Raw genomic sequence first — 115343 nt, forward strand, 5'->3', positions numbered from 1 at the left:
GTTTTGTTCAAATGTCAGATGAGGTAAAGTGACCCAAATCATAATTTTAACACTTAAGCATCCCCTTAACTGTAGGATACAGTGTAGGTAGAGGGCAGGAAGCACAATGTCTAGCAATGCAGATATGTCTAAAAACGTAAAATCAGTGACCAGAATGACACTACCCCGGTTAGAGAACCAAAATAGTGTTGACCCGGTTGTATTAAAATACTTGGACCAGTTAGCTACCCAAGGTTTTACTGGTGATATGGAATCTCAATACTCGAGCCGTCTCGCGGTTGCAACGGATAACAGCGTTTATCAACAATTGCCACAAGCGGTTGTGCATCCAAAAACGACTGCCGACGTTATCCTTATCGGTAGGTTAAGTCAGCATCCAGATTACGAGCGCATTACTTTTTCACCTCGAGGTGGAGGAACAGGGACTAATGGTCAGTCGTTAACCAAAGGCATTGTTGTCGACTTGTCTAGACATATGAATAAAGTGTTAGAGGTTAACGAAAAAGAAGGATGGGTTAGAGTACAAACTGGCATCATAAAGGATCAACTTAATGATGTTGTCCGTCCATATGGCTACTTTTTCTCTCCTGAACTGTCAACCAGCAACAGAGCGACACTTGGCGGTATGATTAATACCGACGCTTCAGGCCAAGGCTCTCTTCGGTATGGTAAAACCTCTGATCACGTTCTTTCATTGCAAGCCGTGTTTGCAGACGGATCAGTCTATGAGACAGATAAGTCTCATGGGGGGAATGAAATAGGTGAGTATGCTTACAACGCCTATCAAGTAACGGAACAAGTATGTCGAGAGAAAAGAACACAAATAGTTGATAAGTTCCCACCATTAAATCGATTCTTAACTGGCTATGATTTAAAAAATGCGTTGAGTGAACAAGGCGAGTTTGATTTGACTCGTGTGCTGTGTGGTTCGGAAGGATCATTGGCTTTTATAACCGAGGCCAAATTAAATCTTACCCCAATCCCTAAGACAAGAACCCTAGTCAACGTAAAATATAATAGCTTTGATTCTGCACTTAGAATGGCGCCGTTTCTTGTAGAAGCTAACGCCTTGTCTGTGGAAACCATTGATTCAAAAGTGCTCAATTTAGCGAAAGAGGATATTGTTTGGCACTCTGTTAGTGATCTGCTTCTTGATGTACCAGACAAAGAAATGCTTGGTATCAACATTGTAGAGTTTGCAGGAAATGATACAGGAGTCATCGTTGAACAAGTTGCTGCCTTAACGGCGCAACTCGACCTGATGCTCACAAATGACGAGAGAGGACTGATAGGCTATCAAGTCTGTGAGGACTTAGCGAGTATCGGTCGTATATACGGCATGCGGAAAAAAGCCGTTGGTCTGCTAGGGGCAATAAAGGGGAGAGCGAAACCCGTTCCTTTCACTGAAGACACGTGTGTACCACCAGAACATCTTGCCGATTTTATTGCGGAGTTTCGTGAGCTATTAGATAGCAAAGGACTATATTACGGAATGTTTGGCCATGTCGATACTGGCGTACTTCATGTTCGTCCAGCGCTTGACCTTTGTGACCCTTTACAAGAGGCTTTGATGCAGGAGTTATCTGATCGTGTTGTTGCTTTAGTTGCCAAGTATGGTGGCTTGATGTGGGGAGAACATGGAAAAGGTTATCGCTCAGAATATGGGCCGGAATTCTTTGGCGAGGAGTTGTTTATTGAACTCCGTCGTATAAAAGCGGCGTTTGACCCAATGAACAAAATGAATCCAGGAAAGATATGCACACCATTGGATAGTAGTGCTGAACTGGTAAAAGTGAGTGATACAAAACGGGCGTTTTACGACCGTCAAATTAGCGTTACAGTAAGAGATAGCTTCAAGCAAGCAATGGAGTGTAATGGCAACGGGCTCTGCTTTAACTACGATACCAGTTCACCAATGTGTCCTTCTATGAAAGTGACAGCAGATAGAAGGCAATCGCCTAAAGGTCGTGCAGGACTTGTTCGTGAGTGGCTTCGTCAACTGACGGAGCAAGGTATTGATATCCTCGACCTAGAAAATGAGACGTTGAGTAAGAACCCAACAATTAGCGTAATGGTTGATCGAGTAAGAAATAGCCTAAACAAACGGCACGAATATGATTTTTCACATGAAGTGTATGAGGCAATGAACGGCTGTCTAGCGTGTAAGGCTTGTGGCACTCAGTGCCCAATTAAAGTTGATGTGCCGAGTTTTAGATCTCGTTTCTTAAATATCTACTACTCTCGTTATCAGCGCCCAGCGAAAGATTACCTCGTCGCAAATATTGAAACGATGTTGCCGCTAATGGCAAAAGCACCCATGGTAGTAAATGCGGTTCTAGCCCAGAAATGGGTACAAGGTTTAACGGCAAAAACAGTGGGGTACATTGATGCGCCTTTGTTATCAAAACCGACATTGAAGCAACAACTTGCCGATAATAATAACGTTAAATTTGATATTCAAAAACTAGCGCAACTTTCTAAAGAAGACAGAGATAATCATGTGCTTATCGTACAAGACCCATTCACCTCTTTTTACGATGCAGAAGTGGTCGCCGACTTTGTTGTTTTGCTTGAAAAACTTGGAAAACAACCGATTCTGTTACCGTTCAAACCAAATGGGAAAGCACAGCACATAAAGGGGTTCTTAAAACAGTTTACGGGCACCGCACAAACAGCGGCAAGTTTCTTAAATATGGTCTCTGACTTGAATATTCCAATGGTTGGTGTTGACCCAGCTCTTGTGCTTTGTTACCGCGATGAGTACGTTGATATTTTGGGAGAACAAAGAGGGGAGTTTCAAGTGCTGAATTCCCATGAGTACCTGATTGACCAACTTGATAGTCTAAAGGTTGGTGAACCATCAAATGAAGCACCGTGGCATCTTTTTGCACACTGTACTGAGAAAACACGATTGCCAAACGCCGAAAAAGAGTGGCAAACAATTTTTAAATTTTTTGGCGGCGTGCTAGAGAGCGTGTCTGTAGGTTGTTGCGGGATGGCGGGAACATTCGGACACGAACAAGACAAGTACCAGATGTCGAAAGATATCTACAATTTGAGCTGGGGAGTTCAGATGCAGCACTTAGACAAAAAACGTTGCTTGGTCACAGGATATTCTTGCCGTAGTCAGGTCAAGCGATTGGAGCATGAGAAGATGAAGCATCCGGTGCAGGCTCTACTGCTAATGATTTAGCTGAAAATTGTACTCAATAATAGTCGTTCAACTAAACAGGTTGACAATGGTATTTGTTAATGTGTAAGAAACTGGGAACCAAGATATGAAAGTGTTAGAACTGAAAGTACCACCAGTATTTGTGTTCCTAGTGTGCCTTTGCCTTATGTATTGGTTTCACTCGTTAAGTGCGTTATTTACTATCGGCGTTCCGATTTCAAACGTTGTCCTTGCTATCTGTTTTGTTGGGGCTGGCTATTTTGGTCTTAGTGGAATCTATGAATTTAAGAAAGCAAAAACATCGGTACATCCGGTCGATATCAATAAGACGACATCGGTAGTAGATACAGGCGTCTATAAACTAACCCGAAACCCTATGTACTTTGGTTTACTGCTACTTTTGTTTGGTTTTGGCTACTGGTTACAGGATCTCTCCAGTTTGGCAGTGTGCGTTCTATTTGTAATGTACATGAACCGGTTTCAAATTGGCCCTGAAGAGAGGCACTTAACAAGTAAGTTTGGCAAGGGTTATACGGATTACCAAAACAAGGTTAGGCGTTGGATTTAGCCAAATAAAAACCCCCGTCACATAGTGAAGGGGGTTTTTATTTAATACGATACTGAGAATTAAGCTGTGATAACAAACTTGGATAAAAATGCGTCTTTACATTCAATAAATCGAGAGACCAGATCATCCACTGCAGTATGGTCATATGGACGTAATCCACTTGCGACCATTCGCTTGACCCCTTTACCTACTAATTGACCATCTTCTTTAAAATCAAAGTTGAGAGTGACGATACCGCGTTTTCCTGCAACATCAAACGTCGCACCTGAAAACTCAACCGCTGGATGATGGAGATCTAAACGAGAAAACTCTATCTCCATACTTTCATAGATAACCAATGGACGTTGGCAGTTGATCATCATTTTTTGTTGTTCCATCAAAGGAACCATGATGTGAGGGAAGTTCATTCCAGAAAACTGTACGTAATTTTTAACGACATGTTCAATTAACTCTGCATCGTGACTCACTTCACCTTCTCGGTTCATATGCAGATATTCTTTACCATTTTCATCTACAACCGCACTTTCATTTTCGCACTTGTTCTCTACTTGAAGCGCAACGCCATCATTGACCATGCCAGAAAAATCGAAACGCATCTTTTGGCTGATCCCTTCTTTTTTAAGTAAGACAGCAAAAAGAAGATCGCCAGGTACGCAAAAACGTTTGTTATCTTCGTCGTGAAGCGGGTTAAAATCGCCGGCTACTTTTTTTGCAAAGTGGCTCGCTTGACGTCGAGTAAATTGAAATTTCTGGTTAAGTACTGAAAAATAAGGAGTTAAAAACATAATTCTCTGCTAGTCGCTAAAAACAGATTAATTATATACAATTTTTTTTGTGACAATGGTCTAATCAGTGAGTTTTGACCAACAACTGTCATTCAATAAATGTTAATGGTCAATGAGATCACGAGTTTAAGAACTTAGCTAGAGTCAACCGAGTAATTCTATTGTGCTAGAACTCAATAATTGGGTTAATGCAGCAAGATAAGTTTCGCTTGAATCGTCGGGAGACACGGCGGGTAACTCGACGGTTACACAAGGTAAGTTATTCTCTTTGCACCATGTTCCGAATGAGCCCGGTGTTTCATAACCAACATTTGGAACCACTGGAAGATTGAATCTATTTGATAACCAATGGGCAAGGTGGGACATATTTGGATCATCGATACAAGCAAGAGGCTCGTGAAAGCTTATAGAAAATAAAGGTTTTAGTTTAGTAATCAAACTAATTAACCCCTCGGTTTCCGGTTCTGGGCTCGTACCGTTACGGGTTTTAATCGTCACATCTCTTGTATTTGCTCTGCCGTTCCAGCGGTAGACAGTATCTTCAATTAATTGATTCCGTGTTGGGAAGTTTCGGTTTAGATCAACGTAGTTAGCATTCGAGCGTGTTCCTAACTGATTGCCATCGGGATTAACAGATAAGATGACATGGTGTTTTTGTTGGTTTTCAACAAGTGTGCGTAGTGCACATGATAACGCTGAAATTGAGGCCGTTTCATCACCATGAGTTCCGGCAAAAATTAGGCCCGCCTGATCGACATCAACTTGAGCAGGGAAATATAACAATGGGGCACCATGAACAGAGTGACCATATAAAATCGGTTCAACGGTGAATGTTGCTCTATCAGAACGCTGTCTTAATTGTATCATTAGCCTTTCCATTTTTTAATATGTGAGCTTTACCCTAAACGACGCCCCACACAAACTGATATATTTACATCTCGTAATATGTCATAGAGATATAAACAATATCATTATGGTTTGTCTATATATATCAATTAGTCAATGCGTTATTTAATATGTGCATCAACATTCAAGGATGACCAATGGAAAACAAGTGTAAAACCCCTCTCTCAATACTAACGAGTGTAATTTTGTCGATCGCCTTTTCTGTACAAGCAAAAGCAGCCAATGTGCCAGAAGGTGTGTCACTCGCAGAAAGACAGGTTTTGGTAAGAGGCAATGATGCAGAAGCTGCGACGTTAGACCCTTTACAAGCAGAAGGGATGCCAGAAATGCATATCCTACGAGACTTGTTTGAAGGGCTAGTTATTCAGGATGAAAATGGCAAAGTAATCCCCGGTGTCGCCGATAAATGGGAAAATAAAGGAAACCAAGTCTATACATTTCATCTTCGTCAAGATGCGCGTTGGTCTAATGGTGACCCTGTCACTGCGGAGGATTTCCTGTTTAGTTTACTACGAGTCGTTGATCCAAATTTTGCCTCTCCCAACGCGTGGTATTTGAAGCTGACAGAAATAAAAAATGCCAAAGCGATAATTGAAGGAAAAATGCCAGTAGAATCATTGGGTGTAAAAGCGTTAGATGCCTATACCTTGGAATTTGAATTGGACAAACCGGTTCCGTACTTTATCGCCATGACCGCACATACTGCGATGATGCCACTCCATGCTAAAACAGTATTATCTAACGGTGATAAATGGGCTAGGCCTGAAACCATGGTTTCTAACGGTGCGTTTAAGCTTACTGAATGGGTGATTAACGAACGTATCGAGTTGGAAAGAAATGAAAACTATTGGGATAACAGCAATACGGTTTTAAACCACGTAACTTATATCCCGTTTGAAAACCAAAATTCTGCACTTAATCGATATAAAACTGGCGAAGTTGATATGACGTCAGATGTACCAGCACAGATGGCGATAAAGATTAAAGAAACCTACCCAGATGACTACCGTGTGACACCTTTGCTATGTACCTACTACTATGCCTTTAACACGCAACACAAACCATTTGATGACCCAAAAGTACGTAAGGCTGCGGCGTATTCAATCAAGCGTGATGTGATAACGAATGGAATTACGAATGTCGGAAATGCACCGGCATTTACCTTCGCGCATAAAGATGTTGCGGGCTTCAAAGCGACTTTACCGGATTATGCCAAATTGAGCCAGACGGAACGAGAAAAGCAAGGTGCATTATTGGCTAAAGAAGCCGGTTTTGACGAACATAACCCAATTAAAGCTAAGCTTTTATATAACACTAGCGAAAGTCACAAAACCATAGCTATTGCCATTGCGTCTATGCTCGATAAAAATCTAGGGGCACAAATAATGCCCGAAAACCAAGAATGGAAGTCATACCTGAGTGCTAGGAAATCGGGTGATTTTGATATCTTAAGAGCATCGTGGTGTGGTGACTACAACGAAGCCTCTACTTTCCTAAGCTTGTTTACGTCTGATAATGAACGAAACTACGCTTTTTACAAAAATAGCGAGTACGATTTAGCGATTTCTAAAGCTCAGATGGCGACCAATGAAAAAGAAAGGAATCTGTATTACGATCAAGCGGAATCTATCCTCGCTAAGGATATGCCAATAGCACCTATCTATTTTTATATGCAAGCTAGGTTAGTAAAATCCACGATTGGTGGCTTCCCAATGCATAACGCAGAAGGTCGAATCTATTCCAAAGACCTTTACATTAAAGCCAAGTAGCACCAATATTCTAAACCGGGCATAGGGACAAACTATGCCCAGTCTTTTTAAGAGTAGTCTCCCTGTATTGATCAGAATATCCACTGTGAGAACAATCCGATTGCTTATTCGGCTAAAAAGTTGAATTAACGGCATATTCACACTATGCAAATCTAAATTTAGCGAGTAAAATCCCTCCCTTGATGAATATCCGGTATACGTATTACTGATAGATATTCACCAAACCAAACTTTATTATAAATTAGCATGTGTTGCTTGGTACGCAACACCACTGTGAAGGATATATCATGCCAGTAATTACTCTTCCTGACGGTAGTCAGCGTCAATTTGACAACCCTATTTCAACAATGGACATCGCCGCTTCAATTGGTCCCGGTCTTGCTAAAGCGACCATCGCTGGCCGATTAGATGGCATTCGTGTCGACGCTTGTGACCTTATCGAAAATGATGCAAGTTTAGAAATTATCACGACAAAAGATGAGAAAGATGGTTTAGAAATCGTACGCCATTCATGTGCACACTTACTTGGGCACGCGATTAAGCAGCTGTTTCCAGCCGCTAAAATGGCAATTGGCCCAACGATTGACAGTGGCTTTTATTATGATATCGATTTAGAGCATTCTCTTACTGAGGAAGATCTTAAAGCGTTAGAAAAGCGCATGAAAGAGCTTGCTAAAACCAAATATCAGGTTGTTAAGAAGAACGTTAGCTGGCAAGAAGCTCGTGATACTTTCGAATCTCGTGATGAAAGTTATAAGATTGCGATCTTAGACGAAAATGTAGCTAAAGATGATCGTCCAGGTCTTTACCACCATGAAGAATACGTAGACATGTGCCGTGGTCCTCATGTACCGCATATGGGCTTTTGTCAGCACTTTACGCTTTTAAACGTGGCTGGCGCTTATTGGAGAGGTAATAGCGACAATAAAATGTTGCAGCGTATTTATGGTACGGCTTTTCATGATAAGAAAGCGCTAAAAGCGCACTTAACTCGTTTAGAAGAAGCCGCCAAGCGTGACCATCGTAAAATTGGTAAGCATTTAGACTTATTCCACATGCAACAAGAAGCACCAGGAATGGTCTTCTGGCATCATAATGGCTGGTCAATTTTCCGAGATTTAGAAGTATTTGTTCGGACTAAGCTTGATGAGTACGGTTACCAAGAAGTAAAAGGTCCATTGATGATGGATCGTATTCTTTGGGAACGTTCTGGTCACTGGGACAAATATGCGGATGCTATGTTTACAACTAGTTCTGAAAACCGTGAATATGCTATTAAGCCAATGAACTGCCCTGGGCACGTTCAAATATTCAACCAAGGTTTGAAGTCTTATCGTGATCTGCCGTTACGTATGGCTGAGTTTGGCTCTTGTCACCGAAATGAACCATCAGGTGCGCTACACGGCTTAATGCGAGTACGTGGCTTTACACAAGATGATGCCCACGTATTCTGCACAGAAGAACAGATTCAAGAAGAAGTCACTGAATGCATCAAGATGGTGTATGATGTATACAAGACATTTGGCTTTGAAGAAATTGAGGTCAAGCTTTCGACACGTCCTGAAAAACGTGTAGGTAGCGATGAGATTTGGGACCGCTCAGAAGAAGCGCTCAAAGAATCTTTAGAAAACCTTGATATTAAATATGAAATCCAAGAAGGTGAGGGCGCATTTTATGGGCCTAAAATCGAATTCACATTACATGACTGTTTAGATCGTGCATGGCAATGTGGTACAGTACAACTCGATTTCAACCTTCCTGGTCGTTTAGGGGCAACTTACGTTGGCGAAAACAACGAAAGGTTGATTCCTGTAATGATTCACCGTGCGATTTTGGGTTCATTAGAGCGTTTTATCGGAATTCTTATTGAAGAGTACGCAGGATTTTTCCCGACGTGGTTAGCACCTGAACAAGCCGTTATCATGAATATTACGGACAAACAGGCCGATTACGTTAAAGAAGTTGTAAATAAATTGCAAAAATCGGGAATTAGAGCAAAAGCGGACTTGAGAAATGAGAAGATAGGCTTTAAAATCCGCGAACACACTTTAAAGCGTGTACCGTATCTGCTTGTTTGTGGTGACCAAGAAATGGAAGCCGGAGAAATTGCAGTACGAACTCGTAAAGGTAAAGACCTTGGTAAGATTAAAGTTGAAGACTTTATAAGCTATCTTCAAGTTGAGGTTTCTACCCGTAAGCTTAATCTGGAGGAATAAACTATTAAAGGCGGAAGACGCGGCCAGCAAGTGGCCAAACCAAACCTACACCGTTTAAACGGTGAAATTCGTGGCGTACGTGAAGTACGTCTAACTGGCGCAGATGGTGAGCCAGTAGGTATCGTAGGTCTTGCTGACGCATTAGCTACAGCAGAAGAATCTGGTATGGATCTCGTAGAGATCAGTCCAAACGCCGAGCCACCAGTCTGTCGTGTTATGGATTATGGCAAGTTCCTCTTCGAGAAGAGCAAAGCTGCAAAAGAGCAGAAGAAGAAGCAAAAGCAGATCCAGATTAAGGAAATAAAATTCCGACCTGGGACTGATATTGGAGACTATCAGGTAAAACTACGCAACCTGACCGGTTTCCTAGAAGAAGGCAACAAAGTGAAGGTAACAATTCGCTATCGTGGCCGAGAAATGGCACACCCAGAGATCGGTGTCGACGTTCTTAATCGTTTGAAAGTAGATACAGAGGAATTAGCTGTTGTCGAATCTTTCCCAACGAGAATAGAAGGCCGTCAGATGATCATGGTGTTGGCCCCTAAAAAGAAGTAATTAAAGGCCTGCAAGTAGTATAGTCTCGCAGCTTATGTTGCGGGATTTTATTCGCCCTAATTACTATGTTTATTAACAACTAACAATGCGGAGTTATTCATCATGCCGAAGATGAAAACCAACAGAGGTGCTGCTAAGCGTTTTAAGAAAACTGCTGGTGGTATAAAGTTCAAGCACGCTACAAAACGTCACATCCTGACTAAGCGTACTACTAAGAACAAGCGTCAACTACGTCCTAACGCAATACTTCCTAGATGTGAAGTTGCTGCTGTTAAACGTATGTTGCCATACGCTTAATTCTTTTTAGTTTTATTAATAGTTTAGGAGAGACATAATGCCTCGCGTAAAACGTGGTGTACAAGCACGTGCATCCCACAAGAAAGTTCTAAAGCAAGCTAAAGGTTACTACGGAGCACGTTCACGTGTTTATCGTGTAGCTTTCCAAGCAGTTACAAAAGCTGGTCAATATGCATATCGTGACCGTCGCAATAAAAAGCGTCAGTTCCGTCAACTATGGATCGCTCGTATCAACGCTGCTTCTCGTCAAAATGGTCTATCTTACAGTCGTTTAATTAACGGTCTTAAGAAAGCATCTATCGAGATCGATCGTAAGATCCTTGCTGATATCGCTGTATTCGACAAAACTGCATTTGCAGTTTTAGTAGAAAAAGCGAAAGCTGCTCTTTAATTAGACAGTTATACAGACTTTAAAAAAGAGACCTTCGGGTCTCTTTTTTTTGTCTATAAATCACGATAAAAGGCTTAGTAGCAATGCCACTCAATAATGGGTTAGACGGAAAGGTTCGCACACGGATGTTTCAAGCGGATTGAAACATCATATCGGAACAAGTCTACTTAGTTTGTACTTCGTTTTTGACCAACGGTTTGCGGGCGTATTATTTTCTCCATAGAGATATGTTCAATATTCGCCTCGACATATTGCGTGCCAAACGGTTTAAAGCCTAATCTGGTGTAGAACGATTCAGCATGGAGTTGGGAGCCTAAATAAATTCGCGAATATCGATTCTCAATGGCGTATTGCTGTAGTGCTGCGATTACCTGCGAACCTAATCCTAATCCTCTGTGCGTCCTAAGTACGGCAACTCTTCCAATATGTCCATCCCCAAGCATTCGGCCTGTCGCAACAGGGGTATCTTCTACGAAGATAAGGGCATGGATGGCGACGATATCTTGACCATCAAAATCAATACTAGGATCCACATTTTGTTCGGAGGTGAAGACAGTATTTCTTATAAGTTGAATCTGTTTTTCGTTGTCTTTAGTCAACGCGCCACAGAATATTTTTTTCATCATTTGGTCAGCCGGGTCATTATAGTTAAAATAGGAAACAAATTTTTCAGATCGTAGCCTCAAGTGCTGAGGTCTAAGCACCATGCAACAGTATCTTACCCAACCACCGTGTTCATTGCGAAATATTCCTTTTCGAAGTAATAAAAATCTAATTATTATTGAAGATAAAGTGAAAAATTATATCTTGTTAATATCTTCTCCTTTTTTTATTCCGTACTATAAGAAACAGAAGTCATAAGCGAGGAGCACCAGATGCAGTCATTTCAATGGGATAAGAATTTTGAAACGGGTATCAAGGAAGTCGATGAGCAGCATCTGTATCTTGTAAAACTTGTCAATAAATATGGGGAATTAACGACACAAAACGATTTCTCAATTCTGGAAGCAAAGCGGGCACTGAAAGAGTTATCTGATTATACCTCTTATCATTTTCATGAAGAGGAAAACTTAATGAAACGAGTGGGTATTTCTCAAGGGCATTTTGAGGGCCATTGCCAATCTCATCAAAAATTCATTGACGATGTAAAAGAGTTTTCAGAATCTTTGCGACTGGAAAATGACGACCTGTCTAAACAGCTTTTAGATTTTCTCGTTCAATGGCTGGTTTACCATATTTTAGGTAGTGACCAAAATATGGCGAGGCAATTGATTGCCATTGAAAGTGGTTTGAGCCCTGCACAAGCTTTTGAAAATGAAGAGCGTGAACATGATGAGGCGATTGGTCCTCTATTGACTGCATTGAAAACCTTATTTGAGCAAGTTTCGGCTCGCAATAAGGAGCTAATACTCTTGAATCTGTCTCTGGAAGATAAAGTCGATCAGCGTACTAAGGAATTATCATTAGCGAATAAAAAGCTTCAAGAGTTATCGTACTCCGACACGTTAACCAAACTGCCTAACCGCCGATTCGCAATGAGAGAGATCGGTATGCAATGGGATAAAGCACGAGTTGAACAATTACCCTTAGTTTGCATGCTTGTCGATGTGGACAAATTTAAGCAAGTTAACGACACCTGTGGTCATGATGCTGGGGACGCAGTGCTCGTCGAGCTTTCGACTGTTCTGAAGCGGAGTTTTAGACCCCAAGATTCAGTCTGTCGATTGGGTGGTGATGAGTTTATTGTTATCTGCCCGGAAATAGATCTACGACAAGGGTTATCTTTGGCACAAACCGTTCACGAACAAGTGAATAAAATCCGCCTACCTTATGACGGATATTGTTGGGAAGGGAGTATCAGTGTCGGGGTAGCGGCGTTATGCGAATCGACTAGAGATGTCAGTGACCTAATTAAGTTGGCCGACGATTCAGTATATATGGCAAAAAGCGCAGGCAAGAACTGTGTGCGGTCAGTACAGTGATTTATAGTGTGTAAAAGGTGTCTATATAGGGTATCAGTTACATAATAGGCGAGGGTAAATCGTTAATTACAAAATAATTGGCAACTAATTGAATGATAAGAGTCGATTATTGTAGATTCAATTTGGCTTTGAGCTTCGGTTTGATTAATATGTACAGCTATTAAGTTTAATATGTGGGCGTGTTGATCTTTCAAAGTAGTCGACCTACTTTGAAAGACCAAAACGCCCTTATTATGGACACTACCGCAAGGTGGATGAGGAAAAGATGCAACATCTACAAGAGATCATTGCTAACGCAACGTCAGCCATTGATAGTGCTGACTCGTTAGTTGCACTTGACGAAGTGCGTGTTCAATTTTTAGGAAAAAAAGGTGAGTTAACGGCTCAACTTCAAAGCCTAGGTAAACTACCACCTGAAGAACGTCGGACTGCTGGTCAAGAGATCAACAAAGCGAAAGGTGCCGTACAGCAAGCCATTGCAGAGCGTAAAAACTCACTGCAACGTGCAGAATTAGAGACAAAACTCGCGGCTGAAACAATCGATGTGACACTGCTTGGTCGTCGTATTGAGAATGGTGGCTTACACCCAGTAACTCGAACAATAGAGAGAATTGAAAGCTTTTTTGGTGAGTTAGGTTTTACCGTCGAATCTGGTCCTGAAGTTGAAGATGATTTCCATAACTTTGATGCACTAAATATTGCCGACGATCATCCTGCTCGTACTGACCACGATACTTTCTTCTTTAATCCTAAGTTGATGCTTCGCACTCATACATCAGGTGTGCAGATCCGTACCATGGAAGAACGTCAACCACCGTTGCGTTTTATCGCGCCTGGTCGAGTATATAGAAACGATTATGATCAGACACATACACCAATGTTCCACCAAGTTGAAGGTATGTTAGTTGACGAGAACGTTAACTTTGCGCAGCTCAAAGGCATTCTTAATGATTTTCTTTGTAATTTCTTTGAAGAAGATTTAGAGGTTCGATTCCGTCCATCTTATTTCCCATTTACCGAGCCTTCTGCGGAAGTTGACGTAAAGGGGAAAAATGGTAAATGGTTAGAGATTTTAGGTTGCGGCATGGTACATCCCAATGTACTTCGCAGCGTAGGTATTGACCCTGAGAAATATTCAGGCTTTGCATTTGGTATGGGCGTAGAGCGTCTGACTATGCTTCGCTATGGTGTCAATGATCTACGAGCGTTCTTTGAGAACGATCTTCGTTTCCTTAAACAGTTCAAGTAATTCAGAGGCAGTCGAACAATGAAATTCAGTGAATCTTGGCTACGTGAGTGGGTTAATCCCGCTGTTACGACCGACGAGCTAACACATCAAATCACTATGGCTGGCCTAGAAGTTGATGACGTTCTACCAGTCGCGGGCATTTTTACCGGCGTAAAAGTGGGTAAAGTTGTAGAGTGCGGCCAACATCCAGACGCAGATAAACTTCGCGTTACCCAAGTGGATATCGGTGCCGAAGAATTATTAGACATTATATGTGGTGCTCCAAATTGCCGCGAAGGTATTAAGGTCGCTGTTGCTACGGTTGGTGCCGTTCTCCCTGGTGACTTTAAAATCAAGAAGGCAAAGCTACGTGGTCAACCTTCAAATGGCATGCTTTGTTCATTTTCGGAGCTTGGAATTGATGTTGAATCCGATGGCATCATGGAACTGACTGAAGATGCCACTATTGGTAAAGACTTCCGTGAGTTCTTAGATCTCGAAGATGTAACTATTGATGTTGACCTCACATCTAATCGCGCGGACTGCTTTAGTATTCGCGGTTTAGCAAGAGAAGTTGGCGTGTTAAATAGAGCTGAAGTGCAGTCACCATCTTTCGATGTTGTTGCCGCCAACATTGACGATACGATTTCAATAGAGGTGAAAGCGGCTGATGCTTGTCCTCGTTATCTAGGTCGTATCATTAAGAATGTAAATGTTCAAGCTGAAACGCCAATCTGGATGCAAGAGAAATTGCGCAGATGTGGTATTCGCTCTATCGATCCTATTGTTGATATCACTAACTATGTGTTGTTAGAACAAGGTCAACCAATGCATGCTTTCGATTTGGATCAAATCGAAGGGGGTATTGTGGTTCGTTTAGCAGAGCAGGGTGAAAAACTGACACTATTGGATGGCAACGAAGCTGAGTTAAACAGTGATACGTTGATTATCTGTGACCATAAAAAACCACTCGCAATTGGTGGTATTTTTGGTGGTGAAGGTTCAGGCGTAACAAGCGAAACTAAAGATGTACTTCTTGAGTGTGCTTTCTTTTCGCCAGATGCGATTCGCGGTCGTGCTCGTAGCTATGGTCTTCATACTGACGCCTCTATGCGTTATGAGCGTGGTGTTGATTATGCTCGCCAAGCGGACTGCATGGAACGTGCTACACAACTACTTATTGATATCTGTGGTGGTGATGTGGGTCCTATTGCTGGTTTTGAATCTGAATCGGCATTACCGAAATCAAACACAGTGTTACTTCGTCGCACAAAGCTTGATTCGCTTTTAGGCCATGAAATCCCATCAATTGATGTAGTTGAAATTCTTACTCGACTAGGTTGTGATGTTTCTGAAACTGACAATGGTTGGACAGCTGAATCTCCATCATGGCGTTTTGATATCGCAATTGAACAAGATTTGATTGAAGAAGTAGGCCGAATTTACGGTTACGATAATATTCCAAATCAAGTTCCTGTTGCTAGTTTAAGCATGAACCTTCACAAGGAAGCGAACCAAACGCTTAAACGTGTACGTGACTTACTTGTTGACCGTGGTTACCACGAGGCGATTACTTATAGCTTTGTTGAACCAGAGCAACAGAAACTCGTGGTTCCAGGTGTAGAGCCACTTATTCTACCTTTCCCAATATCGGCAGATATGTCTGCAATGCGCCTTGGTTTGATCCAAGGGTTATTGAATACGGTTGTTCACAACCAAAAACGTCAACAACCTCGCGTGAGATTGTTTGAGTCTGGGCTTCGTTTTATCCCAGATGAAGCGGTAGAAAACGGTATGCGCCAAGAGCAGATGCTTGCCGGTGTTATTGCAGGAAGTCGTGGCGAAGAACACTGGGACATTGAAAGCAATACGGTTGATTTTTACGATCTAAAAGGTGATTTAGAAGCTGTTTTAGAACTGACTTCGAATGAAACGGCTTACAGTTTTACTTCGACAAAACATCCAGCTCTTCATCCTGGACAAGCTGCTGCAATTGTCGTTGATGGTAAAGAAGTGGGCGTTATTGGTACAGTGCACCCTGAACTAGAGCGTGCGTTTGGTCTTAATGGTCGTACTATTGTATTTGAAATTGAATGGTCGGCAATTAACACTCGGGTGCTTCCAGAAGCGGTGGCAGTATCTAAGTTCCCTTCAAACCGTCGTGATATAGCATTAGTTGTTGCTGAAGATATTGCTTCCGGTGATATCGTCGAGGCGTGTTTAAACGCTGGAGGACGCTTCCTAACAGATGTTAGTCTATTTGATGTGTATGTAGGCAAAGGGGTGGAAGAGGGCAAGAAAAGTCTCGCTATCGCCCTAACACTTCAGTCTGTTGAACGTACATTAGAAGACGCAGATATTGCAGGCGCAGTAGAAGCAATTGTTGCCAATGTATCAGAAAAATTTGGTGCTGCTCTTCGCGACTAATTAACCGGTTTTAACTGTATCAAAATAGGCCTTGAATAAGGCCTATTTTTTTTGCTCAAACATAACTATCCATAATGCGGAACCGTTATTTAGCGGTGTTTGTATAATTTGGTGAGGCACATATTTCCACATAAAAAAAGGACTCCGAAGAGCCCTTTATTAGATTGAGTGTTAACGTTATCCGAACATTTCGGAAGTAACTAAGATCACGCCCGTTTCAGATACCGTGTACTTTTTGGCATCCTCTGTTGGGTTTTCACCGATTACGGTGTTGTCTGGGATGACACAATCTTCGCCGACGATTACTTTCGTTAGTCGACAATGTCTGCCGATATCAGAGTTTGGTAATAGGATACAGTCTTTCAATTGTGAGTAACTGTGAACACGAACGTTAGCTGAAACCATGCAATGTTCTAACTCGGCACCAGAAATAATAGTCCCGGCAGAAAGAACAGAATCGACAGCATGCCCACGACGATTCTCATCATTGAACACAAACTTAGCACCTGGACGTTGTGATTGGTTGGTCATGATAGGCCAGTTAGGCGAGTAAAGGTCCAACTCAGGATCTGGGGAAAGTAGATCCATAGTCGCAGCAAAATACTCATCAAGGTTACCTACATCGCGCCAGTATGCTGTGTCACCTGGATGACCATCTTCGGTAAAGATATAGCCGAATACCTTAGCACGGCCAAGTAGCCCTGGAATGATGTTGTGACCGAAGTCATGGTTGTATTCAGGGTCTTCTAACGCCTTGACCAATTCGTCTTCAAGTAGGTCTGCATCAAAGATATAGATCCCCATTGAAACGAGTGATTGTGTTGGGTCACTAGGGTCGGCTGGTGGGTTGGCTGGCTTTTCAACGAAGGTATTAATTTGACCTGTCGCATCAAGTCCCATAACACCGAAAGAAGAGGCTTCTTCGATTGGTTTATGAATACATGCAACGGTGACCGCAGCATTATTTTCCACATGGAAATTAAGCATGCGAGAGTAGTCCATTTTATAAATATGGTCGCCACCAAGTATCAATACGCGTTTTGCGTTTTGGCGTTTAATAAGATCCAAATTCTGGTAAACAGCATCGGCTGTACCACGGTACCAGTCGTTACCAGTTCTCTGTTGTGCAGGAATAATACGAACACCTTCACCCATTGCTGGTGAGAGGATCTGCCAGCCATCTTGAAGGTGGTCGATCAGATCTTGTGCCATGTACTGAGTGAGTACACCAACCTTTCTAACGCCAGAATTTATACAGTTTGAAAGAGTAAAATCGATAATTCGAAACTTGCCACCGAATGAAACGGCAGGCTTGGCATTATTGTTAGTCAATTGTTTTAGTCGTGTTCCCTTTCCTCCTGCTAAAATAAGCGCACTTGTTTCACGAACAAGTTTGTTGGTATCAGCATGTGAATAGTTGTTACTTGACATATAATTAAAGCCTTATAGGTAATGTGTATAAAAATGATGATGTTGTGTAATTAATAGAGGGGGCCAACATCAACACTTACTAAACTACTATTATTCTCGATGGGTCATTGTTGCATAGGTCACCGATTTGCTAAGAGGGTAATCGAGTTTGCAATCTTTTGAGATCCGTCACTAAATTACACGAACATATTGTACAGACCCTTTGTTTCTTAAGTCGGACATGTATTGTTAACGTTATGAGTAATTTGGTTAAAATAGTAGTAGCTGACGCCAAAATTAACAATAAATGTATTAAAACACCTATGCAAGATCATGAATTGATTGAAAAAAATTAAAATTTTAAAGGTGCGAAACTAATTGGAGTATTATTCTGCAAAATAAAGAATAGAAGAGAATTAAACTGCTTACGTATCATTTGTTGAGGCTATATTCTTTTCGGAACCTATTGAAACCTCCCATTTACTACTGATATTTGAGTTATTAGTGAATAAATAAAAGAAAAAAATTGGCGAAAATCATAAGGTTGGCTTACACTTCTGTTGATGTCGCCGATTATTATGTCGGTATAGCACAATCCAATTTGGCGCTACACAATTGTAGCAATGTTTAATACAGCTTTGAGGGAAGTTTTTATGGCGCTCACAAAGGCCGATTTGGCTGAGAACCTGTTTGAGAAACTTGGATACAGCAAGCGTGATGCCAAGGAAACAGTAGAAGTGTTTTTCGAAGAAATTCGTAAAGCTCTCGAAAATGGCGAACAGGTCAAGCTATCCGGATTTGGGAATTTCGACTTAAGAGAAAAAAGTGAACGACCTGGTCGAAATCCAAAAACAGGCGAAGACATACCAATTTCCGCTCGGCGGGTTGTTACCTTCCGTCCTGGGCAAAAATTGAAAGCTCGAGTTGAAAATATCAAAATCGAGAAATAACCAATAAAAAAGACCACGCACCGCGTGGTCTTTTTATTTTCCTTTGCAAAATCACCTTCTAAAAAGTATTGGTACTTCGTTCGGACTCTGTCCGAGGAGATGAGTACATGAGTGAAAACGAATGAACTCTCTTAGGTTCGAGAATCCAAATTTAGCTTCTGTTTTATGCCGCCTTTATGTTCGTTGTGATATAGGGTTGCCAAGCATAATGATATAGGTCTAAAGATTGTCTTCTTAAGCCTTCAATTTTGGCGTTTTCAATCTCACTTATAGCACGGTTTGATGACAATGCACTGCGTTCAATATCCTGAATCTGTTTGTATAAATCGTGTTCAGGACCACTTTTTACTTTTGCAATTTCAGCAAGATGCAACTGCACTTCTGCTATGATCTTCGTCTCTGGTAGTTCAACAAGAATATTTAAGTCACGATATCCAGAGGGTGCTGGTTTCTTAAAGCGGTTTTTAACACTAATGATATTTGCTTGTTTTTCGAGTAACTCGAAAGTGGATACTAGGCTTTCAATATCGTCAGACACGATGGTCGCTCTTGCCAAATCGGTAATTTGATTCACATTGTTCGCTAAATCTGTTTTTATCTTTGTTTCAGCTCGTTGTCTTGATTTCACCCCAACGGAGATCGCGTGAGAATTGGTCAATAAAGCTGTGCTTTTACATATGGTCTCTAATTCAAGCTGTGCTTTTAAAGCCTGATTATATAGAGCATCGAAATCAGAGTAGGGCTGACTAACATCATGTTTGATAGAAGATATACCATAAAGTCCGCTTAAACTGTGTTTAAACAATTTTGGGTTAATTTGGCTTTGTGTTTGTTCTTTTTCTTGCTGGCTTTGAGATACAGGTTCAACAGAGGCGAATGCAGATGCCCGGCTAAACACTAATAGGGTGAGGATGGTACGCAGCATAACGTTCATTAACGCTCCTTGAGTCGATAAACACTTAGTAAAACGGTGTACTAAAAGTCTAAGTCGTATCGTGTCCAAGGGATTTACTATTGAAGCCGATAATCTAATTGTTACTGGTAAAGAGATCAGCTACAGGTAGTATCTTAGGGCATTTTTTTTAAAACCAAGTAATCTTTGCATAAATTTACAATTGGTGTGAAAGGTGTCACCTAATTAGCCGCCTTCTTTTTCTTGCAATTTGATAGTGATTTAGCGACATTACTGCGACTTATTCTTATTTATATTTAGACATCATGAAAGATAGTGAATTTTGGCACAAGAAATGGGTATCAAATCAAATTGGTTTTCATTTGGAAGATGTAAACCCTTTACTCATTCAATATTGGGATAGAACCAATCCTCGCGCTTCGGATAACGTGTTGGTTCCATTATGTGGTAAGAGTGAAGACCTTATCTGGCTTGCCGCTAAACATGATGCAGTGCAAGGTATTGAAATTAGTGATATTGCAGTACGTTCATTTTTTGCTGAACATTTTTATACGCCAACCGTTGTAAGGCTCGACTCCGCACATGAGCTCTATCAATTTGACGAGCTATCAATTTATGTCGGCGATGTTTTTACGGCGTCGGTAAGTAATGTCGATATTATATATGATCGAGCTGCATTAGTTGCGCTTCCTGAAGACATGAGAGAAGAGTACGTAAACAGGCTAAAATCACTGCTCAATAACGGCGGGCGGCTATTATTAGTGACACTCGATTATGTTCAATCTGAGATGTCAGGGCCACCATTTAGTGTCGATGAGGCGGAAATAAGACGGCTGTTTAGCGAATACAAACTAACTATTCTCAATAGAGATGACGCAGATGATAGCCACCCTAAGATATCGAAAAAGGGCTTGAGTCGATTTGCAGAGTTGGTTTGGCTGATTGAAGATGATGGATAAAGAAATAGGTTTCAATAAGGGGTGTTAAAGCCCTTATTGAATATCGTTATGCCCGCGCGTTAATAGATTACTTTCACTTTTGCCGCCGCCTCTTTAGCGTCATCAATGGCTTGTTCTAATGTCTCACGTTGAGTTAAGGCGACACCAAGTCTACGTCGGCCATTAATATTCGGTTTACCAAATAGCCTTACCTGCGTCTTTGGTGTCGCTAACGCATCGCATAGCCCTTCATATCGAATGTTATCGGAAGTCCCTTCTCCCAGAATAACAGCAGAAGCGGATGGACCATGTTGAATGATCTTATTAATGGGCATTCCAATGAAAGCCCGAACATGTAGCGCAAATTCTGAGAGTTCTTGTGAAATCATGGTGACCATACCGGTATCATGCGGGCGAGGGGATACTTCATTAAAAATAACCTTATCCCCCTTTACAAACAGTTCGACACCAAATAGACCATATCCACCTAGTGCATCGACAACCTGCTCTGAGATGTATTCAGCCGCTTTTAACGCGACCTCTGACATTGCTTGTGGTTGCCATGACTCTCTGTAATCGCCATCTTCCTGTCGATGGCCAACTGGCTGACAAAAATGTACTCCATCAACGGCTCTTATGGTAAGGAGCGTGATTTCATAATCGAAGTCAACGAAGCCTTCGACGATAACGCGCCCAGCGCCAGTTCTGCCACCGTCTTGCGCATATGCCCATGCCTGTAGAACATCGTCTTCACTTTTAATAACGCTTTGACCTTTACCAGAAGAGCTCATTACTGGCTTCACTACGCAGGGTAGGCCAACTTCCTCTACTGCGAGCTTAAAACCATCTAGTGAATCGGCGAATTTGTACGGCGAGGTTAGAATGGATAAATCTTCAGAGGCTAAGCGACGAATACCTTCACGGTTCATCGTTAGTTTGGTTGCATTTGCTGTAGGGACAACGTTAAGCCCCTTTGTTTCGAGTTCAACCAGAGTATCTGTTGCGATGGCTTCTATCTCTGGTACAACATAATCTGGTTTTTCTAACGCGATGACGGCGCTTAGCGCGTTACCATCGAGCATATCGAACACATGACTACGATGTGCTACTTGCATAGCCGGGGCGTCTTTATATCTGTCACAAGCGATAACTTCTAAGCCAAGTCGGTGGCATTCTATCGCCACTTCTTTGCCTAATTCACCTGAACCTAATAATAAAACTCGAGTCGCACCAGCGCGAGTAGCAGTACCCAGCATTCGTATATCCTTCATTATCAATTAAATTGAGCGAATCATACTGGATCTTCAAAAAACCGCAATCGTTTGCTTTGGAAAAATAAGTAAAAAAATGCCCTAAATATGTTAGGGCATTAATAAGGTCTATAGTGAGATATAAGTGAACGTAATGTCGGGGTTTAGGGCATCTAAGGTTGACTGAGTCCCGTCAAGGTTACTTATTTTACCTGCTGACAACTCCGCCAGAGCCGCAGTATCAATTTGTTCGAATGACTTATCTGCCATAAGAATTTGAGCGAGCGCAACTTGGAGAGGAGGAAGACTAGGGTTGAACGCTGCATTCTCTGCATAGGAACCTAAATAAACAGAACCGTCAGCTAACTTTAGAGCAACGCCACTATGATTCTCTGAATATGGTGCATGACTGTAATTGAGTGCCTCAACAGCCTTTAACACTAAAGGATCGCTTTCATGGGTCTGATAAGATTTTATTTTACCGTCCATTAAACGAGCCTCTATATCTAGATCAGCAGGCCCAAATGAATCCGGTAGATACTGCTGAAGCGACATTTCGTCACGTTCAGGTAGTTGTACTTTTAGTTCGTTCGCTGTAGTTAACTCGTTCATGAACTGTCGGCAGTGACCACATGGACTATAGTTAACGGTAATATCTATGATTCCAGTTTCGCCTTTCATCCAAGCATGGCTTATACCACACTGTTCAGCGTGTACGGTTTGACTCATCTGCGCACCGATAAATTCCATGTTTGCGCCGAAGTAGAGTCTTCCTGATAATCCACGAACGATAGAACCAACATAAAACTCTGAAATAGGAGCGTATGAGTAAGCGGCTGCAAATGGAAGTAAGCAAATTCGAAGCTCGTCGTCACTTAATCCAGAAAGTACCAAGAGTTCTTCAAATTGTTGCGCAGAAATGGTGGCATCGAATTTTTCTGAGTTAAATAGACTTCTTAAATAATCAGCTATTGACTTAGGTGTATCGTTTAGCGCTGCGTCTAATCGAGAGTTCATAGTTAATCCTTAATTTGTTGATGTGGAATATTTTAACCAACATTAACCTTATTGCAGTGGCGCGGATCACGTTTTTAACTGCAATGTGTTCGGATGTTTCATAAATAGAGTGAGGTCACATAGTTTAAGCAGGCAATGGGTAATCAATTTGTTAGAAAATCCATTCAAATGGGACGAGAAGCGATGAGTGAGCAGTGAGGCTTTACCAAAGCAATGTTTGAAAGAAAAGCGGATGTTTATTCCAAAATTATTGGGATTATATTAGATGACCAGGTGAGGGTAGTTTGTTGTCTAAATGCTTTATTGAGTCGCCGTGCGAATATAAAGTCGGGTCTAAAATTAGCTTATATGAATTGAAAAAGGATGGAGTTACCCATCCTTTTTTTGCCTCTATTGACTCTATACTGGCTTCACTGGTCTTCTACGTTTTGAAGGGGCTTTATTTGCCGTATTTGAAGTAGAGTTGCTGCCACTACCGTCTGAACTTTTAGCTCCAAAATGACGCTTATTTTTACTCGCAGGTTTGTTACCACGAGCGTTGTCGCCTGAACGTTGTCCATCTGCGTGGTTTTGCTTCGGAGTTCGTGGTTTTTTAGGTTTAATGTGTTTTTTATTTAGATTCGATTCTGGAAGAGCATCGACGGGTATGAAGCCTTCAACATCAATACGTGGAATAATACTTTTAATTAATTTTTCAATACCAAAAAGGTCGATTGCTTCTTCTGCGGTTACCAGTGAAATGGCTTTACCAACCTCGCCAGCTCGACCTGTACGACCAATCCGATGGACATAATCTTCAGAAACATTCGGTAAATCAAAATTGACGACTTGAGGAAGCTGGGGAATATCAATACCACGGGCGGCGATGTCAGTGGCGACTAACGCTCTAACTTGACCAGATTTAAATCCTGCTAACGCCTTGGTTCTGGCTCCCTGACTCTTATTGCCATGAATTGGTGCTGATTTAATCCCTTGCTTCTCTAGGTACATAGAAAGTCGGTTGGCACCGTGTTTAGTGCGACTAAAAATAAGCACCTGCTGCCAATCATTTTCTTTGATTAACTTTACTAGTAGCGCCGACTTTTTAGATTTGTCCACGGGGTAGACAAACTGCTCGACGGATGGTGCTGCTGAGTTTTCAGGACTGACTGATACCTCTACTGGGTTATTCACTAAGCCTTTGGCTAACGCCCTTATTTCGGTAGAAAATGTGGCGGAAAAAAGAAGGTTTTGACGCTTTTTAGGCAGCAAATCTAGGATTTTTTTGATATCTCTGAAAAAACCCATGTCCAACATTCGGTCTGCTTCATCGAGAACCAGCACTTCAATTTGAGTAAACTTGACTGCGTTTTGATTATATAAATCGAGTAAACGACCGGGTGTGGCAACGAGCACGTCGCTGCCTTTTCTAAGAGACTGCATTTGTGGATTTATTTTTACGCCACCAAATACGACCATTGAGCTAAGCGGGAGATGTTTACTGTATTTGACGACACTTTCGTTAACCTGTGCCGCTAATTCTCGCGTTGGCGTAAGAATCAATGTTCTGACGTGGTTGCCTTTTACTCGTGGGCCTCCACTTAACCTTTCTAAAATAGGTAGGGTAAATCCTGCGGTTTTACCAGTACCTGTTTGAGCCGCAGCCATCACATCTTTTCCCGCTAATACTGCAGGAATCGCCTGCTCTTGAATTGGGGAAGGAGTGTCGTAACCTTGTTCTTCAATTGCTTTAAGAATAGGTGCAGATAAGCCTAAAGAGGTAAAACTCATAATATGTCGGTTCTCAGTAATTAATCGGAAATCAGATAGCGGAGAAAGCATGAAAAAAGATGCACGCTAAAACAATGGCAAAATGAACCGCGCATTCTCATCTATTTACTATCTGAACACAAGCGGTGTTTGCTATGCATTAAGTCTAGCGAGTATAAATGAACCGTCACGAGCTCTCATCTATTTACTATCTGAACACAAGCGGTGTTTGCTATGCATTAAGTCTAGCGAGTATAAATGAACCGTCACGAGCTCTCATCTATTTACTATCTGAACACAAGCGGTGTTTGCTATGCATTAAGTCTAGCGAGTATAAATGAACCGTCACGAGCTCTCATCTATTTACTATCTGAACACAAGCGGTGTTTGCTATGCATTAAGTCTAGCGAGTATAAATGAACCGTCACGAGCTCTCATCTATTTACTATCTGAACACAAGCGGTGTTTGCTATGCATTAAGTCTAGCGAGTATAAATGAACCGTCACGAGCTCTCATCTATTTACTATCTGAACACAAGCGGTGTTTGCTATGCATTAAGTCTAGCGAGTATAAATGAACCGTCACGAGCTCTCATCTATTTACTATCTGAACACAAGCGGTGTTTGCTATGCATTAAGTCTAGCGAGTATAAATGAACCGTCACGAGCTCTCATCTATTTACTATCTGAACACAAGCGGTGTTTGCTATGCATTAAGTCTAGCGAGTATAAATGAACCGTCACGAGCTCTCATCTATTTACTATCTGAACACAAGCGGTGTTTGCTATGCATTAAGTCTAGCGAGTATAAATGAACCGTCACGCTCTCATCTATTTATTGATTAAAATATTTAGCCATTCTATATAAATGTAGACAATGGGAGCGAGAATAGAAGTAATCACACCACAAAGTACCAGTGCGAGTGAACTGAAAGCAGCATCTCGTTGATCTTTTTCAATGCAAGTTGCGGTTCCTAACGCATGGGAAACTGTCCCCATGGTTAGTCCTTTTGCAATAGGGTGACTAACCCCCAATACGCTGTAAATCGGGTACGCAAATATCGAACCAAATACGCCAACTATTAATACCAATATTGCCGCGATTGCGGGCTCCCCACCTAGGTGACTGGAGACTTCCATCGCGATGGGTGTCGTAACAGATTTACCCATTATACTTGCGACCAAAGTCATATTAGTACCAAGTAAAACCGCGATGGTTGCCGAGGTTATCATCGATAAGGCACTACCAATTCCACAAGCGAGAAATATGATTTTCCAATTTCTTCTGATTTCTGGAAATTGTTCATATAACGGGTAGGCGAGGGCAACTACGGCGGGTTGCAGTAGGTAGGTGACTATTATGTTGTGCTGTTTATATTCCTCATATGGCATCCCTAACATAACCAAAACGGGAATAATGATCAGTAAGCTTATTAATAAGGGGTTCGCTAAGGGATGGTTAAGCTTCTTACTAATAAATCGAGCGACTAAGAATACGGCGAAAGTGAGTGCAATCCAGATCATTTCTTAACCACCAAGATTTTTTCAAGCATCAGCGCAAGAAAAACGGTCATTATAGCAGTGCCACCTACCGCGCTGGCGATTATCGGAAATGCGTTATCCATTAATAGTTGATAGTGATCGATTAACCCAGCGCTGATAGGAATGAAGAGCAAAATCATATATCGGATAAAAACATTAGCGCTCGGTTTTACCCATTCCGCAGGGATCAGCCCTGAAACCATTCCGGTAAAGAGCAATAGCATGCCAATAATGCTTCCGGGTATAGAGATCGCTAGCCAATGCTGAATCGCAGTGCCTATGGCTAGCGCCAATAAGATTAACGCAAGTGAAACAATGTATTTAAGTATTGTTAGTATCATTTTTATGAGACGAGTTGTTCAACATATTTATACACGGACTTTAAGATAGCGAGTTTATTCTCATCGCTTTCATGTTCGTGAGCGAGGTTTTCCAAATTGAGCATGTAATCCGGAAGTGATGATTCAAAATAGTCTCGACAGTGGCGAGTCCATCGCTGTTGTTCTTCATCACTCAACGTCTCTACATAATTGCGTGCTCTGTATTTAAACAGAAGCGGTGCAATACGTTTATCGCCAAATTGTATATCTAGCACGGCCAAATTTTCTGGTTTGGCTTCCCGGATAATATCCATTGTTGCTCTATCTGAAGGCGTGAAGAAACCGTCATAAAGCTGGTTGTCTACATTGTCGTTGTCCGCATACTCTCTATCTATCGAGTATAAATCTATCAGTTTTTCGCGAATTTCTGGATGCTGCTTTAGTCTAGCAAGGTTTTGGAGGCACTCTTCTCTGTTTATACCGATTCGTTCTGCGTTCTCAACTGTGAGCGTTTTGGCAGGGGCCAAAATTGGACATTTGTTTAAGTGCACCAACTTTAAAGGGATAGGCTGTTGCCCGACTTCAAGGTCTGATCGTTTAGTGTACATACGTTCACGTATTTGATCTGAACTCAACTCCAAAAGTGGCGTTGGATCCATGGCAAGGTTAACCATAATGACAGCATTCTGATTTTTTGGATGCCATGCCATTGGTACAACCCAACTGGTATTTGAGCAACCAACACCGAACATCCCGGATACATGGACTAGAGGAGTCAAGTTGATGATATCAACTAATTCATTTAGCTTTCGTTTGTGGCGCATGTCAAAAAGGTAATCAAATAATTTTGGCTGGGCTGCTTTTAGCTTTTTGGCAAGTTCTATTGTAGCGATGACATCTGCCATCGCATCGTGAGCATTCTCGTGCTCGATGCCGTTTTCGATAGACAGCTTTTCTAACTTGAAACTTGGCAAACCTTCACTATCGACAGGCCAACTTATTCCTTCGGGGCGAAGTGCGTAACAAGTTCTCATTACATCTAGAAGGTCCCAACGGGAATTGCCATTCTTCCAACTCCATGCGTATGGGTCAAAAAAATTACGGTATAGTGTGTAACGTGTGACCTCATCATCGAATCGAATACTATTATAACCCAAATTGGTGGTGTTTGGGGTTGAGAGAGCGTCGTGGATACGTCGAATAAATTCTGGTTCAGGCAAACCTTGTTGGACGGCTTTCTGTGGTGTGATGCGAGTGATAAGTGCGGCTTCTGGTGAAGGTAGATAATCAACAGGTGGTTGACAATAGATAACAAGAGGTTCGCCAATAATATTGAAATCCATGTCGGTACGAACGCCAGCAAACTGACTAGGCCTATCTTTTGACGGGCTTATCCCCCAGGTTTCATAGTCGAACCAGAAAAATGTAGGCTGTTCGTTGTTTTTATAATTTGTCATAGACTCTAATTAACCGCTTATATCCTTTACTGGCGGCGATTATATTTCATTTTGAACAGTAATTTTTGGTTTATTTGCTCTTTTCTATCAAACGGTCAACTTGGTACTTGGTATTCCATCAACATCGTATGAATTTCTTTTGAATTTAGTGTGCAGTAATTGTCCGATGGGTGATGTGTTGGTTTAACCAATGAAAATATCATTGCTTTGGCAACCGTGCTGGCTCGTATAGGCTTAAAGTTTACTAATGGACCGAGAAGGAACGGGCGAAGAGCCCACAGTACTTTCTGTAAGACTTGCTCATCCGCCCTTGGATTGTCTCGGGTTCCCTTTAACGGACCTGGACGAACAAACACCAAGCGTTCGAAGTCAAGCTTCAGGAGGTTTTGTTCCATTCTGCCTTTGCATTTTAGGTAGTTAGAAAGTGATTGAGCGTTAGCGCCATAACTTGAGACAACTGCGATTCTTTTTACACCCAGCAGTTTCATGGTTTGTGCAACCTGAGTAACCAATTCAACGTCTATCTGAGCAAGGGCATGTTTACTCCCTGCTTGTTTTATCGTAGTGCCAAGACATATAAAACCAAAATCGGGCGAGGGAGACTGCTCATTCCATTGCGTCATCGCTAAATTTGGATGTTGAACTTGAGTGAGTTTGTCATGTTGTATCGATAGCGGTTTTCTAACCAAAGCGGTGACTTTTGGTATTGAAGGTAGGGTTAACAATTGCTCTAATAACTGCGAACCAATTAATCCTGATGCCCCTGCGATAATGGCATGTGCTCCGTCGCCAAAACTGTCCATCAATAACCTCTGTAATATTTTGTGCTCATGGATAGTATTTCTGCCTGAACTAACAATAACTTATTTAAACTATTAGTCAATTTGATAGCGATGAGGCGTTATCAACTCGATGAGAGAAAAATAAGTAATGTTTAGTGCATGAGAGTGTGCCAGAAGCTACACTCTTTTTTTAGAATTCGATTTGCCTGTTGCGCTGTCTACCCCAGTTAGTACTAACAAGGAGCTGCTATGAATATTGATTTGAGTACCATCTCTCCCACTCAAATTTACCATTTAATGACTCAAACTGTCGTGCCTAGACCGATTGCATGGGTGTTGACAGAATCAGAAAATAGATCGTTCAATCTTGCCCCATTCTCTTTTTTTACGGCTGTTTCCAGTCAACCACCTTTACTCATGATCTCTATTGGTAAAAAGCCGACAGGTGAAATTAAAGACACTACGCGCAATGTTCTCGAAACGGGTAAGCTTGTTATTCATATCTCAAGCGTAGGTTCGCAAGAAGCCATAACACAAACGTCTGCGAGTCTAGAGTACGGGGACTCGGAGGTTGACCTAAACCAGATCGAGCTTACGGAATTCTCGGGATTCAGTTTGCCGAGAGTGATGTCTTGCCCTATTGCTTTTGGCTGTTCCTTGTATCAGGTTCAGGATATCGGAGATACTCCTCAGTCGTTATTGTTCGCTGAAGTTGAAAAAATATATATCGATGACTCAGTGATTAGTCAGGTTGACGAACGCCTCAAAATAGACGCATTAAAAATTGACCCACTGTCTCGACTCGGTGGAAGTGAATTTGTTTCGTTGGATAAAATAATTTCCGTTGTCAGACCGAGCTAACACTTACCCAAGCTAAGAAAAAGAAGAGATTATGCTTAACAAAAAATTTGCTACTGTTATCCAAAACCGTATCGATCAAAAGACCAAACCGTTAGGTTCATTAGGGTTGGTCGAAGATGTCGCTTTGCAGCTCGCTCTAATTCAAAGCCAAGGCAGAGAAGAAGCAGTAACCGACATAAGAATAAACAAACCAACTATGCTTGTTTTTGCAGGGGACCATGGTATTGCCGATGAAAACGTGAGCATTGCTCCCAGTGAAGTAACGGCGCAGATGGTTATGAATTTTTTGAGTGGTGGAGCGGCGATTAACTGCTTCTGCCGTGTTAACAATATAGCGTTTCAAGTGGTCGATTGCGGCATACTATGCCCAATTGATTCGGAATCGGATCAACTGATATTACAAAGGTTGGGTCAGCGTACGAAGAACTTTTCAAACCAAAAGGCGATGGAACTTGATACCGTGAATAAGGGCCTAGATTTTGGCGCCAGTATAGTGAACAACGTTATTGCAAAGGGGTCTAATTTGCTCATGTTTGGCGAGATGGGCATTGGAAACACCAGCAGCGCTTCCGCTATATTAAGTGCTATTTCAGGTAAAGATGTTCACACATGTGTGGGGACAGGAACGGGCATTAATGAAGATCAACTTAAGGCCAAAATAGCGTTAGTAAAAAAAGGGGTTGTGCGCTGCAATGGCCACTCGACGAAAGAGATACTATCTGAGGTTGGTGGATACGAGATTGTACAGATGGTCGGTGGCTTTCTAGAAGCGGCGAAGCAGAATGTTCCAGTGCTAGTCGACGGCTTTATAGTGAGTATTGCAGCTTATGCCGCCATTCAACTTAATCCTGAATGTAAAGAGTGGATGATCTTTGCTCACAAATCTGAAGAGCAAGGGCATCAAATCGTACTGTCAGAATTGAATGTACAACCGCTACTGGATTTGAGGCTCAGATTAGGTGAGGGAACAGGGGCGGCACTAGCGCTTCCTATTTTGCTCGCAGCTGCTGAGTTTTATAATAATATGGCGAGCTTTGAAAGCGCTGGTGTTACGGTTTAAATTGCTTAAGTCATTGAGGTATGTCTCGAAAATATGAAATTTAATTATTAGAGATTGATTCATAAAGTCGAGAAAGTTACTCTGATAGGCTTGATGATCCAATAGCTAGAGTTAATGAGAATGGTCAGTACTCACAAGTAAATGACTTGAAAGTAACTAAGTAGACTTTAGCGATTAATATTAATAGAACCAGATAGAACAAGACCTGATGTATTGAAGGAGTTACTCATGGCACAAACGCTGTTTCGTCAATCATTTTTATATGACAGCTTAAATCTAGATAACGAAGTGTTAGAACAACAGGTTCAACTCCCTGCTGGCACAACAATACGTCTGCTAAAACGTGGTGTTGTCGAAGTTATTCCTTATCAAGCGACAAACGATACAAAAGCGATTGTGCTCTCGGCTGGTATTCATGGAGATGAGACAGCACCGATGGAGTTACTTGATGCATTGGTTAACGATATCATCGAGCAAAAAGTGACGGTTAGGCACAGGTGCTTGTTCTTATATGGTCACCCAGAAGCGACCAATCAACATTGTCGTTATATAGATGAAAACTTAAATAGACTTTTTGATGGAAAGGAACGTCCTGAAACGGTCGAGACCAAGATAGCTGAAGAGTTAAAAAAGACGCTAACGCAATTTTTTAATGGCACTGAAGAGCATCAACGTTGGCATCTAGATTTACACTGTGCGATACGTGGGTCTAAGCACTACACATTTGCCGTAAGCCCTAAAGTTGCGAAAGCAAAAAGTCGTAGCCGTGAACTCATTCAGTTTATTGAAAAGGCTAAAATTGAGTCAATTTTGCTCTCTAATGCACCCGCTACCACCTTTAGTTGGTTCAGTGCAGAGCAGTTTTCAGCTCAAGCTTTGACTTTAGAGTTGGGTAAGGTTGCTCCATTGGGTCAAAATGACCTTAGTTCAATTTCTAGCTTTGATAAGGCCTTACGAGGGCTTTTATCTGACCAGATGGACGAGATAGAAGCCACACCAGTAGTGACGTATAGAGTGACTCAGACGATAAAGCGATTGACTGAAGACTTTGATTTCAACTTCAGTGACGACGTAGAAAACTTTACTCAGTTTGAGCATGGTCAGGTGCTTGGTCATGACGGCGAAAAGCTGTTGTTTGCAAAAGTAGATCAAGAGGCCATCGTGTTTCCAAACAAACATGTCGCGCTCGGTCAAAGAGCCGCTTTGATGGTGAGCCCGGTAGAAACATGGTTTCAAGACGATCAGTTAGTTTATGATTAGATATTTTTTAAATTGAATTAACAACGCCGACGATGAATGTCGGCGTTTTTGTTTGCTATCTTTAAACTATTGCTAAATTCTAACCTAGTTGGTTGATTTGTATAAATAATTATTCTACCTAACATAGAAACTACGATCGATTTTAAGGCAGTCAGCACCGTTATAGTGCGAATGTCTACGTAAAAAAATAAACGGTTAAAATAAATTCTAATAAAAACAATCAGTTAAGATGGCCAGTTTGTTGGCATGCTATTAGCATTATTAATATTGATACATTCTCGTTCTACTTTTGTTAGGCATTAGCGCCTTCTGCGGGTATTGCAGAAGGCGCATTTTTTAACCTGAAATAGAACGATTAGGCTTAAAGTAATGGAGCAAGATCCGCTGGACGATAGTTAACCGATTTTAATACCTTCCCTTTTCTGATGGTTTTTGCATCTGAAACAAAATCTTCGGCACATTTAGCAATAACGTAATGTCCTTTCTCTACTGGCATCAATGCAATACCTTGATTAGCATAAAACGTTTCTGTTTCTAAGTATTCTGCGTGGTCTTTGCAAACCTTGCTCATGTTGCTTGAATGGACTTCATTCCAACACGGTATAAAATCTATTTTGAGGTTAGCTGCAGCGTTAAGAAGTACGTCAATGAAATAGCTTATTGCTAGGTTATCTCCAACTTGAGTGTCCCCAAGGTGCACCAAACGGCCCATTAAAACGTAGACACTGTCGACAATAGCATCAGCTTGTTCAATTTTGCTGTCTGCTTCGGCTAATTCCGTTAACTCTTCAATAATTAATGAGGAGTGTAAAGTGTCCAGTGTATCGTTCATGGATGCTCTGTCATTAACAGGAAGATCGAATGTCGCGCGAAACTCGTTAATGTCACGGTAGATATGATCGTAGATAGGCTGAGTTAATTTAGTTAGTTGCATTTTTCGCGTCCATGTAAGATAAGTTGAGCGGATAATAACACATTTTATTTTATTTCTTAGACGGTGACCAGATGGCATTTTCAATACGATTAATTAACTATACTTGAACCTGTTATGGGGTAGGTTATTATTACGTCTATTCTAAAAGCGCCCAATATAAGAGTGAGATACCAATATGGATCATGTTGAACGATGGACTGCTTATTTATTATCGTTATCTGGTTCCGAACAGAGTTATCCTTTCGGGCCTGAAACCCTCGTGTTTAAAGTAAAGGAAAAAATGTTTGCTTTGATTGGTTATCGAAATGGCAAATATTTTGTCAACTTGAAGGCGATACCGGATAATGTCTTATTTCTTTCAGAACAGAACGAATCTATTACTCTTGGCTACCATATGAATAAAAAACATTGGGTGTCGGTAGAGTTAGGCCACAGTGAAAATGAAGGGATGCTGAAAGGGTTAATCGACGATTCCTATTTACTTGTGAAATCGTCATTAACTCAAAAACGACAGGCTGAACTCGATGCGTTATAGCGCAATTTCTGTTGGGATAATTCAGTTGTTGGAACGAGAATTTAATTCTTGGAGCTATAAATACTATCAAAGTTTTTAGCATTCCAACCAATCATAACCTGATCACCAATTTTGAGTACTGGTACAGAACGCGCGCCCATGGCCTCAAGTTCTTTGCGACCTCGCTGCATTTTGGCGTTGGTTAATCGGTACTTAATTCCTTTTGAATCAAGGTGTTTTTGTGCGTCCTTGCAGTGAGGACATTTGTCGTTTACGTATAAGACGACTCTTTTCATGATGATTCCTGCTGTAAATAGTAGGTGGATAGAGTATGTTTCTTGGGAGTGACGTATAATAACGCTTTTATTATCTGAATTTCTATCATGAATCCTTCTCTTCGCTACATTCGAGGTTACCCAGAACATATTGTTGGGCAGATCGAACAGCTTGTCTCCAGTGGTCAATTTTCCGCGTGGTTTACCCAACGCTATCCTGAGAACCACCAAATAAAGAGTGAGAAAGCACTGTTTGATTATGCTATTGCAATTAAGAACCAATATTTGAAGAAGAGCTCACCGATCAGTAAAGTAGTTTATGACGGTAAGATTCATCTTATTAACAACGCATTGGGGCTGCATACGTTTATTTCTAGAGCACACGGTGGCAAGTTAAAATCAAAGAATGAGATCCGAATTGCAAGTGTCTTTAAAGACGCGCCAGAGCCGTTGTTAAGAATGTTGGTGGTCCATGAGTTGGCTCATTTAAAAGAGAAAGAACACAATAAGGCGTTTTATGCTTTATGTTGCCATATGGATCCTAATTACCACCAGTTAGAATTTGATGCTCGATTGTTTATGATTTTTAAAGAGATATAAAGTCATCTAAAAGGTTGTCTGAATTAACGGTGTGTGGTGAAAGTTAATCTCTTTCGTCACGGTCTTATTTACTGTCGTCGTTTTGAGTTTTTATCTTTATGGAAATTGAAATCTATCTGCCTTGTCGACCCGATATTGTTTGTGATGGGTTATTATTGCTTTTCACTGTGGGTTTTGTTGTAGGGATAGTATTATTTATCTGGTTTATCTATAAAGAGTACAAAGAGGTGAACAAAAAAGTGGTTAAGAGAAAGAAAGTCCCCAACCACAAAAAATAGATGGATGGGGATTACAGAAACTTGCAACAGCTCACTTTGATTACTTTTTGAAGCAACACGTCAGTACGTAGTCGTCCCCATTTTTGGCCGTAAAGTCTTTATCATCTAGGCTCGCTCTAGGCTGCCCCTGATCGTCAGATTTTAACAAGCTGACCCAATGACGAATTCCTCGCAAACCTTGATCGTCGTAGTTGTGGCTAAATGTCGCGCAGGTTTCTAATTGAATATCGGATATTTCAACTAAGGTTGTCATCCCCTCATTAGACCCACGTTTGAAACTTACCTCTACGTAACAGCCTTCTTTATCGCGTAATAGTATTGAATCTGGGTGGCTTCTATGCCCGGTAAATGCAACAAAGCTTCCTGCATTTTTTAGGCCTGTGTGCTGTCCGTCGGTGAAATAGATTATTAGATGACGTCCATCCAGCATATAGCTTGTTGCTTCTTCGTGAGCGCGTTGATCTAGTGGAAATATCGCGTCGAGTAGCAGTTTGGTTTTTGCCTGTTTTTCTTTTGATTGTTGACTCTTTATCGTTTCCACGGCGAAGACCGCTTCAGCAATAAATGTTCTGTCGTGGTGATCAGTCTTAGTGCTGTTGTATGCTGGTATGTTCATAGTCTCGCCCTCTTAGTTTATTCTTTAACTTGCCTACAAGGTTCTGTTGGTTTTATTCGCTTGCGACCAACTGGTCTAATTACTTCCTTGCTTAATTTGTAGACTACTCTATTTTTATATACAATTTCACAACAAAAATTTTACAGTGTGAATTTTACAAAAGGATAGTGTGAAATGAGACAGTCACAAAGCTTGATTCGTAAGTCACATTTTTTAGGGACAAAGATAAGAAACCTAAGAAAACGCAATCACTTAACCATGGAAGACCTGTCGGCCCGTTGTGTAAGAATTGATGCGGAACACTCACCGTCTGTCTCGTACCTGTCAATGATTGAACGCGGAAAAAGGGTACCCAGTGCGGATATGTTGGAAGTTATTGCGAAGGTTTTTCAAAAAGAACCAAAGTGGTTTTTGGATGATGAACCTGAATCAGAAGCCATTACACCGAACAAAGGTCGCAAAGGGGGAATTAATGGCATGCCCTTGGAGCCGAGCTTCCTATTCTCTAATGATATGCTGCAGATTGCTATTCCTGAACTGCTGTCTCAAACCGGCGTGAACGGTCGCCAGTTCGCTCAGTTACTTATACGTGCCTATCAAGAGCATCATCAAAATCACTTCCCTGACCTAGAACGAGCAGCAGAGGAGGTGGGTCTAAAACGTTTAGGGCTGACGGTTGATGATATGTTGGAATTAGTAAAAGCTCAGGGGCTTATAGTCCACTGGGTAGATTCAACACCAACTGAAGTTATGGACGAACTCGGTGTTATGAGCAAACAAATGGTGACGTCTTATTTTGAACCACCAGGTAATATTTACATTAATAAGCTTTTAAAGAAGCATCCCACTCGCTTGAAATACGATTTGGCCGTGTATATTGGCAATTGTATTCTTCATAATAAGGAAGGGCTAAAGAGTGTGCTTACGGTCGGCAATCACTCTTGGACCGTTGACGATAGTGTCACTAATGGTTCACCTATTAATCCTCAGGATATATTGCATGCATGGCGTGATTTCGAATCCAGTTTTTTTGCTGGAGCCTTGCTCTGCCCAAAAGTGCCATATCGACAGCTACTTGATCGATATGGTTACGAAGTCGATGTGCACAAAGCAATAGAAGTGTCCCCATCGGTTGCGATGCGAAGAATGACGGTCGTCTCGCCGTATCCGCACTGGCATTACTTCGACGCCTATGCGCCCGGTAAACTAAAAGCGGTATACCGTGGTAATGGTATTCCATTGCCATGGGGCAATATGCGTATGGTGAATGATCCTTGTCAACATTGGTCAGTTTTTAGGATGCTGTCAGAGCCGAAATCCGGTACCACGGCACAGATCTCTATTCTGGATGTGAATAATGAACCGAGGCTCTACTGTTGCGAATCGGTGAATGTGAAAGACCCAGCGATGAACAATCGGGTTTTATGCGCTGGGTTAGACCTCAATCCAGCGATAGAAGCGCAGGGTGGTGATGCCATTGAAATTGCAAGTGAACTTAAAGCGTTATGCGTTGAAAGTGGGGGAGCCGCCGTTATTCCGAAACACATTAAGAAGAAGCTCTCGACAATTTCTCGAATTCTGAATATCAACTGGGTTGAAAGAGGTATTGAATCGCAAGCGAGATTGATCTGTTCTCGCGGTGGCGTGTGCCCAAGAAAACCGAGTTGCTATGACAAATGCGAAGGATAAATAGTTGGTTTGTTAATGGGCATAGATGCGAGAACTGACTCTATACCCAAATTCGATCGGTTTCACCTTTTAATCTTTTCTGATAGTTATAAAAGCATGCTGTCGAAGACGGCTGGAATTAGGGGTTAACATTACTGCTGAGATTTTTTAGATGACAGCGCTTGGATCCGTTTGCCCTGTGTATCAAACAAGTGGAGGTTCTTCTGCTCAACACAGAGTTGTAGATTCTGATTGATATCAAAAGGATATTCGGGGGTCACAGCGATGATGCTTTGAGATTGAAACTTACCATGGACAAGTTGATTGGGGCCTAGCGGTTCAATCACGCTTATTTTCATATTTAGGTTGAGTCCATTATGAAACAACGTCGTTTCGGCATGCTCCGGTCTAACACCTAATGTTATTTCCTGATCCAATAAATGGGCGTATTCAGGAATAAACAAGGTTTGGTCACCAACAATCAGTTGCCCTTTTATCATCCTAGAAGACAAGAAGTTCATGGCTGGACTACCCATAAAGCTGGCGACAAATTTACTTGCTGGTTGATGATAAACCTCGGATGGCGTTCCAATTTGCTCTATCTCCCCTAGGTTCAATACCACGATTCTGTCCGCCAATGTCATCGCTTCAACCTGATCATGCGTAACATAGACACTGGTGACGGCAAGTTTTCTCTGTAGCTTCTTGATTTGTAGTCGCATATGAGCACGTAGCGCCGCATCTAAATTTGACAACGGTTCATCGAACAGAAATAGCTGAGGGTCACGTACTATCGCGCGTCCCATCGCAACGCGTTGACGCTGTCCTCCAGAAAGTTTTGAGGGTTTCCTGTCTAAATAATCTTCAATTTTCAGGGTCTTTGCGACATCTTGAATTTTGTTTTCGATCTCAGTTTTGTCGACACCTCGATTTTTCAAGCCGTAAGCGAGGTTATTGTACACGGTCATATGAGGATAAAGAGCGTAGTTTTGGAATACCATCGCGATATCTCGTTCGGCAGGTTTTACCGTATCGACTCGACGTCCGTTTAGATGTATCTCGCCTGCTGTGATGCTTTCCAACCCGGCGATAGAACGTAGGATTGACGATTTTCCGCACCCTGACGGACCGACCAACACGATGAATTCTCCCTGAGAGATATTGAGGTCAATTCCTTTGACAGCCTGGTGCCCATTTTCATACGTTTTTACAAGTTGCTGCATTTCTAACATTTTTCATTCCTTTGTTCTACATTCGACGAACCTAAATATGGGGTTATTTTTCGCTTTCTACCAAGCCTTTGACAAACCAGCGTTGGAAAATAATGACGACAAGTACAGGAGGCAACATGGCCAGTATTACCATGGCGAACGCGTAGTTGTACTGGGGTTTTGGCGTTTCATTAATATTGCTGAGGATTTGTTTAATGCCCATTACCATGGTGTTGTAGTTTTCATCTGTTGTCATCATTATTGGCCATAGATATTGATTCCAACCAACCACAAACATAATGATAAAAATGGCGGCCATCATGGTTTTTGATAGAGGTAATAAAATGTCGATAAAGAATCGAATAGGTCCAGCATTGTCTAGCTGGGCGGCCTCAAGTAGTTCATCCGGTATCGTTTTAAAAAACTGACGAAAGAAAAAAGTTGCCGTTGCTGAAGCAATGAGTGGTAGGATCAAACCCGAAAAGCTGTTCAGCATACCAAGGCTTGAGACCACTTCGTAAGACGGGATAATACGTACTTCTAGTGGTAAAAGCAGCGTAATAAAAATAAGCCAAAACCATGCCGAGGCGTATGGGAGTCTAAAATACACCAATGCATAAGCGGCGCACATAGAGATGACAATCTTACCTGCTGCAAATCCTAGTCCCATAATCATTGAATTAATTATCATAGTCTTAGCCGTAACATTGTTGGCAAATCCCTGACTTTGAGTCCATGCTTTCTCATATATCTCGAACATTTTTTCGCCAGGTAGTAACTGTAATCCTTCTTTTAATATTGTTGCTGAATCGTGAGTAGAGCTTGCAAAAATTAACCATATTGGAAAAAGCATAATAAGCGCGCCGAGAATAAGAACGAGGTGATCACTCCAGTGACTAGACTTCATAATGGGCTCCTTTAGTAGTGCACTCGTTTTTCAACGAATCTGAATTGAAGATAAGTAATAAAGAGGACCAGAATTAACAGAACGACAGACTGAGCCGAGCTGCCACCTAAATCGGCCCCAACAAACCCGTCAGAAAACACTTTATAAACAAGTGAGGTAGTTGAACCACCAGGTCCACCTGCCGTCATAGTGTCAATAACGCCGAAGGTATCGAAAAAGGCATAGGTCATATTAATGACGAGCAAGAAAAACCCCGTTGGCGCGAGTAAAGGGAAAGTGATGGTCCAAAATCGTCGAATGTCGCTTTCACAATCTAAAGTCGCGGCTTCCCTTACCGCATAAGAAATAGATTGTAGCCCGGCTAAAAAATAAACAAAGTTTACGGATATTTGCTTCCAGACTGAGACAAGGATTAGTACGCTAATGGCTTGGGTTGAGTGAGTTTGGTAATGAAAGTTATAGCCAATGCTCTTAAAGAAGTCTGCGAATAACCCGATATGTGGATTAAAGATAAAATAGCCCATAATGCCCGCGACGGCGGGCGCAACCGCATATACCCAAGTCAGCGTGACTCGATAAACACTTTGACCGTGGATTACCTTGTCGGCTTTAACTGCGAGCAGGAGGGCGAGAGCCAGTGATAGAAATGAGACTATAATTGAAAAAAACAGGGTGAATCCGACGGATTTTATATACTCGCCAGATTCCAATATCATCTGATAATTTTCAAACCAAACAAAAGTGGATGACAGACCCCAAGGGTCTTCAAGCATAAAAGAGAGATAAACGGCTTTCGCCGCTGGGTAGATAAAAAAGATGGCGATAATGATTATCTGCGGTGCCAAAAAAAGATATGGCAGAGGAGAGTGTCGGAAATTTTGTCGACGTTCCACTAGAGTACCTGCTGTTAGTTAAGATATGCGAAGCGAAAAAATAAAAATGCCTCAACCTAGGTTGAGGCACAATCGGGCTACTTAATCGTACGAGCAAAACGTTTAAGCAATTGCTGTGCTTCCGCATCAATTTTTTCTAGGCTGTTTTTGACGGTCGATTCACCAGAGAACATGTTGTCCGTTTCGCGGTACATAACCTCACGGATTTGAGGGTAAAACCCTAAACGATAACCTTTGGTCCATTCGCCACCAGGCAAGCTAAGTTGTTGAACACCGACTTCTGCGTCGGGGTTCTCATTGTAGTAACCAGATGTTTTTGTCATGTCATATGCGGCATTTGTTACAGGTACATACCCCGTTGTTTTGTGCCAGTACATTTGTACTTCGGAGCTGGTTAAGTAATGAAAGAAAGCGGCAACACCTTTGTCTTGTTCTTTATCATGACCAGAAAGAGCAAACAGGGCGGCTCCACCGATAAAGGTGACGCCCGGGTTGTCATTGATCGATTTCCAATAAGGTAAGAAAGTGGTGCCCATTTTGAAATCGACACGTTCTTTTAGGCCACCAAATGAACCTGACGAACCAATCCACATCGCGACATCTTTGCGTTCAAATGGCGTTTGGTTTGCGGCCCAGTCTTTACCATAATACTTGTAGTAGCCCTTATCTGACCACTCTTTCATTTTGGTGAAGTGCATTTGAAGGTTTTTTGTGTTGTACATGATTTCAGTCGCGGGGCCATCAAAACCGTTGTTTTTGTTCGCGAGTTGTTGATTATGACGAGACTTGAAGTTTTCGAAGAAGATCCAAGGAGTATGAGATTGAGAAAATGCAGCATGGCCTTTTTCTTTTAGCTTCATCGCGACCATTTCCATTTCTTCATAGGTCTTTGGTGGCGTGACACCAGCCTCATTTAACATGTCTTTGTTGTAGTAAAGAACAGGGGTTGAGCTATTGAATGGCATACCAATCATTTTACCATTGCTGTCCGCGTAGAAATTTCGAGCGCCAGACAGATAGGCGGAAGAATCGAAGCTGTAACCAGAATCTATCATAATATCTTGAACGGGTTTAGCGACGCCTGGTGCATTCATAATGGTTGCTGCACCAGCATCAAACACCTGAAGAATATTGGGCGATTCGTTTGCACGAAAGGCAGCAATACCCGCAGTCAATGCTTCGGTGTAAGACCCTTTGTAAACGGGCGTTATCTTATATTCAGATTGTGATGCATTGAAATCAGTCGCAATCTTATTTACGGTGTCGCCAAGTTGCCCCCCCATTGCGTGCCACCAAGTAACTTCAGTTTCAGCAAAGACATTACCAGATACGGTTGCAGACAATAGTCCGGCTAGCCATAGTTTTTTCATCGTTATTTCCTTTATGTATGAAAAATATTCGTCATCATTATTTAAATAAGAACCGCGTTAATAAAGCTGAGGTATACAAAAGCTGGTTTCTATAATTAGGTCAATAAAACAGAAACTACTTTTGTATGAATGTGTTGTATTTCGCGTGGTGTCCATAATCGAGTTAAATCATTACAGTTATGTTTCGCTCAAATTTAACTTTGATGAATGATTTATGTACTAAATATGGCGCGACAATGATTTGATTTGGTATTTCATTAAGTACACCAGACGTATTATAGAGAGCGACAAACCGATGGAAACTCAAGCAGATAAGAGCTTTTTAAACGAATAGTGTTATAATGCTCGGCTGATTTTTCGTTAAATTTATGAATTCAAATGGCAAAGCGTTCCGCGATTATTGACATGGTCTCATATGGGATATATTCGACATGGGATTCGAAATCTAAGCAACTGCCGAAGATTTTGGAATTCACGACCCAGATACCAGCAGAGTTAGATATTGAATTTGGGTTTTCTATTAATATTAAGAAAGCAAAAGGAAAAATAATTCGTTTTTGTATCGATCACCCAGGTATTGCTACAGAGGGTGGTGATGTCCTCGCTCCGTTTGATGGAGAGGAACATATCAATAGCAATGATTGGAATTTTTATCTTGGAGATACGATTTGGTTGCCAATTAACAATAAACTTGGACCATGGCGAATGACTATCGAATTGGATGGAAACATTATTGCTGAAAAAACGTTTGATGTTTACGAAAAAGGCGAAGGTCAGTTTTGGAGGCGACGAGGTTTTTAACCACGTGCGAACTTTAAAACTTATCTATTAGCTCTCCTTTCTATGAACCAACACAATAAATTGTCTTGGTTCTGTAATATCAATTGCCTCTAGTCGTCATAATTTAGACCTTATGACCGACTTTTCTTGTTATCGTATGTCTTTATTGGTTTTTTTTGGTTATTGTTTAAATATGATTTGAATAATGCGCGGTTTTTTACAAAATTGATTTCTATATCAGGTTCTATCCGTGCTGTGTTTTTTGAAATCGATTTAATTTTGTTAAATGGTTCACTATGAATAAGCTAAATATCGACTCGACATATGGCGTAGTGGTTATCCAAAACTATAAAGCCGTATCTGTGGATAAGAATTATGCACGGATATTTGGGTATAACTCTCCACAAGAGTTGATGGACTCGATAGACTCTTTCTTGGACTTAATTGAGCCATCTATGCATGAAGCGGCAATGGACAATTACAAAGATATTATTTCCGGTAGGGTGGTTCCGCGAGGCCACACGTTTAGAAATGTAGATAGATACGGTAGAAGTTTTATTATTTTTGCTATCGACCATCTCATTGAATGGCAGGGTGCGCCAGCGCTACAGGTTACGGTCATAGACTTGTCCATGGTCGAGCACGCCAATGAACAGATCAAAGAGCTGAACCTTCAATTCAAACGCATGATCACCGACTCTCGGCAAGGTATCTTGGTGCATAAGAACTTCAAGCCTCTATTTGTTAATAGAGCTTGGGTTAAACTCATGCGAGCGGAATCGATAGAATTTGTATTAGCAAGAGGTGATGTTCTCGATCGGGTGTTACCTGAAAATCGTCAAACGGCTATTAACCGCAATAATGCTCAACTTGGCGGCAGGCGCGTGGAGTATGACAACAATGTTTATCAAAATGTTTGTTATGACGGTACAAAACGCTATTTCAATGTTTATGATAATTTAATCGAGTGGGATGGGGAGCCTGCGCTGCAAGTAATATTGGAAGATGTTACTGAGCATGTTGAGTTGCGAAAGAAGTTAGAATACAGAGCATCACATGATTCATTGACCGACTTATATAATCGTTCTGCTATTTATGACAAGTTGAAAGCGTCCTGTTCCAACGCAGAGTCATTAGTTTGTCTGCTTATTGATATCGACAACTTTAAATCAATTAATGATACCCACGGGCATCATGATGGCGATGAAGTAATTCGAACATTGGCGTCTATTTTAAAAGAAAAAGTAGGAGAGCTCGGTATTATTGGACGATGGGGCGGGGAAGAGTTTATTGTTTTTTTACAAAGCTCAAACTTTGAACAAGCTAAGCGCGTTGCTGAAAACCTCCGCCAAACATTCAATAACACTGTGTTTGATTTATCAAAAGGCCAACTCGTGTCTAGTGTGAGTATTGGTATCGCTATCTCTGGCTGTAAATGCGCGAGTCAAAAAGGTATTGATGGCTTAGTAAAAGATGCTGACAGGAATATGTATCTAGCGAAATCGAATGGTAAAAACCAGATCAGTTGGGATTAAATACTAGCGCTAACTAAATGAGAGATATCAGATAAAAAGAGACCTCCCATTGGTGTTTGTCAGTTTCACTCCATGATCGGAGAAACGTTAATCCTCGCTTTTATGGTTGTATATATGGACATCTCGCTGAGGGAAAGGAATCGTGATTTTCGCATTATCTAATTGCTTTTTAACTTGCTCAGTCACATCCCAGTAAACATCCCAATAGTCTTCAGTTTTAACCCATGGACGGACAATAAAATCGACAGATGACTCGTTAAGAGTGTGAAGTTTTACCATGAATTCTGGCGTTTTCAGTACGCGTGGGTCGCTTAAAAGAATATCTGAAAAAACCGCTCTAGCGGCGTCAATATCGTCTGCATAACCAATACCAAAAACCATATCGACACGTCGTATTGTTTCGGCCGTAATGTTATTGATCACATCACCCCATATTTTGTTGTTTGGAATGACCAATCGTTGGTTGTCGATTGTTTGTATACTTGTTGACACGAGACTCATGTTTTTCACTGTTCCTTGAATACCGGCAACTTTTACCATATCACCGACATCATAAGGTCGATAGATGAGTATCATTAGACCAGAAGCAAAGTTAGAAAGCGTATCTTGGAGAGCAAAACCGATGATGACACCCGCAACACCAAAACCGGTTAATAAGGGCGCAAGCTCGATGCCGATCTGAGATGCTGCAAATAATATCCCGATAAAGATAACTGTTTTAGATGCAATAGAAACAAAGAAGTCTTGCATCAAAACACTAAAATCCATTTTAGAGTGCTTCGCACTTTTCCGTACGCCCTTACTGACTACACGAGAGATACTCCGTGTTACATAGAGTATGAATAGGAACAATAACGCTTTTACAATGAGTGACGGTGTGTTTTCAAAGGCCCACTCTTTTAACGACGCTAACCACTCCTCAAATAGACCATATGCAACGTCGATGTCCAGAACATCCACGTTGATGTCGCCAGTAATCGTCAACAGCAGCTGTTTGTTCTGTGTCACATCTATCGCCATTGACTCCATGATAGATATAGCGACTTCCAAGCTGATTACAGATACTGAAATCTGTTCGTTGTATCTAACGATTTGCTGCAGTAGAGGCTCTTTTTCTGCCAAACTCACGTAGGCTAGACGAGTTTCTGCTTCTTGTTTTTGTGTATCCAGGTACAGAATTGCGTTAGATAAAAATTCGGCGCGGCTTATAAGAGATGCTTTGAATTCTGATTTGGATTCTTCTATATCGAGGTTGTATTGTTCTGCCGTACGCAATGATGAATCTAACTGCTGATAATAGGTGTCCATAGTGGCGATTCGACGCTGTACTCGAAGGCGCAACTTAATGTTTTCCTCGAAAGAGCTCGCTCTTACCTCTTTAGCAAGGTTAGCGACATCTTCGTCACTATATTTTATTAGATCTCTAAGTAACTCTATCTGACCCAATATGACAGCAGCAACCTCTTCTTTGTCAGAGGCGGTTTGAATATTAAGCAGAAGATCTTCCCGAAAATGGGTGTTTTTCCGCTTGAGGATATCTTCAAGGAAAGGTTTGTCGCTGTCATGTGCAGAAACTAATTTTGTAAGGTCGGATTGCAAGCTCTGTTGTCGGTCGATTAAATCATTTGCTTGTGTGGCAATAGATAATAGTAGAAAAGTGACGGCGACCAACATTGCAAACATGTTAGGTATTGTTTTTTTCATTGCCTAGCCTTATAAATAAATCAAATTAAATGAATAAGTTAAATTCCTATTTAGTGTATGAAGAAAATAGAGAATTCTCCATTTATTGGGTGAAAAAAGTTAAGTGACAAGATGATTCTGAAGACGCGTGAAGTATAGAAATTTGGCTAGCCACATTGTTTGTCGTCAAACCTGTTATTTATTAACACTTTTAGGTGTCTTGCGAGGCACGGTTGTTGATCAAAAGAGAGCGATGCGAGACTATTGGCACATCGGGTGGAATATCGAACCTAGTGGCAATTGTCGTCTTAGAATGGCGACCGATTACGTTACCTTTGAGTAGGGAAATAACATGACAACAACCCATATAGAATTGCTGAGGCATGGATTACCGGAAGGGGATGAGTGTTTTAGAGGCCATACTGACTTTCTATTAACTTCTGTGGGCTTCGAACAGATGAAAGAGGCGGTAAAAGGAATGCCTTTCGTCGATTTAGTGGTGACTTCACCACTAGAGCGTTGTGATCATTTCGCCGCGTATTATGCCAATAAAAATGAACTTAAATTAATAAAGCAACCTGAGTTCATGGAATTAGATTTCGGTGATTGGGATGGCCAACCTAAGCAAGCCATTTGGGAGGCTCATCAACAGCAACTTTCTCAGTTTTGGACCCAACCATGGACGTTTACTCCGCCGAATGGTGAAGCAATTGCGCAGTATGATCAACGTATTCAAATAGCATGGACTAATTTGTTAAATGAATGCAAAGGTAAAAAAGTGTTATTGGTGACACATGGCGGTGTAATTAAGCAAATATTAAGGCAAGTATTGGAAATGCCAAAGACAAGTCACTACCTTCAACGAATAGAAATCCCGTATGCGGCGAGAGTGACAATAAGCGTTTTTCATGACGACGATGATACGTTGTGGCCAACGGTTCACTGGCCAACCCCCCCATTACGTGCTGACTAATGCTCTTTTTTTATCTCGAATAAATTTCAACCACGTGAGGTCAACCGACCCTAGCACTTAATAAGTAAATAATATGAAAGTAAAGATTATTAGAGAATGGCAGATATTTTTGTTGGCGATGTCAATTTTCACAAGGATACCGATATCTGACAAAGTGCCTTACAGTGAAACACGTAAAAATGAGTCTTATAAGTATTGTGGTTTAGTTGGCCTCGTTGTGGGCTGCTTAAATGCGTTGTTATTTAGTGGCGCAAGTCTTCTCTGGCCTATTGAAGTCTCTGTGGCGTTATCCATGGCGTTCAGTGTGTATCTTACTGGTGCTTTTCATGAAGATGGTTTCGCGGATACGTGTGACGGTTTTGGCGGGGCATTCTCTGCAGAGAAAAAACTGGAAATAATGAAAGACTCCCGAGTCGGTGCCTATGCATTATTAGGTGTGGTACTTATATTATTGCTTAAATACACCACACTTATATCGCAACAAAATGTGGCTCTAGCACTTATTATTGCCCATGTTCTGAGTCGAACGGTAGCGGTGAGTTTCATCTATACGCATGGTTACGTGAGGCAGGTTGAACATTCGAAGCTAAAAATTGCTCGCAGTCCAAGCAGTACCGCAGACTTTATCACGTTGCTTTCTATTGGGGCGTTGGCCTGTTTACTTATTCCTACGTTTAAAGAGGCGATAGTCGTCATATTATCGTTGATTATTGCTCGAATCTGGTTGGGTCGTTGGATGACAAAACAAGTCGGCGGTTATACTGGCGATGCACTCGGTGCTGTTCAGCAGATATCTGAAGTACTTTGTTATCTGGTTTTACTTATTTATTAGTTATCTAATCTGTGTACTTCAAGACGGAAAAGGACGGGATAATAGGCAATAAAAAAGCCCATAATAAATATGGGCTTTTTTATATAGATTTGGTGCTCGCTACTGGACTCGAACCAGTGACACCTTGCATGTCATGCAAGTACTCTAACCAACTGAGCTAAGCGAGCAAATTGTCCAATTCATGTTTGCCTTGGAACGACAAGAATACTAACCATTCATTCGGACGAGTTCAAGAAGATTTTTTCTATATATGAACTGAGTGGCGTTAATATAACCAGAATGGGTGTAAAACATTCACTTTCTTACATTTGACCGCTAATGCACTAATCTAAAAGACTAAAATTGGTGTTATCAATTTAGGTCTTCTTCGCAATTAAGTTTTGCCTGTCTGAAATAAAACACCTAACGGTTTACGCTCTAAATATCGAATTTTATTTAATGAGTTAACCGTGATGTCAAAAGTCTGCACTGTTTCATTCCTTTCTTGTTGCATCTGCGCAACATTATTACCAACTAAGTCATTGGCGAATCAAGACGAGATCTCGTCAAACAAATTATCGTTGCAAGATGAGGTGTTCGCGTCAGGATACTATTGGGTAAGTGAAAAGCTAGATGGTATCCGCGCACTTTGGACGGGAAAAGAATTACTCACGAGAAAGGGGAATAAAATCTCGGCGCCAGAATGGTTTACTCGTGAGTTACCCAATTTTAGTATCGAGGGGGAATTGTGGGCGGGAAGAGGGCGATTTAACTTTGTTCAAAAAACCGTTTTGGACATTGAACCCCAACTTCATGATTGGTCAGAAATACAGTTTATGTTGTTTGGCCTACCTAATGACTATCGAGAGTATAAGCAACAGTACCTTCAACTTTTGAAGCTAGTTGACCGTTTACAAAGCCAACATATTCGCGTTATAAAACAGAGGGCTGTTTCTTCTCATTCAGAGCTCGTCGAGTTATTAGATCAAACGGAACAGTTAGGGGGGGAAGGCTTGATGCTGAGAAAAGTAGATACTGACCAGATCAGAGTGACAAAACCTGTGAAAATAAAAAGACATATGGATAGTGAAGGTACAATCATCGCGTATAAGAATGGCAACGGTAAATATGATGGGTTAGTTGGTGCGCTTGTTCTGAAGTTGGATAATGGAAAAATACTTTCAGTAGGTTCTGGCTTGTCAGATAAAATACGGGCTAATCCACCAGCGTTGGGTGAACGAGTCACATTTCGTTACAACGGTTACACAAGCAATGATCTACCAAGGTTCGCACGCTTTTTGAGAGTGAGAAAACCTGAATGATAGAAGCAAAATAGTCTCTATACTGCTGCTTTATCTTTTACCATTGTAGTTGAGCCATTACTCTTGCCTTTATTTGAAGACAACGTGACAACGTCCTCAGACGAGACAGTTTTAGATGTACCGAGAAATAAACCACCTTTTTGTATGGTCAGATCTGTGCAAGTAACATCGCCTTTTAGATAGCCGCTCTTCAATATTTCTACGCTACTGGCGAAGATTTCGCCTTCAAAGCTCCCATTAATGAAAGCTTTATCAGCGAATATTGAACCATTTACGTGTCCAGTTGGACTGATGGTTACATGCGCATCAGTACGCAACGTTCCGGTAATTTTACCATCAATTTGTATATTGCTCGTTAGTGCTATTTCACCGATAAGGACGGCTCCTTCGGCAATTAGAGTTGTAGTGCCAAGCTTACTTGTTGTTCTACTGCTTTTATCAAAAAATCCCATGGTATTCCCTTCTGATTATTGAATACGGTTTCAAAATTATCGATGTTCCAGTTTATAAACGGCATTGGGTCGAGAGCTCGTCCAACAAAACGGATTTCATAATGTAGGTGAGGTCCTGAGGTAATTCCTGTATTTCCAGTGTAACCAATAAGGTCACCTTTCTTTACAAACTGTCCTGATTTCACCTTGAACGATTTCATATGAGAGTATGAAGAGGTAATACCGAATGAATGTATTATACGTATAAAATTCCCTGACCCTTTGTTGCTTTTCCGTGTCCACTCAATGACGCCATCAGCTGGCGCTATTATCTCAGTGCCAGTATTTACAGCAAAATCTAACCCTTTATGCAATGTTCTTTTTTTTGTAATGGGGTGAATTCTCATACCATATGCTGATGATGTAGGTCCTTTGACTGGTGCGCCATTTGGTATTAATTTCAATATTGCCACGCGAACTGCGGTGTTAATTGCAGCAATATCTAATCTTGTTTCGATATCAAGTTCGGTATTATTACTACCTAAATAGGTTTCAATTTCATTTAGTCGACTCTCGACTAACGATAGTTGTTCTTCTTTGACGGATATGTCATTTTCTAGTCTAATCCTAAGTGATAAGTAGTTGTTTAACTGGCTATTCAAATCTAGAGATTGAAGTTCTAACAATACCTGCTGGTGGCGCGAGAGCTTGATTTTTTCAACTAGGCTAACAACAGAACTGCAAAGAAAAAATAATGCGATAAAAAAAGAAAGTATCAGCAGTTTTATTCGTAATACCGATTTTCGAGTCAATCTATAGTGGCTGGTACCTTTAATTCCGGACACGGTAACGGCAACATTGTCTGGCATTAGCATAGCTCTTTTTTATGTCGGAGAGAGAATACTAGAAGAATCGGAAGGCGGCGACTATCAAGCATATTAATGTTTAGGTAAGAAGATTGTAAAAATGAGAACACATGCCTAGTTTTTCAAGTTAATCATACAAAATAATAAACATTTCCTTTACATTATTTTCCATTTTTGACTCGCAGAAAACAAGGCGTATAGATAATTCAACGCCTTGTTTTCGCGCTAGATTACATTTGTGCTGTGTCAACGAGATGCAAATTCAAGTTGTATCTCGACATCTTGTTTATGCATCCAACGTAATCGTACGCTTAACATAATAGCCGCACTGGTTAAGCCAATGATAAACCCAATCCAGTAACCATATACGCCCATTCGTTCAACGACAATATCGGTGGCCGCCAACACATAACCGGTTGGTAGTCCGAGCATCCAATAGGCAATAAAAGTACAGGTAAAGATGGCTTTCATGTCCTTATAGCCCCGTAATATTCCTCCACCTATCACCTGAACTGAGTCGGTAATTTGATAGATAGCGGCGATAATGAGCAGTTGGGTTGAAATAACGGCAACACTGCTGTCTGAGGTATATAGTTCAGTTATTTGTTCTCTAAATAAAATGGTGAAGATACCAGTGAAAACAGCGCAGGCAAACCCCATAAAAAGAGCGACATGTGAAGTAACTTTAGCGCCATCTATGTTCTCTTGCCCTAATCGATGACCAACCTGAATACTCGCCGCGATTCCGATACTTAATGGTAACATAAAGACTAAGGATGAAAAGTTAATAGCAACTTGATGAGCCGCTACTACCGTTGCACCTAAAGGTGCGACAAGCAAAGCGACTATTGCGAATAATGAGACCTCGAAAAACAAGGCAAGCGCAACGGGAAGCCCCAGTTTAAACAACCGGACTTGAGAAGCCCATACTGCTTTATATGGATGAGAAAACAGCTGAACCTGTTTTAGTTTAGAAGAGACGAGAATATAAACTAGCATGGATATAAACATCAGCCAAAATACGATAGCCGTTGCGACACCACAACCCACACCACCAAGTGCAGGTAGACCAAACTTACCATACACAAAGGCCCAGTTAAGCGGAATGTTTGCGCCAAGCCCAATAAAACCGATAATCATTGCTGGTTTCGTTGCGGCCATTCCGTCAGTAAAGCTTCTCAGGGTTTGATAAAGCAAGAAAGCGGGCACCGACCAAATAATCGCGTGTAGATAGCCGATCGTTTTTTCGGCCATTAGTGGGTCAATGTCCATTAGTGAAAGGATAAATTGCGCCTGCAATAAGACGGCGACGATAGGCATCGTCAGGAAAAGTGACAACCAAAACCCTTGATAAATCTCAAACGGAACTTTTTTGACTTTTCCTGCACCGTTTAGTTGAGCGACGACAGGAACAAGTGCCATTAACAAACCTGCGCCAAACAAGATAGTGGGAAACCATATACTGGAAGCCACGGCAACGGCGGCCATGTCTGTTGCACTTACACCACCAGCCATTACAGTATCGACAAAGCCCATGCCTGATTGTGCGACCGACGCGAGCAAAACAGGTGTTGCCAATGAGATCAATTTTTTTGCTTCACTCTTATAACGTTGCAAGTACTTCTCCAGATGAATATCGGTTCTTTAAGTGACTGGCTAGCATGATAAAGAAATGTCATCATGCTAGCCATGGGAAATCACCTTTAATGCAAAAAAAAGCAAATATTTTTATTAGGATTTACGATGTTTACAGGAATAGTGTTAGGTACCGCCCCAGTGGTATCGATAAAGAAGAAAGAATCATTTCAAACCCATGTTGTTGCATTGGATGAGGTCATGCTTGCTGAACTAAAAACTGGTGCGTCTATTGCTCATAATGGTTGTTGTCTAACGGTTACTCAAGTTCAAGGTAACTTAGTCTCATTTGACTTGATGCAGGAAACATTAAAACAGACAAACCTCGGACTCTTAAATGAAGGCGACCGAGTTAACATAGAACGAGCAGTCAAATTTGGAGACGAGATTGGTGGACACAACATGTCAGGTCATATTGCTCTTACCGCGATGATTAGCGATATAAAGACAAGCGAAAATAATAGGACAATTTGGTTCCGCATTCCTGAAGACAAGATGAAATATGTCCTACCCAAAGGATATATTGGCATAGATGGCTGTTCACTTACTATTGGCGACGTAAATAAGAATGAATTCTGCGTGCACCTAATACCAGAAACAATGCAAAGAACGCTGTTTGGTGAAAGGCAGATAGCAGACAACGTCAATATTGAGTTTGACCCGCAAACTCAAGCCATCGTAGATACGGTAGAACGTGTTCTGGCAAATCAGTCGTCTTGAACTATTTCAGATATAATTCGTTCGGCTTCTTCCAAATAGTGACCACCAAATAAGTTGCAGTGATTCAGGATATGGTAGAGATTGTAGATGTTTTTTCTCTTACTGTAACCTGCCTCAATAGGCAATATACTCTGGTACCCTTGATAGAATTCTGTCTTGAACCCTTCAAAGAGCTCAGTCATCGCGATGTCGCATTCACTATCACCCCAATAACAGGCTGGGTCATAGCATATCGGCCCAAATGGTGTGTTTGCTACATTCCCAGACCATAAGTCACCGTGTAATAAAGAAGGCTTAGGATTGTGACTAGAGAGCAGACGGTTTACTCGAGAAACAATATCATTGATGTCACCGAAGCTTATCCTTTTTTCAGCCAGCAATTGCAACTGCCAGCCAATTCGTTGCTCAGAGAAAAAACGGGACCATTTCTTGTTCCAAGCATTGGGCTGGAGGGTAGCACCTATAAAATTTTCCGTATCGAATCCATATTCTTTTTGCTCGCCCCATAAATGGAGTTTGGCGAGTTCGACGCCAAATTTATAACTCGATTTGCCGTCATCGATTGGTTTCGTTGGGACGTAATTCAAAATGATAAATGCATTATGCTTACTCTTACCAATATGAACCAATTCAGGTACATAAACTGTGCCAGTTTGTCTTAATTTTTGGAGGTTTTCTGCCTCGACTTCAAATCGATTGAAAAATTCGCGTGAATTGCTCTTAACAAAGTAACGTTGTTCTCCATCACTCACCATATAACATTCGCTGATATCACCGCCACTTAGTTTTGATTTCTCAACTATCTTAAAATCAAATAGAAGGGTATCCGAAAGTTGTTGCGCAATTGCCTGCCACATAGATGACCTCGTTATGATGAGTGCTAATATGAATAGTCTAGAACAATTTTACAAAAGAGAACCAAATCTCTAGTGTTTAAGAGGTTACTTGCTAACCAAACTCAAAAGGTGTTACTTAATGAGTGAAAGTCGTGCTTTGTTAACGTTACCTCAGTCACATACTCTATATTGTTCACACACATAAGCTTGTATAAGCTAAAGATAGTGATATTTAGTTTTACTGAATGGGTGGTAACATCGATTTGTATGAATTAAACTAAGTTTAGTCGTTATTTCAATTAATATTTGTGATCAATATTTTGGAGTTAAGAAGTGGTAGTAGATACTGACGGATATATAGCACTAATAGAACACTTAACTTTTAATTTGAATGTGTTTACTTCGAAGGGAGGGGACACGGGAGAAGAAACGGTTGAAGATGTTGTTACGGATATGATGGCATCCAATATCATGGCGATATTCGAACAAAACCCTGAACTCCACTCAAGTGTGAGATTTAAGCTATTGAAAGAAGCTGATCTTGTACTAGCTGACTTGGCCGAAGTACTGGCGGGTGCTTGGACTAGAAAATCGACAAATGATCAGATTATATTTCTTGACGAATATATTGCATTAATGAAAAACCTGTTTGATAGTGCTATCGCAAAATACGATTAGTTAGATTCTTCTCACTTGCCAAAAAACGGAGGCCCAGTAGGGATTGTTTAATCTTGAAATAATCACTCCTTTTGAAGTAGAAGCATGCATAAATTTGTTGTCGCCCAAATAGATTCCAACATGTCTCTCTTTTCTGCCCGTTTTAAAAAACACTAAATCGCCGCTTTGTGCTTGGCCCAGTTTTATTTCTACGCCCAATTTACTTTGCTCATATGTTGTTCTTGGTAAATACTGATTTTCTGATTCTAAATAAATTGCTTGAACGAATGCTGAGCAATCAATGCCATTTTTATTTGTGCCGCCATATTTATATGGCGTACCTTGCCACGTGTTGTAAGACTGTTTATATATGACATTGCTTTCTTCTATAAAGACAGATTGAGCTGAATTAGAAAGTTTAGTGCTCTGATTTTTACTCGCGCAGGCCGTTAGTAAAAAACCAAACACGATTATAGTGATAGTTGATTGAATATAGAGCATAGACCCTCCTATTTGGTTGCTGGGATCTCAAGGATTTAGAAGCACAATAATTAGACCAACTAACCAATATTCAACGAAGAAGGTGATTGAGTCGACAAGAAAGCGAATTATGACGGACAAATATTCTCTCATCGACTCTGGATATTCAAGTTTAACAGCGATATTTGTGCTTTCTGTAACAGCGATGATCAACCGTACACTTTTTTAACGGTTAATATGAATAGCCCAAACCTTAACGTGTGCAAGATGGTCCGCATATTACTATGAACCACAAAAAAAGGTCCTGCTGTGCTATACAGTAGGACCATTAATCTTGATTATCTAGATAATTGAACTTCTACCGTCTCTTGCGAGAAAAGATAGTCCATTCTTCTAGGATTTTGCTGTTATAACCAACCACAGTTGCCACTACTCGTCGGTTAAGTGCGTGAGACAGTTCAGACTCGCCATCATCAACTAAACCAGAAGCGCCGTACCCAACTATTTTCACGCGATCAGGGCTAATACCTGCATCGACTAGACTTTGTTTTGCTTGGTTGGCTCTTTCTTTCGACAGTGCAAGATTGTATTCAGGATCTCCAACTTTACTTGCATATCCTTGCAATTCTATGGAAGTCTCAGGGAACTGACTCAAAAACTCGGCCATACTACCAATTTCATTGATGAATGCTGAGCTGATTAATGACGAGTCATTTTCAAATAATATCTTGAGCTCGAATTCGTTGGCTGCCTTCACCTCTGCACCGCAGCCATCGTTGTCAATCTCTGATCCGCGTTTAGTATCTGCACACTTGTCTCTTGCATTGATAACACCATCGCGATCATCATCTTGCAAATCGGCGATTTGGTCGGCAGTTGGCGTTTCAATGTAATCGTATTGATCTTTCGCCTGTGCTGACAACGTGAAACCAGCGGCGAGTAGAGACAACAGAATCATAGAATATTTCATTTAATCCCTCCTTAATAATCCGCTTCTTGTTTCCATTCATCAGGTGTGTCCACCATCAATGAATCCAATAAAATACCACAGGCATTGAGTACTCTGAATTTAGCATACTGCTCACCGTAGTTTGCGTTTAAGTATTCTTTGCGTGCTTCAAACAACTCATTTTCAGTATTGAGTACATCAAGTAGTGTTCGTTGACCGATACGATATTGTTTTTCATAAGCAATAGCGGTATCCGAAGCTGAATCTACGTGGTCTGCAAGAAATTCTTTTTGCTGTAAGGTTAGATCCAAAGCACTCCAAGAAAGCCTTAAGCTCTCTGCAAGTTGACGATGAGAGTTATCTCGTAAGTCTTTTGCTTTGTTTAGTTGATAAGCCATGCGATCTTGTTCTGAAGAGTCTGAACCACCATTGTAGAGGTTGTATCGCATACGTAACATAGCAGATAGCTCATCACGATTACCGACTTCTCCTGCCGCATCGTCATACCAAGTTTGGGCTGCTTCAATAGAGAACGTAGGATAATTCGTGCCTTCAGCTTGCTTATATTGATATTTTGCCGCCTCAACATCTGAAGCCGCGATTTTAATCACAGGGTGATTTTCTTCAGCGGTAACCGTCGCTTCTTCTAGGGACAGAGGCAGTGCGTTTTGATCCGCTCGAGGGAATACTAACCCTTGTGGGGTCTGACCAACAATGCGTGTAAACTGAGTGTGTGTATCAAAGATATTGTTTTGTGCAGCAAGTAAATTGCTGTGAGCATTGGCTAGACGAGCCTCTACCTGTGACAAATCGGCCGTAGAGCCTATACCTGATTCAACCCGTCTTTTTATATCTTTATAGATACGTTTATGGGTTTTCAGATTGTCTTCAGAAAGGGTAAGGACTTCTTTTGCCTTTACTGCATCGAGGTAAACACTTGTGACTTCTAACGCTTTATCTTGAGAGTCTGCAATTAATTGATACCGCATGGACTCAGCTTCCGCAGCCGTTCTATCCATATCATTGAGGGTGGAAGAACCATCCCAAAGTAACTGAGTAAGGCTTAAGGTTGCATCTTTTCTCGTTAGTTCTGTTGTGTCGCCCGTGGCGGGATTAACCTTTTCATAACCAATCCCAGCATCCAGATCGATGGTTGGTAAATAATTGCCACCAGAAGATCTGCGTTGCTCTACATAGCTTTTGTAATCGTTGAAGACACTTCTAATTTCAGGATTTGAAGTAAGGGTTATTGCTATCGCTTGCTCTAATGATTGACTATAAGCAGGTAAACTCATTGCAATACAACAAGCAAGAGGCGCTAAAGGAATCCTTTTCAAAATTGTTCTCCTACATTTGAATAGCGGTATTGTATGCAAAAATGCAGTCTCAAATCTGAGACTTGCATCATAATAGCTTAATTTCCCGAAGGAATTTGAATTAATACAATTTATTCATTAAATATTAACATTATCGTTCAATTTTAGACCTATAAACCGTTGTTGACTATATTTTTTTGATGATTTAGTTAATCTAACCTGAACCTTAATAGGTTGATTTTATGAAAAAAGGATTTTATTTGTAATGAATCGGAGCGTTTTATTCTCAAAATTAATAATCAGGCATAAAAAAATCCGTATATGTTGCATTACCCCATTCGATGTGTGGCCTCGGTTCCATTTTGCTGCTAAATTTAATGGTTAGAAGAATACCAATTTTAGAGTTGTCTTATATAAGAGTGATGGCATTGTTTATGCTTAAATTGCTCAGAAGGGATCGAGAAAATGAACGCACTTATTGGCGCTATCGCAGGTAGTAAATTTTTTATTGTTATTGATAAAAACGGCAATCTTAAAACGATTACCGATATTCAAGATGTTAAGCCTGGAGAAGTTCTGTTGACGAAAGGGGAAGATCCCATTACGTCTGATACGGCTATCCAAGCGGAATTGGTTGAAGAAGATGGCAATAGGGTGCCGATAGCGGTTCAGGATGAAATCGATCAAATTTTTGAGCAATTAGCAGACGGACAAGATCCCACTCTGTTGGATGAAGAGTTCGCTCCTGCGGCGGGTTTGTCAGAAGGCTCTTCCACGACACCTATGGCGGTTGTCGTACGAGATGCGTTAGAGATAATGGCTTCTACGTCCTTTGATACCACAGGTATCGAATCACAAGGCCTTTCTAGAACCCAATCACTTCAATTGCTTCAGCAATTTATCAATCAAGCACCTACGGTTACTTTGTCCAATTTCGTGGACAGTCTCGATGAGAATACGCCAACCGATGGAACTATCCGAGTTGCTGATATTGATATTACCGATGATCAGCAAGGTATTAATGAACTATCTCTATCAGGTGCGGATGCAGATAACTTCATTATTGTTGAGCTCGCAGACGGTTCTTATGAGTTACACCTTAAAGCGGGTGTAACGTTAGACTTCGAATCCCTTTCAAGTATGGACGTAAGTGTTGATGTTAAAGACTTAACGCTCAGTCAAAACGTCCTAGACACAGATTCAATGACTCTTGATATCAATGACTTGGGTGAAGCCCCGGTGATAAGTGGAGCAATTTCAGGCGGGGTGATAGAAGATAATTACGATGATGGAGAACAAGGTGTTTCTGTCGTTGGTACGCTTTCTGTTGCCGACCCTGATGCTGGTGAATCAGGTTTTGCTGCGCAAGAGCCTATAGAAGGTGACTATGGCCTGTTCACTTTTGATAATGAGACAGGGCAATGGACATATGTTCTAAATAACGAGGACGCGAATGTTCAAGGTTTGGAAGCAGAGCAACAGGTAACAGAAACATTTACTGTTAGGACATTAGATGGCACGAGTCAATCTGTCACGGTTGTCGTCACTGGTACGAGTGATACACCTACTGCCGAAGAATTTGCGGTGGGTGCTGATGAGTCATTTACATTCGACCAACACACTAGCGACGCAGAAGATGATTTTAATGGCGTTGAAACCTCGGTTGTCATCGAAGAAGGCAACCTTCCTAAATATGGGCAATTGGTTGACAACAATGGAGACCCGTTAGTAGCCGGCCCAGACGGAAATATTATTGTTAGCGACACACAATCGATTACTTACGAAGCGTTTGACCAAACAGAAGTTAATGATCAATTCAGTATTGATGCAAGTGAATATGTCGAGAATCTAGATTCGAACGTTATTAGCGGCGATGTACCCGTAAATAGTGAGGACAATGGGTCTATTTCCCTTGATTCAGGTGTCGTTATATCAGCAGGTGTATTTGGTGAGAACGGTACGACAGAAGCCGCTGACCTTTATTATGATGATAGGAAAGGCGAAAAAGGCTTTGGCGTAAATAATAAAGAGATCGACGTTAAGAACAATGAATTTATAAACGTTGATTACAGCGATATTGATGAAGCCGTTGACGTTAAATCTGTAGAGCTATCTTTTGGTAGTATTTGGGGGAACTATGAAGGAGACCCAAGTAATGCAGTATCCGGCTCTGATGATTATGACGGCCATCGCGCGCAAGGACAAATCCTTGTTTGGGTTGAGTTCGACGGAGAAGGGTATGGAGAGCCTATCATTCTTGATGATGACCAATTAGTCAGTTTATATAATGGTACGGGTGAGTTTAGTTACATTGTCACTGCAGGCGAAGGTCAAGAAATTACCGGAATTAGAGTATCAACGAGTGCTGGTATTGATCCGTCGACTGGTGAAGAAGGCATTGGTAACTCCAATATTGTATTTCAAGGGGCTGATGTTATAGCAACCGAGATAACAGACTCATTTAATTATGTTTCTAAAGATTCGCAAGGCAATGTCAGTGAAGAGGAAACGGTTTATATTGACGGTAATAGTGAGTCGCCTGTAATCGACCCAGCAGTAGTTCAATCGATTAATGCAGTAGACGATGCATATTTAGTTACGTCACCTTTAACAGTGAACCCTGCTGACCCATTTGTATTACAAGAAGATGCGAATAGAACAGACAGAAGACAAGACACCAATTCCGAATATGAAATTAATGTCGCTGATTTGATCGGTAATGATGCCTCTTCCGCAGGAGTATTAGAACTAGTAGGCGTTTCTAACGCAGTACATGGGCGTGTATCGCTGGTAGAAAATGACCAAGGTGAAGTGATCGCCGTTAAGTTTACACCGTCTAGAAACTATAATGGTGAAGCCAGTTTCGAATATACCATTAGAGACGAGAACGGTAACGAAGATACGGCAACGACTACGCTCTGGGTAGAACCTGTCGCTGATGCGGGAAGAGTCACAGTGAATGCAATAACCGACGATGACGTAATTAATATAGCAGAAAGCGAAACGACGGCAGATTCACAAACACCAATCATGGTTTCAGGTACAGCGCGTGGTGGTGATATCCAATCAGGTGACCCTGTTTCTATGGTCATTAATAGTAAAGCCTATGAAACAACCGTTGATGAAAACGGTAACTGGTCCGTTGCAGTAGACGGTGCAGATTTGGCCGTCGACCAAGAATTTACCGTAAATGTTACGTCAATAGATGGTATTAGCAGCGTTGTTTCTAGCCGTGATAGTGAGCATGCTGTTGATTTAGTGGCACCGGGTGCCCCAGTCGTGGTGATCCAAGACGGCGAGCAAGATTTAGATGAGCAAGGTTATATCAATGCGGAAGACGCAAAGGTAGACGGTGGCGTGAAAGTACACGTGACACTGCCAGACGGTGTTGAAGCAGGCGACATTGTGAATTTGACCATCAGTAGCAGTGTAGACGGTGTAGCTGACGTGACCGTACCGTATACGGTGTTGGCGGGAAATGTAGCCGACAATGCAGAGCCCGTGTCATTTGATATTCCAGCGGAAATGGTGACGGATAACGCCACCTTGACCACCAGCGCAATGATCATTGACACCGCAGGCAACGAATCGGCCAAGGGCAGTGACAACACGATAGTTGACCTGACAATACCGGGTGGACCAGACGGCGACGGCGATACCTTAGGCGACAACGCACCATTGGTTGTTATTCAAGACGGTGAGCAAGATTTAGACGAGCAAGGTTACATCAATGCGGAAGACGCGAAAGAGACCGTGTCGGTAAATATTACCTTGCCAGTGGACGTGGCCGTTGAAACGGACAGCCTAGTCGTGAGCATCAATGGAACGCCCCAGACTATCAAGTTGAGTGAGGCGGATATCATCGATGGTGTGGTGAGTGTGGATCTCGATGCAAGCCTGATCGTTGATGGCGAAACCATCACCGTTGATGCGTACGCGATAGACCCGGCAGGTAACCGCTCTGAAACGGGGACAGACAACACGATAGTTGACCTGACAATACCGGGTGGACCAGACGGCGACGGCGATACCTTAGGCGACAACGCACCATTGGTTGTTATCCAAGACGGTGAGCAAGATTTAGACGAGCAAGGTTACATCAATGCGGAAGACGCGAAAGAGACCGTGTCGGTAAATATTACCTTGCCAGTGGACGTGGCCGTTGAAACGGACAGCCTAGTCGTGAGCATCAATGGAACGCCCCAGACTATCAAGTTGAGTGAGGCGGATATCATCGATGGTGTGGTGAGTGTGGATCTCGATGCAAGCTTGATCGTTGATGGCGAAACCATCACCGTTGATGCGTACGCGATAGACCCGGCAGGTAACCGCTCTGAAACGGGGACAGACAGCACGATTGTTGACCTGACAATACCGGGTGGACCAGACGGCGACGGCGATACCTTAGGCGACAACGCACCATTGGTTGTTATTCAAGACGGTGAGCAAGATTTAGACGAGCAAGGTTACATCAATGCCGAAGACGCGAAAGAGACTGTGTCGGTAAATATTACCTTGCCAGTGGACGTGGCCGTTGAAACGGACAGCCTAGTCGTGAGCATCAATGGAACGCCCCAGACTATCAAGTTGAGTGAGGCGGATATCATCGATGGTGTGGTGAGTGTGGATCTCGATGCAAGCCTGATCGTTGATGGCGAAACCATCACCGTTGATGCGTACGCGATAGACCCGGCAGGTAACCGCTCTGAAACGGGGACAGACAGCACGATTGTTGACCTGACAATACCGGGTGGACCAGACGGCGACGGCGATACCTTAGGCGACAACGCACCATTGGTTGTTATTCAAGACGGTGAGCAAGATTTAGACGAGCAAGGTTACATCAATGCCGAAGACGCGAAAGAGACTGTGTCGGTAAATATTACCTTGCCAGTGGGCGTGGCCGTTGAAACGGACAGCCTAGTCGTGAGCATCAATGGAACGCCCCAGACTATCAAGTTGAGTGAGGCGGATATCATCGATGGTGTGGTGAGTGTGGATCTCGATGCAAGCCTGATCGTTGATGGCGAAACCATCACCGTTGATGCGTACGCGATAGACCCGGCAGGTAACCGCTCTGAAACGGGGACAGACAACACGATTGTTGACCTGACAATACCGGGTGGACCAGACGGCGACGGCGATACCTTAGGCGACAACGCACCATTGGTTGTTATCCAAGACGGTGAGCAAGATTTAGACGAGCAAGGTTACATCAATGCCGAAGATGCGAAAGAGACCGTGTCGGTAAATATTACCTTGCCAGTGGACGTGGCCGTTGAAACGGACAACCTAGTCGTGAGCATCAATGGAACGCCCCAGACTATCAAGTTGAGTGAGGCGGATATCATCGATGGTGTGGTGAGTGTGGATCTCGATGCAAGCTTGATCGTTGATGGCGAAACCATCACCGTTGATGCGTACGCGATAGACCCGGCAGGTAACCGCTCTGAAACAGGCAGCGACAACAGCATTGTCGACTTATTTGTACCACCAGTTAATGTTGGACCAATTGCCACAGACGATTTTAACAACACCATTTTCACGGAAACCTTTGAAGATGGCCACAATATTACCGGCAATACATGGGGGGTTATCGACAACTATAACGGTTGGGACACGTCAGTTAACGGCGTAGAGATACAGTCTGGTAGCGTTGGTGGATCAACCGCCTCAGAAGGCGAAGCTCATGCAGAGCTTGACGCTCATAACATCGTTACAATGTCTAGAAGTCTAGATACACCCGACTCTGACTATCAACTTGTTTTCGATTACAAACCTCGTCCAGGACACGAAGCCGATAGTGATATGGAGGTGACTTTTGCAGGGCAAACAGTACAAATTCACTCTGACGCTCAGGGTAATCTAAGTTTTATTTCTGACGATGGCGCAGAGGTATCGTTGTCGGCGACCTTAAATAATGGTTGGTCGACAGTTAGCATCACGTTCAACACACCTGCTGACAATAGCCAATTGAGCTTCACTGGACTTGGTGCTTCAAATAGTTTAGGTGCGTACATTGATAATATCCGTGTTAGTGAAGGGTTCGATACGAACGAAGATAATGCGATTGACTTTACAGCGTCTCAATTGTTAGCAAACGATAGCGATATCGATGGTGATACGTTGTCTATTATCAGTGTATCTGAAGTAGAAAATGGCACAGTGACGCTAGTTAAAGACAGCGTTACTGGTGATGTAACATCCATTAGCTTTACACCGTCAGATAACTATTCCGGTCCGGCTAGCTTCCAATATGAAGTGAGCGATGGAAATGGCGGCACAGACACGGCGACGGTCTATATTAATGTCGCGCCAGTCAACGATGCGCCAATTGCAAACGACGATGGAACAATCGCGGTCACAGAAGACACGTTAGCGATAGGCAATGTGTTGACAAATGACACCGATGTGGACAATGCACATAGCGATTTGAAGGTGACTGAATTCAGTTTTGACGGCAAGACAGGTACGGTTGGTCAGGCGCTGAGCATTGCAGGTGTTGGCGAGTTAACAATCGATGCCGATGGGTCATTCGAGTTTATGCCAGAGCTAAATTATACCGGATCCGTACCGAACGCGCAGTACACCGTGAGTGACGGTTTGGTTGTAGCTCAAACTCAAGGGACATTGAGTTTTGCAGATATTTCGCCCGTCAATGACGCCCCGACAGCACAAGACTTTACTGTAGTAGCGGATGCAGGCAAAGAAGTCGAATTTAGCTTCGACGGCGGTCAAAACGGCGCACAAAATAACGTTGCAGATGAAGAAGATGATAGTACCGGTGGCGATACGCAAGTCATTATCGACTCCGTTCCACAACACGGCACATTATTTTTGGCAAACAGCGATGTGCCTATTGCCAAAGATCAACAGATAGATGACATCAGCCAGGTCAGATATGTGGCGAATTCTTCAGGTGACATTCTGGATTCATTGAGTTTTACAGCTTCAGAAGGGTTATTGTCTTATTTAGGTGACAACAACGGTTCGATGGGTGGGTACGTAGATGGTGCTGACTCAGTTACAGAAGCCAAAGTACGAATCACGAGCGGTCGACTTGACGAACAGTCTACATCGCTAACCTATGATAGTGGCAATAATGAATCTGGATTTGGTGTTGATAGCGGTGCAGAAGGTGGAAGTAACGAACTTGACGTTCAGGAACCTGAATATATTAAGGTGGATTACAGCGAAAGTGGAGCACAAGTAAATAGCGTCGCCATAGAGTTTGGAAGTTTATGGGGCCACTATAATGAAAGCGATATCAATAATCCAGACAGTAATGACCCTAATGCTCAAATCAATGTAATCGTTACTATGGTCGATGGTAATGGCAATATTGTTACGAGAGTAGAAGATTATAATGACGCCACGAATCCAGATGTGTATACCGGTTCAGGCAATTTTGAAGCGATTATTACAGCGGACAATGGCTATAGCATCCAAAGCCTACAGATATATACGACGAGCAGCACACAGAGCTCAATCAATTCTAATATGCTCGTTAATAGTGTTGAGGTTCTGGATGCTCAGGCAAATGAGACTATTGAATATCACGCGATTGACGCGCAAGGACTTGCTGGGAACACTGCTGAAGTAACCTTCGTGGTTAATACGGATCCTACGCTTTATATTGGCGATAACGAGACCAATAATATTGATGGTTCAATTAGCAATGATGTCATAATTGGTGATCTAGGTGGCGTCGAAACTCGCGTTGTGCTTGAGGCAGACGATTACAATATAGCTTTGCTAGTGGATGTATCTGGCAGCATGGGGGAAGCTTTCGAAACGGGTTCAATACAATCTAAGTTGTCAGCGGTACAAGACAAACTGACCGATTTGATTGAGTCAATGAAAGATCACCCAGGAGAGATTAATGTCACGCTAATCCCATTTGGTTCTGAGGCAGGGTCGCCTGTCGAAGTTACGAATTTAACAGCAAGCAATTTCGCTGCATTTAACGATGCTATTGATGCTCTTATCTCAGGTGGTGGTACCAATTACGTATCTGCCTTCGAGGCTGCCACTAACTACTTCACCGACTTACCGCCTTCTGATGCACACAACCTGACCTTCTTGTTGAGTGATGGTGAACCAACGATGGTGACACCGGATGACAATTCTGGCGGAACAACAGAGCCAAGGGATATATCTCAAGCCATAACGGCATTTAATCAGTTAAGTACGGTCAGTGATGTTAAGGCAATTGGTGTTGGTGATGATATCTCCGTCGAGACGCTTCGCCATTTTGATAACACAGGTACTGAGGAAGTTACTTTAGGCTTAGGAGACCTTGAGTTTTATGGCGATGGCATAATAAAAGATGGTGTACTCAAAGTCGCTGGGAATAACAAGTCCGCTATTTCCGAAGAGATATTTGTTTCCGATAGTGCTGATATTTCGTTTGATTTGTCCCATATTACAGGGAATGGGAGTTCTGATTGGTCGCTGATAGACTCAGATGGTAATAAGGTTAATTCTCAAGCTCTTATAACGCAAAATGGTGTTGAGAAAAACAACATATCCGTAAGTATTTCCGATTTGCCTGTCGGTACTTATAGGCTACGGCTTTCAAATTATGGGGGCGGTCAGGTTAACCTAGCGAATCTAGCAGTTGTTCTGGCAGGACTAGGTCTAGTTGACATTGTGAGCGGTAATGACGAATTAGAGCTTGCTTTGAATACGGGAGTAACAGAGTTAACCGAGATTGACGTTAGTTCGGATACGCTTTACGGACATGAAGGGAACGACATTATCTTTGGTGATGTACTAAATACGGACAACTTGGATTGGTCAGGAATAACAGGTGTTGAAAAACCTGCAGACGGTTCGGGTATTGAGGCGTTAGAAACGTATCTTGAGGCCCAAAACGGAACAGCGCCTACAGAATCTGAGGTTTACGACTTTATTAAAGCGAATGAAGAGTTGTTGTATGTTGATTCTGATCCACGTGGTGATAGCGATACTATTTATGGTGGAGAAGGTGATGATACTTTGTATGGTCAAGGTGGCGCGGACAAGTTATATGGTGAAGAAGGAAATGATACCCTATATGGAGGGAAGGGTGATGACTTCTTAGATGGCGGACTAGGTAACGATATTCTTACTGGAGGTGATGGTGCAGATACTTTCATTTGGTCTTCGGACACGGTAGATTCAGGTACTGACATTATTACTGACTTCCAATTGAATTCAGATAAAATTGACTTAACTGATCTGCTAGAATCCAACGCCCAAGCTGATACTATCGATGATATTCTTTCGAGTGTTACTGTTGATGGTGATAATGTTAAAATTCAGTTCAATGATCAGGCGAGTAGTCAAACGATTGTTCTAGAGCATGGTGTGTCTGCCTTAGAATTGGATAGTACTATTTACACTGATGGTTCGACCATTGATTTAACCTCGGAATTATTGGCTAAAGTATTCACCTACGACGGCTAGATGTTAGTATCATACCAACGTAAAGAAGGGCTCTTAGGAGCCCTTCTTTACGTTGGTAATTCAAATCAGGACGTCTTGAACGGCCTGAGGAATCGAATTCTAACAAATGTAAATGGTATGATTTTTGGTCATTGTCTAACCTACAGCACCTTACAAGCAAAACCTTTCAAATAAAAACCTTCGGGGTAGGCAGTGTCGATAACGTGATCGGCGGCTTGTTCAAAACGTTCAATAAACTTAACGCTACGACCAGAATCTACGGCCGCATCTGCGATGACTTTCTGGAAAAGATCGGCGCTCATTAATCCTGAACAAGAATAAGTGAGTAAGGTTCCGCCGGGATTCAAGATCTGCATCGCAAGCATGTTGATGTCTTTGTAGCCTTTCGCGCCTGAAGTTATATTTTGACGGCTGCTTATGAACTTAGGTGGGTCCATAATAACGACATCAAATTTGGTGCCTTGATCCCGGTATTCTCTAAGTAATTTGAATACATCCGCGTTAAGAAATACAGCCCGTTTTTTTGATATATCGAATTGGTTCAATTCTGCGTTTAATTTGGCGTTATCAAGTGCGGGTTGAGAGACGTCAGCATTAATAACACGCTTAGCGCCTGCTTTTAATGCATAAAGACCAAAGCCACCCGTGTAAGAGAAGCAATTTAGTACATCTTTGTTTTTCATATATTTCATTGAACGCTGGCGACTGTCACGTTGGTCTAAGTAAAAACCCGTTTTATGGCCGTTGACGATATCAACGTTTATCTTTATACCGTTTTCTTCGATGACAACCGACTCAGGAGGCTTCTCACCATGAAGTACACCCATTGTTTCACACAGGCCTTCCTTTTTACGTACCGCAACGTCAGAGCGTTCATAAACACTGCAGTTTGGAAAACACTCAACTAGGGCTGCAACAAGATGTTTCTTATTGTATTCTGCGCCCGCGCTCAAAAGCTGACAAACAAGGAAATTTTGATATCTGTCTATTGTGATGCCGGGTAAACCATCGGATTCAGCCGCAATAAGGCGATAACCTGTCAGGCCATCTCGCTGGATGGTTTCTTCCCTTAATAATTGCGCTTGTCGAATTCGTCTAACGAAAAATGCCGTGTCTATCTCTTCCTTTTGAAAGCTCCAGACGCGCGCGCGGATTTGTGATATTGGAGAATAGGCCGCTTTTGCCAACCATTCGCCATTGTGTGCCAACACGTTTACGGTCTCACCAAGCTCAGGCTCTCCTTCGACTTTATGCACACCACGGGAAAAAATCCAAGGATGTTTACGTCTTAAAGATTTGTCTCGACCTTTTTCAAGATAGATTGCAGCTGTCATGGTGTTACCTGAATAGTAATAAGGAGCGGTATTGTGGTGAATTGTAATTAGAAAATCAACAAAGAAACATAGGAATATAATTACAGGTTATTATTAGGACGCTAGAATAGGGTATTCGTTATCCAAGGAGAGTGTACGATGGCTAAAGTTTGTATGAAATTTATTGTATCCGGTGTTGTTCAAGGTGTGGGTTTTCGGTACCACACGTGTCATGAAGGCAACAAAAGAGGATTAACTGGCTATGCTAAAAATTTGGATAACGGGGATGTGGAGGTGATCGCTTGTGGAGATGAAAGCTCGATAGAATCGTTGCACGACTGGTTGAAAAAAGGGCCGAGAATGTCGATTGTTAATCAGCTCTTGTCTCAACAACTAGCGTTTAAGTCGTACAAAGGTTTTAATATACTCTATTGATACTCGCCAAAGTATTCTCGATTTACAGACACTTGGCTGGTTTTGGTAGGCCAGCTAATTTCGTTGCTTGTTTTGCAGGGCCTTTGCGAAACAGTTTAAATAGGTATTTACTGTTCCCTTTTTCTGGTCCATGTTCTTTAGCCATTGCTTTTACCAGCATTCTAATTGCAGGGGAGGTATTAAATTCTTCATAAAAAGCACGGACAAAAAAGATTATCTCTAGGTGCGCATCGGTTATTTCTATCCCTTCTGTTTCTGCAAGTATAGTAACCATGCCTCTTTCCCATTCGTCGAAGTTGAGTAGATAGCCTTCCGCATCTGTCTGTATCTGTTTTCCGCTGTATTCAAACATGGTTTTTTCCGATGGCAATTTTTAGCTAAAGATACCGCTTTTTGCACAAACAAAAAAGCCCAGATAAGTATCTGGGCTTTTATTTTTCGTCTTATCGGTTAGTCATCATTCAAGAAACCAAGAATGTGAAGCAAACTAACAAAGAGGTTAAGAATATTTAAGTACATCGAAATTGTTGCGTTGATGTAGTTTGTTTCTTCGCCACGAACAATTCGGCCTGTGTCATAAAGAATAAAGCCAGAGAAAACCATGGCAGATACACTACTAATAACAATATGCATCATTGATGATTGAACAAAGAATATGTTAAGTAATGAGGCGACGATGACAATAATCAGCCCAGCCATCAAGAAACTTCTCATGAATGAAAAATCTTTCTTCGATGTGATAGCGTAAGCAGAGAGTCCCATCGTTACCAAGCCAGTCATACCTAATGCTTGAGCTATAACGCCCGCACCGTTTGGCATCGCAGCATAATAGTTGAGCATTGGACCTAATGCCGCTCCCATTAAAGTAGTGAAAACAAACGTCCACACAACGCCCGCTGATGAGTTAATAGCTTTAGGCATAACAAAAAACAGAATACCAATAGCGGCGACTTGCATACCAATCGCCATCATTGGAGATATTTGAATAGCCATTGTAACAACTGCTGCAATAGCACTTGTGAATAGCGTCATTGAAAGTAGGAAATAAGTATTACGCAATACTTTGTTCGTTTGAATCGCGCTCGGTTGCGTTGAAGAACGCGACACCAGTGGACTGTTCATAATCTTCCTCAAAAGGTAACTGACTAATTATTTAGTCTATATTTTGGGGTGAAAGTTTCAAAATTCAACCCTTGTTATAAGACAGTATATAAAAAAACGCAATAAATTATAAAGATACTACCAACCGCAGATGTAACAAATTATTACCGCGTTAGAGGTCTATATACAAGAGGCGGCTATCAGCCGCCTCTTGGGTCATTGTCGCTTACTTTCTCTAGTGACTCAAGATCTGACTTAAGAAGTTTCGAGTGCGGTCGGATTCTGGATTCTCAAAGAAATCAATAGGATTGTTTTCCTCGATGATCTCACCAACGTCCATAAAGATAACTCGGTCTGCTACTTCTTTAGCAAACCCCATTTCGTGCGTGACACAAAGCATGGTCATACCTTCATCTGCAAGCTCAACCATAACATCAAGTACTTCGCGTACCATCTCTGGGTCGAGTGCGGATGTTGGCTCATCAAACAGCATAATTTGAGGGTTCATACACAATGAACGTGCAATCGCTACACGTTGCTGTTGTCCGCCAGAAAGCTGGCCCGGATACTTCTCTGCTTGATCCGGAATCTTAACGCGTTCGAGATACTTCATCGCTATCTCTTCCGCTTCAGCCTTGGACATCTTTTTCACCCAAATAGGTGCAAGCGTACAGTTTTCTAAAACCGTAAGGTGTGGGAAAAGGTTAAAGTGTTGAAAACACATCCCAACTTCTTTACGCACGGCTTCGATGTTTTTTAGATCTTCTGTGAGTTCATTGCCGGCAACAATAATCTTGCCTTGTTGGTGTTCTTCCAAACGGTTGATACAACGAATCATCGTTGACTTACCCGATCCAGACGGGCCACAGATGACAATTTTCTCGCCTTTTTTAACCTTCAGGTTAATATCTTTAAGTACGTGAAAATCCCCATACCACTTGTTCATCTTCTTTAATTGGATTACATAATCTTCTTGCTGCGTCATAATACGTCCTTGAATCTTTAGCTATCGTTTGTGACCGGTATTGAGCTTGTTCTCTAGATAGATCGAATATCTCGACATACCAAAGCAAAATACCCAGAACACTAACGCGACAAATACATAACTTTCTTTTGCAAAGCCCAACCATTCCGGGTCATTGTTGGCCGACTGACCAATACCCAAAACGTCAAACATACCGATGATAAGTACCAGACTGGTGTCTTTAAATAGGCCGATAAAGGTGTTTACAATCGAGGGAATAGTGATCTTCAGAGCTTGAGGGAGAATAATTAATCCCACTTTTCTCCAATAACCTAAACCTAATGCGTCGGCGGCTTCATACTGACCTTTTGGTATCGCTTGTAAGCCACCACGAATAACTTCTGCCATATAAGCCGCACTAAACAAAACCACACCGATAAGCGCTCGAATAAGTTTATCTGTTTCTGAACCTTCAGCAAGGAATAAGGGCAGCATAACTGATGCCATGAATAGAACAGTGATTAACGGAACTCCGCGCCACATCTCTATATATACCGTACACATACTGCGTATTATTGGCATATCAGAGCGACGCCCAAGCGCTAGTGCTACACCGATAGGTAACGAAACAACGATACCAACGAGTGCAATAATCAACGTAACCAGTAAACCACCCCATTTATGAGTATCAACGACCTCAAGTCCAAAGACACCACCATAAAGAAGAGCGCCAACAAAAAAAGGATAGATGTTTACGAATACTAACCAGATCCACGTTCGTTTAGGTGTCTTCTCATAGACTAATAAAGCGATGAAAATAGCCAATGTTGCGTAGAAGATTTGTGGTCGCCAGAGCTCCTCGAGAGGATAAAAACCAAACATGAACTGGTTCCAGCGAACACTAATAAATACCCAGCAAGCACCTTCACGGGAGCACGCATCACGGGTTGTACCTACCCAATCTGCATTAATAAACGCCCACTGAGCAATTGCCCAAATAAGGTTAAAAGCAATATAGCCAAGAACAAAGGTTAATACTGAATTTACAGGGCCATTAAATAGGTTCTTTCTTGCCCAACCAACGATACCAACGGTATTGGCGGGTGGCGGTAGACTTTCTTGAAATTGATGTATTTTCATTTTATCTCTCCACCAGCGCAACTTTGCGGTTATAAATATTCATCAATGCTGACGTCACCAAACTTAGTGTTAGATAAACCCCCATGGTCATGGCAATGATCTCTATTGCCTGTCCCGTCTGGTTTAATGTTGTACCCGCGAACACAGAGACCAAATCTGGATAGCCAATGGCCATCGCTAAAGAGGAGTTTTTAGTTAGGTTTAAGTACTGACTGGTTAAAGGTGGAATGATAATTCGTAATGCTTGCGGAATAACCACAAGCTTTAGCGTACGGTTGCGTGGTAGACCCAGCGACATTGCTGCTTCTGTTTGACCATGGCTTACCGCATTAATACCAGAACGCACTATCTCTGCGATAAACGAAGCAGTATAGATACTCAGAGCGAAAAGTAGAGCGCCAAGTTCAGGTATAATGCTGATACCACCCTTAAAGTTAAACCCTTTAAGTACTGGGTAATCACCAGAAATAGGAGAACCGGCTAAGAAGTAAACAATCATTGGCAGCACAAGACATAGCGTAATACCAATGCGTACTATTGGCGTTTGTTGTCCTGTGAGCGCCTGTCTGTTTTTACCCCAAATATTAATGATTATGGTAAAGACAATACCAAAAATAAACGATGCGATAACAAAGTTACTGCCACTTTCAAACACCGGAGCAGGGAAAGAAATACCACGTACATTGAGAAATATGGCTTCACCTAAGCTCAGGCTTTGTTTTGGTGACGGTAGTGCTTGGAGTACGGCGAAATACCAGAAAAATATCTGTAATAACAGAGGGATATTTCGAAATGTTTCAATGTAAACTGCAGCCATTTTACTGACTAACCAATTCGAAGATAACCGAGCTATACCAACGGTAAAGCCGAGCACGGTCGCAAACGCAATACCAAGAACCGAGACTAACGCGGTATTTAACAATCCAACAATGAATGTACGTCCATAAGAGAATGTTTCATCGTATTCAACGAGCGTTAGGCCAATGCCAAAGCCAGCTTCTTGACTTAAGAAATCGAAACCTGTGGCAATGCCACGAGCGTCTAAGTTGGTGAGTGTATTATTTACAATGGTATAAAAGAAATATACGAGAGCAGAGACCGCTATAATCTGAAAAACGACAGAACGAAAAGTGGGATTATACAGCAGGTTTGAGCTTTTGGTTGCCGGGGCGTCCGAGTCCTGCGCTATTGTATTGGTAGGCTTCATACAGCTATAACCTCTAAATCCAAATAACAAAAGGGCGGCCGGAACCGCCCTAATTCAATTACTAACTCAAATAAGTGAATTAACGGATTGGTGGAGCATACATAAAGCCGCCCGCGTTCCAAAGTGCATTTACACCACGAGCAATCTGTAATGGTGAGCCTTTACCAACAGTACGTTCGAAGCTTTCTCCGTAGTTACCAACTTGTTTAACGACTTGATAACCCCAATCATCAGGAATACCAAGGCCTTTACCTTTAGGACCATCTACGCCAAGGATACGTTTAACGTTTGGATCGGATGATTTAAGCATATCGTCAGCGTTTACAGATGTTATGCCGTACTCTTCGGCGTTAATCATCGCATTCAGTGTCCACTTAGCGATGTTCAACCATTGGTCATCGCCTTGGCGAACAACAGGACCTAGAGGTTCTTTAGAGATAATTTCTGGTAATACTTGAGCGCTGCTTGCGTCTTTAAGATTTAAGCGAAGGGCATAAAGACCAGATTGGTCAGTTGTCAGTACATCACAACGACCAGAGTCAAAACCAGCGGATGTTTGAGCCGCTGTATCGAATACTACAGGCTTGTAAGACATACCTTTATTACGGAAATAATCCGCAAGGTTAAGTTCTGTTGTTGTACCAGACTGAACACAAACTGATGCGCCGTCTAATTCTTCAGCACTCGTTAGACCAAGTTCTTTCTTAACCATGAAACCTTGACCATCGTAATAGTTTACACCGGCAAAGTTTAAGCCTAGAGCGGTATCACGATGCAGTGTCCAAGTTGTATTACGACTTAGGACATCGATCTCACCTGATTGAAGTGCTGTGAATCGTTCTTTTGCAGTTAAAGGTACATATTTAACCTTTGTTTTGTCACCTAGAACGGCTGCTGCAATAGCTTGACAATATTCAACATCGATACCTTCCCATTCGCCCTTTGAGTTAGGGTTAGAGAATCCTGGTAATCCAGTTGAAACGCCGCAACTAACAAAACCCTGAGCTTTCACTTTTTCTAGAGTACTTTCTGCTGCTGAAGCTGAATTTGCTATCAAAGCAGTAGAAGCTGCTACCACTGAAGCAATAATCGTAAGTTTATTCGCCATTTGTATCCTTCCTGTATAATCCATGTTGAACTAGGTGACACCTGTTGCCGTGTCTTTATATGTTGTGTGTTGTATATTGTCTTTTTGCAAAATGCGTTTAGAACAATGTTTACATTTGTGCGTAAAGTTTTAATTCTATTAATTAATGTTCTAAAAAGTGTAGTCTATAAAAATTTAATTAACTTCACGTTATTTAGAATGACGAAATGTTGCGTGTTTGTAAATAGTGCAACAGTGCACAAGTTTGGTGATTTAGAGTGATTTGTAGTAAAAAAGACGTGCTACTGAGTTAATGTTCTTTATAATTGCATTTATTAAGAACAATAATCTGGTATGACGTGTAAATTTAACAGTAAATAGTTATAATTGTGTATAATTTGTTAACTATAAGCACTGGGTTGGGGCGGCATACCACTTTAGTGCTATGTATTAAATAGGAATAACATGCAGTACTTTCCACTATTTTTAGATTTGAATAACAAGCCAGTATTGGTTGTGGGCGGGGGCGAAGTGGCTAGCCGAAAAATAGAATCCCTGCTAAGAGCGAACGCAAAGGTCACCATTGTCTCACCTGATTTGACTGACTATCTGCAAAACTGTGTTGAAGAAGGTCGATTAACTTGGGTTTGTTCTCAATATCGAGAAAGTTTCATTACGAATTACATACAAGTGTGGGCTACGACAAGTGATACTGAACTGAATCATCAAGTACATAAAGATGCAAAAAAACGTAATATTTTAGTCAACGTCGTCGACGATAAACCCTACTGTGATTTCATTACACCGTCCATGATTAACCGTGGAAAAGTTCAGATAGCAATATCCAGTGGAGGAGGCTCTCCTGTATTGGTCCGAAACATACGAGAGAAAATTGAACGGGTACTTTCTCACAATACAGGTTTATTGGCGGAGTTTGCCGCAGCGAAAAGAAGTGATATCAAAAATGTCTATAAATCAGTCGATGAACGTCGCCGGTTTTGGGAACGATTTTTCGCCGATTCAAAAACTGAAGTTATTGATAATATAGAAGAACTTGAGTTGTTATATCAATCTTATCTACTTAATGAAGCTAGTGTTACGCTGTCACGTTATTGGATCGAATTTGGTCAAGATGTTGAACTTATCTCTATCAAAACATTACGAATAATGCAGGAAACTGAAAGGGTATTCTACCCAGAAGCGTGTCCATTTACTTTTGTTGATTTGTGTCGTAGGGACGCAGAGAGAGTCTGTTATCGAAGCCATGCGCATTTGGTTCAATTGTTAAAAGAAAATAACCGAGTGCGACCAAGTCGGATGTGCATATTTATGCCTAAAGGAATTTCGGATACGAATGTGTTGTTTAAAGAGTTGATTGCATCAGACAAGGTTCTGAGAATTGTTAAGTAGCAAAGCGGGTTTCTAATTCAACCAAATTTTGAAGAAATGCACTGTAAATAACAAAGCCCCTAGCATTGATCAGATAATAGGGGCTTTGCGGTGAACTAAATTTTTAAATACTTAGTCTCTAAAATTATCGAACTGGAAAGGTTGTCCCAAATCGGATTCTCTCACTAACGCCATCGCATTTTGCAGATCATCGCGTTTTTTACCGGTGACACGAATCTTTTCACCTTGAATAGAGGCTTGAACTTTTATCTTCGCATCTTTGATCGCTTTAACGACTTTCTTCGCAACTAATACCTCAACACCTTGCTTAAATTGTACGTCTTGGGACCAGTTCTTACCTGAATGAACTGCTGTATTGGTTTCCATAGATTCGGCATCAACGCCACGCTTGGCTAGGTTCCCGCGTAGAATATCCATCATCTGTCTTAGCTGAAAATCATCTTGTGCCGCGAGTTTTACCACGTCATCTTTTAAGGTGTAGCTTGCTTCTACGTTTCGAAAGTCAAAACGCGTCGTTAATTCGCGATTGGAATTGTCCACAGCGTTATGTAGTTCTACTGAATCTACTTCTGAAATAATGTCGAACGAAGGCATCAATTATTCTCCTAAATTTCTATCTTTAATCGCTAAAGAAAGCATATCTAACATCTTTTCGGTGTCTTCCCAACCCAAGCATGGGTCGGTAATAGATTTGCCATAAGTTAAGTTATCAAGGTCGGTCATCGATTGACTACCTTCCTCTATAAAGCTTTCTGCCATAATACCGGCAATAAACGTACTACCAGAGCGGATCTGTTGACAAACATCCTCGGCAACGTCTAACTGTTTTCTATGCATTTTTTGACAGTTCGCATGGCTAAAGTCGACAACCAACCTTTGTGGTAGTTCAACGTCACCAAGTCTGCTGCAGGCTTCTTCTATCGAAGTCGAGTCGAAATTAGGGCCATTGTCGCCCCCCCTTAGAATGACATGTCCGAATGGGTTTCCGCTGGTTCGATATACCGTCATTCGGCCATTTTTATCTGGAGAGTAAAAATAGTGTCTGGCTCTCGCCGCTCTAATAGCATCGATCGCTATTTTGGTATTACCATTTGTTCCGTTTTTAAATCCAACGGGACAAGAGAGTGCAGATGCCATTTCTCTATGTATTTGAGACTCAGTGGTGCGAGCGCCGATTGCTCCCCAAGTAATCAAGTCAGCGATATATTGCCCTGTAATCATATCCAAAAATTCGGTAGCGGTTGCTAGGCCAAGCTTGTTTATATCTAGAAGTAGTTTGCGTGCCTTTTCTAAGCCAGCTTCGAGCGCATAAGAACCATCAAGGTTAGGATCCGTGATCAAACCTTTCCAGCCAACTATGGTGCGTGGCTTTTCAAAATAGGTACGCATAACAATAAATAGCTGGTTTTTATATTGCTCCTGAACACGGCTCAGTCGCTCAGCATAGTCGATAGCAGCGTCAGTATCGTGAACTGAGCAAGGCCCTACGATCACTAAAAGGCGATTATCTTCACCTGTCAGAATATTTTCAATTTGTCTGCGAGAGAGAGCAATTCTTTCTGCTACATCATCGGTAAGAGGGTGCGATTTAACAAGTTCAGCAGGTGTTGGCATTGGCCCAAGGGCCTGTGTTCTTAGTTCGTCTGTTTTAAGTGGCATCTTCGAGGCAGTTTTGTAATTGCGAAGCGGTAAAGATAACGGAAATATTGATAGGAATAAACTGCCAATACAAGTCGATAAGTAAAAAGAGGGTGAAAAGGTCATAAATATTCAGTTTAATTAGAATTATCATCACTTTTCGCTTGAGTTAAGCGTAGTTGGATTGTATTTTCGTTAGCATAGTAATTGAATATCTAACGGAGTAGTAATGAGTAACGCAGCTCAAGGTGTCATTCTTCCAGAAATTGAAGTCGTTAACGCGCTTCCTTCTTACATTGAGCAGACTGAGTCTGATCAGTTATATGTGTCATTAGCCGATTTGATTATGGAGAAGGTTTTTTATCACCCATCTATCGATCAGGCATCGTTGTCTGAAGCAGACACGGCAACCTTACAAGCGATACTTAATGGTCAAACTGTTGCGGAACATTTTGTATCAACACTGTACTCTGCCATTAGAGATTCTATTACACCAAGCCACAAAATTATCCGCGTTTGCTTGAGTAACAGCGACAGTTATGCCTTTAATGCACTGTTGGGTGGACAATGTGAAACAAACGAAGTAAACCCTGCAATGGGGCTTCGTGGTGTAGGTCGTTACGCATCGGAATTATATGGTTCATCGTTCGCGTTAGAATGCCAAATAGTGAAACAACTTCGTGCTGAAGGACTTAACGTCGAGGTTGTTGTGCCATTTGTTAGAACCTTGAGCGATGCAGCAACGATTATCGATAAACTTGCGGAGCAAGGATTACCTAGAGGCTTAAATGGTCTCAAACTACTTTATTCTTGTGACGTACCATCGTCTATCCTTCTTGCTGAAAAAATACTGCAATATTTTGATGGTGTGGTTATAAATGTCGAAAATCTCGCTCAATTTACACTTGGTATTGATAATAAAAATGAAGCGTTAGAGCATAGCTTTGATATTCAAAGTGAAGCGGTGTCTATTCTTATTGTTCAGATGGTTAAGCTTGTAAATAAAGCCAAGAAACCTTATTTGGTTTTATGTCCTGCGTTAGCATCAACCCCCATCTTGCAAGAAACACTAATAGAACTTAAGAACATGAAAGTGGTTGTTACAAGCTAATACCCAATGTAGTTATCATTTTGTTAACATTAATTTGACATTTATAGAGGCGCCCGATTAACTGGTCCAATCAGTTAATCAATACGGCGCCTTTATGTTATCTCCTCTAGCGAAAGCAAATCTTTACCTTAATCTCTTCGCCTTTACCAAAGTTCCTTTAATTTGGATATGTAGACCTAAGATACTCGAAATGGATGAAGAGAAAGTCATTGTTAAAATCCCATTAAGACGTAAAACAAAAAATCATCTAAATAGCATGTATTTCGGCGTATTAGCCGTTGGTGCTGATGTTGCAGGTGGTTTTCTCGCAATGAGTAAGGCACAAGAGAGTGGAAAAAAAATCTCGTTGGCTTTTAAAGAGGTAGAAGGTCAGTTTCTAAAACGACCAGAAGCGGATGTTATTTTCACATGTGAAGACGGAAAGTTAATCGATGACATGTTAGACGAGGCAATTAGTACTGGTGAGAGAGTCAATAAGTCGGTGAAAATTGTCGCTACGTGTCCATCAATTGGTGGTAATGACCCGATGGCAATTTTTAGTCTGACCTTGTCTATAAAAGTAGTGGGGTAGAGTTGAGACCGGAATTTATTTTGGTTACGGATGGGTAAAATCGATATTAGATTTTAATAACAACAGAAAGTTAGATAGCGTATAATCCCGAGCTCATTAAGAATGGGAACAGATTCATGATTAAAGTTGGTCAAATAAACGAGCTAGAAGTAGTAAAAATTGAAAGTTTCGGTCTATTTCTAGATGCAGATGATTACGGCAGTGTGATGTTGCCAAAACGTCAAGCACCTGAGGGACTCGAGGTTGGCCAGCGTGTAGAAGTATTTTTATTCTTCGATTCAGAGAGCCAGTTAACCGCGACAACCGAAACCCCAATAGCACAAGTGGGCGAGTTTGGTTTGATGTCTGTTGTGGGGGTTAACAATACAGGGGCATTTGTTGATTGGGGCATAGAGAAGAAAGATCTTCTGGTTCCTTTCAGCGAACAGCGTGCTCGATTTAACGAAGGACAGAATATCCTCGTTTACGTGTATCGAGATAAAGCATCGGGTCGAATTGTTGGTACAACAAAGTTCAACAAGATATTAGATCAAACACCCTCTAGTTACACGCTCAATCAGCAGGTAGATATCATCATCGCAGAGCGCAGTGACCTAGGTTACAAAGCCATTGTCAACGGTACCCACTGGGGAATGATTTTTCCTTCTGAAGTGTTCGGAAAGGTCTTTATTGGCAAGCGCCTTAAAGGCTTTATTAAGAATGTCAGAGAAGATGGTAAAATCGATCTGTCATTTCAGAAGATTGGTATCGCTAAAATGGATGACCTGAGTGAAAAAATTATCGATTTGTTGAAAAAGAAAGAAGGGTATTTACCTTTGAATGACAAGTCGACACCTGACGCTATTTTTTCTGTTTTTCGTACCAGTAAAGGAACCTTCAAAAAGAGCATTGGTGGTTTATACAAAAAAGGCATTATTACTATCGAACAAGAAGGCATTCGTCTTGTAGACGAGTAGTTTCAAATCAGATAGTGTATTTTTGCTATTGGTTATTCGTTGAAAAAGCCCGGATTCACTAGAATCTGGGCTTTTTGCTTTTGTTACTTTGTCGATTAGAACAGATTGCCATCGCGAACCAATTCTCGAGGTAAGCCATTTTTGATTCTAGTACCCACCCATTTACCAAGACCAATAACATCGTTATTGAATGTCATTATTACTCCACCGGTTCCTGTTAACCCTTCCGGTCGCACATCTCTACCCATGTACCATTCTCGAGCGTCTTCGACAGACAGAGCAACTGTGGCAGCTTCGTTGCCTGTGGCTAAAGCGATGACTGCTTCATGTTGCCAACGGTAACCTTTCTTATGAGACTCCGCCAGTTTTATCCCCATACGATCGAAGCGAATCTGGCCGATCATCGATTCTAGCGCGATTGGGAATAACCAGACCTCTTTGTCACGAGTCCATATTTGACCATTGTCAGGAAGACGAATGCCAAGTGTTTCAAAGAATGATTGTGTGACGGTGTCACCTGTAGTTTTGTCTGCTTTAATAAAGGGAAACTTACCCAATCGTTTTTTGACCGTAGGGGCTTCTACTGAACCAAGTTTGCGCATTTTAGCAACAAAAAAACCTTCACTATCAAATATTTGAGGGAATATATGCAAGAAACCATCTTCGGTTATTGCTTGTTCTGCATTAGGGAATAGATCGCTTAACGGTTCAAAAGCCACTTTATCGGGAAAGGTGTTAAATAGATGATGACAGACTTGTTGATTCTCTTCTAAATTGAGAGTACACGTAGAATAAACCAGAACACCGCCCGGTTTTAAGGCGTGAAAAGCACTTTCAATGAGGTCTTTTTGAGTAGCCGCGATTTCGTTTACCGAGTCTTTACTCCAGTTATTCATCGCATCAGCGTCTTTACGAATCGTACCCTCACCGGAACAGGGGGCATCGAGCAGTATTGCATCAAACTTTTCAGGTAACCATCCACCAAACACACGACCATCGAAGTTGGTTAAGGCAACGTTTCTTACACCACACCGCTGGATATTTGAATACAATCCTTTTATTCGACTTGCAGAGAACTCATTGGCAACCAAAGCGCCTTTATTGTCCATCGCCGCTGCTATTTGTGTGGTCTTTGAACCTGGCGCTGCGGCGACATCTAAAACTGTTTCAAGCGCGCTGTTTTGGTCGTTCAATAGTGCCGTTACTGGCATCATCGAGCTTGCCTCTTGAATATAAAATAGCCCAGACATATGCTCTGCAGTATTACCTAAAGGCTTCTTGTCTGATTTGTCTCTTTCAATCCAAAAGCCAGTATCGCACCACGGTACAGGAATAAGTGTCCATCCTTTATCCTTTGCACGTTGTAGAAATGCCTCAACGGATATCTTTAACGTATTGACGCGAATGCTTCTGCGTAAAGGACGTTTACACGCTGCAACAAAATCGTCCATATTAAGACGAGACGGCATGATTGATTCGATTTGAGTTAGAAACGCTTGCGGCAGTTTGATATTAGCGTGCACAGATAATACTCGGTGATTTTATTATGGGGGGCAATTCTAACGAATGTTTTACACATATGAAAACAAAAAGCGTCCTTTGTTCTTAATGTTATTTATTTAGTGTCGACGGAACCTCGTCATTGGTGACTATACGACGTAATCTCTAGTCAGACACCATCCAGTGCGGTAAAGAGAGCTATTTATAATGATTAGCACCGTTTTTCGTTTACTGAAAAATCGATAAAACGATGCTATTAATTCTCTCTATCCTAACTAGGCGATGGTTATTGTCGTGGTTTAGGTATCGCAGTGCGCCACTCTCTCCATTCAGGTTGTAACGCTGGGTGTAAGATAAAAGTGTGGTCAGGTTTCGCTATGGGTAAGATATTTTGCTTATCTGGTGTAGCGAATGCGATGCCACCTCGCAGTAGGTTATCAAACGTACCTGCCTTTATTTGAGCACCAGACAAGCCGATAGAAATATCCACACCTGATACATTCCAAAATACGCTATTTTCCCTGATTAGGTAGGCGTATTTAGGTTGAATTTTAATCGTTGAAACGACTCTATCAGCAAATGTGCCTAGGTCAATATTCGTCACTTTTCCCACTTCTATATCACGGTAGAGGATAGGGGTACCAATGCTTACCGAGTTTCGATGTTCGCTCTGCAATGTGAAGTTGATTCCTAACGTGTTTTCTGGTGTTTCGTTTAAGTCAAAAAGGGTGCTTTTTTTACCTTTTCCTGGCGCTACACCGATATAGGCACTGAGTAAACTATCTAAATTTTGGACGCCATTTAGCCCAATCTCTGGAGACACAAGCCAAAAATAACTTCCCTCCAAGGCTATTTTATCCGCATATTCAGGATAGATTCGAGCCTGTATTTCGGTCTGCTTTTTGTCGAAATTTGGGATCAGTAATTCTACTTGTCCTACTTGCACACCTTGAAACTTAATCGCAGATCCTTTGCTAACGGTTACCTTGCTAGAGCTTATAAGTGAGATAGTTTTACCATATCGTCTAGCGTGATTAAAGTCGTCATATAGGCGCCAGTATTTACCCAGTTTATTTTCTACTCCGGCTAAGTTATCAAAAGCAATACCACCTTGTAAGAGTGTTTTTAATGGGGCTGCCTTAATTTTCACCCCAGTCAAACTTGCGTCAATATCAACACCAGATCGATTCCAAAAAACCGTACTTTTTGTCAAAAGATGTTTATAACGATTCTCTATTTGAATCGCAATCTTCACACCACCATCCGTTAACGAATAGTCGTCTACTTTACCTACCTGCAGGTTTCGGTAGAGCAGAGGGCTTCCTTTGGAGATAGAAGGGAGTTCGTTAGCAAATAGAGTGAGCTTCTGTGTTCCAGAACGGTTGTAGTTCGCGAGTTCGGCGAGTGATTTACTCGCAAAGAGTCGATAGTCACTGTTCGCTTTTTCGTCCCCTTCGCTGATGAAACTGATTGAACCAGTTAATAGTTGCTTCGCAGGTGGTACGGTGATGCTTAAACCGGATTCCGTTAGTTCAGCCGTCGCACTTCCGGAGACAAAGAACCGATTCTGAGAACGTATCAAATCGCCATATCTATTATCGATTAGTGCGCTGAATATGACCTGATCATCGACTAATCTGGTTTCATTTATTGAGCCGACGGCGAAACCGCGGTAAAGGATTTCTATTCCAGCGTCGAGACCATAAGAATTTTCTGATGTTAATGATATCGCGATCGAACGTTGTTTCTCTTTGAGTAAGTCATCTTTGCGTACCGCGGTAAAGTTGCGCGTTTGCACACCTGTTCCAGGAATCAGAGTGAGAAAATTTCCCGTCACCAAGTTGGATAGGTTTTCGACGCCAGTGAGAGAGAGTTTAGGTTCCTCTAACATAAAACGAGTCCCCCCGTTTAACGTATCGCTGAAAGCGGGTTGAATGGCGGCGGAAGCCACAATACTTGCTCGTCCTTCGCTCAGCGATAAGTCGGTGATCTGTCCAATCTCTAAACCGCGATACATAATAGGTGCGCCGCCAATACTGATTTTATTCCCGTCTGGTAGGGTTATCTTAATGGGAATGCCGCGACCTGCCGTCTTTAAGTCAGGGTACAAATTAAACTGCGACTTCTCTTTTATCGGTTCTCCACCATCTGGAGAATCGACCGCTATCGCACCCGTTAAAAGCGCGCTCAGGCTTTCAAACTGAACATCAATTCCATGGAATCCTATCTGAGCACCTGCACCACTAACATTCCAAAATCGACTTTTATCCGTAATAATATGGGAAAACTCGTTCTTTATGTACGCTCGAATTAAGACGTTTTTAGAATCGTCATCTAGTTTGTAGCTATACACTTCACCGATCGGTATTTTTCGATATACGATCTGTGAGCCAATAGAGATTGAACCTAGATTTTCAGAACGGAGAGTAATATTTAATCCTTGCTTCGCTTGTAGATCTGCAGGGCGGTCGGTCAATGCTGTATATTTTTTAGGGAACTCGTCATCGTCGCCATCGTTTTGTATGTTATCCCCAGGTTGAATAGCGATATAGTTGCCGGACACGAGGGCATCCAATCCTGAAATACCTGAGATACTCGCGGTCGGCTTTACGAGCCAAAATCGAGTGTTTTTACCTAATAACTTGGTCGCCTGAGGATAAATATCGGCGTCTACGTAAATATTTTCAAGTTTTGATGACAGAGAGATATCACGAACTATTCCCACCTCGAGACCTTGGTATTGGATAGTCGTGCGGCCTGCAATTAACCCTTGAGCATCAGAGAAATATATCTGGATTCGTTGGCCTGCGTCATTGATTGCATTTATTACCAGCCAGCTCGCTAATGCTAAAGTAACTAAAGGCAAGATCCAAAGAGGTGAAACCCCGAAGTCTCTTTTAACGTTTGGTTTATAAGTTGTCGGTGTTGATTCGGAATTACTCATTGATTACTTAACCTTCCCTGTCAGTGACGTTTGGATTCAATTCGGGGTTGTGTTTTATCGGAAAATCTTCATCTTGTCGAGCTGACGAAGTAGGGACTTTGTCCCATATCAATCTTGGGTCGAAACTATCGGTGGCCAACATCGTCAATACAACGACGACACCAAATGCGACAGCTCCAAACCCTGGTGTGAAATTAAGTATTTGTCCTCTATCCACTAATGTCATCATTATTGATATTACAAAGAGGTCCATTACGGACCACTTTCCTATCCACTTAACAACGAAATATATAAACATTCTCTGTTTTTTTAGGATTTTTTGCTTGAACTGGATACTGAGTAGTATGTAACCCAAACCAACGATCTTTGCCACCGGTACGACAATACTCGCAACAAAAATAACCAGTGCGATCCCATACTTGTCGGTCACGATAAGATAAGCAATACCAGAAAAAATAGTATCTTCAATTCTCTGACCATTATTAAAAAGAATGGATATAGGAAGGATATTTGCAGGAAATATAAACGCTGATGCGGCAATAAGAAGTGCCCATGTTTTCTGAATCGAGTTAGGTTTTCGGTGATGTAAGGTGGTGTGACAACGCTGACAATGCTTCGAAAAAGGTTGAGACAAATGACAATGGCCGCAATGTATGGTTTTATTTTTAAAGCTGAAATCAGATTCTTTATACCAAGCCTCCCAATAATGCCGCACGTTCACCCTTGAGATCAACATCAATGAAAACAGCTGCAACAAAATAATGCCATATAAACCAATGCCTACGAAGATGTCTGAATAGTCTTGTAGCTTGAAACATGAAATGGCGACGCTGACTAGAAATACATCCAACATCATCCACTGCTTTAGAAATTGAATAACCAACAAAGCGTACTTTAAAGAGGCGAACCATCGATATCTGAGCGCAATATGAGTCAATATAACACTTAGGCTTACTAATAAGGGCGCGATGGAGCTACAAAATAGAATAAGCAAACCCAAGCCAACAAATCCTTCTTGCATTAGGGTAAGCGTTCCAGAAGGAAGGGTGGCGGGTATCATCACACCTATCAAACGAATGCTTATAAACGGAAAAAAATGCGAGGGAATAAATAGTAAAAGACAAGTAACAGCAATAGCAAGGTTACCAATTAAGAGTTGTGTGCCACCTTTATAAAGCTTCATATTACATCGAGGACAATAGGCGCTTTTACCAACGGAGACGTTTTCTACTGCGACAGGCAACTCACAGCCTTTGCAGATGCGTATTTTTGTAGAACTTTGCTTGTTGCTAGTTAAACCTTCCGCATCCATCTTCTGTTCGTCTCTAATCCTTTGGTTAACTGTGTATTACTTTGGTTATAAATGACATTTTAAATTACTAGCCATAACTAATTGTTATTTGTAAGCTCAGTTGTTGCTATGTATGGTAACAAAAATAATTTCTCGCTTAAACAAGCTGATAGGCTGTTAAGTATGAACATTACATAGTAATTTGCTAGATTACGAGTAATCATAGTCAAAATAACGAAACATTATATTGTAAAGTGGTAAACCTAAGTATGGAATTAAGTAATTATCAAACGTTAACAAAGCAAGCAATCGCGATAATAGAGTCTGAAAAGAACTTGATTGCTAACCTTTCTAACATCAGTGCATTGTTGAATATGGAGTTGCCAGAAATAAACTGGGTTGGATTCTATTTGATGGACGACACTGAATTGGTGCTCGGTCCATTTCAAGGTAAACCTGCCTGTGTCCGAATTCCAGTAGGTCGAGGAGTGTGTGGAACGGCAGTGGCAACGAATACCGTACAACGAATAGAAAATGTTCATGATTTTGAAGGTCATATTGCTTGTGACGCAGAAAGTGAGTCAGAGTTGGTTATTCCTTTTTCGATCTCTGGTAAGCTTGCGGGCGTTTTAGATATCGATAGTCCTATTCCGTCGCGTTTTAGCGAAATTGATCAACAAGGACTGACTGTTTTGATGGCTGAAGTGCAAAAGGTGCTTAATTCACAGGCGAACGAGACATAAAAAGTCAATTGCCTGTGGTTTTTCATTAGCATCTCTTTATAATAGCGCAAATATTTGTCAGATTTAGTTCGCGGGAAGGCCGCTCCAACCAGGAAACCTCATGGAAAACACTGAAAAGTTAAAAAACAGCAAAGAAGTAATCGCACATATTGCTGAATGTTTCCCTAAATGCTTTACTTTAGATGGTGAAGCTAAACCACTTAAGATCGGTATCTTTCAAGACCTCGCTGAGCGTCTGTCTGAAGATCTTAAAGTGAGTAAAACTCAATTACGTGCAGCATTAAGACAATATACTTCTTCATGGCGTTATCTTCATGGTATAAAACCAGGAGCGACTCGTGTGGATTTGGATGGTAATGCATGTGGTGAGTTGGAAGAAGAACATGTAGAGCACGCAAAACAAGCCTTGGCTGAGAGTAAAGCTCGAGTTCAAGCACGCCGGAAAGAGCAAGCAATTAAAGCTCGCGAAGAAGGCAAAGCGAAACAAAATGCGACAAAGCCAGCACAGCAACGTCGTGCTAAGCCAGCTGCGCCGCAACAGAAACAAAATAACAAGCCTGCAGCCCCAGAAACACGTGCACTAACCTCTGATGATATGATCGTTGGAAAAGAAGTAAATGTGAATATGGGTAAAGGAAATATGGCTGCAACTATAGTTGAAATTAATAAGGATGATGTGCGTGTTCGCCTAACCAACGGTCTTCAAATGGTTGTTAAAGCGGAGCACCTACGCGCATAGAGGAGACTATCCTACGCATGAATTGCCATTTAAAACTGACTCTAGTCGCCGCATGCATTAGCATTGCGGCTTCTGCACAAGCTTTAGAATCCAAAATTTCTAAAGACCAATTACCCACACTTGCACCGGAAGTTCAACACCAAACCGCAAGTAAAAGAGTAACGTCTCGCTTTACTCGATCTCACTATAAGCATTTTAGTCTCGATGATGATTTCTCTAAGGCGATGTTTGAGCGTTATTTAGAATTGCTTGATTTCAGTCGAAATATTTTTACCCAAGCGGATATAGATTCTTTTTCTGAGTGGTCGACTCAATTAGATGACCAACTCAAGATTGGCGACAATCAAATTGCATTTGATGTTTATAACCTTGCAATGGAGAAGCGATTCGAACGTTATGTGTTTGCTTTGTCTGTTTTAGATAAAGAAATCGCATTTGATGTTGAAGAGTCGATTGAACTGGATCGTTCTGAAGCGAGTTGGGCCAAAAATACCGAAGAGTTAGATGAACTGTGGCGTAAGCGTGTTAAGTATGATGCCTTAAGTCTAAAATTGACGGACAAAGAGTGGCCTGAAATTAAGGAAATGCTAGAAAAGCGTTATAATAACGCCATAAAGCGTATTACTCAGTCGAAAAGTGAAGATGCATTTCAAATCTATATGAATGCCTTTGCTCGTCAGGTAGACCCACATACGAGTTATCTGTCACCACGTAATGCAGAACAGTTCCAGTCAGAGATGAGCTTATCTTTAGAAGGAATTGGTGCAGTTTTACAGATGACCGACGACTATACCGTGATTCGTTCTCTGGTGGCTGGAGGTCCTGCGTCTAAAAGCAAAGAACTGTCTGATGGTGACCGCATTATCGGTGTTGGTCAAGAAAGCGCTGACATGGTGGACGTAATAGGCTGGCGACTAGACGACGTTGTTCAGTTGATTAAGGGGCCGAAAGGGACGAAAGTAACATTGAATATATTACCTGAAGGTAAAAATTCTAAAAGTTACGATGTCACAATAGTGCGGGACAAAGTTCGTCTAGAAGATAGAGCGGTTAAGTCTGAGGTCATTGAGAGAGACGGTAAAAAGATTGGCGTTCTTGAAGTTCCTAGTTTTTATGTTGGCTTATCAAAAGATACAGACAAGCTAATTAAAGAACTTGAACAGCAATCTGTTGATGGCATCATCGTCGACTTAAGAAACAACGGTGGTGGAGCATTAACTGAAGCGACCGCATTATCGGGTCTGTTTATTAAGAAAGGTCCCGTTGTTCAGGTTCGAGATAGTTATGGTCGTGTCAATGTTAACAGTGATACCGATGATATCTCTAGCTATGATGGACCATTAACTGTTTTGACCAATCGTTATAGCGCCTCTGCTTCAGAGATTTTTGCCGCGGCTATGCAAGACTATGGACGTGCAATTATTTTAGGAGAGCAAACCTTTGGTAAAGGGACAGTCCAACAACATCGTTCATTAAATCATATATATGATTTGTTTGATAAAGAGCTAGGTTACGTACAGTACACTATTCAAAAGTTCTACCGTATTGATGGTGGCAGTACACAGAATAAGGGTGTCGTTCCTGATATATCCTATCCTAGTGCCGTTGATCCAGAAGAAACGGGCGAAAGTGTTGAAGATAATGCGTTGCCATGGGATAGCATTGATAAAGCAGCCTATGATGTGTTGAAACAGCGTGAAACACAGATAACTGCTCTTAATTTGCAACATGAACAGCGTATAAGTAGCGATAGAGAATTCGGTTTTATTGCGCAAGATATTGCTCAATATAAGCTAGAGAAAGACGACAACACTTTGTCATTAAGTGAGAAAACTAGGAAAGACAAAATAGAGGATAGAGAAGCAAAGAGATTAGCTCGTATCAATGAACGTCAAAAGTCGCTAGGTGAAGAAGAATTTACCTCTCTTGATGATGTTGATAAAGATTACGAAGGTCCAGATGCTTATTTAGATGAGTCCGTTGCCATTATGGTTGATATGATAAAGGCAAAGTCAGCTAGTTGATAATAATGAAAATAATCAAAAGGCGAGCGCTATGCTCGCCTTTTTTTTGTTTAAAATAATGTGATTTGCGTCAAATATTTCGCTTTATTCAGAAACTAACTCTACGCTTATATAAAGTGAGGAGAGTTAGTGATGAAGATTATCATGTTAATTCTAGCCTGTTACACACTCGTGTTTTCAGTCTCGGTTAGCGCGACTAGCGCAGAAATAAATAATAAAATCGATTTAACTCAGTTTGATTACCCTTTTTTGCTCGGTGATTGGTTTCTGACTAATCCAGCGCCAGAAGAAGGTCATGCTGATTTTTTAGCAATAAGGTTGCACATAGCATCAAACTATCAGTTTGCTATAGAGATACAAAATAACGACCAAAGCATGAATTATTGGCAAGGGAGCTACTCATTAAGTAACGACACCTTAATATTAGGGTTAGGTACCGAAACACCTCAAACCTACCGTTACTTAGCTAACCATAACCATTTAATGCTCAATGGCATTCCCTTTGTTAAAGGTTACTCACCAGAACTCATTGGTCGTTGGAAAAGTGCAGAAATCAAAGGGGATGACATTCTTGCAAGTCATGTCAGTCATGTCAGCCTCACCTTGCAACCTGATTTCATGTTCTTATTTATGTCAGAATCTGCAGACGGGAATCTCGCTGCCTATCAAGGTATCTACTATTATGAAGGCGAAAATTTAGTTCTAATGTATGAAAAAGGTGAACATAATTCTCGCTATAAAGTAGAGAATAATACTTTGACCCTTGAAGGAACGGGCTTTGATATGTACACCGTAATGAATAGAGTTGAGTGAATTAATCTGATTACGGTCTAAATAACACCGTATTGAGGAGGCACTTTGATAAAGGTGCCTTTTTTGTGTTTGTTAAACCTTGTTTTTGTTCAAAATAACCCGACATATAAGGGTAAGGATAAACGAACTCGGTTGCTTCAATCTGAATTCGCTTTATGACCTACTCTATTCTCTGGAAAGACTCTTAGCTAAGTAAGAGTAAAGGAAGAACTATGTCTGAACAAACTCAAGCAAAACCTGTCGCTAAGTATCGTATAGATTACCTGTCGCCATCGCATTCGATTACTCATATAGATTTGGAATTTGACCTCTATGATAGAGAAACCATCGTCGTCGCCGTTTCTAAAGTCAAACAGTTGCAAGAAAGTAATACTCTTACTCTAGAGGGTGAACAACTAAAACTTTTGAGCGTAACCATTGACGGTGAACAATGGACGAATTTTCAAGAATCTGATGGGAAGCTTACCATCGAAGGATTACCAAAAGAATTCGAATTAGCGATTACCACCGAGTTAGATCCAGAAGGGAATAGTGCATTAGAAGGTTTGTATAAATCAGGTGGTGCATTTTGTACGCAGTGCGAAGCGGAAGGGTTCCGTCGTATTACATATTATATGGACCGTCCCGATGTGTTGGCCGTCTTTACCTCAAAGGTCATAGCAGACAAAACCCAATATCCATTTTTGTTGAGTAATGGGAATAAAACTGGATCTGGTGATCTTGATAACGGCCGTCATTGGGTACAATGGTTAGACCCGCACCCTAAACCTGCGTACTTATTTGCATTGGTAGCCGGTGATTTTGATCTATTAGCCGATAGCTATACAACGATGTCTGGTCGCGATGTTGCCTTAGAGATTTATGTAGATAAGGGAAACCTGGACAGAGCAAGTCACGCGATGCTATCGCTAAAAAATTCGATGGCATGGGATGAGCAACGTTTTGGTCTAGAATACGATCTGGATATTTATATGATTGTTGCCGTCGATTTTTTCAATATGGGTGCGATGGAAAATAAAGGGTTGAATGTATTTAACTCTAAGTTTGTATTGGCGAACGAAAAAACGGCCACAGATACGGATTACTTGGGCATTGAAGCTGTCATCGGTCATGAGTATTTCCATAACTGGACGGGAAATAGGGTCACTTGTCGCGACTGGTTTCAACTGAGTCTGAAAGAAGGCTTAACTGTATTCCGAGATCAGGAGTTTTCATCTGATCTAGGTTCTCGCGCGGTAAACCGTATTAACAATGTCAGGATTATACGCGGGCCTCAGTTTGCTGAAGATGCAAGCCCAATGTCACATTCTATCCGACCAGACAAAGTTATAGAGATGAATAACTTTTACACGCTTACCGTGTACGAAAAAGGCAGCGAGGTCATACGTATGATGCACACGCTGCTAGGTGAGGTGAGTTTTCAAAAAGGGATGAAGCTCTATTTTGAGCGACATGACGGAACCGCAGCAACATGTGATGATTTTGTTTCCGCTATGCAAGATGCCTCCGGTGTTGATTTAACTCAGTTTAAACGTTGGTATAGCCAATCAGGTACGCCAACTATTCATGTCACTAGCTCCTATGACAGTGAGCAAAAGACCTATGCAGTTACTGTAGAGCAATCAACCGCCGCGACTCAAGAACAAAAGGAGAAGTTGCCTTTACATATTCCTCTCGATATTGAGTTGTATGGGTCGAATGGTGATGTTATTCCGTTACAGTGTAATGGAAAATTCATCAATAATGTTTTGAATATTAACGAAGAAAAACAAATATTTATATTTGATAATGTAGATGAGTTACCCATTATTTCTTTGTTACGTGAATTCTCAGCGCCAGTGAAATTGGTCTATGACTATACCGATCCAGAGCTGATGTTTTTGATGGTCCATGCGACTAACGAGTTCGCTCGTTGGGATGCAGGACAAATGTTATTGGCTAAATACATTAAAGCAAACATAGAAAATGTTCAAAATGGGCGCGCCTTTGAGTTATCAGAGCGTGTTCTAGACGCATTCAGAGGAGTATTACTGAATCGCGAGTTGGACCCCGCATTTATTGCAGAGGTGTTGTCGTTACCGAGTCAAAATGAAGTCGCCGGTTGGTTCAAACCAGTTGATGTCGACGCTGTTTACTCAGTATTAAAATCAATAAAGATGGCTATCGCTAATAACCTGCAAGATGAATTAGCGGCTGTTTATGGGTCATTAGTTCAATCCAAATATACTGTAGAGCATGATGCCATTGGTAAAAGGGCACTAAGAAACATGGCCTTAAGTTATCTCGCTTATCTGCCGCAAGGTAATGAGTTGGTCAAAGCACAATACAGTAGTGCCAACAATATGACTGACACAATGGCTGCGTTATCTGCTGCGAATCAGGCAAAACTGCCTTGTCGCGAAAAGATGATGGATGATTTTAGTGAAAAATGGGTCAATGATGGCTTGGTAATGGATAAGTGGTTTGCATTACAGGGCACCAGTCCTTCGGATGACGTTCTAGATGTGGTGAAGAAAACCATGCAACATCAAGCGTTCACTATGAAAAATCCGAACAGAATTCGCAGCCTTATCGGATCGTTCCTTACTGCGAATCCGGTTAATTTCCACGCGAAGGATGGCTCAGGCTATCAATTTGCTGGAGAAATATTAACTGAATTGAATGAAAGCAACCCACAGGTTGCATCTAGACTGATTGACCCTCTATTGAAATATCGTAATTATGATGAAGCAAGGCAGTTATTAATGCGAGCAGAATTAGAAAAGTTGTCAAAACTTGAAAACTTAGCAAAAGATCTGTTTGAAAAGGTGACTAAAGCGCTTGATTCGTAGCTAAAACTTATAAGAAGATAGTCGTATGGCTATCTTCTTTCTTTTTACTTAAGTAAAACGTAATATGAACCAATATACATTTCGTCTTGATATTCCTTACAATGTGTTTCTACAACATTATGCCGGTTCAGCAAGCAGTGTACTGGTTTACACGGAACAAGGGTTAAAACTGCAGGTTCCTGCGATGCGATTAAGACCGTTCTTAACTCAAATCGGTGTAAAAGGTCGGTTTCGATTAACAACAGATAAAATGAACAAGTTTGTTAACCTAGAATCGGTTTAGATATGTTAAATTTCAGATAGTTAAATCGAGTTACCACTCACAGTTTTTGATACCCACCTCTCTATTTGTAACCAATTCATTAACTTATTTTCAATATATCTCTTACAATAACTAAGTACCCAACGAACATTGTGTTCGTGTCCCCACTAAAAACAATTTGGAGTGCAATATGACCGCACGCGAGCCTGTTGTGCCGGTTCTACTTGAAAAAGTGTATCAACTTATTCAAGACAAACTTGAACTTGCTCAAAAACCTTTAGTTACTCAGCTAGCGAAACATCTCTACAGCAACATTTCTCAGGACGACCTGATAAATAGGAATGACTCAGATCTTTATGGCGCAGTAATAAGTTTATGGCACCATATCTCTGAAACACAATTCAAAGATATTTCGGTTAGGGTATTTAATCCTAGCTTGAGCCGCCATGGTTGGCAGTCAACGCATACGATAATTGAAATCGTCGTTCCAGACAGTCCGTTTCTCGTAGACTCGACAAAAATGGCTTTGACCAGACTGGGATTAACTTGTCATTTTATGCTTAATGGCCCCACACAACTAAAGCGAAATAGTGACGGTGAAGTCGCTGAGTTAAATAGTGGTAAAGGGGATTTCCAATCTCTTTTTCATATTGAGGTTGATAGGCTGAACAGCAAAAATGAAATGACTGCACTCAAAACTGAGTTGGTGGGCGTGCTAACTGATACTGGATTAGTGGTTAGCGATTGGCAAGTGATGTCGGACAAATTACAACAAGTCATCAAAAAAACAGAAGATAACCTTAAATCGATTCCATTGGAGAAAAGTCGCTTAGACGAAAGCCTGCAATTCATGAGATGGCTCGGTAAGCACAACTTTACCTTTATGGGTTACAAAGAATATGACCTGGTTGAAAGCAACAATGGCCTTCAGCTTGAACCAACGAAAGAGAAAGGTTTGGGTTTATTTGGTCTTGCTAGTCGTATTCGTACCGTAGAACTTTCAAAGTTTGCTGAATCAGCGCAAGCAGAAGCGACAAAACCTTACCTACTGATTCTCACCAAAGGTCATGCCTCTTCAAGGATTCATCGACCAGCTTATACCGACTATATAGGTATCAAGAAATTTGACGAGCAAGGTAATGTTGTAGGTGAGCATCGATTTACAGGGTTATACACATCTGCTGTCTACAACCAAAGTGTATTCAATATTCCCTTAATTGGACAAAAAGTAGAACGAATTCTTAGCGCTAGCGGGTATAGAAAGGGATCTTACTCTTATAAAGCACTTCTCAATATTTTAGAAAACTATCCAAGAGATGAGTTGCTTCAAGCAAAAGAGGAAGAGTTGTTAGAAACCGGCCTTGGTGTCGTGCAAATGCAAGATCGTGATCTTGTTCGTTTGTTTGTTCGTAAAGACCCGTTTGGCCGTTTTTTCAGTTGTATGGTTTATGTTTCCAAAGAACGTTATAACACTGAAGTCCGAAAATTGACTCAACGTATACTCCGTCAGCATCTAAATTCAGATCGGGAGGTTGAATTCACGACGTTCTTCTCAGAAAGCCCACTTGCGAGGACGCACTATATAGTCCGAGTAGACAACAACAATTTCAATATAGATGTAAAAGCGATAGAGCATAACTTGATGGAAGCTTCTTCAACTTGGGTCGATAGACTAGAACACGCCATTGTTGCAAACTTGGGCGAAAGCAAAGGTCTTTCTTTTGCAAAACAATATAAGAATGCATTTCCAAGTTCATATAAGTCGGATGTCATGCCAAGCATCGCGGTTTCAGATATTGAACGGTTAGAAAATTTGAATGACGAAAACAAATTAGGCATGCTGTTTTATCGACCTCAAGAAGAGGGGATAAATTCTAAGGTTGTTCATCTTAAATTATATCACCGTGATGAACCGATTCATCTGTCAGATGTCATGCCGATGTTGGAAAATCTCGGTTTACGAGTCGTTGGTGAATCGCCTTACGAAGTAAGAAAGGCAAATGGAACGATATACTGGATACTTGATTTTTCCATGCTCCACAAAAGCGATGAGAACATTGACTTACGTGAAGCCCAAGAGAGATTTCAACAAGCGTTTGCCGCTATTTGGTCTGGTGAGTTAGAAAGCGACGGCTTTAATAGATTGTTACTTGGTGCAGGTTTAACCGGAAGAGAAATTACGATCCTAAGAAGTTACGCTCGATATATGAGACAGGTTGGATTCCCATTTAGCCAAAGCTATATCGAAAACACGCTATCCGATCACACCGAGATGGCAAAAAGCCTAGTTGAATTATTTGAGAGACGATTTGATCCTAAATGCAAAGGTGCCCAAAAAGGACAGACAGATCTTATACAGCACATTACTGAGCAGCTCGATCATGTAGAGAGTTTGGATGACGATAGGATCATTCGACGTTATATGGAAATGATCTCAGCGACGTTAAGAACAAATTATTATCAGCTAGACAAAAACAAAAAGAACAAACCATGGTTATCGTTAAAACTTAGGCCACGTGAAATTGCAGATATTCCAAAACCCGTTCCTGAGTTCGAAATATTTGTGTATGCACCGGATATCGAAGGGGTGCATTTACGGGGTGGAAAGGTTGCTCGTGGTGGACTTCGTTGGTCAGACAGACAAGAAGATTTCCGTACGGAGATACTCGGGTTAGTAAAAGCACAACAAGTAAAGAATACCGTAATTGTTCCTGTTGGTGCGAAAGGCGGTTTCGTATGTAAAAAACAACCAAGTTTGTCTTCGCGTGATGAAATATTTGCGGAAGGCAAACGTTGCTACAAGATATTTATTCGCGCGTTGTTAGATGTTTCCGATAATATTGTGGAAGGTCAGTTGGTTCATCCAACGAATGTGGTTCGTCATGATGAAGATGATGCTTATTTAGTAGTCGCAGCAGATAAAGGGACGGCAACGTTTTCTGATTTGGCGAACTCAGTCTCTGAGGAATACAATTTTTGGCTGGGCGATGCATTTGCCTCTGGTGGTTCAAATGGTTATGACCATAAAGCGATGGGCATTACGGCTAAAGGTGGATGGGAGTCGGTCAAACGTCACTTTAGAGAAATGGGAATTAACTGCCAAACCACTGATTTTACCTGTATCGGTATTGGAGATATGGCAGGTGATGTGTTTGGAAATGGGATGCTTCTTTCCAAACATATAAAACTGCAAGTTGCATTTAACCATATGCACATATTTATCGATCCAACCCCAGACTCTGCAATAAGTTGGAAAGAGCGAGATCGTCTGTTTACATTACCAAGATCCAGTTGGGAAGATTATGATCCTAAACTGATCTCAAAAGGTGGCGGTATATTCTCAAGGCGATCAAAGTCGATCAAACTTACACCAGAAATACAGAAGATGATCGGAACACGTAAGGCGGCTTTAGCGCCCAGTGATCTTATTAAGATGCTTCTGAAAATGGATGTCGATCTTTTATGGAATGGTGGTATTGGTACTTACATTAAAGCGTCCACAGAAACTCATACTGATGTTGGCGATCGCGCAAACGACGTATTGCGAATAGATGGCCAAGAGCTGAAAGCGAAAGTGGTTGGAGAAGGTGGCAACTTAGGAATGACACAACAAGGTCGTATTGAATATGCCTTGACTGGTGGACGTGTCAACACGGACTTTGTTGATAACGTTGGTGGTGTTGATTGTTCTGATAACGAAGTGAACATTAAAATATTCCTTAACGGATTAGTTGCACTCGGTGATATGACAACGAAACAACGCAATGAAATCCTGGATAAAATGGAAGTCGAAGTCGGCGAGATAGTATTGGAGGACGCTTATTGTCAGGCTGAATCTATTTCAGTGACCGAAAAACAAGGAACTTCATTAGTTAAGGAACAGATTCGATTCATCCATACATTAGAAAAAGCAGGTCATTTAGATAGAGTATTGGAATATATTCCTGATGATGAAACCTTGCTAGAACGAGAAAAACAAGGCAAGGCATTTACTCGACCAGAGTTGTCTGTATTGGTTGCTTATGGAAAGATGATACTAAAAGAACAGTTAGTAAGTGACGAGATAGCATCAGATAACTATCACAAACAACTGTTAGTGAAATACTTCCCTGAAGAGTTACGCCGTAACTATATTGCTCATGCTGAAAATCATCCTCTTAAACGAGAGATAATAGCAACGGCACTGGCAAATCAAATGGTTAACGAGATGGGATGCAATTTTGTCACCCGTCTTCAAGAAGAAACAGGCGCCAGCATTGACAAAGTTGCCAATGCTTATTCTGCGGCTCGGGATATTTTTAACTTCGAAAAAACATTAAAAGATATTCGTAAACTTGATAATGTATCAACCACAAGTGCGCAGTATGATTTGATTTTCCAAGTAAGAAGGACGTTAAGAAGATTATCGCGATGGATGATCAGAAATAATGCGGGTAGTTTTAGTGTTAATGATCTGATTAGTCATTATAAGGCCGATGTGATCGCCATAGGAAAAACACTGGATCAGTGTTTAGTACCAGAAGAGGTCAAAGAGCATGACGATCTCGCCAACGCGTGGATCGAACAAGGTGTTGAGAAGGGATTGGCGCATCATGTGGCTCGTTTATCGAGTCTCAATTCTGCATTGGATATTTCCTCTGTTGCGAAAGAAAGTGGGCAAAGTGTTGAAGACGCGTCTAAGTTATACTTTAATTTAGGGGATAGGCTCTCATTACATTGGTTCTTAAAACAGATCAATACCCAAGGTGTAGATAACAATTGGCAAGCTTTGGCAAGAGCGGCATTTAGAGAGGATCTTGATTGGCAACAGCGACAACTTACGGCGTTGGTGCTCAGTTGTAATTGTGGTAGTACCGCATTTGATCCTTTATCTGATCTGGATTCTTGGATCAGTAGTAATAAGCCATCTTTAGAGCGTTGGGAAAATATACTGAACGAATTTAAAGTAGGTTCCATGCATGAATTTGCTAAGTTTTCAGTTGCCTTGCGAGAATTGATGCTATTAAATTTGAATTGTTCCAAAAATAAGTAAATAATACAGCCCCGTTTATACGGGGCTTTTTTTTATCGGAGGCATACATGCTTTACCGTCTTGCAAGGACTGGTTTTTTTCAACTCGATGCCGAAAAGGCACACGATCTCGCAATTCAAAATTTCAAACGTTTTCAAGGTACACCATTCGACCTTTTTTACCGTCAACATTTACCAGATAGACCGGTAGAATGCATGGGACTGAAGTTTAAAAATCCGGTTGGCTTAGCTGCTGGCTTGGATAAAAATGGAGAATGTATCGACGCGTTTGGCGCAATGGGGTTTGGATTCATAGAAGTTGGTACGGTAACACCAAAACCGCAGCCAGGAAATGACAAACCAAGATTGTTTCGCCTGACTCAGGCTCAAGGTCTAATCAATCGGATGGGATTTAACAACGACGGTGTTGATAATCTCGTTGCCAATGTTCAAAAATCATCTTACGACGGAATCCTTGGTATCAATATTGGCAAGAACAAAGATACTCCCTTAGAAAAGGGCAGCGATGATTATTTAATCTGTATGGAGAAAACCTATCAGCATGCAGGATATATTGCTGTTAATATTTCTTCACCTAATACACCGGGCCTAAGGTCGTTACAATATGGCGAGGCATTGGATCATCTTCTATCTGATTTGAAGTTGAAACAAAACGAATTAGAAAAGAAGCATGGGAAATATGTTCCTCTGGCGCTAAAGATAGCGCCAGATTTAAGTGATGAAGAAATTGTTCAGATTTGTGATTCTCTCGTTCGTCATAATATTGATGGTGTCATTGCAACCAATACAACATTAGATAGAAGTATTGTTAAAGGCATGAAACATTCGGATGAAGCGGGTGGGTTAAGTGGTCGTCCTGTACAACAACGAAGTACAGAAGTAGTTCGTTGTCTATACGCAGAACTTGGCGATAAGCTTCCTATTATTGGTGTGGGTGGTATTGACTCATTTGTTTCGGCGAAAGAAAAAATGATGGCAGGCGCAAAACTAGTTCAAGTTTATTCTGGCTTTATTTATCAAGGTCCTGGTTTGGTGAGAGATATCGTCAAAAATATCTAGTAACATCATTAAAAATAAAAAAAAGAGGAAATTTATTTCCTCTTTTTTTTTGGCTCCGTACTTGTAGAATTATTTTGTTAGTTGAATAGGTAGCACCTAAATTACCTAGAAAACGGAATTTATAATAATCAAGAGATGGAACGATGCTTAAACCTCGAGATACATGGAATTGGTTTTTTGATGAGCAAGAAAATGCTCTGATGCTTGACCTTGGAAGTGACATGCTGTTTAGAGTCAATCTTCCTAAAAAACACCTCGTAGATTGTGCCTATACTGACACCGATTTTACGGTAGATGATGCTTCTGCTTTTCAAGCATTTAAAGAGAGTGCATCCAACCTAAACCTGACTGAACCGAGACAAGCAGAGTTGGTCCTTAACTGTGTTGCGTCAAAGCGGTTTCACAAGCCCGTACAGCCTCAAAGTTGGTTCTTCGATGAACAAGCTGCAGATTACCTTCCAAATGAAGGAGATATCGTTCACCTCAAGAATAGTTATGGGGAAGGGTATTTCATGGTTATCGAAGTTTGTCATAACGCGAGCCTATGCGCGTACATTGAGACTGACGAATTTGCCTTGAATGGACGTAAAGTCCTTAAGTTTGGTGAGCCAATTAAAGTTATGCATAATCGCATGGTGTGTGCAAACTCGTTATTTGAAGCGTTACCGATAGCTTTGGTAAGCTAATACCTCATTCGTTCCCTTGTTGTACTTTCCCATCGACCCTCGCGGTCGATTTTTTTTGTTTAAAATAGTTCAGTAATTCTTACTTTGTCCTAAAAGTTGAGAATAGAACTTCGCTCGACAATAAATTACCTCTATTTATTATCCAAATTAACGATTATTGCACTCTCATCAATGAGACATCGATACCAAAGAAAAATAATTTTTCTTAAGTCGTTGCCTCTATTCGTTTAAATATCATTCAAATTCAGCGCATTTATTCCCGTTTTAACGCGTAATGTAAGTAAATTACCACTCAATACCTCAACTGGTATAGACCAAATCCGCCCTGAATAAGTATTCACTTCTTCTGCAGGTCAATAAAAACGTAATATCTATTATGGAAGTAAATACTCACTTCGTTTTGGACGGAAAAATAGTTTTAGCGAGAACTGAAGGGGTAAAGTTGTCTAAAAACTGAGCACCTGAACAAGCTCTGAGAGATTTTTTAGCGTTTTGTTCTTAATTGATTTATTAATCAGGTATAATCAAGGCCATTTTTTTGCTGATTAAGATAGATATGAACCAATATTTAGCGATTACTTCAAATGGCCTGGAAAACTTGCTTGTTGAAGAGTTAAAAGCGCTCGGAATAGTTGATTTTAAACCTGTTCAAGCAGGTGTAAAATTTAAAGCGACCAACGAACAGGTGTATCGTTGCTGTTTATGGAGCCGTATTGCTTCAAGATTTGTACGTGTATTGTCTGAATTTAATTGCCAAGACGATATGGACCTCTATCTATCTGCTTCTGCAATAAACTGGTCATCTCACTTTACAAGTTCGAAGAATCTCGTGGTTGACTTTAATGGTACCAATAACGAGATTCGTAACAGCCAGTATGGTGCGATGAAAGTTAAAGATGCTATCGTTGATAGCTTTACCAAAAAGAATTTAGAAAGACCTTCAATCAGCAAAGAACAGCCGGATATACGAATCCACGTTCGTTTAAATCGTGAAAAAGCCATCTTAGGTATCGATTTGGTCGGTTTAGGTCTGCATCAGCGAGGCTATAGAACCGAAGCCGGTCAAGCCCCGCTTAGAGAGACGCTGGCTGCTGCTGTTGTAATGAGAAGTGGTTGGAAGAAAGGGGTTTCGCTATTAGATCCTATGTGTGGTTCTGGCACCTTGTTAATAGAAGCGGCTTTAATCGCGGCTAATATGGCACCCGGTGTTCTACGTAGTAAATGGTCATTCGAAGAGCTTAACGATTTTGAGCCAGAGCTTTGGGCAGAGATAAAGGCAGAAGCAAATGTCCAGGGACGCAGAGGTGTCAAAAATATTGACACTAAGTTCTACGGCTTAGATAACGACAAACGCGTGCTAAATATTGCTAAACAGAACGCGAAAAGAGCGGGTCTAGAAAACGTGATTGAATTTCGTGTCGGCGACGCAGCAGCATTAACTCGTCCCGAAGGTTATGAAACGGGTGTTATCCTGTCCAATCCACCCTACGGTGAAAGGTTGGGTACTGAACCGGGCTTAATCGCGCTTTACACGTCCCTTGGTGCTCAGCTTAAACAGAACTTTGCAGGCAGTCAGGCTTCCATTTTTTCTAGCTCTGATGACTTGTTAAGTTGTTTAAGAATGCGTGCTGATAAGCAGTACAAGCTGCAAAATGGCGCGTTACCGTGTCACCAAAAAAATTATTCAATCAGCGAACGACGTGTTACTGACGGTAACGAGCCCATACAAGAAGGTGCTCTTCTAATAGCGCCAGACTTTTCCAATCGCTTAAAGAAAAACATAGCTAAAATAGGCAAGTGGGCAAAACGTGAGAAACTTGATTGCTACCGTATATATGATGCCGACTTACCGGAGTACAATGTTGCGATAGATGTTTATTTGGATCACCTTGTTATTCAAGAATATGCCGCGCCGAAAGATATTCCGGAAGAGAAATCGAAAAGACGACTAACCGATGTTATCCGTGCTGCTATTCAAGTTACTGGTGTTGATGTAAATAAAGTGGTCCTCAAAACTCGCGAAAAGAAAAAAGGGTCTTCTCAATATCAAAAACTAGGCGAAGGCTCAAGGACGTTCGAGGTGCAAGAGTACGGCGTTAAGTTGCTGGTTAATTTACATGACTACCTTGATACAGGGCTATTCCTTGATCATAAGATCACTCGTCGTATGATTGGTGATATGGCGAATGGTAAGGATTTCCTAAATCTATTTGCTTATACCGGTTCTGCAACCGCCCATGCTGCTTGTGGGGGAGCAAAATCGACAACGACGGTAGATATGTCGAAAACCTATCTAGAATGGGCCAAAGAGAATCTAAAATTAAACGGGAAAGTAGGGCGTGAACATAGGTTTGAACATGCTGACTGTTTACAATGGGTGCTAAGAGCTCAAGAGACCTATGATCTCATCTTTATTGACCCACCTACATTTTCTAATTCGAAGCGTATGGACCAGACATTTGATGTACAAAGGGACCATGTCGAATTGATTAAGGATCTGAAAAGGTTATTACGCTCCGATGGAACGATTGTATTCTCGAACAATAAACGTCATTTTAAAATGGATCTTGATCGTCTTAAAGAGCTTGGTTTAAGCGCAATGAACATTTCGCCTAAAACATTGCCTATGGATTACGCAAGAAACAAACAGATTCACAACTCTTGGTTAATTAAGCATGCAGAAGCATCTTGATTTAAAGCTTTATAGTACAGAAGGGTGTCACCTTTGCGAACAGGCTTTAGATATGTTGCATGCGTTGAAGGTGTCACCTCAAGTTATTGATATTGCATATGATGATACGTTATTTGAGCGTTACGGGGTCACGATTCCAGTCGTTAATTTTAGTGGAATTGAACTAAATTGGCCCTTTGATAGTACAAAACTTAAAATTTGGTTAGAAGAAAATGGCATTACTTACCATACATAATGGTCAATTAGCATTTGGCGACGTACCGCTACTCGATGGGTCAGACTTTACGTTACAAGAAAATGAGCGAGTCTGTTTGGTTGGACGAAATGGCGCCGGTAAATCGACCTTGATGAAGATACTTTCTGGTGAAGTCATTATGGACGACGGAAAGTATCAAATAACTCAAGATGTCGTTGTTTCACGTTTAGAGCAAGACCCACCACGGAATGTTGAGGGTACGGTGCTTGATTATGTTGCAAGCGGCCTTGCTGAAGTAGGCAAGCTACTAAAAACCTATCATGAGCAACTAGATCTTGTCGCAAGTGAACCAACCGAGAAACACATTAATCGCTTAGCCAAAACGCAAGAAAAACTTGAACATGCCGATGCATGGCGTTTTGAAGACAGGATCAAGAATGTGTTAGCGGCCCTTAAATTGGATGGTGAGACAAAACTAACCGAATTATCGGGTGGTTGGCAGCGAAAAGCGGCGCTCGCAAAAGCATTGGTTTGTGACCCAGATGTGTTGTTGCTTGATGAACCAACAAACCACTTAGACGTAACCACCATTGAATGGTTAGAGGGTTTTCTAAAAGACTTTAGAGGATCAATCATATTCGTCTCACATGATCGAACGTTTATCAAATCTATGGCAACTCGTATTGTCGATCTTGATCGCGGTAATTTAAGCTCTTTTCCTGGCAATTATGATCAGTTTTTAATTGATAAGGAAGAAGCCCTTCGCGTTGAAGATATGCAAAATGCTGAGTTTGATAAAAAACTAGCTCAAGAAGAAGTGTGGATTCGACAGGGTATTAAAGCTCGAAGGACCCGTAATGAAGGCCGTGTAAGAGCGCTTAAAAAGCTAAGACAAGAACGCAGCGATCGACTCGAGGTTCAAGGCAAAGCGAATATTCAGATTGATACAACTAACCGTTCTGGAAAAATCGTCTTTGAAGGTGAGAACCTCAATTTCAGCTACGAAGGGAAACCGATTGTATCTGATTTCAGTTTCAACATTATGCGCGGTGATAGAATTGCACTCATCGGCCCAAATGGCTGTGGTAAGAGTACGGTATTAAAATTGCTGCTAGATCAAATCAGTCCACAATCTGGCTCATTGCGCTGTGGTACGAAACTTGAAGTCGCCTATTTTGACCAATATCGCGAAACACTCGACCCGGAGAAAACCGTTATCGATAACCTTGCTGATGGAAAGCAAGAAGTTACGATAGGGGGAAAAGAAAGACATGCGCTCAGTTATCTCCAGGATTTCTTGTTTTCGCCTAAGAGAGCAAGAACGCCTGTTAAAGCACTGTCTGGTGGCGAAAAAAATCGTCTGTTACTCGCACGATTATTTACTAAATCGAACAATTTGTTGGTTCTCGATGAACCAACAAATGATTTAGATATAGAAACTTTGGAACTTTTAGAGGATTTGCTTGCCAACTATGAGGGGACACTTTTACTTGTTAGCCATGATCGTCAGTTCGTGGACAACACGGTGATGACAAGTTGGATATTTGAAGGCGACGGTGTGATTGAAGAGTTTGTTGGCGGTTATCACGATGCGCAGCAACAACGAATACAAGCACAACAGTCTAGAACGCCCGAGATAGCCTCTCAAAATAAGGTGGTTGAGCAAACGCAAAAAAATACTCAATCACGTGGTAAACGAAGCAAATTCTCGTATAAATTACAACGAGAATTAGAAGAATTACCAGCGAAACTAGAGCAGTTTGAAGAAGTGATTGAAGCCCTTCAAGTTCAGGTTAATTCTTCAGAATTTTTTGCTCAATCCGTTGAGCAAACGCAGCCCGTATTGGATAAGTTGGCTTCTCAAGAGAAGCAACTTGAAATAGCATTCGAAAGATGGGAAGAATTAGAAGCTATGCAACAGGAATTAGAGAAATAAATGAGTAGTAAAACATTTAAGCTATCCACATTAACTATCTTGATCGTTAGTGCAACGCAGGCCAATGCGGCACTGTATAGAGTTGTTGAAGTGGATTCTAGCGGTAACGATAGTTATTCAGCGGCAATAGAGTCAGGTGCTGTGTCAGGCGATGATCTTGGTTGTTTTGGTACAACGAGCTGCGGTAATGATGACTATAAATTGGCTAGTGATACCCGTAAAGGTTTCGCTGGCTTTTCTTATAAACAAGAAGTTCCGTTTAGTATTGATAACCGTTTTTACTATCTTGACCAGGACGATATCGAGAATTACTGTGACAACGAACTCGGTTACTCAACATGTGAAAGTTGGGCATACAATCGTTGGTTCGGCTTAAACAATGTCGGCGGTCTTTATCGTGAGCGTCAGGCATGGAATTTAGGCAGCTATACATCAAATGCGTCAGCCTATTTACAACTGACGAACATTGATTCTCCATCCGCAACGGCCCCGACAGGTTCTTCGTTAATATCCAATAGCAAGAACGTGGTGGTTAATGCGATTGAGGGTACGGGCACTGATACGACTATCATAGGAAACAGTAACAGTGGGTATTTTAGCATCAATGGTAATGCCATTTTAAAATACCGCGATCGAGGTTTCTACGGTTCGACTTCATTGCTTCCTAAATCGACCGCCGATGGTGCAGTTGACATCGTAGAAGAGATGGGAAGGACGATGGCGTTTGACTCATTTGTCTATGATAGCAAGACATACGTTGTTGGATCTGGTTCGGTAGCACCATTTGCCTATAGTGATGCAGACAAGGATTATTTTGGAGACGTAGGAAGTTGTGTCTCGTATTCCGAAGCTGCACTTCACAATAATTGTCAGAACTTCGCGTTCGCAATGAAGCCGTATATATGGCAGGTAAAAGATAATTTAGGAAGCTCTTTAGGAACGTCCGTGACGGGGGTGAGTGCGTCATTGTGGAGCATCGACAGAGATGATGCCAGTGATACCGTCAGCACTTCAAATGTCAATGATTATTCCGCACAAGGTAGTATTCGAAGCGTTGTAATACCTTCCGATGGCACCTATAAAGACAAGCCTGTGCTCGTTGGTTACAATACCGATGAATACAGCAGCCGATTGCTAATGCAAGCCGCGGTGTTTTATCCAAATGCCACATTTGACTCCTCGGGTGTCGTTGAGAACGCCTGGAGCACCACATTTATTTCCGATGCAACTGTTCGTGTCAGCGGTGATTATGTCCACAGTAATTCGGTCGCAAAAGATATCAATAACAACCTGTTGGTTATTGGCGAAGCCAAGCGCTATGGTGACACTCCAGAAGCAGGGGCCGCGAATAATAGATTGTTTATTGCGAATGCAAGTAACGGCAGTCCAAGTGCCGCCTATTTTTCTGGTGGGATATTCTTTGCTGGTGCAGGTGGCGAGGCGAATGCGATAAACAATTTTAATGAAGTTGTTGGTCAAATAGATGCGGAAACAAACCGAGAAGTCAACGGTAAGAAACGTCGCAGACGCGCCTACATTTATCCTTATAATGGTACGGGTACTGAAGCTGAGAGACGGTCGATATTTAGTGATCAGGCATGGTGGATTGATAGTCTTACCAATGGTGGTAGTTACAGTTCTGCAAATAACTACTTCAGAGTGGTTAATGCGACGGATATAAATGATGCGGGGGTTATCTCTGCAACTGCACTGAAATGCAGCGTTGGAGGATACGACTCCACAGCTCATAATGCCTATTGTGGCGGTGGGTCAGGGAAGGAAGAGATAGTTGCAGTTAAGCTTATTCCAATTTCTGGCGCGACAAGTTCGGATATCGAAAATCGTCCTTTAGAAACAACGACTGTTTCAAGGTCGGGTGGTGGCTTAGGAATCTATGCTTTGACACTTCTTGCATTAATTAGTTTCAGAAGACGAAAGTAAATATTGTCATCGAATGACACTAGTCCAATATTTTTGGGCTAGTGTTTTTTTATACTTGAGAAATGGTCAACATTGAACCAATATTATTGGTGGAGCTGAAAGGCTCGGCTTAATGACTAATACATTAGAAATCATCTAAAGGTATAAGGATAGACAATATGAAGAGACAAAAGCGTGATCGCCTAGATAGAGCACAATCACAAGGTTACAAAGCCGGATTAAACGGAAAGTCGATGGAAGAATGTCCACATCATCAAACAGATGCTAAGTCTTTCTGGTTAGGTGGATGGCGTGATGCAAGAGACGATAAAAACTCAGGTCTCTATAAATAACTCTTTACCTATTCTTTAGATCCCCTTAATTGGGGGTCTAATTAGCAGTTTAACGCACTATAACTAAATGTTTAGGTACTAAAAAGACAGCTCGAAAGCTGCCCTGATAACGTAATATGACTAAAAAGTAGATGTATCTTTGAAAAGACCAACTTTTAGGTCTTTAGCGGCATAAATTTCTTTACCATCCACTAACACTCGTCCATCTGCTACACCCATAACCAATTTACGATTGATAACACGCTTCATATTTATTTGGTATGTCACTTTTTTTGCAGTGGGCAAGATTTGGCCAGTAAACTTAACTTCACCAACACCAAGTGCACGACCTTTACCTTCGCCACCAACCCAACCAAGGAAGAATCCAACGAGTTGCCACATTGCATCGAGTCCTAAACAGCCTGGCATTACCGGGTCGCCAGGGAAGTGGCAATCAAAAAACCAAAGGTCTGGAGTAATATCTAATTCAGCTTCTACGTAGCCTTTACCAAATTCGCCGCCATCTTCCGTCATAAGATTAACGCGGTCCATCATTAGCATGTTTGGTGCTGGTAGTTGTGGATATCCCGGGCCAAATAATTCGCCACGGCTAGAGGCTAATAGGTCTTCGCGATTATATGAGCTACGTCTGTTCTGCATTTTTTATCTACTCCAATTTATATTACGTGCATCTTAGTAAACACGTGTAAGCTAATCAAGTCCGATCAGTGACTTAACCATCTATTTTTTAGACGGTGCAATAGAGAACCGTGACCATCCCTGCGGTGAAAATAGGCAATTCGGTCTGAAATTTGGTTTAAGAGCGCATCCTCATCGTCGCCTCTAAATGACTTACCTGTAATCAATACAATGGCTTCATCAACGTTTTCTACCGACCATATATGAAAGTCACCGTTTCGAATACTATTGACTACGTCTTTATGTAAGGATAGATGCTTTAGATTAGATTTGGGTAAAATAACGCCTTGGTTTCCTGTAAAACCTTGATGTTCACATACATGATAGAAACCTTCAATCTTCTCGTTTAGTCCGCCAACAGCTTGTACTCGACCAAACTGATCAATAGCGCCCGTAACCGCAAGTTGTTGATTTATTGGGGTATCGGATAAGGCACTCACTAACGAACAGAATTCTGCTAACGATGCGCTGTCACCGTCAACTTCACAATACGATTGCTCAAAAACAATAGAAGCCGAATAAGGGAGAGGTTCATCCAGATCAAGTGCCGTATTAACTAAAGCCTGCATTATCATCATACCTTTAGCGTGTAAATTGCCACCAAGTTCTACTTTTCTTTCCACGTCAGAGATATCTCCATCTCCAAAATGAATTACGCATGAAATACGTGCTGGCTCACCATACGAGACAGGATGACCAGGGATATCAACGACGGTAAGTCCGTTTACTTGGCCCACGTGTTCACCTTTTGTTTCGATGATCACTTGACCTTCAAGAATATCGTCTAACGCTCGTTTAGGAAGGTAGGATTCTCGATAGGATTTATCATCAATAGCTTTATCCAGATCTAACTCTGACATAGTACGGTCTGCAGAGTGGATAGCGGCCTCACTTAACAGCGCGTTATGCCATTGAAGACACAGCGGAATGGCATGCTGGTCTTCGCACTCTCGAGTTCCCGCTGTTAATAAACGGCGTATCCCTGAGTCGTCGAGCAACGGTGTTTCAAAGTTGTCAATTAGACCCTTAACATAACCCAAATAGGAAGGCAGTGATTCCTTTGTTAGTTTAAACTCTAATTCAACTTCGCTAAACATACAAAATCCAGATTGTATGTCTGCATCAAAGTAATCGAGTTCGCTCATCTGTTCTCTATCGCCAATAACAATCAACTTTACGTTAACCTGATGAGCAGGAGGGTCCATTGCTATATGTTTTGGATCGACACTGACAGGTGATACAAACTCACCTAATAATGCCGATTTTAAAACCATCCATGAAGATGGATTCGCCATTATCAAGTTTGCTGAGACAACGAGATAACCACCATCAGCTTTCTTCAACAGCCCTTGAGAAAGAGAATCAACTTGTCCATTTTTTGCTTTGTATTCCCCTAATATAGCGCGAATCTCTAAGGTCTCTGCTTTTACAACGACACGTTCATCAGGAACTAGGTGTTCGTCGTGTATAGCATCTAGAATAGCATTTCGATAGATCGCATTATCAGGTGAATTAATTAGCAGTACTTTGGTCCAATTGTGCAACTTTTCGAATCGAAGCATTGCGGCTCTTAACCTAGGTTGAAGGTCAAAAAAGGATAAAGGAGAGTAAGATGAAAATTCATGGATGATATTTTCATACTCATCAAACTGTGGTGTGACGGAACGCCAATCTTCTTGATTCATTTCGACTTAGTATGATTAAAAGGGCGTTGATTATATATAAAAAGCAGGGCGCCTTATAGTTATAATGTGAGTTAACAGTTTTTAAGATCAAAACAACAACAAAGCTTGTTTAAATGGTCCTTTTTGAGTTACGCTGTAACCATAAAAAGGTTAGGGAAATAGTCATGAAATACCAACAACTTGAAAATCTCGAATGCGGCTGGAAATGGCAATATTTGAGTAATAAATGGAAAGATGGTACGCAAATCACAAAGCATGTAGATAGCAGTGAAGTCGAGCGCGCGGTTCAAGTGTTGAGAGATATTGAACATGAACCTATTCTAGTCTTAGATTGGATTGATAATCACATGTCGGTTGAGTTAGACAACAGATTAAAACAAGCTATCAGGGCGAAACGAAAAAGACATTTTAATGCTGAGCAAATACATACTAAAAAGAAGTCTATCGACCTAGACTATCGAGTATGGGAAAAGCTTTCTAACAGGGCAAATGAATTGGGATGTACCTTATCTGACGCTATTGAATATCTGTTAAGCGAAGCATCACGAACGGAAAAAGCGAGTAGAACAGTAAGCAGTTTAAAAGAAGATCTGAGCAAATTGCTTGGTGATTAACTAAGGGGATAGTTATGTTGTATGTTGTTTTAGTTGGAGCTTTGCTTGTTTTTTGGTTAGTCGCAATTGACAGGCCGAAACTTAAAATGGAGTTTAAAGACGGTGAGCTTATAAACCACAAAGGCGATTTACCGCACGGGTTTGGTCATAGCTGCAAAGAAATAGCACATAAAAGTCCATTCAGCGGCACGATTAAGGTTTACATGACACGTTCCGGCGCCAAGTTGACTTTTTCGAAAGGAATCTCAAATAAAGTGCAACAGCGAATACGTAATGTTTTTCCACATCAAGGCTTCAAGTCGCATGGTAAAAAGAAAGCGTAATATTTAATTCTAATAGAAAAATGCGCCATTTCTTGCAGGAAGTAAAAAATGGCGGTCATCTGTAATATCAACCGATTGGTTGCTTTGATCCGATATCACGACGATGCGTTCATTATTTTAGACCCCACTTTTCCTAGTTCATCAATTACTCTGCCTGTACACTTGCCGCCTATAAAACTGCACCTACACAGAACGAGTAAATTCTTCATCATTATGAGGTTGTCGCTGAATTTAAACTTGTTGCGATGGTCAAGGTTTTAGGCATCTTAGGTGCTTGACTTGAAAATCCAGTATTTGTTCTATTATTGAAGACTTAATCCCCGATAACTAAGTTGTTAATACAAATAATGCAGAATAATTAAACGAAATAAACTGACTCGTCTTTACAATGATTAGATTTAAAGCGAAACTCTCGCTCATTTATATCAAAACCAATAGAACAGTGGTGCATAAATCACGTAAGGGATGATAGCTAACATGGATCAATTGCAACTAGAGACTCGAGCATTAAAAGTAAGAGAGCTAAACGTTTCTCGGAAGTTGTTCATTGTCGCTTTGGTTATTTGTATCATGATTGAAAGTTTAGCTTTCCAGTTGTTACCATCGTTAGATAGATTGAAGCCTTTGTATTATAGCTTTATTTTTGAGTTTATTGGCTTGTTGTCACTTCTATTCATCTTCCTAATAGTACAATTTGCGCCTCTATTAAACTTTCGTGCCCATGCTCTGTTAAGTGTAGGACTATTTTTATGGATATTAGCCAGCGTTGTTGATATTGGTGATGAGTTTTTCTATCAACCATTGTGGCTGTCATTATGGGGCGAAGACGTATTGAGAACCATCGGCATGGTGGTTTATACAATGGGAATAATGATCGCTATCAAGACGGTTTCTGTGAGTTACAATCAAATAAAGAAACTATCTATGATTGATGAATTAACTCAGCTACCCAATCGAAGATATTTTAAGCAGATGTTAAGCAATCATGAGAATCAACCTTTTCTGATTTTGCTCATAGATGTAGACCATTTTAAGAAGATTAATGATCTGTTCGGCCATGATGAAGGTGATTTGATTTTACAAAGTTTGGGCAATTCACTATCTGGAATTATGACTAATAATGTCACGGCGAGTCGAATTGGTGGTGAAGAGTTTGCCATATTTATCGATAGTAGTGACCGACAAAACGCAATCGATGTTGCGAATATAGTCATGAGGGAAGCGGATAAGATCAGCTCTGAACACAAGAAGGTTTTTACCGTTAGCATTGGTATAACGTTGAAATCCCCCAGTGAATCTAGCCGAGAGGCAATCAAAAGAGCGGATGGCGCTCTTTATAATGCAAAAGCAAAAGGACGTAATCGTTTTGAATGGTCGCCGTAACGACCAAATCCCATAAATCCTTAGTAATGTGCGGTAATGGTTTGACTTCAATATTAATCAAATCAATCAACTGAGATAAGCGCTATCATTTTATTGGAAAAAACAGATCAACAACATATGAGTCAGGTTCTTCAGGATTACACCTTGTATCGTACATTTCTAGGTAGTAATAGTCACTAAGCTCATGTTCACTGGCTGCTATCCATTCATACATATCTTTTATTGTATCGCCCATCGTCTGTGGGTTTCCACGATGTTCACATTGAATGAACGGTTGTGTGTTGGTTTCGAATACGGATAGTTTCTTACTTTCAATATTCGCTGTAGTGACTAAACAGCCTGCTATTATCGCAAAATCACTCTGGTCTAAGTTGTAGGTAACGCCCCAGAACTGGTCATTTTTCAATGATTCTTTCAATTCATTCTGTTCAAGCGAGAAGAAAGAATGCCAAGCATGCATTAACCCATTAAAGTCATTTTTGGACGGACAAAAACCTCCTTTGCAGCCAGCGATTATGAGTGAGTCAAGTAACACGATATTTTCTTTCATAGCGGTTCTTCATCGTCAGTGAAAAACATACGTTAACATGTTAACTATTTGATTCATTGATTTGTATCAAATGACTTATTTGCTAGATCAAATAAGATAACTGTATAGGTATACAGTTATCTTATTCTTTGCCGAATAGGTTACCAATTCAAAATATTAAAGGGCTGAATTATGAAACGAATTACAGTGTCTCCATTTGATCAATACGCTATATCTACATTTGTGATCCACAATGAAATAATAGAAATATCGCACTTTGGAGGTTCTATAGATAGTAACGGAAATATGCTCAAAACAATCGAAGAACAAACTATCCAAACGTTTGACAACTTGCAGGGTGCATTAAAAGAAATTGGATTATCGCTAAATAACGTTGTGAAGGTTACTGTGATTTTGAGTTCTATTGATGACTTTAAAGGAATGCACGATGGTTGGTTGGCATCTTTTAATAAAGACAATTATCCTGCTCGAACGACCATCACAAGCAATTTTGTTGACGATAACTGTTTGATCCAAATTGATGCAGTGGGTTCTATATCGTAGTAATTCAGCTATGTCCTTTCACTTACGACGTAAGCGGTCACAAAACAACTATCAAGTACTTAGAATTTTCCCAAGCGAGTACTCTTTGTAGTAGAGTTCATTCTCTGGTTGGATTTAAGAATAAATATCTTTAGGTATTGCTAGGGTGGAAATAACCCGTTAGTTATTAAAAGGATTATAAGTGAAGTCTATTCCGCTACGCAGACTAATTGTTACCCCGTTCGTTGTGCTTGCATTGATTTCTGGTGTCACCATGTATCTGGTTTCCACAGTCACTATTTCGCATATTGCCAATAGTGTGGGATTACAATATATCAAGGAAGTAGAAAATCGCATTTATGATCGAGTACGAGATTTCACAGCACCGTTAAGCAGTATTGTAGAGATTAATCGCAAGGCTTTTTCACACAGGCCTGAACTACTTAATGACTTTACACCTATGGCAACTCGACTTTACGAACAAGCAGTGCCTCACGCGCATATGACTTTTATTTCAATCGCGACAGAAGACGGGCGATACCTTGCGTCATCTCGGGATCCAATTGGAAAGATTCAACATAATATAGCTGCAAATTTCGTCAGTAAACCGATGACAATGGAAGGGTTTGAGTATGACCCAGCCGGCATCATTGGAAGCAAGATAACAACAGAACCCACGTTTAGTTATGATCCTAGACCGCGCCCATTTTATAAAGACGCGGTAAAAGCAAAGAGGATGGTTTGGAGTGACATTCATCCGTACTATGGTTATCCGGCCCTCGGAGTCGGGTTGTCTGCCCCTATATACAATCAAGAAGGAAAACTACTTGGCGTTACGGCAACCAGCGTTGCACTGATTGAACTGGATAATTATCTCAAGTCTTTGGAATTGGTCGACAACACTTATGTATTTCTAGCCGAGGAAGATGGCGCATTGATTGCGACTTCTGAGCAGGATGATCTTTATCGAATTAAAGATGGTGTAACCACGAGAATTAATATCCACAATCATTCAAAAGGGTTACTTCAATTAGCGAGTCAGTTCTTGGAAGGGGGCACGCATCCACTTGAATTTAAAGGGCAACAGTACCTATATCATGTGCGTCCAATTTCTCTTGAATTTGGAAAAACATGGTTGATAGGAATATTAATACCTAGTGCATATCACAAAGCTATCTTAGCCGAATACGCCCAATCAACCGTCATTATTACGCTGATTTTGTTTGCATGTATTGCATTAATTGGCTCACTGATAGCTTGGTATATAGGTAAACCTATATACCTTCTTAATCAAGCTGCGAATGATAAAAGCATAGAGAGCATTCAGATGCTTACTCAACCTCTAAGCCGAATACGAGAGATTAACTCTCTCAGTCAGGGGTTGCACTCAATGGCAGATGATCTTGTCGATATTATGCAAAATCTCGAGAAAAAAGTGTCGGAAAGAACCTCCCATTTACAAGACGAAAATGTACATCTATTAGAAAATGCCTTAACCGACGAACTAACGACCCTTTATAACAGACGTGGGTTTAATCAGGTATTCAGACAAACCTTACTATATGCCCAGCAGAAACACATGCCGCTTACTTTTGTTTTGTGTGACGTTGACCATTTTAAACGAATAAATGATAAATTCGGACATACAGCTGGTGATAGAGCCTTAGTATCCATCGCTACGAACCTTAAAAATCATACACGCTCATCACGAGATATCGTAGCACGCTATGGAGGTGAGGAGTTTGCGTTGGTATTTCTTAATGTGGATTCGACTCAAGTAATGGAAAGGCTCAGTAGTATCCGAGAAACATTTGCCAATACCCCAGTTTTTGATAATCAACATATAACAATGAGTTTTGGTGTTGTTCATATGCATAAGTTATCCTCCATTTCAGCAGAGGGTTTGATTGAGCAAGCTGATAAGAAGCTCTATCAAGCAAAAAATAGCGGCAGAAACAAAATCATTAACTAAACCGACAAAATATAGCCATTTAAGGCTTTCTATCTATAGTTAAAATCAAAATATTTGGCGAACTCGTCTACGACCAAATCAATGTAAAATAGGGCACTTAACGCTAATCAATCCTGTCGAGTTAAACAGTAAATCGAACAAGGAGGGAATGCAGACAAGTTGGGCGATCAAGGCTTCAAACCAAACTTAAGTAAAAGAGGCGCAATTCGGAACATATTTGATGGGAGATACAAGTTTAGTCGATATTACTCACCTTTAGAGCATCACGTACCGATGAACATTCAACAACTGTTGTCCTTCAACGATATAGAATTATATGATTTACTTAATGACCCCAGTGAGATGAACAATCTTGCTAGAGATTCAAAAAGTAACAGAGCACTTATTGAAACAATGAACACGAAACTAAACGTGTTGATTGAACAGGAGGAGGGGGATGATGTTGGACAGATGTTGCCAACTATTGAAGGTACAAACTGGACATTATCAGCTTCGATAAAAACATAAGATTATAATATGCTCAATGACTACTTGGGAAAGTAATAGGATTTGAAATTAGTACGGATTCTAAAAAAAACAGTGTCTAACAAGCCTGAGTATTACGCTAGTTAGACACTGTTTTAATGAGTTTTAGCCATTATTGAGTGGCTTACTTGCATAGACACCGTGACCATCTTTACTAAGATCAAAAGAGATATCACTTTTTAGATCTGCACATGAATATAAAGATGAGTTTTCAGTTTCCGCGACGAGGCTACAGTTGTCCTTAATACTGTTTGTATCATCAGCGTCAAATTCGAACGTAGCCGTGACGACTTTCGACTCTGTATTGTGTAACGCTTCAATATTTACTGCCGACTTTGGAAGGTAATTGGGTAACCAGCCTTGTTTAAAAAACTCAGACTTTTCGATGTCCATATAGTTTTTAAAGACTGTCGCAACCGTTTCATCCGATGATGCCGCCCAGCTGTGAGCCGAAAATAGTAGGACCATAGGTATTGCTAATAACAATTTAGTTTTCATCTTTGTTTCTCCATTGTGGCAGGTCTGTTCAACACCGCCGGTTATTTAAAAGCGTTCGAACAGGAGAAAGTTTAAGTGACTTTGTAACCAAATATGTCACTTACTAGTCAAGCATAAGTTAATGTTTCATCATTTAATCCAATATAATCAACGTATTAAATGATAGTTTTTGAGATGCTGCTTCCGTAAATCATTAGAAATATCAGAGCAACGTAAAATGACCGCCTAATGAATTGACAGAAATAGGTCAATTAAACACATTCACTGTCGTTGACTTAAGCCTACAACGGATAGCGATGAGTTTGACAGTGCTAACAACGGGTGTAATGACCGCTGAAGCTCAGCTAGCTGAGTGCGTATTATGTATCTTATGTTAAATAGGAATTCTGGTACGAGGTATATATGGTTATTCGCCCACCGAATATAAATTAATGATATAGGTTTGGATGTTTTTGCTCTTGACCCTCTGTGATGAAAATGCGTCGTTTCTATTCTATTTTATGCTTAACCTACTCTGGAGGTGCAGAAAGTTAAACGTAAAGTATTCTATTCACATTGCGTGATGTTCGGTACTAGAGTGTGGCTTGCGTCTTATTCCAATGGTTTACATGAGTGTTCCAACAACCCATTCGTCGGAAGCTCAAATAAAGATGCTGTTCTGTTCCCATTAACTTATTACTAAACCTTCAGGATAATTCGTATTTTGGAATGTCATAATGATGACTCTCCTAATATTTCTGAGCGACGTAAAACCTTATAGGGAAACTGGTTCATTCTAACCAATGCCAATTGGGAATAGATTGAATGTCATCGTTTCCATTATCAAGTCGTACCGCTACGAGTATTGTTTCCCTTAATTGATATCAATAAGGGAAACTGTCGATGAAATATATCTGTATGAACTGTGCTTGTGAATACACACCCACCCTACGACTAATTAAGTGTACATGCGGCTCTGCTCTATGGGTTAAACCGGAAACGTCATTCAATAAGAACGACTTAATTGAGCACGATTTAACGATATGGCGGTATTCCCGTTCTTTTCCGATAAGAGAACATGACACTCAGGTTTCGTTTAATGAGGCCATTACACCACTAGCGAAAGCAAAAGTATCGGGTGTTTCA

Annotated in this window: 96 protein-coding genes and 1 tRNA gene (1 of these 97 running past the window's edge); 53 read left to right on the forward strand and 44 right to left on the reverse strand. The window is 41.2% G+C overall.

The genetic code is table 11. The annotated features are described in order from the left end of the window. Positions 1–154: 154 nt before the first annotated feature. The gene (locus L3V77_RS08040; protein WP_275136722.1) at positions 155–3193 is read left to right on the forward strand and encodes an FAD-binding and (Fe-S)-binding domain-containing protein; all 3039 of its coding nucleotides are present in this window, start codon (positions 155–157) and stop codon (positions 3191–3193) included. An 85-nt stretch (positions 3194–3278) separates the two neighbouring features. Next, positions 3279–3740, forward strand: coding sequence for an isoprenylcysteine carboxylmethyltransferase family protein (locus L3V77_RS08045; protein ID WP_275136536.1), 462 nt, complete (start codon positions 3279–3281; stop codon positions 3738–3740). 59 nt (positions 3741–3799) lie between these two features. Here L3V77_RS08045 and L3V77_RS08050 read toward each other — a convergent pair whose 3' ends face one another. Continuing rightward, entirely contained in the window at positions 3800–4525 is a 726-nt protein-coding gene (locus L3V77_RS08050; RefSeq protein ID WP_275136537.1) for a DUF3581 domain-containing protein, read from the reverse strand. A gap of 144 nt (positions 4526–4669) precedes the next feature. Then, positions 4670–5389 (reverse strand): murein tripeptide amidase MpaA, encoded by a 720-nt coding sequence (gene mpaA, locus L3V77_RS08055; protein ID WP_275136723.1) that lies wholly within the window; start codon positions 5387–5389, stop codon positions 4670–4672. 179 nt (positions 5390–5568) lie between these two features. On the opposite strand from mpaA, the gene L3V77_RS08060 reads away from it, so the two are divergent. From L3V77_RS08060 to rplT, 5 genes are all read left to right on the forward strand, one after another. Next, positions 5569–7200, forward strand: a complete 1632-nt coding sequence (locus L3V77_RS08060) for a peptide ABC transporter substrate-binding protein (protein ID WP_275136538.1) — start codon at positions 5569–5571, stop codon at positions 7198–7200. Between the two features lie 287 nt (positions 7201–7487). Next, positions 7488–9416, forward strand: a complete 1929-nt coding sequence (gene thrS, locus L3V77_RS08065; RefSeq protein WP_275136539.1) for a threonine--tRNA ligase — start codon at positions 7488–7490, stop codon at positions 9414–9416. Between the two features lie 30 nt (positions 9417–9446). Then, positions 9447–9971, forward strand: a complete 525-nt coding sequence (gene infC / locus L3V77_RS08070; RefSeq protein ID WP_269213776.1) for a translation initiation factor IF-3 — start codon at positions 9447–9449, stop codon at positions 9969–9971. Between the two features lie 102 nt (positions 9972–10073). Next, a complete protein-coding gene (rpmI, locus tag L3V77_RS08075) occupies positions 10074–10268 on the forward strand; it encodes a 50S ribosomal protein L35 (RefSeq protein WP_275136540.1) in 195 nt (64 codons plus the stop codon). 37 nt (positions 10269–10305) lie between these two features. Further along, entirely contained in the window at positions 10306–10659 is a 354-nt protein-coding gene (gene rplT / locus L3V77_RS08080; RefSeq protein WP_275136541.1) for a 50S ribosomal protein L20, read from the forward strand. Positions 10660–10826: 167 nt separating this feature from the next. Here the strand turns inward: rplT and L3V77_RS08085 are convergent, their stop codons facing one another. Then, positions 10827–11285 (reverse strand): GNAT family N-acetyltransferase, encoded by a 459-nt coding sequence (locus L3V77_RS08085; RefSeq protein WP_275136542.1) that lies wholly within the window; start codon positions 11283–11285, stop codon positions 10827–10829. A gap of 249 nt (positions 11286–11534) precedes the next feature. Between L3V77_RS08085 and L3V77_RS08090 the strand changes: the two genes are divergently transcribed. From L3V77_RS08090 to pheT, 3 genes are all read left to right on the forward strand, one after another. Then, positions 11535–12641: a GGDEF domain-containing protein gene (locus L3V77_RS08090; protein WP_275136543.1), complete on the forward strand. Its 1107-nt coding sequence runs from the start codon at positions 11535–11537 to the stop codon at positions 12639–12641. Between the two features lie 265 nt (positions 12642–12906). Continuing rightward, positions 12907–13890, forward strand: coding sequence for a phenylalanine--tRNA ligase subunit alpha (pheS, locus tag L3V77_RS08095; RefSeq protein ID WP_275136544.1), 984 nt, complete (start codon positions 12907–12909; stop codon positions 13888–13890). Between the two features lie 18 nt (positions 13891–13908). Further along, entirely contained in the window at positions 13909–16296 is a 2388-nt protein-coding gene (gene pheT, locus L3V77_RS08100) for a phenylalanine--tRNA ligase subunit beta (protein WP_275136545.1), read from the forward strand. Between the two features lie 177 nt (positions 16297–16473). Here pheT and glgC read toward each other — a convergent pair whose 3' ends face one another. Next, entirely contained in the window at positions 16474–17727 is a 1254-nt protein-coding gene (gene glgC, locus L3V77_RS08105; protein ID WP_275136546.1) for a glucose-1-phosphate adenylyltransferase, read from the reverse strand. Positions 17728–18359: 632 nt separating this feature from the next. Between glgC and ihfA the strand changes: the two genes are divergently transcribed. Then, positions 18360–18656: an integration host factor subunit alpha gene (gene ihfA, locus L3V77_RS08110; RefSeq protein ID WP_195703195.1), complete on the forward strand. Its 297-nt coding sequence runs from the start codon at positions 18360–18362 to the stop codon at positions 18654–18656. Between the two features lie 163 nt (positions 18657–18819). Here the strand turns inward: ihfA and L3V77_RS08115 are convergent, their stop codons facing one another. Further along, positions 18820–19590, reverse strand: a complete 771-nt coding sequence (locus tag L3V77_RS08115) for a RelA/SpoT domain-containing protein (RefSeq protein WP_275136547.1) — start codon at positions 19588–19590, stop codon at positions 18820–18822. Positions 19591–19874: 284 nt separating this feature from the next. Between L3V77_RS08115 and L3V77_RS08120 the strand changes: the two genes are divergently transcribed. Continuing rightward, on the forward strand, positions 19875–20528 hold the full coding sequence (locus L3V77_RS08120) for a thiopurine S-methyltransferase (RefSeq protein WP_275136548.1): 654 nt from the start codon (positions 19875–19877) through the stop codon (positions 20526–20528). A gap of 59 nt (positions 20529–20587) precedes the next feature. Here the strand turns inward: L3V77_RS08120 and purT are convergent, their stop codons facing one another. The 7 genes from purT to L3V77_RS08155 all read right to left on the reverse strand — a co-directional run bounded on the left by purT (position 20588) and on the right by L3V77_RS08155 (position 28645). Continuing rightward, the gene (purT, locus tag L3V77_RS08125) at positions 20588–21763 is read right to left on the reverse strand and encodes a formate-dependent phosphoribosylglycinamide formyltransferase (protein ID WP_275136549.1); all 1176 of its coding nucleotides are present in this window, start codon (positions 21761–21763) and stop codon (positions 20588–20590) included. 123 nt (positions 21764–21886) lie between these two features. After that, entirely contained in the window at positions 21887–22774 is an 888-nt protein-coding gene (gene cdd, locus L3V77_RS08130; protein ID WP_275136550.1) for a cytidine deaminase, read from the reverse strand. A 399-nt stretch (positions 22775–23173) separates the two neighbouring features. Then, positions 23174–24544, reverse strand: coding sequence for a DEAD/DEAH box helicase (locus tag L3V77_RS08135; protein WP_275136551.1), 1371 nt, complete (start codon positions 24542–24544; stop codon positions 23174–23176). Between the two features lie 810 nt (positions 24545–25354). Continuing rightward, a complete protein-coding gene (locus L3V77_RS08140; RefSeq protein WP_275136724.1) occupies positions 25355–26044 on the reverse strand; it encodes an LrgB family protein in 690 nt (229 codons plus the stop codon). Continuing rightward, positions 26044–26406: a CidA/LrgA family protein gene (locus L3V77_RS08145; protein ID WP_275136552.1), complete on the reverse strand. Its 363-nt coding sequence runs from the start codon at positions 26404–26406 to the stop codon at positions 26044–26046. Before L3V77_RS08145 ends, L3V77_RS08140 begins: the two co-directional genes overlap by 1 nt. A gap of 2 nt (positions 26407–26408) precedes the next feature. Continuing rightward, on the reverse strand, positions 26409–27842 hold the full coding sequence (sbcB, locus tag L3V77_RS08150; protein ID WP_275136553.1) for an exodeoxyribonuclease I: 1434 nt from the start codon (positions 27840–27842) through the stop codon (positions 26409–26411). Positions 27843–27937: 95 nt separating this feature from the next. After that, entirely contained in the window at positions 27938–28645 is a 708-nt protein-coding gene (locus L3V77_RS08155; protein ID WP_275136554.1) for an NAD(P)H-binding protein, read from the reverse strand. Between the two features lie 228 nt (positions 28646–28873). Between L3V77_RS08155 and L3V77_RS08160 the strand changes: the two genes are divergently transcribed. The 3 genes from L3V77_RS08160 to astE all read left to right on the forward strand — a co-directional run bounded on the left by L3V77_RS08160 (position 28874) and on the right by astE (position 31805). Continuing rightward, positions 28874–29485, forward strand: coding sequence for a flavin reductase family protein (locus L3V77_RS08160; RefSeq protein ID WP_275136555.1), 612 nt, complete (start codon positions 28874–28876; stop codon positions 29483–29485). A 31-nt stretch (positions 29486–29516) separates the two neighbouring features. Beyond that, positions 29517–30545, forward strand: coding sequence for a nicotinate-nucleotide--dimethylbenzimidazole phosphoribosyltransferase (cobT, locus tag L3V77_RS08165; protein WP_275136556.1), 1029 nt, complete (start codon positions 29517–29519; stop codon positions 30543–30545). Between the two features lie 228 nt (positions 30546–30773). Continuing rightward, on the forward strand, positions 30774–31805 hold the full coding sequence (astE, locus tag L3V77_RS08170) for a succinylglutamate desuccinylase (RefSeq protein WP_275136557.1): 1032 nt from the start codon (positions 30774–30776) through the stop codon (positions 31803–31805). A 361-nt stretch (positions 31806–32166) separates the two neighbouring features. Here the strand turns inward: astE and L3V77_RS08175 are convergent, their stop codons facing one another. Continuing rightward, entirely contained in the window at positions 32167–32739 is a 573-nt protein-coding gene (locus L3V77_RS08175) for a nucleoside triphosphate pyrophosphohydrolase family protein (RefSeq protein WP_275136558.1), read from the reverse strand. Positions 32740–32914: 175 nt separating this feature from the next. Here L3V77_RS08175 and L3V77_RS08180 point away from each other — a divergent pair, with 175 nt between their 5' ends. Continuing rightward, positions 32915–33274, forward strand: coding sequence for an MmcQ/YjbR family DNA-binding protein (locus L3V77_RS08180; RefSeq protein WP_275136559.1), 360 nt, complete (start codon positions 32915–32917; stop codon positions 33272–33274). A 41-nt stretch (positions 33275–33315) separates the two neighbouring features. Here L3V77_RS08180 and L3V77_RS08185 read toward each other — a convergent pair whose 3' ends face one another. Continuing rightward, positions 33316–33549, reverse strand: coding sequence for a glutaredoxin family protein (locus L3V77_RS08185; protein WP_195703209.1), 234 nt, complete (start codon positions 33547–33549; stop codon positions 33316–33318). 87 nt (positions 33550–33636) lie between these two features. Between L3V77_RS08185 and L3V77_RS08190 the strand changes: the two genes are divergently transcribed. Both L3V77_RS08190 and L3V77_RS08195 read left to right on the forward strand, forming a co-directional pair. Further along, positions 33637–34128: a M48 family metallopeptidase gene (locus tag L3V77_RS08190; protein WP_275136560.1), complete on the forward strand. Its 492-nt coding sequence runs from the start codon at positions 33637–33639 to the stop codon at positions 34126–34128. Between the two features lie 98 nt (positions 34129–34226). Then, positions 34227–34406: a hypothetical protein gene (locus L3V77_RS08195; protein ID WP_275136561.1), complete on the forward strand. Its 180-nt coding sequence runs from the start codon at positions 34227–34229 to the stop codon at positions 34404–34406. Positions 34407–34446: 40 nt separating this feature from the next. On the opposite strand, the gene L3V77_RS08200 is transcribed toward L3V77_RS08195, so the two are convergent. Continuing rightward, the gene (locus L3V77_RS08200; RefSeq protein WP_275136562.1) at positions 34447–35022 is read right to left on the reverse strand and encodes a hypothetical protein; all 576 of its coding nucleotides are present in this window, start codon (positions 35020–35022) and stop codon (positions 34447–34449) included. A gap of 174 nt (positions 35023–35196) precedes the next feature. Here L3V77_RS08200 and L3V77_RS08205 point away from each other — a divergent pair, with 174 nt between their 5' ends. Then, a complete protein-coding gene (locus L3V77_RS08205; RefSeq protein WP_275136563.1) occupies positions 35197–36711 on the forward strand; it encodes a DUF3612 domain-containing protein in 1515 nt (504 codons plus the stop codon). A 131-nt stretch (positions 36712–36842) separates the two neighbouring features. Here the strand turns inward: L3V77_RS08205 and ugpC are convergent, their stop codons facing one another. The 4 genes from ugpC to L3V77_RS08225 all read right to left on the reverse strand — a co-directional run bounded on the left by ugpC (position 36843) and on the right by L3V77_RS08225 (position 41071). Next, complete coding sequence (ugpC, locus tag L3V77_RS08210) at positions 36843–37922, reverse strand: sn-glycerol-3-phosphate ABC transporter ATP-binding protein UgpC (protein ID WP_275136564.1); 1080 nt, start codon at positions 37920–37922, stop codon at positions 36843–36845. A gap of 43 nt (positions 37923–37965) precedes the next feature. Beyond that, positions 37966–38808, reverse strand: a complete 843-nt coding sequence (gene ugpE / locus L3V77_RS08215) for a sn-glycerol-3-phosphate ABC transporter permease UgpE (RefSeq protein ID WP_275136565.1) — start codon at positions 38806–38808, stop codon at positions 37966–37968. 11 nt (positions 38809–38819) lie between these two features. After that, positions 38820–39701: an ABC transporter permease subunit gene (locus tag L3V77_RS08220; protein ID WP_275136566.1), complete on the reverse strand. Its 882-nt coding sequence runs from the start codon at positions 39699–39701 to the stop codon at positions 38820–38822. A 77-nt stretch (positions 39702–39778) separates the two neighbouring features. After that, positions 39779–41071, reverse strand: a complete 1293-nt coding sequence (locus tag L3V77_RS08225) for an extracellular solute-binding protein (RefSeq protein WP_275136567.1) — start codon at positions 41069–41071, stop codon at positions 39779–39781. Positions 41072–41449: 378 nt separating this feature from the next. On the opposite strand from L3V77_RS08225, the gene L3V77_RS08230 reads away from it, so the two are divergent. Together L3V77_RS08230 and L3V77_RS08235 are read left to right on the forward strand one after the other, a co-directional pair. After that, positions 41450–41872, forward strand: coding sequence for a DUF3859 domain-containing protein (locus L3V77_RS08230; protein ID WP_275136568.1), 423 nt, complete (start codon positions 41450–41452; stop codon positions 41870–41872). A gap of 275 nt (positions 41873–42147) precedes the next feature. After that, positions 42148–43386 (forward strand): sensor domain-containing diguanylate cyclase, encoded by a 1239-nt coding sequence (locus L3V77_RS08235; protein ID WP_275136569.1) that lies wholly within the window; start codon positions 42148–42150, stop codon positions 43384–43386. An 87-nt stretch (positions 43387–43473) separates the two neighbouring features. Here the strand turns inward: L3V77_RS08235 and L3V77_RS08240 are convergent, their stop codons facing one another. Beyond that, a complete protein-coding gene (locus tag L3V77_RS08240) occupies positions 43474–45090 on the reverse strand; it encodes a mechanosensitive ion channel family protein (protein ID WP_275136570.1) in 1617 nt (538 codons plus the stop codon). Between the two features lie 331 nt (positions 45091–45421). On the opposite strand from L3V77_RS08240, the gene L3V77_RS08245 reads away from it, so the two are divergent. Next, positions 45422–46042: a histidine phosphatase family protein gene (locus tag L3V77_RS08245; protein ID WP_275136571.1), complete on the forward strand. Its 621-nt coding sequence runs from the start codon at positions 45422–45424 to the stop codon at positions 46040–46042. A gap of 73 nt (positions 46043–46115) precedes the next feature. Beyond that, a complete protein-coding gene (locus L3V77_RS08250; protein ID WP_275136572.1) occupies positions 46116–46874 on the forward strand; it encodes an adenosylcobinamide-GDP ribazoletransferase in 759 nt (252 codons plus the stop codon). A 90-nt stretch (positions 46875–46964) separates the two neighbouring features. On the opposite strand, the gene L3V77_RS08255 is transcribed toward L3V77_RS08250, so the two are convergent. Continuing rightward, a tRNA-Val gene (locus L3V77_RS08255) sits at positions 46965–47041 on the reverse strand. Between the two features lie 285 nt (positions 47042–47326). On the opposite strand from L3V77_RS08255, the gene L3V77_RS08260 reads away from it, so the two are divergent. After that, entirely contained in the window at positions 47327–48175 is an 849-nt protein-coding gene (locus L3V77_RS08260; RefSeq protein ID WP_275136573.1) for a DNA ligase, read from the forward strand. 17 nt (positions 48176–48192) lie between these two features. On the opposite strand, the gene L3V77_RS08265 is transcribed toward L3V77_RS08260, so the two are convergent. From L3V77_RS08265 to L3V77_RS08275, 3 genes are all read right to left on the reverse strand, one after another. Then, a complete protein-coding gene (locus L3V77_RS08265; RefSeq protein ID WP_275136574.1) occupies positions 48193–48627 on the reverse strand; it encodes a polymer-forming cytoskeletal protein in 435 nt (144 codons plus the stop codon). Further along, on the reverse strand, positions 48570–49475 hold the full coding sequence (locus L3V77_RS08270) for a M23 family metallopeptidase (protein WP_275136575.1): 906 nt from the start codon (positions 49473–49475) through the stop codon (positions 48570–48572). The genes L3V77_RS08265 and L3V77_RS08270 overlap by 58 nt, the downstream gene beginning before the upstream one ends. Before the next feature lie 243 nt (positions 49476–49718). Continuing rightward, positions 49719–51089: an MATE family efflux transporter gene (locus L3V77_RS08275; protein ID WP_275136576.1), complete on the reverse strand. Its 1371-nt coding sequence runs from the start codon at positions 51087–51089 to the stop codon at positions 49719–49721. A gap of 126 nt (positions 51090–51215) precedes the next feature. Here L3V77_RS08275 and L3V77_RS08280 point away from each other — a divergent pair, with 126 nt between their 5' ends. Next, the gene (locus tag L3V77_RS08280) at positions 51216–51827 is read left to right on the forward strand and encodes a riboflavin synthase subunit alpha (protein ID WP_275136577.1); all 612 of its coding nucleotides are present in this window, start codon (positions 51216–51218) and stop codon (positions 51825–51827) included. Here the strand turns inward: L3V77_RS08280 and L3V77_RS08285 are convergent. Further along, entirely contained in the window at positions 51815–52684 is an 870-nt protein-coding gene (locus tag L3V77_RS08285) for a fructosamine kinase family protein (protein WP_275136578.1), read from the reverse strand. The genes L3V77_RS08280 and L3V77_RS08285 overlap by 13 nt on opposite strands. Positions 52685–52996: 312 nt before the next feature. Between L3V77_RS08285 and L3V77_RS08290 the strand changes: the two genes are divergently transcribed. Beyond that, entirely contained in the window at positions 52997–53341 is a 345-nt protein-coding gene (locus L3V77_RS08290; protein ID WP_275136579.1) for a DUF3802 family protein, read from the forward strand. Here L3V77_RS08290 and L3V77_RS08295 read toward each other — a convergent pair whose 3' ends face one another. From L3V77_RS08295 to L3V77_RS08305, 3 genes are all read right to left on the reverse strand, one after another. Then, positions 53342–53821 carry an NlpC/P60 family protein gene (locus tag L3V77_RS08295; protein WP_275136580.1) on the reverse strand — a complete coding sequence of 160 codons (480 nt, stop codon included), beginning with the start codon at positions 53819–53821 and terminating at the stop codon, positions 53342–53344. A 337-nt stretch (positions 53822–54158) separates the two neighbouring features. Further along, the gene (locus L3V77_RS08300) at positions 54159–54758 is read right to left on the reverse strand and encodes an OmpA family protein (RefSeq protein WP_275136725.1); all 600 of its coding nucleotides are present in this window, start codon (positions 54756–54758) and stop codon (positions 54159–54161) included. 23 nt (positions 54759–54781) lie between these two features. Beyond that, complete coding sequence (locus tag L3V77_RS08305; protein ID WP_275136726.1) at positions 54782–56044, reverse strand: TolC family outer membrane protein; 1263 nt, start codon at positions 56042–56044, stop codon at positions 54782–54784. A 486-nt stretch (positions 56045–56530) separates the two neighbouring features. Between L3V77_RS08305 and L3V77_RS08310 the strand changes: the two genes are divergently transcribed. Next, a complete protein-coding gene (locus tag L3V77_RS08310) occupies positions 56531–65515 on the forward strand; it encodes a cadherin-like domain-containing protein (protein WP_275136581.1) in 8985 nt (2994 codons plus the stop codon). A 140-nt stretch (positions 65516–65655) separates the two neighbouring features. Here the strand turns inward: L3V77_RS08310 and L3V77_RS08315 are convergent, their stop codons facing one another. Then, the gene (locus L3V77_RS08315) at positions 65656–66849 is read right to left on the reverse strand and encodes a class I SAM-dependent methyltransferase (protein WP_275136582.1); all 1194 of its coding nucleotides are present in this window, start codon (positions 66847–66849) and stop codon (positions 65656–65658) included. Between the two features lie 138 nt (positions 66850–66987). On the opposite strand from L3V77_RS08315, the gene yccX reads away from it, so the two are divergent. Continuing rightward, complete coding sequence (gene yccX, locus L3V77_RS08320; RefSeq protein ID WP_275136583.1) at positions 66988–67263, forward strand: acylphosphatase; 276 nt, start codon at positions 66988–66990, stop codon at positions 67261–67263. A gap of 22 nt (positions 67264–67285) precedes the next feature. Here the strand turns inward: yccX and L3V77_RS08325 are convergent, their stop codons facing one another. The 6 genes from L3V77_RS08325 to L3V77_RS08350 all read right to left on the reverse strand — a co-directional run bounded on the left by L3V77_RS08325 (position 67286) and on the right by L3V77_RS08350 (position 72783). Further along, complete coding sequence (locus L3V77_RS08325) at positions 67286–67615, reverse strand: TusE/DsrC/DsvC family sulfur relay protein (protein ID WP_275136584.1); 330 nt, start codon at positions 67613–67615, stop codon at positions 67286–67288. A 98-nt stretch (positions 67616–67713) separates the two neighbouring features. Continuing rightward, entirely contained in the window at positions 67714–68385 is a 672-nt protein-coding gene (locus L3V77_RS08330) for a Bax inhibitor-1/YccA family protein (protein ID WP_275136585.1), read from the reverse strand. 214 nt (positions 68386–68599) lie between these two features. Beyond that, positions 68600–69349 carry an amino acid ABC transporter ATP-binding protein gene (locus L3V77_RS08335; protein WP_275136586.1) on the reverse strand — a complete coding sequence of 250 codons (750 nt, stop codon included), beginning with the start codon at positions 69347–69349 and terminating at the stop codon, positions 68600–68602. A gap of 21 nt (positions 69350–69370) precedes the next feature. After that, a complete protein-coding gene (locus tag L3V77_RS08340; protein WP_275136587.1) occupies positions 69371–70468 on the reverse strand; it encodes an amino acid ABC transporter permease in 1098 nt (365 codons plus the stop codon). Position 70469: 1 nt separating this feature from the next. Then, positions 70470–71675, reverse strand: a complete 1206-nt coding sequence (locus tag L3V77_RS08345; RefSeq protein WP_275136588.1) for an amino acid ABC transporter permease — start codon at positions 71673–71675, stop codon at positions 70470–70472. Positions 71676–71754: 79 nt separating this feature from the next. After that, complete coding sequence (locus L3V77_RS08350) at positions 71755–72783, reverse strand: amino acid ABC transporter substrate-binding protein (protein WP_275136589.1); 1029 nt, start codon at positions 72781–72783, stop codon at positions 71755–71757. A gap of 444 nt (positions 72784–73227) precedes the next feature. Here L3V77_RS08350 and L3V77_RS08355 point away from each other — a divergent pair, with 444 nt between their 5' ends. Further along, positions 73228–74172, forward strand: a complete 945-nt coding sequence (locus tag L3V77_RS08355) for an NAD(P)-dependent oxidoreductase (RefSeq protein WP_275136590.1) — start codon at positions 73228–73230, stop codon at positions 74170–74172. Between the two features lie 111 nt (positions 74173–74283). Here L3V77_RS08355 and L3V77_RS08360 read toward each other — a convergent pair whose 3' ends face one another. After that, positions 74284–74766: a YajQ family cyclic di-GMP-binding protein gene (locus L3V77_RS08360; RefSeq protein ID WP_195703241.1), complete on the reverse strand. Its 483-nt coding sequence runs from the start codon at positions 74764–74766 to the stop codon at positions 74284–74286. Positions 74767–74769: 3 nt separating this feature from the next. Further along, on the reverse strand, positions 74770–75831 hold the full coding sequence (locus L3V77_RS08365) for a 3-deoxy-7-phosphoheptulonate synthase (protein ID WP_275136591.1): 1062 nt from the start codon (positions 75829–75831) through the stop codon (positions 74770–74772). A 208-nt stretch (positions 75832–76039) separates the two neighbouring features. Here L3V77_RS08365 and L3V77_RS08370 point away from each other — a divergent pair, with 208 nt between their 5' ends. The 3 genes from L3V77_RS08370 (at position 76040) to L3V77_RS08380 (ending at position 78448) form a co-directional block, all read left to right on the forward strand. Next, positions 76040–76921 (forward strand): putative PEP-binding protein, encoded by an 882-nt coding sequence (locus tag L3V77_RS08370; RefSeq protein ID WP_275136592.1) that lies wholly within the window; start codon positions 76040–76042, stop codon positions 76919–76921. A gap of 94 nt (positions 76922–77015) precedes the next feature. Continuing rightward, complete coding sequence (locus tag L3V77_RS08375; protein ID WP_275136593.1) at positions 77016–77492, forward strand: DUF4442 domain-containing protein; 477 nt, start codon at positions 77016–77018, stop codon at positions 77490–77492. 116 nt (positions 77493–77608) lie between these two features. Beyond that, positions 77609–78448, forward strand: a complete 840-nt coding sequence (locus tag L3V77_RS08380) for a S1-like domain-containing RNA-binding protein (RefSeq protein ID WP_275136594.1) — start codon at positions 77609–77611, stop codon at positions 78446–78448. A gap of 95 nt (positions 78449–78543) precedes the next feature. On the opposite strand, the gene rsmF is transcribed toward L3V77_RS08380, so the two are convergent. The 3 genes from rsmF to L3V77_RS08395 form a co-directional block, all read right to left on the reverse strand. After that, a complete protein-coding gene (gene rsmF / locus L3V77_RS08385; protein ID WP_275136595.1) occupies positions 78544–79971 on the reverse strand; it encodes a 16S rRNA (cytosine(1407)-C(5))-methyltransferase RsmF in 1428 nt (475 codons plus the stop codon). Positions 79972–80234: 263 nt separating this feature from the next. Beyond that, on the reverse strand, positions 80235–82892 hold the full coding sequence (locus L3V77_RS08390; RefSeq protein ID WP_275136596.1) for an MlaD family protein: 2658 nt from the start codon (positions 82890–82892) through the stop codon (positions 80235–80237). A gap of 7 nt (positions 82893–82899) precedes the next feature. Further along, on the reverse strand, positions 82900–84204 hold the full coding sequence (locus tag L3V77_RS08395; protein WP_275136597.1) for a paraquat-inducible protein A: 1305 nt from the start codon (positions 84202–84204) through the stop codon (positions 82900–82902). A gap of 248 nt (positions 84205–84452) precedes the next feature. Here L3V77_RS08395 and L3V77_RS08400 point away from each other — a divergent pair, with 248 nt between their 5' ends. The 14 genes from L3V77_RS08400 (at position 84453) to rmf (ending at position 105468) form a co-directional block, all read left to right on the forward strand. Further along, the gene (locus L3V77_RS08400) at positions 84453–84926 is read left to right on the forward strand and encodes a GAF domain-containing protein (protein ID WP_275136598.1); all 474 of its coding nucleotides are present in this window, start codon (positions 84453–84455) and stop codon (positions 84924–84926) included. A 100-nt stretch (positions 84927–85026) separates the two neighbouring features. Next, positions 85027–85665, forward strand: coding sequence for an RNA chaperone ProQ (proQ, locus tag L3V77_RS08405; protein ID WP_275136599.1), 639 nt, complete (start codon positions 85027–85029; stop codon positions 85663–85665). 17 nt (positions 85666–85682) lie between these two features. Continuing rightward, complete coding sequence (gene prc, locus L3V77_RS08410; RefSeq protein ID WP_275136600.1) at positions 85683–87689, forward strand: carboxy terminal-processing peptidase; 2007 nt, start codon at positions 85683–85685, stop codon at positions 87687–87689. 132 nt (positions 87690–87821) lie between these two features. After that, positions 87822–88502 (forward strand): hypothetical protein, encoded by a 681-nt coding sequence (locus L3V77_RS08415; RefSeq protein ID WP_275136727.1) that lies wholly within the window; start codon positions 87822–87824, stop codon positions 88500–88502. A gap of 212 nt (positions 88503–88714) precedes the next feature. After that, positions 88715–91333 carry an aminopeptidase N gene (gene pepN, locus L3V77_RS08420; protein ID WP_275136601.1) on the forward strand — a complete coding sequence of 873 codons (2619 nt, stop codon included), beginning with the start codon at positions 88715–88717 and terminating at the stop codon, positions 91331–91333. A gap of 64 nt (positions 91334–91397) precedes the next feature. Next, positions 91398–91616 carry a DUF2835 domain-containing protein gene (locus L3V77_RS08425; protein WP_275136602.1) on the forward strand — a complete coding sequence of 73 codons (219 nt, stop codon included), beginning with the start codon at positions 91398–91400 and terminating at the stop codon, positions 91614–91616. A 169-nt stretch (positions 91617–91785) separates the two neighbouring features. Continuing rightward, the gene (locus L3V77_RS08430; protein ID WP_275136603.1) at positions 91786–96627 is read left to right on the forward strand and encodes an NAD-glutamate dehydrogenase; all 4842 of its coding nucleotides are present in this window, start codon (positions 91786–91788) and stop codon (positions 96625–96627) included. A gap of 47 nt (positions 96628–96674) precedes the next feature. Further along, entirely contained in the window at positions 96675–97685 is a 1011-nt protein-coding gene (gene pyrD, locus L3V77_RS08435; protein ID WP_275136604.1) for a quinone-dependent dihydroorotate dehydrogenase, read from the forward strand. A 143-nt stretch (positions 97686–97828) separates the two neighbouring features. Further along, positions 97829–98371, forward strand: a complete 543-nt coding sequence (locus L3V77_RS08440) for a cell division protein ZapC (protein WP_195703257.1) — start codon at positions 97829–97831, stop codon at positions 98369–98371. Positions 98372–98927: 556 nt separating this feature from the next. Next, a complete protein-coding gene (gene rlmKL / locus L3V77_RS08445; RefSeq protein ID WP_275136605.1) occupies positions 98928–101063 on the forward strand; it encodes a bifunctional 23S rRNA (guanine(2069)-N(7))-methyltransferase RlmK/23S rRNA (guanine(2445)-N(2))-methyltransferase RlmL in 2136 nt (711 codons plus the stop codon). Next, positions 101047–101298 carry a glutaredoxin family protein gene (locus tag L3V77_RS08450; RefSeq protein ID WP_275136606.1) on the forward strand — a complete coding sequence of 84 codons (252 nt, stop codon included), beginning with the start codon at positions 101047–101049 and terminating at the stop codon, positions 101296–101298. The genes rlmKL and L3V77_RS08450 overlap by 17 nt, the downstream gene beginning before the upstream one ends. Further along, the gene (locus tag L3V77_RS08455) at positions 101276–103195 is read left to right on the forward strand and encodes an ABC transporter ATP-binding protein (protein WP_275136607.1); all 1920 of its coding nucleotides are present in this window, start codon (positions 101276–101278) and stop codon (positions 103193–103195) included. Before L3V77_RS08450 ends, L3V77_RS08455 begins: the two co-directional genes overlap by 23 nt. Beyond that, complete coding sequence (locus tag L3V77_RS08460) at positions 103196–105136, forward strand: DUF3466 family protein (protein ID WP_275136608.1); 1941 nt, start codon at positions 103196–103198, stop codon at positions 105134–105136. It begins immediately after the preceding gene. A 158-nt stretch (positions 105137–105294) separates the two neighbouring features. After that, positions 105295–105468, forward strand: coding sequence for a ribosome modulation factor (gene rmf / locus L3V77_RS08465; protein WP_195703262.1), 174 nt, complete (start codon positions 105295–105297; stop codon positions 105466–105468). A gap of 120 nt (positions 105469–105588) precedes the next feature. Here rmf and fabA read toward each other — a convergent pair whose 3' ends face one another. Both fabA and L3V77_RS08475 read right to left on the reverse strand, forming a co-directional pair. Beyond that, complete coding sequence (fabA, locus tag L3V77_RS08470; protein WP_275136609.1) at positions 105589–106107, reverse strand: bifunctional 3-hydroxydecanoyl-ACP dehydratase/trans-2-decenoyl-ACP isomerase; 519 nt, start codon at positions 106105–106107, stop codon at positions 105589–105591. 65 nt (positions 106108–106172) lie between these two features. After that, positions 106173–107831, reverse strand: a complete 1659-nt coding sequence (locus L3V77_RS08475) for a Lon protease family protein (RefSeq protein ID WP_275136610.1) — start codon at positions 107829–107831, stop codon at positions 106173–106175. A gap of 164 nt (positions 107832–107995) precedes the next feature. Between L3V77_RS08475 and matP the strand changes: the two genes are divergently transcribed. From matP to L3V77_RS08490, 3 genes are all read left to right on the forward strand, one after another. Continuing rightward, positions 107996–108445 carry a macrodomain Ter protein MatP gene (gene matP, locus L3V77_RS08480; RefSeq protein WP_275136611.1) on the forward strand — a complete coding sequence of 150 codons (450 nt, stop codon included), beginning with the start codon at positions 107996–107998 and terminating at the stop codon, positions 108443–108445. 14 nt (positions 108446–108459) lie between these two features. Next, entirely contained in the window at positions 108460–108768 is a 309-nt protein-coding gene (locus L3V77_RS08485) for a DUF3634 family protein (protein ID WP_275136612.1), read from the forward strand. 477 nt (positions 108769–109245) lie between these two features. Beyond that, the gene (locus L3V77_RS08490; protein ID WP_275136613.1) at positions 109246–110151 is read left to right on the forward strand and encodes a GGDEF domain-containing protein; all 906 of its coding nucleotides are present in this window, start codon (positions 109246–109248) and stop codon (positions 110149–110151) included. An 85-nt stretch (positions 110152–110236) separates the two neighbouring features. On the opposite strand, the gene L3V77_RS08495 is transcribed toward L3V77_RS08490, so the two are convergent. Beyond that, the gene (locus L3V77_RS08495) at positions 110237–110701 is read right to left on the reverse strand and encodes a GyrI-like domain-containing protein (RefSeq protein WP_275136614.1); all 465 of its coding nucleotides are present in this window, start codon (positions 110699–110701) and stop codon (positions 110237–110239) included. A 171-nt stretch (positions 110702–110872) separates the two neighbouring features. On the opposite strand from L3V77_RS08495, the gene L3V77_RS08500 reads away from it, so the two are divergent. The 3 genes from L3V77_RS08500 (at position 110873) to L3V77_RS08510 (ending at position 113702) form a co-directional block, all read left to right on the forward strand. After that, entirely contained in the window at positions 110873–111244 is a 372-nt protein-coding gene (locus L3V77_RS08500; RefSeq protein WP_275136615.1) for a RidA family protein, read from the forward strand. Positions 111245–111425: 181 nt separating this feature from the next. Beyond that, complete coding sequence (locus L3V77_RS08505) at positions 111426–113195, forward strand: diguanylate cyclase (RefSeq protein WP_275136616.1); 1770 nt, start codon at positions 111426–111428, stop codon at positions 113193–113195. A 273-nt stretch (positions 113196–113468) separates the two neighbouring features. Further along, positions 113469–113702, forward strand: coding sequence for a hypothetical protein (locus L3V77_RS08510; RefSeq protein WP_275136617.1), 234 nt, complete (start codon positions 113469–113471; stop codon positions 113700–113702). Between the two features lie 123 nt (positions 113703–113825). Here L3V77_RS08510 and L3V77_RS08515 read toward each other — a convergent pair whose 3' ends face one another. Further along, a complete protein-coding gene (locus L3V77_RS08515) occupies positions 113826–114218 on the reverse strand; it encodes a hypothetical protein (protein ID WP_275136618.1) in 393 nt (130 codons plus the stop codon). An 882-nt stretch (positions 114219–115100) separates the two neighbouring features. On the opposite strand from L3V77_RS08515, the gene L3V77_RS08520 reads away from it, so the two are divergent. After that, a protein-coding gene (locus tag L3V77_RS08520) for a threonine synthase (protein ID WP_275136619.1) crosses the window boundary here: on the forward strand, positions 115101–115343 show its beginning. It continues 888 nt past the right edge of the window; only the first 243 of its 1131 coding nucleotides appear in the window; the start codon lies at positions 115101–115103; its stop codon lies beyond the right edge, outside the window.

Source organism: Vibrio sp. DW001 (assembly GCF_029016285.1).
Classification (GTDB): Bacteria; Pseudomonadota; Gammaproteobacteria; order Enterobacterales; family Vibrionaceae; genus Vibrio.

Coding starts and splice junctions, on each gene's coding strand:
- L3V77_RS08040 (WP_275136722.1), top strand. CDS start 155: ATGACACTACCCCGGTTAGAGAACCAAAATAGTGTTGACCCGGTTGTA.
- L3V77_RS08045 (WP_275136536.1), top strand. CDS start 3,279: ATGAAAGTGTTAGAACTGAAAGTACCACCAGTATTTGTGTTCCTAGTG.
- L3V77_RS08050 (WP_275136537.1), bottom strand. CDS start 4,525: ATGTTTTTAACTCCTTATTTTTCAGTACTTAACCAGAAATTTCAATTT.
- L3V77_RS08060 (WP_275136538.1), top strand. CDS start 5,569: ATGGAAAACAAGTGTAAAACCCCTCTCTCAATACTAACGAGTGTAATT.
- thrS (WP_275136539.1), top strand. CDS start 7,488: ATGCCAGTAATTACTCTTCCTGACGGTAGTCAGCGTCAATTTGACAAC.
- rpmI (WP_275136540.1), top strand. CDS start 10,074: ATGCCGAAGATGAAAACCAACAGAGGTGCTGCTAAGCGTTTTAAGAAA.
- rplT (WP_275136541.1), top strand. CDS start 10,306: ATGCCTCGCGTAAAACGTGGTGTACAAGCACGTGCATCCCACAAGAAA.
- L3V77_RS08085 (WP_275136542.1), bottom strand. CDS start 11,285: ATGATGAAAAAAATATTCTGTGGCGCGTTGACTAAAGACAACGAAAAA.
- L3V77_RS08090 (WP_275136543.1), top strand. CDS start 11,535: ATGCAGTCATTTCAATGGGATAAGAATTTTGAAACGGGTATCAAGGAA.
- pheS (WP_275136544.1), top strand. CDS start 12,907: ATGCAACATCTACAAGAGATCATTGCTAACGCAACGTCAGCCATTGAT.
- pheT (WP_275136545.1), top strand. CDS start 13,909: ATGAAATTCAGTGAATCTTGGCTACGTGAGTGGGTTAATCCCGCTGTT.
- glgC (WP_275136546.1), bottom strand. CDS start 17,727: ATGTCAAGTAACAACTATTCACATGCTGATACCAACAAACTTGTTCGT.
- ihfA (WP_195703195.1), top strand. CDS start 18,360: ATGGCGCTCACAAAGGCCGATTTGGCTGAGAACCTGTTTGAGAAACTT.
- L3V77_RS08115 (WP_275136547.1), bottom strand. CDS start 19,590: ATGAACGTTATGCTGCGTACCATCCTCACCCTATTAGTGTTTAGCCGG.
- L3V77_RS08120 (WP_275136548.1), top strand. CDS start 19,875: ATGAAAGATAGTGAATTTTGGCACAAGAAATGGGTATCAAATCAAATT.
- purT (WP_275136549.1), bottom strand. CDS start 21,763: ATGCTGGGTACTGCTACTCGCGCTGGTGCGACTCGAGTTTTATTATTA.
- cdd (WP_275136550.1), bottom strand. CDS start 22,774: ATGAACTCTCGATTAGACGCAGCGCTAAACGATACACCTAAGTCAATA.
- L3V77_RS08135 (WP_275136551.1), bottom strand. CDS start 24,544: ATGAGTTTTACCTCTTTAGGCTTATCTGCACCTATTCTTAAAGCAATT.
- L3V77_RS08145 (WP_275136552.1), bottom strand. CDS start 26,406: ATGATACTAACAATACTTAAATACATTGTTTCACTTGCGTTAATCTTA.
- sbcB (WP_275136553.1), bottom strand. CDS start 27,842: ATGACAAATTATAAAAACAACGAACAGCCTACATTTTTCTGGTTCGAC.
- L3V77_RS08155 (WP_275136554.1), bottom strand. CDS start 28,645: ATGGACAGTTTTGGCGACGGAGCACATGCCATTATCGCAGGGGCATCA.
- L3V77_RS08160 (WP_275136555.1), top strand. CDS start 28,874: ATGAATATTGATTTGAGTACCATCTCTCCCACTCAAATTTACCATTTA.
- cobT (WP_275136556.1), top strand. CDS start 29,517: ATGCTTAACAAAAAATTTGCTACTGTTATCCAAAACCGTATCGATCAA.
- astE (WP_275136557.1), top strand. CDS start 30,774: ATGGCACAAACGCTGTTTCGTCAATCATTTTTATATGACAGCTTAAAT.
- L3V77_RS08175 (WP_275136558.1), bottom strand. CDS start 32,739: ATGCAACTAACTAAATTAACTCAGCCTATCTACGATCATATCTACCGT.
- L3V77_RS08180 (WP_275136559.1), top strand. CDS start 32,915: ATGGATCATGTTGAACGATGGACTGCTTATTTATTATCGTTATCTGGT.
- L3V77_RS08185 (WP_195703209.1), bottom strand. CDS start 33,549: ATGAAAAGAGTCGTCTTATACGTAAACGACAAATGTCCTCACTGCAAG.
- L3V77_RS08190 (WP_275136560.1), top strand. CDS start 33,637: ATGAATCCTTCTCTTCGCTACATTCGAGGTTACCCAGAACATATTGTT.
- L3V77_RS08195 (WP_275136561.1), top strand. CDS start 34,227: ATGGAAATTGAAATCTATCTGCCTTGTCGACCCGATATTGTTTGTGAT.
- L3V77_RS08200 (WP_275136562.1), bottom strand. CDS start 35,022: ATGAACATACCAGCATACAACAGCACTAAGACTGATCACCACGACAGA.
- L3V77_RS08205 (WP_275136563.1), top strand. CDS start 35,197: ATGAGACAGTCACAAAGCTTGATTCGTAAGTCACATTTTTTAGGGACA.
- ugpC (WP_275136564.1), bottom strand. CDS start 37,922: ATGTTAGAAATGCAGCAACTTGTAAAAACGTATGAAAATGGGCACCAG.
- ugpE (WP_275136565.1), bottom strand. CDS start 38,808: ATGAAGTCTAGTCACTGGAGTGATCACCTCGTTCTTATTCTCGGCGCG.
- L3V77_RS08225 (WP_275136567.1), bottom strand. CDS start 41,071: ATGAAAAAACTATGGCTAGCCGGACTATTGTCTGCAACCGTATCTGGT.
- L3V77_RS08230 (WP_275136568.1), top strand. CDS start 41,450: ATGGCAAAGCGTTCCGCGATTATTGACATGGTCTCATATGGGATATAT.
- L3V77_RS08235 (WP_275136569.1), top strand. CDS start 42,148: ATGAATAAGCTAAATATCGACTCGACATATGGCGTAGTGGTTATCCAA.
- L3V77_RS08240 (WP_275136570.1), bottom strand. CDS start 45,090: ATGAAAAAAACAATACCTAACATGTTTGCAATGTTGGTCGCCGTCACT.
- L3V77_RS08245 (WP_275136571.1), top strand. CDS start 45,422: ATGACAACAACCCATATAGAATTGCTGAGGCATGGATTACCGGAAGGG.
- L3V77_RS08250 (WP_275136572.1), top strand. CDS start 46,116: ATGAAAGTAAAGATTATTAGAGAATGGCAGATATTTTTGTTGGCGATG.
- L3V77_RS08260 (WP_275136573.1), top strand. CDS start 47,327: ATGTCAAAAGTCTGCACTGTTTCATTCCTTTCTTGTTGCATCTGCGCA.
- L3V77_RS08265 (WP_275136574.1), bottom strand. CDS start 48,627: ATGGGATTTTTTGATAAAAGCAGTAGAACAACAAGTAAGCTTGGCACT.
- L3V77_RS08270 (WP_275136575.1), bottom strand. CDS start 49,475: ATGCCAGACAATGTTGCCGTTACCGTGTCCGGAATTAAAGGTACCAGC.
- L3V77_RS08280 (WP_275136577.1), top strand. CDS start 51,216: ATGTTTACAGGAATAGTGTTAGGTACCGCCCCAGTGGTATCGATAAAG.
- L3V77_RS08285 (WP_275136578.1), bottom strand. CDS start 52,684: ATGTGGCAGGCAATTGCGCAACAACTTTCGGATACCCTTCTATTTGAT.
- L3V77_RS08295 (WP_275136580.1), bottom strand. CDS start 53,821: ATGCTCTATATTCAATCAACTATCACTATAATCGTGTTTGGTTTTTTA.
- L3V77_RS08300 (WP_275136725.1), bottom strand. CDS start 54,758: ATGATTCTGTTGTCTCTACTCGCCGCTGGTTTCACGTTGTCAGCACAG.
- L3V77_RS08305 (WP_275136726.1), bottom strand. CDS start 56,044: ATGAGTTTACCTGCTTATAGTCAATCATTAGAGCAAGCGATAGCAATA.
- L3V77_RS08310 (WP_275136581.1), top strand. CDS start 56,531: ATGAACGCACTTATTGGCGCTATCGCAGGTAGTAAATTTTTTATTGTT.
- L3V77_RS08315 (WP_275136582.1), bottom strand. CDS start 66,849: ATGACAGCTGCAATCTATCTTGAAAAAGGTCGAGACAAATCTTTAAGA.
- yccX (WP_275136583.1), top strand. CDS start 66,988: ATGGCTAAAGTTTGTATGAAATTTATTGTATCCGGTGTTGTTCAAGGT.
- L3V77_RS08325 (WP_275136584.1), bottom strand. CDS start 67,615: ATGTTTGAATACAGCGGAAAACAGATACAGACAGATGCGGAAGGCTAT.
- L3V77_RS08330 (WP_275136585.1), bottom strand. CDS start 68,385: ATGAACAGTCCACTGGTGTCGCGTTCTTCAACGCAACCGAGCGCGATT.
- L3V77_RS08335 (WP_275136586.1), bottom strand. CDS start 69,349: ATGACGCAGCAAGAAGATTATGTAATCCAATTAAAGAAGATGAACAAG.
- L3V77_RS08340 (WP_275136587.1), bottom strand. CDS start 70,468: ATGAAAATACATCAATTTCAAGAAAGTCTACCGCCACCCGCCAATACC.
- L3V77_RS08345 (WP_275136588.1), bottom strand. CDS start 71,675: ATGAAGCCTACCAATACAATAGCGCAGGACTCGGACGCCCCGGCAACC.
- L3V77_RS08350 (WP_275136589.1), bottom strand. CDS start 72,783: ATGGCGAATAAACTTACGATTATTGCTTCAGTGGTAGCAGCTTCTACT.
- L3V77_RS08355 (WP_275136590.1), top strand. CDS start 73,228: ATGCAGTACTTTCCACTATTTTTAGATTTGAATAACAAGCCAGTATTG.
- L3V77_RS08360 (WP_195703241.1), bottom strand. CDS start 74,766: ATGCCTTCGTTCGACATTATTTCAGAAGTAGATTCAGTAGAACTACAT.
- L3V77_RS08365 (WP_275136591.1), bottom strand. CDS start 75,831: ATGCCACTTAAAACAGACGAACTAAGAACACAGGCCCTTGGGCCAATG.
- L3V77_RS08370 (WP_275136592.1), top strand. CDS start 76,040: ATGAGTAACGCAGCTCAAGGTGTCATTCTTCCAGAAATTGAAGTCGTT.
- L3V77_RS08375 (WP_275136593.1), top strand. CDS start 77,016: ATGTTATCTCCTCTAGCGAAAGCAAATCTTTACCTTAATCTCTTCGCC.
- L3V77_RS08380 (WP_275136594.1), top strand. CDS start 77,609: ATGATTAAAGTTGGTCAAATAAACGAGCTAGAAGTAGTAAAAATTGAA.
- L3V77_RS08390 (WP_275136596.1), bottom strand. CDS start 82,892: ATGAGTAATTCCGAATCAACACCGACAACTTATAAACCAAACGTTAAA.
- L3V77_RS08395 (WP_275136597.1), bottom strand. CDS start 84,204: ATGGATGCGGAAGGTTTAACTAGCAACAAGCAAAGTTCTACAAAAATA.
- L3V77_RS08400 (WP_275136598.1), top strand. CDS start 84,453: ATGGAATTAAGTAATTATCAAACGTTAACAAAGCAAGCAATCGCGATA.
- proQ (WP_275136599.1), top strand. CDS start 85,027: ATGGAAAACACTGAAAAGTTAAAAAACAGCAAAGAAGTAATCGCACAT.
- prc (WP_275136600.1), top strand. CDS start 85,683: ATGAATTGCCATTTAAAACTGACTCTAGTCGCCGCATGCATTAGCATT.
- L3V77_RS08415 (WP_275136727.1), top strand. CDS start 87,822: ATGAAGATTATCATGTTAATTCTAGCCTGTTACACACTCGTGTTTTCA.
- pepN (WP_275136601.1), top strand. CDS start 88,715: ATGTCTGAACAAACTCAAGCAAAACCTGTCGCTAAGTATCGTATAGAT.
- L3V77_RS08425 (WP_275136602.1), top strand. CDS start 91,398: ATGAACCAATATACATTTCGTCTTGATATTCCTTACAATGTGTTTCTA.
- L3V77_RS08430 (WP_275136603.1), top strand. CDS start 91,786: ATGACCGCACGCGAGCCTGTTGTGCCGGTTCTACTTGAAAAAGTGTAT.
- pyrD (WP_275136604.1), top strand. CDS start 96,675: ATGCTTTACCGTCTTGCAAGGACTGGTTTTTTTCAACTCGATGCCGAA.
- L3V77_RS08440 (WP_195703257.1), top strand. CDS start 97,829: ATGCTTAAACCTCGAGATACATGGAATTGGTTTTTTGATGAGCAAGAA.
- rlmKL (WP_275136605.1), top strand. CDS start 98,928: ATGAACCAATATTTAGCGATTACTTCAAATGGCCTGGAAAACTTGCTT.
- L3V77_RS08450 (WP_275136606.1), top strand. CDS start 101,047: ATGCAGAAGCATCTTGATTTAAAGCTTTATAGTACAGAAGGGTGTCAC.
- L3V77_RS08455 (WP_275136607.1), top strand. CDS start 101,276: ATGGCATTACTTACCATACATAATGGTCAATTAGCATTTGGCGACGTA.
- L3V77_RS08460 (WP_275136608.1), top strand. CDS start 103,196: ATGAGTAGTAAAACATTTAAGCTATCCACATTAACTATCTTGATCGTT.
- rmf (WP_195703262.1), top strand. CDS start 105,295: ATGAAGAGACAAAAGCGTGATCGCCTAGATAGAGCACAATCACAAGGT.
- fabA (WP_275136609.1), bottom strand. CDS start 106,107: ATGCAGAACAGACGTAGCTCATATAATCGCGAAGACCTATTAGCCTCT.
- L3V77_RS08475 (WP_275136610.1), bottom strand. CDS start 107,831: ATGAATCAAGAAGATTGGCGTTCCGTCACACCACAGTTTGATGAGTAT.
- matP (WP_275136611.1), top strand. CDS start 107,996: ATGAAATACCAACAACTTGAAAATCTCGAATGCGGCTGGAAATGGCAA.
- L3V77_RS08485 (WP_275136612.1), top strand. CDS start 108,460: ATGTTGTATGTTGTTTTAGTTGGAGCTTTGCTTGTTTTTTGGTTAGTC.
- L3V77_RS08490 (WP_275136613.1), top strand. CDS start 109,246: ATGGATCAATTGCAACTAGAGACTCGAGCATTAAAAGTAAGAGAGCTA.
- L3V77_RS08495 (WP_275136614.1), bottom strand. CDS start 110,701: ATGAAAGAAAATATCGTGTTACTTGACTCACTCATAATCGCTGGCTGC.
- L3V77_RS08500 (WP_275136615.1), top strand. CDS start 110,873: ATGAAACGAATTACAGTGTCTCCATTTGATCAATACGCTATATCTACA.
- L3V77_RS08510 (WP_275136617.1), top strand. CDS start 113,469: ATGAACATTCAACAACTGTTGTCCTTCAACGATATAGAATTATATGAT.
- L3V77_RS08515 (WP_275136618.1), bottom strand. CDS start 114,218: ATGAAAACTAAATTGTTATTAGCAATACCTATGGTCCTACTATTTTCG.